Genomic DNA, 115,343 nt, shown 5'->3' on the forward strand with positions numbered 1-115,343 from the left:
GATTTTGGTGGGCGTGATTGGCGCGACCGCCGGTGGCCTGCCGTATTTCGGGAGCTCGCGCAGCGGCGGCTCGGTGCAAATCTTCTGCGGCCTGCTGGGCGTCTGCTTCTTGGGTGTGTTTGCGTTTACCGGAGACGGTAGAGCTGAGCGTCTACGCTTTTTCTCCGATCGTGGTGCGTCGTCGGCGAAGCTCTGGCTCGGGCGGCATCTGTTGGCGGTGGGGGTGCTGGGATTCGCATCGTTGCTCTATCTCCTCGTCGGTGTGATCAGCCAATCGATGGAACGCGAAGACCGGTATTACGTTTATATGCCGCCGTTGACGTTAGCCATCCTTCTTGCCGTGTACTGTTACAGTCTTTCCCAATGGGTCGGTCAAACCGTTCGGGGGTTGTCCATTTCATTGATTTTGGCGCCCGCCGCTACGGTCGCTTCTCTACTTACAGCCGGCGCGGTGCTTCCCCAAGGCGGCATGACGACGATCGGGGCGTTCATCACCCTAGCGTTGGCGGTGCTTTGGTACTTCTTGCCGCTGATCGCGACATTGCTGTCGATGCGAGCGTATGCCGATGGGGTGCAGGGGCGAAAACTAGTTGCAAAATCCGTCCCTGCACTTGCCCTGTTCGTCGCGATTCCCTTGTTTCCTAGTACGGTGGAGTATTTTAGCTACCCGATCATCACCGCCGCGCAACGAAGTTCGCTGGCGCATCAGGCGACGAAGGCCAAAACGTCCAGCGGACTGTCGATCCACAGCATTACTTTTCAGACACCGATTGGCGGTAGGCAACTTCCAGACGTGAATCGGTCGGACGGTAGCAAGTCCGCCGTCGCATACGACGACAGGAACTTCTCCGCCGCACATTTGGCAAATGTCTATGCCGATGATGCTCAGAAGCGAGGTGCCATGTGTGACCCGGCGACATTCAATGGAATCCTGTCGCTCGCGTCATTCGCAAAAGTTCAGTTCATGCATTCGCCCAAAGACGAGCACGCGTTGGCTGAGTTGAATGATTGGATGGAGACGATGACGAAATTGGCACGAAGACTGAGACCCAGCTGGCGGGTGATTGATCAAGATCACGCTGATGCGATTGTGAGTTGGGTTGCTGACACGCTTGCCAGCGACCAATACCAAATGCACTTGGACCAGCCCGCTGCGCAGGCAGCACAGGAGCTAATCGCCGACACACAGGGATGGTCGGACGCTCGCCGCCGGGCTGTCTTGATTTCTTGGTACCAATGGAATGAAAAAAGTCAAAGCGGAGCACCTGCGGATCAGTTCGGTGGATACTCGATTGACAGTTGGTATGGAATTCACCGCGGCGGACTGGGCCAGTGGCTCTTTCGAAACCACATGATCGACTCGATCGCGTTCCATTTGCTTGAGCTACTGGACGCCGAAGAACAGGGGCAATCGTCGTTACAACAACGGAAAACCCTGCATGAATTGATCTGCAGAACTTATCAAGTGTTTGAGCGGGGCCCGTACAGCGACCGTGCGCGTCGTAACGGTGCCTCGCAAGCTGCATTGCTGAATACCGAAACTCGGACCAACTATCCCGGAGCCCAATGGTACGCTGCTTGGGAAAAGGAGTTGACGCAGAATGCGATCACAGATTGAAATCCCAGCGCGAAAACGCATGACGCCGCTGGAACGCAGATGGTTGATTGGACTGATTGCGCCTCCGCTCTTGACGGCAGCAGCCGTTGTTTTGGCCGTCGCACTCGTTGTGAAAATGGCTTGGGATTATCAACGCGATGCCACCGGGCCAGGCTTCGGATCCGCAGCAGCCGAGCAAGCGACAGTTTACGACGCCAACACATCGACGGACAATTCGGCAAGATGGGAAACGTTGGCGTTTGCGGTGCAAGGCCTGGAAGTACGGTTTGACGGGTTGCTGGAAACCACCGATCAAGCCGGTGCTTGGCAAATCGCTCCCGATGTGTTGCAACGGTTTTCGGATGAAGCACAGCCACTGATCAATGAAATGAAACAGTTGCTTGCCGACAAAACTCCGGTTTGGAATCCCAGCACTGTTGGCCCGACGTGGGGCATTGAATTGCAGGGCTCACTACCTTTCATGCATCTGTTGGAAATCGAGTTTCATGCTGCCGTTGTCGACAACGATCCTGATCGCGCGTTGGCAGCGTTGCAACTGTTGGTCGACATCGCGCCCGCGCTGGACTATTCCGCGGCGTTTCATTTCTATGTGTGGCACTTGCCCGCGAGTAGCACGCATCAACGATTGATCGCTGAATCACTCAACGTTGGCTTTTGGAACGAGCCCAGCCAACTGACGAGACTTCAGGATCAACTCTCTACGTTTCAGCGAATGAGCGCCGACCGGGCAGGATTGTTCGAACCTTGGGACCATCCGTTCACCCTCGACGTGCACAGTGCGAAATGGGACTACCGAGACGACAACGATTTGCAAAACAGATCGCTGATCGCGAAGCTCGCAGGAGTGGTGGTTGGTGAGGGAACAGCGCGGGAATTGAGTTCGGATCGAATGTCAACCGAAGATGCGATCGGTTCATTGGAGACGGGATTGAAGATGACACGAACGGCGATCGCGATCAAACAATATCGACTGCAGGAAAAACGCTGGCCGTCGGACTTGGGGGATCTGGAAACGATCGGGCTCGGTAATGATGACTACATGGCCGATCTGAGGATTTTCTTTGGTTACGAAGTGGGCAGCGACGCTTACGCCAGGGTTTGGATTCCGAACGATGCAAACGAAAAACCAACCTCGTCCGAAGTGACACCCACTCGCGTGAAGTATTTCGACCATTTCAACAGGCACATTTACCACTACCGCACGATTGCGGTACGCGCCTCGCGTACCGCAGCGGAGCCGACTGGGGAGGACTCGTCGCCTCGTCCACTACCCGAATTTTGAGCGGGGGACTCGTCGCCTCGTCCACTACCCGAATTTTGAGCGGGGGACTCGTCGCCTCGTCCACTACCCAAGAATTGCGTAGGCGGTAGTGGACGAGGCGACGAGTCCTCTCCAACATTCCGACGGTAGTGGACGAGGCGACGAGTCCTCCCCAATATGCCGACGGTAGTGGACGAGGCGACGAGTCCCCTGCTGGCCTTAGGCACTTTACCGGGAAAACAGATTCCATTTCCATTGTTGCATTCCCTGTTTTCTGAGTCGTGAAACAATACGGTCGAATCGATCCCAGTGATCTGCCGCAAATGCTTTCAGCTCGGGGTAGCCAGGAACGAGACAGCCTGTGAAGGCGTATTTCGCAAACTCACCAATTTTCACGAGTCCACTCCGTTCAGGATTCCTGGCGACGTACTCACAAAGTTCTCGAAAGTTCGCTTGCATTCGTTCTTCTTGCTTCAAGACATGATCGTAGGCTTGGTCCTGAAGCGCGAACCCGACTCGATGCAGCGAATCCTCGCATCGTGGACGAAAGTGCTTCATCGCGTTGAGCTGATCGCATTCTGAGTACACTCCCATCCAAACCATGTGGATGTGGTCGGGCATGAGGCAGTAGATCGGACAGACGATTCCATATCGAAACATCGTATGCGTCACGAGTTCGCGGAATTGGCAATAAAATGCCGAGCTAAGCCAGCCTTCGCGGCGATCCCGAATCGTGATCGTCCAATGAACAATCGCTTCTCCCTGGTAGTATTCTCTCGACAGGCGTTTCAAGTGATCGCGCATGATGAGTTGAATTAGGTAGTGGACGACGCGAGGAGTCCTGCGTTTAGGTGTGCTGGACAATTAGTAATTGTCGGGGGGACTCGTCGCCTCGTCCGCTACCCGAAAATTGAGCGGGGGACTCGTTGCCTCGTCCCTACGCGAGTATTGAGCGGGGGACTCGTCGCCTCGTCCACTACCCGAAAATTGAGCGGGGGACTCGTCGCCTCGTCCACTACCCAAGAATTGAGTAGGCGGTAGTGGACGAGGCGACGAGTCCTCGACCCGAGAATTGAGTAGGCGGTAGTGGACGAGGCGACGAGTCCTCGACCCGAGAATTGAGTAGGCCGTGGTGGACGAGGCGACGAGTCCTCGACCCGAGAATTGAGTAGGCCGTGGTGGACGAGGCGACGAGTCCTCGACCCGAAAATTGAGCGAACCTGCTATCCGTCACACGCCAGGGTGATACGGATTTCGTCGTAACTGACTTCGCCGCCCAAGTGATCAAAGATCGGTTTCATTTTTCCGTCGCCGGCTAAATGCTTGTTTGCCAAGACGCGTTGGGCTGATTCAGGTTTCACCCAGAGCGTCGGATCATTGATGCCGTGGTGCCGGATGTAATCGGCCAGATACTTGACGATCGTGCTTTGGGCGCGGGACATCTTTTGAGCGACCGATTCGATCGAATCGCCCGAACGAAAGTAATCAAACGCGGCCAATGAGCTGATGGCGGGGACGAAGGAGACACTCCCATCGGCAGACTTCTTGCTGCGTCCGGTGGCCGTCAACTTGGGCGTCCCTTGACCACGCAGCAGACGCCGGCCTGATTCGGTCGGCGCCAGCGTTTTGTAGGAGCCACTGCGACGGAGGTATTTCTGGCTGATCAGCTGTTGGATCCACACTTTGATCGCCATCGGACCATGGTCGCCGAGGGCGCCGAAACTGTTCAGCCGGTCGTGATTGGACTGGAAGATACGTTTGTCGGATTTTCCCGCCAGCACGCGGGCGACATGTCCGGCACCGTACTTTTGTTTCAACTCCTGCACGCACGCGACAACGGTTCGCGCGATGTCGGACGACTGGTCGTGCAATTCCAACTCGCCCAGGCAAACATCACAGGCGCCGCAACGCATCACGCCGTAGTCCTGTCCGAAGTATTCGACGATCGCTTTATGCCGACATTTGACGTCGTTACAGAGTTCAAACATGGCCTGTAGCGAATCTCGGGCGACTTGACCGGCTTCGCCGTGCATCACGTCGCTCCAGATCAGGAAGTCACGTGGACTGTGCAGCAACACGCACTCCGCATCCAGCCCGTCGCGACCGGCTCGACCGCTTTCCTGCTGGTAGTGTTCGACGGACTTGGGCATCCCGGTGTGAATCACAAACCGAATATTCGCTTTGTCGATTCCCATGCCAAAGGCGATCGTGGCGACGACGATGTCGCAGCGACCCTGCATGAAACTGTCTTGGTTCGCCTTCCGCTGCGGCGCGGTCAGGCCGGCGTGGTACGGTTTGGCTTTCAACCCCAGCGTCCGCAACGCCTGGGTCGTCGTATCGACTTCGCGACGGCTGAGACAATACACGATACCCGACTGGCCCCGGTGACGATTGACGACCTCCATGATCTGCTGCATCTTTTGCCGAGAGCGGATCATCCGATACGTCAGATTCGGGCGATCAAAATTTCCGATCAGAAAACTCGGCTCGCAAAGCCCCAGCTGGCGAGCGATGTCACGGCGGACCGGCTGCGAAGCCGTTGCGGTGAACGCATGAACGGACGCCTCGGGGAACACCTGCTTGAGCGTCTTGAGCTGCTGATACTCCGGGCGAAAATCGTGCCCCCATTGGCTGACGCAGTGTGCTTCATCGATCGCGAAATAGCGGACACATTGCTGCTGACGCAAGAAACCGAGCGTCTTGGGCGAGAGCAAGCGTTCGGGGGCCAGGTACAGCAATCGAAGTTCGCCGCGACGAATTCGTTCGGCAACCTCCCGCTTTTCCGTTTCGTTTTGCGTGCTGTTGATCAGCGCCGCCGGAACTCGCTTTTCCCTCAGCGCATCAACCTGGTCCTTCATCAACGAAATCAGCGGCGAGACGACGACCGCAAGCCCCTGGTCGCGCGGGCCGTCACTGTGGCGGCCGTCACTGTGGCGGCCATCACTGTGGCGGCCGTCACTGCGGGAACCATTGTTACACAGTGCCGGGGCTTGAAAGCAAATCGACTTGCCGGCTCCGGTGGGCAGCACCGTCAAGCTGTCACGGCCAGCGAGAATGGTCTCAATCGACTGCTCTTGAAGCGGGCGAAATGAATCGTAGCCCCAAACGTTCTTCAACACACACCGTACATCATCCATCGGTCTTTCCCTGAAAACTTGAGTGCAATTGACAAAAGTGATCGGGTAGTCCGATGGCTGGTGTGGGACTCAAAACGTCCCCGCGCCCAGCGGCGATCAGTTCGCTGGGCGAATCATTGCAAGTCGGCGGGATCAAGTCAACTATTTTTTCAACGCGATGACCCGCGATGATCGCAGCGGACAGGATCATCCTCCGCATCACCAACGCTTCCGATAGAATGAACGCTCCGCATCGCAAATTCCTGTTTCGATGAGCCTTACCGGATGACCGTGCCCGAATCTTTCCACTACGTCCATCTGCCTTGCGGCGAGTTCACCGAGATCCGTGGCCCCGAGTTTGAATCGGTCGCCAATCCGCTCTCGGGAATTCAGACCACACTCTGCGCCCACTGCGGACAGCAAGACGATGTGGAAGAGTTTTGCTGGGAGGGCTCGGAGGAAACGATCGCCGACTACTACCACCGACTGTTGCTGCAAATCCCGGAACAGGAACTCGACCGAGCCGGCCGCGCGGGGATGTTCAAGTACTTGATCATGGGCGGCATTGGCGGATTCGCCGCCGGCTTGTTCATCGGATTGATTCTGGGGAGACTAGGGCCGATCGTGGCGATTGTCGGTGGATTGATCGCCGTGTTGTTGTTGACGACGCTCGGCGTGTTGATGGGGTTCCTGCACTTCGAAAACAACGTCGTGGCCCCGGTCGTCAAGAAGTATTGGAACGTGGACGACGTTCGGCTGCTCGTCCAGCAATGATCGACTGCTGGTTTCCAGACTTTGCATCGCATCGAGTCGGAGTCTATGCTGGAAACGCTCTAGAACTCGAACCGCCCCCTCATTTTAGTCCAGCAAGTGATGTCCAGCGAGCCGCGAGCGAGCCAAGCCGGCGAACTCACTTGGGAAATCGCCAACCTCTATCCTCGGCAGGGAGCATGGTCGGAGTCGGATTACCTGAGTTTGGACGCTGGGCGACTGGTCGAGTTTGACGGTGGTTTCTTGGAAATCCTGCGCATGCCGACGGAATTGCACCAGGCCATCACACTCTTCCTCTGGCTTCAGCTTCAAGCCTTCATCAAAACCAACAGCCATGCGCAGGGCGTATGCTTGGTCGCTCCACTGCCGGTTCGTTTGTGGGAGGGAAAGTTTCGTGAGCCTGATGTGATGTACATGTCAGCTGAGAACCGCGAGCAACGGACTGCCAAGTATTGGAAGGGCGCCGACTTGGTGATGGAGATTGTCAGCGAGAACGATCCGGATCGCGACTGGGTCGAGAAGCGGCACGATTATGCGAAAGCCGGCATCAGCGAGTACTGGATCGTCGATCCGCGTGATCGCAGCATCACCGTTTTTGGGCTCGCCGAATCCGTATCCATCTACCACGAGCTGAGCCGAAACATCGACGGCCAACAGGCACCGTCGCGGTTGCTGAACGGATTTGTCGTAGATGTATCCACCGTGTTTGATCGCCCCGAACTGACACAGTAGCAGCGGCCGACGGAAGATCATGCTCCAACCCAATCAAACGTGTCGCGACGGCCATTGGAGTCATTGGTGCTGGTGGACGGCGCTGGCGTTGCTCGTGTTCGGTCTGCCACAATGCAGTTTGCTGGTCATCAAAGCGATGGTCTGGATTCCGCTGGGCAACATCATGAACGATCCTGAGGAGATCGCGATCAGCTTTGCGATCTATGGTGTTTCAACGGCGATCTCGTTCGCGTCGAGTCTGGTGATCCTGGCCGCCATCTTGCTCCTTGCCGGACGCGGTTGGCAGCGTTTATTGATGGCGGCCGGTTTTGTGGCCGTGCACTGTCTGGTGACGGGACTCGTGCTGCTCGCCACAAATTTCCGCTGGATCCAACTCGCGATGCAAAGCGACACGGAGTACCTGCGCGTGGTCTCGCACCTGCTGATGTCTCCGGCCCTCTCGTTTGCCTCGGTGTTTCCGGCCGCGGTCATGCAGTTTTTCAGCGGATGGACGATCACACGCGGTCGACAGGCTCCCAAAACTCACGTCGTCAACGTGCTCGCGCTGATGGAATGGGTACTGGTCAGCGCGCTGATTTTCACCTTCGTTCGACTGTCGTTTGTCGCCAATTATCAGTCCAACGTCGATGTGTTGTTTTATGAAGCCTTGATCGTGATGTTGCCGGCGATCGGAGTGGGGATCGTCACGATGCTGCTGTTTCGCTGGCTGCTGCGAGCAGACGGGCAACCGCGCCGCTTTGGAATCATCGTGATGATCGCGTTGATCCATGGTGCCGTCTTCGCCGCCGCCGTGGTCACGCAACAGATCAAGGACAATGGCATGGGGCAAGATCTGACTTTGCACTACAGCGTCGCCCCCTTGTCGACGTGCGCGACCGGAACACTGATCGCCACCGCCGTCGTCTTCTGCCTCCGGCGGCTCGGCTATCGAATGCACGCCAGCGGGAAGCGTTAGCGACCGGCGCGTAGGGAACTGGACATTCACGCGCGCCACTGGCTGACGCCACGTGCTGAGGTGATCACTTCATCTTCACGCGACACAAGAAGTTGTCCGCGGTGATGTACAGGTACGCTTCTTCGGCATCGAAGGTGCAATTGCTGACGCGACCGCCGGTGATGATGCGACCGAGTAACTTGCCGGCGGGCGAGAGCACGTAGATCGCGCCCGGGCCGCTGCCGAAGATCGTTCCATCTTTTTTGACGGTCATCCCGTCGGGAAGTCCCGGATAGTCCTTCATCGCCTCTTTGGCATCGTGCAAGACCTTTCCCTGGCCCAGCTTGCCGTCATCACCGATCGGAAACGCCATCCAGATCGGGCGTTCGGGATCACTTTGCGCGACGTAAAGTGTTTTCTCATCCGGCGACAACGCGATCCCGTTGGGCCGCGTCATCTCTTTTGTCAGCAGCGTCAGCGTTCCGTCGGCGCCAAGTCGGTAGACGCCACAGAAATCCAGTTCGCGTCGCGGGTCCTCGGCGCGTTCGGGTAAACCGTAAGGCGGGTCGGTGAAGTACAGATTGCCGGAGTTGTCGAACGTCAAATCATTGGGACTGTTCAGCCGCTTTCCTTGGTAGCGATCGACCAAGGTCCGTTTGCCGCCGCCGCGGGTGAGCACCGAAACACGACGGTCACCGTGCTCGCACATCGTCAACCGATGTTCCGGATCGAGTGTCAGTCCGTTGGATCCGGGTTCCAAGCCGTAATAACTGACACCGGTGTAGCCGCTCGGCCGCATGAACAATTCGACGCCGCGCGACTGGGACCAACGGAAGATACTGTTGCGTGGGATGTCGGAGAACAGCAAATGGCCGCCTCCATCGTCCGCGATCCAGACCGGCCCCTCGGTCCAGGTGAACCCCCCCGCCAGCACTTCAATCTTGGTGGCGGCGTCGGCATAGGTTTCCATCTCCGGCGCCAACACTTCGATCTGGCCGATGGTGGAGGGCGTTTGTGCGACGCCGCAGGTGGCGAGACCGAGCAACAGCAGACTGAGTAGTTTTCGCATCGAGTTGAATCAAAAGGAAAGGAAGAGCGTTATTCCGCGTCCTTTAGTGTATCCAAATCGTTTTCCGGTTTGCGAATTTGTGCCCGAGGTTTTTCGGTAATGGTTCCGGGGACCAACCAGGGGCCGGTGGAATGTTCGTTGATGATGCGGAACAGTTCGGTGTTGTCGATCGACTCGACCTCCAACAACCGTTGCGTGATCGCTTCGAGCACCTCGCGCCGCTGGGTTAAAATTTCGCGGGTTTGGGTGAGTGCGTCCTCGACGATCCTGGACACTTCCTTGTCGATCAGTTTGGCGGTGTCTTCCCCGTACGTCATGCTGTGTCCGTTGCCGCCGGATCCGGTCAGAAACGGCGACGCGGTGCTGCGGCGATAATTGATCCGTCCCAGTCGGCTCATGCCATAGTCCATCACCATGCTGCGGGCGATTTCGGTGCAGCGTTCCAAGTCGTTTTGGGCGCCGGTGCTGATGTCCTGCAACACCATTTCCTCGGCCAAGGTGCCGCCCAGCAAAACCTTCATCCGGCTTTCCAATTCCAGCTTGGTCATCAAATAACGCTCGGATTCGGGACGCTGCATGGTGTAGCCCAGCGCAGCAAACCCGCGGGGGATGATGCTGACCTTGTGCACCGGATCGGTGTTGGGCAGTGCGGCGGCGACCAGAGCGTGGGCGGCTTCGTGATAGGCCACGCGGATCTTTTCGTCTTCGTTCATCACACGGTTTTTCTTTTCCAAGCCGGCGGTCACGCGATCGACCGCTTCGTCGAACTCGGTCGTGCTGACGGCCGATTTGTCCGACCGCGCCGCCAACAACGCCGCTTCGTTGACCAGATTGGCCAGGTCGGCGCCGACAAAACCGCTGGTGATCGACGCGATGTGTCGCAGATCGACATCGTCGTCCAATTTCACGCTGCGGACGTGGACCTTCAAGATCGCTTCGCGGCCGGCGAGATCGGGCCGGTCCACCAAGACTTGGCGGTCAAAACGCCCCGGACGCAGCAACGCCGGGTCGAGCGTTTCGGGGCGGTTGGTGGCCGCGACCACGATGACTCCGTTGTTGGAATCAAAGCCGTCCATTTCGACCAACAAGGCGTTGAGCGTTTGCTCTCGTTCGTCGTGGCCGCCGACCACGCTGCCCGAACGGCTTTTGCCGAGCGCATCGAGTTCGTCGATGAAAATAATGCACGGCGCGCGGCTGGTCGCCTGCTGAAACATATCGCGAACCCGCGCCGCACCGACGCCGACGAACATTTCGACAAAGTCGCTGCCGGACAGGCTGAAGAACGGCACTCCGGCTTCACCGGCGATCGCCTTGGCCAACAGCGTCTTGCCCGTCCCGGGCGGTCCGACCAGCAACACGCCCTTGGGGATTCGGCCGCCGAGCGCCTGGTATTTTTCGCTGTTCTTGAGGAAGTCCACGACCTCGCGGACCTCTTCGACCGCTTCGTCAATGCCCGCGGCGTCTTCGAAGGAGATCGACAGGTCTTCTTGGCCGTGCAGTTTGCCGCGGCTGCGGGAGAATGACATCGGAGAACCGACTCCGCCGATTCGCCGCAACATGATCACGCCGATCGCGATGATCGCGCCGAGCATGAATAGATTGAACCAATTGTCCGCCAACCATCGATTGGGGCGGGCGTTGTCCCAGGTTACCCCCGAGTCCCGCAAGATCTGGTCAAAGTAGGCGTCCTGGGTTTCGTTCTGCACGCGGATGGTCTTGAAATCCGTCTTCGTCGGCACGTTCTCGGGGTCATCCTCTGCTTTCCGGCCCGATCCCAACGAGCGATACATCACCGTTCCGGTGATTTCTTCGTCGCCGAGTAACACGAGCTGTAAATCAGAAAACTCCAGCTGAATCTTTGGATCCTTGGGCGAATCGACCACCACGCGAGGCGTTGCCGGCTGGCCGCCTTCGCGTTCGATTTTCTTTTGTTTGGCATGTTCGACGAGCAGCTTGGCCAAGTCGGGGTAACGCAGCGAGCGGGTGTTCTGGCCGAACAGCAGGGCGCTCATCATCACCGCCAGGATCACGCCGATGATGACCAACCAAACGCCACCGGTCCGCGTTTCGCGCGACGGCGCGTCGCCGCCTCGGTTGTTTTGGTCATCGGAACCGCGATTGGATCGTTTCTTGTCACTCATCGAAGATTGATATCTGCGTCGAAAGATGGGAAAGAGAGGCGACGTCGGTCACCGAGGCGTTTGGTGGTTCGGCCCAGACACGCGACGTCCGCGTGGTGCGAATCGAGCAAATTAATCGAATCCAACCAAATCACACGCCATTGTTCGGTCCAATGGCACGCGGGACAACCCAGCGCGGGCCGAGCATAACGCAAGGTCGGGTCGTAACAATCGAACGGATCGTCCATGATAAAGGTTTCAAGGGATTCTACCGGAGCTGATGGAACCGTCACCGTGACCAAACTCTCAACCGCCCCCCCCTGCGAATCCGAGTTGCCTGCCGACCGTTCCAAGCGATCGACGGTCAACGTTGCGGTCCTGGGGGCGACCGGCAGCATCGGCACTTCGACCGCCGAAGTGATCGGTCATTTGAATCGCATCGACCCGGACCATGCATGGCGGTTGTGGGCCGCATCGGGGCACAACAATCTGGACGTGTTGGAAACGCTGGCCGGACAGGCCTGTCGAGACGGCCGAGCACCGGCGCGTCTGATTTTTTCCGATCCCTCATCGATCTCGCCCGAAACGGCGCTGCGGCGATTTGAATCGCTGTTGGACCATCCGGGCGGGCTGCGGTTCGGCCCCGACCAGCTGGTCGACGCCGCACGCGATCCCGAAGTCGACGTGGTGGTGGCAGCGATCGTCGGCCGTGCGGGACTGGAAAGTACCGTCGCGGCGGTCGAAGCCGGCAAACGCGTGGCGCTTGCCAACAAGGAAACACTGGTCGTGGCCGGCGGCCTGGTCAGCGAGAAAGTGGCCCAATCCGACGCCCAGCTGCTGCCGGTCGACAGCGAGCACTCGGCGATCTGGCAGTGCATCGCGCACTCGCCGAGCCCCGCCAAGCGGCTGATTCTGACCGCCAGCGGCGGCCCGTTTCGGTCCGCCAGCGCGGCGGAGATGCGAAACGCCACGCCGGACTGCGCCCTGGCGCACCCCACCTGGCAGATGGGGCGGAAAATTTCGATCGATTCGGCGACAATGATGAACAAGGCGTTGGAGATCATCGAAGCCAGGTGGCTGTTTGACGTCTCGGCCGACCAAATCGAGGTGATGATCCATCCGCAGTCGATCATTCATTCGATGGTGGAATTCCAAGACAGCTCGGTGCTCGCCCAACTCAGTCCACCGGACATGCGATTGCCGATTCAGTATGCTCTGACGCACCCCCGTCGTCTGCCTTGTCCGACGCCGCCGCTGGATCGCCAACAGACCTGGGATTTGAGTCTTCAACCGGTCGATTTGGATCGTTTTCCGGCGTTGACACTCGGTTTTGAGGTCGCCAGGGCCGGCGGAACCGCCGGCGCGGTGGTCAATGCGGCCAATGAAGTCGCGGTCGGTCTATTCCTGGACGGCGAAATTCGGTTTACTGACATCGTCCCCCTGTGCCAAAAAATGCTCGAAAACCACACCTTCGAGCAGCGGCCCGGTTTGGCCCGTCTGCTGGAATTAGACCAATGGGCACGCCAAGAAACGCGGCATTGTGCCGAACGCCTTACATCCCCTCCTCGTAGATAACCAACGATATGATCAGCGATCTGTTCCTCCTGCTAGCCGAATCCGAACCGGAGGGTCTGATGGCGGTGGGAAGCAAATTCCTGCTTTGGACGCGGGTGGCGCTCGGCATCGGCCTGGTCATCTTCGTCCATGAACTGGGGCATTTTGTCGCCGCGAAGACCTTCGGCGTCAAATGTGAAAAGTTTTACGTGGGCTTCGATCCGCCGATGAAGATCGGCCCGATCAAGCTGCCGTCGACGCTCGGCAAATTCACCTACGGCGAGACGGAATACGGGATCGGAATCATCCCGCTGGGCGGCTACGTCAAAATGCTCGGCCAGGACGATGACCCGCGCAAGATGAAAGACGAAGCCGCCCGAGCGCGGCAGTTGGCCGGCGACGAAGAGGTCGATGACGATCAGGACGGTCAATCGGACGCGTCCGCAGCGAGCGAACTGGCGGAATTGGATCCCCGCAGCCTGCCGGCCAAACCCGTCTGGCAACGCATGATCATCATGAGTGCCGGAGTGTTCATGAACGTCGTGACCGGTGCGATGTTCGCCGCCGCCGCGTTCTTTTATGGCGTCCCCTACACCCCCGCCATCATCGGCGGCGTGACCCCGGGCGGCCCCGCCTGGCAAGCCGGAATCGAACCCGGCGGACAAGTCGTCTCGGTCGACGGCATGGACGACGCCCAAATGCACTTCCGCGAGATGCGTTCGGCGATCTTGCATGCCGGGTTGGAAACCCCGGACCGCCCGATCCCGTTGACGGTCGCCTTCGACAGCCGCAATGTTCAATACGAACTCGTCACCCAGCCCCATCCGCTGCAGAACCGGTTTCGGATGATCGGCATCACCAGCCCGACATCGACCACGCTCAGCGATTCCGAAAACGCGGCCCCCCGCAGTGTCGCCGCAGACGTGTTGACCAAGCAAGATCTGGGCGCGACGATCGTCTCCTTTAACGGCACACCGATCGACGAAAACGCGATGGTCCCCGGCACGCCGTTGTTCGACTATCTGAACACACATCCCGATCAATCGATCCAATTGGGACTGCGTCGCGCCGACGGCAGCAATCACGTCGTCGAATTGCCGCCGCAGCAATCCAAATGGATCGGGATTCGCACCGCCGCCGGACCGGTCACCGCACTGGTCACCAACGGCCCGGCCGAAAAAGCCGGGCTGAAAGTCGGCGATGTGATCGAAGCGGTGGGCGATGTGACGTCGCCCGACGGAGAGGAATTGGTGCTGATCCTTGCGCAACGCGAGCCGATCGTGTTGACGGTGCGTCGCGGAGAAGAAACGCTGGAAATCGAAATCACTCCCGACGATTCTCCGCAAACCCTCTCGCCCACCTACGGTACCGGCGACAAGGCATCGATCAACGCCTACGGTTTTGCCTTCGATTTGCCCGCCACGGTCAGCGCGTTCGACCGAGCACTTTTGGTCAAGGGCGACGAACTGCAACCGACCGACGAACTGAAGAGCATCACGCTGCTGGCGAGCAACGAATACCCGGATGATTTCTCGACCGGTCCGCTCGCCGGCCTGGTCGAAGAACTGTCCAAGGGATGGAAATTTGATGAAGTCCAGACGGCGGCCGGGTTCTTTGAATCGATTCAATCACTTCCCGAAGGAACCGAGTTCAAAGTGTTGGCCGAACGTGCCGAAACCGGTGTGATCGTCGAATCGGTGGTGAAACTGACGACAGATCAACGCGTCCGGTTCGAACGCGGACTGGGCTTGGTCGCAGCCGAAGAAATCCAGACGGCGAGCTCGTTGAAGGAAGCGTCGGTGCTGGGGATTCGTGAATGCCGGCGCCGACTCGGCGAAGTCTTTCGGTTCCTCAACATGCTGGTCCACGGCAGCGTCAGCAAGGATCAAGTCGGCGGGCCGATCAAGATTTTCCAAGTCGCCGGTAGCGAAGCCGAACGCGGCGTTTCGGCTCAACTGCTGTTCTTGACGATGCTCAGCATGAACCTGGCGGTGCTCAATTTCTTGCCGATCCCCGTCCTGGACGGTGGCCACATGGTGTTTCTGATCTGCGAAGCGATCATGGGGCGTCGTGTGAACGAAGAACTGGAGATGCGTTTGACGCTGGTCGGCGGGCTGATGCTGCTGGCGCTGATGGTGTTCGTGTTTTTCAATGATTTGATCAATATCTAGGCCGAGTGGGTCGTCGTTGGAGGATCCGCCGTTCGGCGCTGACGAAGGTAGCGGAACGGCGCGAGCCGTCCGATGTCGCACGATCATCAGCCGTCGCTCTCGGGGCGGCGTGATTCCGTCTCTTCCGTCTGTAGCGGCGTGGCCGAACGCAACGGTCGCCGCCAACGTGCCTGTTGCGACTGTCCTCCACGTTGCGAGCGTGGTTCTCGTTGAACGTATCAATCACTGTGCACCGCCGCCCTCACGGTGCTGTCTCCACATTCGCGACAGTTTCGTGCATGAGTTCCACTGGGGCGTCGATATGACAGTTGTTCGATTAACCCTCGAATCGATTTGCAACTGACGACCCTCCCTCCCTACGTCGGTTGAGATCGCGGCGCATCGGAGCATCGACGTCTGCCGTCCTGACCCCAAAAACTATCTGATCACGTTCGATCCCTACGATCGGCGCGACGATGGTTGGGCAGACGTCGCTGCTCGCCCGCGGTTCCTTCCAACGCATCATCCGGTCGCTCGCCGCCTCCCAATCGGCAGTTTCTGGCTGAAAAACCATTGAGGGCTCTCTCGGTTGCTGCGCGCCCTCTCCCAACGACGCGTGGTTCATGGGTCAATCGATGCCTTCCCACTTCGATATAGCGCCACTCCCTTTTTAGGAGGCACCATGGCCAAGAAAGACACCTACCGCGTGGTTACACGCGGCCGTGATGGTTCGTTGATGATTTCCGATTATCCCTCCATCGCTCCGCTGATGCAGTCGCATCAGCAGATCGGCATTGATGACTGCAGCACCGACCTGGCACTCCGCGGGATGCCCGTGTTTCGCGGCCTGATCGGCCCGATGCCCGAAGGCAAAAATATCGTGCGTTACGAAACGCCCGAGGTTTTTGAAGTGTTGACCAAAGAGTGGATGAACGCGAAACCTCGCAAGCGTCGACGTCGCACCGCGGCACAGATCGCCGAAGAAGCCGCGCTCGCGCTGGAACTGGAGTCGCAAATGGCGTCGTCCTAGCAGAATCTGCTACGCGTCACCGAGCACTCGTTGCAGCACGTCGGCTCGACGGGGATCGGTCGAGTCCGTCCAGCCGGCCAACGGCAGCGTGACCGAACCATCGCCGCGAATCGTCGTGTCCGCATGATGGACACCCGGTACGGCGGCGGGCAGGTAGGCGTGCGCGAGCGACTGGCCGGGATCGACGCCGCCGATTTGTAGACGCACCGGAGCGGCGTCACCGACCGGACTGCCGACGCGAATCGTCGCAACGGGCGGTGACGACAATTCCGACGGCGAGACTTGATTGTTCCGCCAACGGATCACGGTGCGCAAATTCTGGTCAGCGGTCAGCCGCAACAGGGTGACGCGTGAGACGATCGGATCGTCGCCTTCCTGCTCGCCGGTGATCGGCAACGCCGCCTCATTCCAGCGGGCGATCCAGCGCAACAACATCTCGCCGGCGATCACTTCCTCGCCCGATTCAAACGCTGCCTCACCGACCACCACCACGGTGGAACGACTGTTTCGAAAATGCTCGTGCAATCGATCGGGTTCCGCCCCGCTCGGGTCGATCGCCGCCGGGTTGCCTGCCGCGTCGTTTGCCAAGCCGCCCAGCAGTTCGTGCAATCGTGAAAACAGACCGATCGTCGCCGTGGGCGTGTATTCCAGCGCCGCGCCGGACTGATTCAACCGTTCTTTCAATCGCGGCGTGTGCTGATCCAGATTGCCGATCACCCAGAAATACTCGGCACGACGGACTGCGTCGCCCAGTGTGGTGCCGAGCAAACCGTCACGGGCAATCGTTTGATCGAGCGCCCGTGCGGAGGCGGCATCGGCGATTCGCAGTTGGATCCGGCCCTCGGCGACCAGCGTCTCCAACAGTTTGGCTTCCGCGATCGTCGCCCCGTTGAATTCCACGACCGGAGTCGGGTGCAGCGACAGCGATTCACCCAACGCGTTCCAATCGATCGAATCGATCGACTCCGATCCGATTCTGGCCGGGAGCGTTTGAACCGCCGCGGCCAATTCGAGTTGAGCCAGTTCACAGGGCACATCCGTCTCGCCACTGGCAACATCGACGCGCACGTCATCGCAGCACAGCGGGCAAAACGGACAGACGATCGGATCGCTGGGCATGGCTATGCCTTAGGGGTGCTGGGCATGGTTATGCCTTGGGGGTTTTGCGCAACTGCAACCACTCGCTGTGGAACGTGCCGTCCTTGTCGACTCGCTTGTAGGTGTGGGCACCGAAGTAATCACGTTGGGCTTGCAACAGGTTGGCCGGTAATCGTTCCATGCGATAGCCATCGTAGTAGCATAGCGCGGTGCTGAATGCGGGAACGGGAATCCCCATGACCGACGCAACCGCGACGACCTTGCGCCATTTTGCTTGCGCGTTTTCGACGGCGTCTTCGAAGTATTTGGCCAACAACAGGTTTTCCAAGTTCGGATCGGCGTCAAAGGCTTCTTTGATGCGGTCGAGGAACTGGGCGCGAATGATACAGCCCCCACGCCACAGCAAGGCGGCGGCACCGTAGTCGAGATTCCAGTTGTGTTCGTCCGAGGCGGCTTGCAGTTGCACAAAGCCCTGTGCATAGGAGACGATCTTGGACGCGTAAAGTGCTTGCCGAACCGCTTCGACGAATTCGGCTCGATCACCGACGAGCGCCTCGGCGATGGCACGCATTTCGGGATTCGACGATTCGGACGGGCCGTTGAGTGTTTTGCTGGCTCGGACGCGGGCCTCTTTTTGAGCCGACAACCCGCGGGCGAAGACGGCGGTGGTGACCAGCGTGCTGGGGACACCCAGATCGAGCGCCAATTGGCTCATCCATTTTCCGGTGCCCTTGGCTCCGGCGACGTCCATGATCTTGTCGACCAGGTAACCGTCGCCGCCTTGGTCGTCCTTGACACTGAAGATATCGCGGCTGATTTCGATCAGGTAACTCTGCAGTTCACCGTCGTTCCACTGGTCGAACACGTCGTACAATTCATCGTTGGTCAACCCGCCGAGTTCACTCAACAATTGATAGGCTTCGCAAATCAGCTGCATGTCGCCGTATTCGATGCCGTTGTGGACCATTTTGACGTAGTTGCCGGCGCCACCACTGCCCAACCATTCGCAGCAGGGGATGTCGTTATTGGGGCCGACTTTGGCAGCGATCGACTGAAACATCTCTTTGATGTGCGGCCAGGCTTCGGCGGACCCGCCGGGCATCAAACTGGGACCTTTCAAAGCCCCCTCTTCGCCTCCGCTGACGCCGCAACCGACGTACAGCAACCCGGCTTCTTCGACCTGTTTGGTGCGGCGTTCGGTGTTCAGGTAGTACTCGTTTCCGCCGTCGATGATGATGTCACCGGGCTCGCAGTGCGGCAGCAATTGCTCGATGATCGCGTCGACGGCCGGCCCGGCCTTGACCAGCATCATCAACTTGCGGGGGCGTTTGACCGCCTTGACGAATTCTTCGATCGAGTGGGTACCGACGAAATTCTTGCCGGCGGCGCGGCCGGCGATCAACTCGTCGACCTTGCTGGTCGTGCGGTTGTACACGGCGACCTTGTACCCACGACTTTCAACGTTCAGGGCCAAGTTCTCGCCCATGACTGCCAAACCAATCAAACCGAAATCGCAATCGCCGCTCATCTTTAAAAACTCGTTGGGAAGGTGGTTTCCAGACCGTCAGGCCAGATTCTACGGCAGAGCAAAAAAACCGAAAGGGCGGGGCAATCGGGTCGGCGGAGAGCTAAGATAGAACCGGTGCGGCATGGTGTTTGCACCGTCAGCACCTGGCGATCAATCGCCCCGGGCCCTTGAAATCCCCATCCGGGGGCAGATTCGGACCACTGATTTGCCTCAATTTCGGTTCAATCGCGGTAGTTTCTTGCCGATCCGCCCGCGACTGATTACTGTCACAGCAAGTGACTTTTCCCCCTGCGCCCCACACTTCGGCCGCGTTTTGAAATTGGTTTCACCGATGACACGTCTTTTCCGCTCCTTTTTGCTTGCCGCACTCGCCGCAGCCTTCCTTTCGTCCGGATCCAGTGTTGACGGACAAGACACTGGCGGCGGCGGTGGCGGTGGAACGGTCAACAACTTTGCCCAGCCGATCGCCGGCGTCGACGTCGATGCTCAAGGCGTCTTGAAAGTCCGTCAATTCGATCCCCGCGTCGCCCAGCAACGTTTGATGGCTGCCCGTCAAATGCGCGACAACGACCTGATGCGGGGCAGTAAACTGCGAAAAGTCTCGCTGCAACGCCTGGAAGCAGCCATCCAAGACCAACTGGCCGCCGGACAGGCCGTCAGCGACGATTTGTCAGCCCTGGCCGGCCTGACGTCGATCCAGTACGTCTTCTACTACCCCGAAACGCGCGACATCGTGGTGGCCGGACCGGCCGAAGGCTTTGTCGCCGACCCCACCGATCGTTTTGTCGGCATCGAGTCCGGTAAACCGACGGTCCTGCTGGAAGACCTCGTCACCGCCCTGCGCGCCTTCGCCCCCGGCCAGCCGGCGACCGGTGTGATTAGCGTTTCGATCGATCCGACCGAAGAAGGCTTGCAGCGAATGCAACAGTTCCTGGCTTCGGTTCGCGGCCGCGTGCAACCCAGCGATGCGGCTCGGCTGGCCAACGGATTGAAAAACAATCTGGGACTGCAAAACGTCTCCATTCGCGGCATCCCGACCGACACCCACTTCGCCCGCGTCTTGGTCGAAGCGGACTATCGCATGAAACTGATCGGGATCGGGCTGGAACGCCTGCCGATGCGATTCCAAAGCTACGTCGACCGAGCCAACCCGTCGGCGGTCGCCGCCAACGCGATGGAACGATGGTATTTCCAACCCCGGTATGACGGCATCGCGGTCAGCGAAGACGGTTTGGCGATGAAAATCAACGAACGCGGCGTTCAACTGGTCGGCGAAAACGAGCGTGTCGCCGGCGGAAAGCGAACCATCACTCGTCGCGTCAACAAAGCCAGCCAGGCGTTTTGCCAAGAGTTCACCAGCAAGTTCCCGATGATCGCCGACCGGGTTCGAATCTATGCCGAGCTGCGTCAACTGATGGACGTCTCGATCGCTGCGGCCTACATCCAAGAACAAGACTTCTACGGTCAAGCCGGATGGGCGATGCCGGTCCTGGGCAACGAGTCGGCCCTGACGGTGCAAACCTACACCGCGCCGGAGCAAGTCGAGACCGCCGTCAATGCGGTTTGGCGAGGCAACACGCTGATGACGCCGCTCGGAGGCGGTGTGCAAATGAGCCCTCGAAAAGCACTCGCCAAAGAGACGCTGGTCGTCGACCGCGAAGGAAAGACCGACGAAGTCAAACAGTCCGCCGGACCGTCTGAATTGAAGCCCGGTCAATGGTGGTGGGACTGATTCCCAACCGCTGATTCGTCAACACAGCGAAACCACGCTACACTGGCCGTCGGGAATCACTTTCCGTGCGGCCAGTGTTTTTTTATGAAGTACGAGTCACCCCCGAAACCGTCCGATGAGCGGAACCCGCTCGTCGTCGACGCTTCCGAAGACGACTTCGTCAAATCGGGGTTGGTGGTCGTCTACGACGCCCTGCAAGAATGCCCGTATCTGGACGGGAAAGTGGCTCGCATGCCGCTGGAATATCCCAAACGCCGGATCTTGCCCGACGACCTGGATCGTTTGCTTCGACTCGGTTACCGGCGTGCCGGAACGATGCTGTATCGGACCCAGTGTCCCGATTGCAGACAATGCATTCCCACCCGCGTCAACGTGCATCAGTTCCAGCTCTCCCGATCGATGAAACGGATCCTCAATCGATCCGAACGAGAATTGGAGATCAGCTGGGGACGCGTGCTCGTCGACCCCGAACGACTGCGACTCTTTAATACCCATCGCAGTGCAAGAAAGCTCAGCCGTCGCGGACCGGCCGATTTGGTCGACTACCACGAATTCCTGGTCGCGACCTGCGTCGAGACGGCCGAACTGACCTTCCGCCTGGACGGGAAACTGATCGGAATCGCGATCGTGGACTTGGGCCGCGAGTCCGTCAACGCCGTCTACACGCACTTCGACCCCGAATTTGGACGCTACTGCATCGGCACGCTGGCGGTACTCAAGCAGATTCAGTGGGCCCTGCAAACGGGGCGAACCTACGTGTATCTGGGTCTGTTTGTCGCCGAAAACCCCCACTTGAACTACAAAGAACGGTTCCGCCCCCAGGAACGCCTGCTCGGCGGCGTGTGGCGCGCCCCCTGACGCAGATTGATACACCTTGGGTGCAGCATTTTGCTACGCTGAGGTGTCGAGAACGCGCCACGGATGACCGAATCACAAAATAATTTGATTGGCATGATTTTTTCACTACCAGCCGTTCGGTAGTAGACGCCGCCCCCAAGCACTCCTATCACCATACGAACCAACGTCAGGAATATGTGATGAATCGAAACCGCCGGATTGCGATCTTGGTTTCCGCTGCCGTCTTCACCTTCTTCATCACCGGGCTGGTGGCGTCGCACTCCTGCACCGCTGCTTCTCCCGATGATCCGACCGAGGCCATCAGTGCCGGGGAATTCGCGGTCGCCAAATCGATGCCGCCGGATTCGTTGCCGACCACACGCGACGGTTGGCTGGCCCAGATCGCCACGGCCCAATCGCTCTCGGGTGATTCGCTGGCCGCCGCCGCGACGGTGCGCCAGATCGAGACGCCGGCGAATCGCCAGAGCGTGATCGACCAGACACTCGGAGCCGCACGCGGCGGGCCTGCCCAGGGCGGCGGGGCGTTCGCCGATTTTGATTCATTGATGCAGCTGATCGAAACCACCGTGGTTCCCGATACCTGGGAAGCTCTCGGCGGCAACAGCACGATGGCGCCGTATCCCCAGGGCGTCTATGTCGACCCGTCGGGAACAGTCGAGATCGCACTGCTGCCCAGCGACGATCAATCGCGGGCCCGAGGGGCGATCGCGAATCTCGACGTTTTGCTGTCCGGCGACACGGACGCGTCGGCACGTGATTGGCGCAGCCCGTCGAAACTTCGTTGCGTCTCGCTACGTCGCCTGCGTGACGAAATCACAACGCGACGGATGACCGGTGTTCCGCTCGGCGATAGCCTGTTGAATCTGGCCGGCCTGTCGCACATTGAGTACCTGATCCTGACCGACGACGACATCATCTTGGCCGCGTCGACGAGCGGGATTGATATGGACCGAGGTTGGTATGTGGATCGTGAATCAGGGCGATCGACGCTGCGAAGCGACTTCCTGGCCCGCTGCTTGGCATCCACGTTCGCCAACACCCCGTTCGGATGCACGATCGATCCGACACCGGCCGGCATGCAAGCGGCGATGGAAGTTGCCGCAGAGATTCGATCCGGGCAGATTCCGATCGGTCAATCGGCCGACAAACTGCGTGAAGCACTCGGCATGCAGCGCGTCGAGGTGTTCGGTGCGGCGGGCGACACGTCGGTCGCCATGCTGATGGTCGAAGCGGACCGCCACATGAAACAACTCGCCCTCGGCCAGCAACCGATGCCTGAAGGCGTCGACAGCTACTTGGACGTCGTCGACGATTTTATTGCGCAAGGCCCTCCGGACGGATTGCTGCTGCGGCTTTGGTTCACGGCCAATCCGCAATCGGTTCGCAGCGACAACGAGCAACGTGTCTTTGAAATCGCCGGCACCCCGATTCGGCTCAGCGGTGAAAACCAACGTGCGTTGGCCGACGGTAGCCGCGGAGATCGAACGGTTGATCCGCGTAGTGCGCAATTCGTCGCCGGGTTCAATCAACATTGGTCTCGCATCCGTGACCAATACCCCATCTACGGCGCGCTCGAGTCGCTGTATCGGGTCGCCGCGGTCTCCCATCTGATCGACCGATTCGGTTCGCAAGACGTGCATCGCCCGTTGGCGATGGGGCTGGCGGCCGAAGACGATGCCAGGGACTGGATTTTACCCGCACCCAAACAAGTTAAATCGATCGCCACGTTACACAGCGTTCGCAAGGGCAGCCAACGTCACCACGTGCTGCTTGCCAGCGGTGGCGTCTCCGTGGCGCCACAGTCGACTGTCAAACCGACGATCGGCACCTACCCCACACTGTCCGGCCAGACGTCTGTCACCAATCATCAACCGATCACGGTGAATCATTGGTGGTGGGACGCGCCCTGACGTGACTGTCGCAAGGCGGTTTGTGACAATCCTTTTACTCAATGCCTACGGGGGCAATGATGTTGCCAAGTCGGACGGTTAGTCGAAATGTCAGTGCGCTAGTTTGGATGGTCGGTTGCCTGTCGATTGGCGCGTCAGGGGTTTCGGCGGTGTCGCCTGAAACGGTCGCGATCGGTCGGCAGCTATTCGAAAAGAATTGGTCTCCGCAAAACCCGGCGTTGATGGGTAAAGATGGGCTCGGCCCGCTGTTCAACGGCCAGTCCTGTGCCGTCTGCCATCGTCAGGGTGGGATCGGAGGCGCCGGCGAAGCCGAATTCAACGCCAAATCGATCAGCATCGAATCGATGCAAGTCTCCGGCGGCCCGATCAACCAGGATGTCATTCGTCAGGCGATCCGCGGTTTCCACCCCGGGTTCATCGATCCCCAAGCCGGCATTGTCAACTCGCTGTCACTGGCACACCACGGCGGCACCTCCGCGTTTGCACAGTCCCGGCAGGCCTTCATGGAGAAGATCCCCGCCCTGTTCAGCGACAACGGTGGTTCAACCAATGCCGCCGAAGTTCGACTGGCCAACGCCACGCCGATCCTGTACACGGCGACCCAAGGCACCTACCAAACGACGATTCACGCACGCATGTTCCAGCGGAATACGACTCCGCTGTTCGGCGCCGGACTGATCGACCAAGTCACTGTAAAACAACTGCGGGCCGTCGAACGCGAGCAGAGCAAGCATCCGGAAATCAGCGGACGATTGGCAACGCTGGCCAGCGGCGGCATTGGCAAATTCGGATGGCGAGGCAACGTGAGGTCGCTGTTGGATTTTTGTGACCAGGCGTGCGCGGCCGAAGTCGGACTGGAAACCCGCCGAATCAACCAACCCGCCGACCCGATGGCGCCGGCGTATCAAAACCCGACCTTCGACATCTCCGACTCACAAATCAGGGCGATGGCGGCGTTCGTTGCCGCATTGCCGGCTCCGACGCGAGCGATCCCGCAAGATTCCGATCGCCGCATGCTGGCCGCCCGCGGCGAACAAGTGTTTTCGTCGATCGGATGCGCCGTTTGCCACCGCCCGTCACTCGGCCCGGCCCAAGGCATCTATAGCGACCTGCTCCTGCACGACATGGGCCCAAAGTCCTATGACCTGAACCCCGCCGACCCCTACATCGTTCGCGCGACGCCGGTGACACGCATGGACTTTGCGATTGATACCGAAGCGATCACCACTCGCACCATGGTGGACGACACCGTTATGGGGACCGCCTACTACGGCGGGAAATATTCGATGGAACCCGGTTCAACCGGGATGACCTCGCGACAATCAAACAGCATCAATACCCGTACCGCCAGGTCTGCCATCCCGACACGCTCCAGTGTGTTCGTTTCACGCAATGAATATCGGTTTGCAGCCACACCCGCCCCCCCCATGACCCTTCGATTCGTCAACGAGCGAAGTAAATCCAAGACGTGGCAAACCAGCAAAACAGACACTCGCTTGGTCGAGAACGAAGTCAACCGCAACAATCGGGAACGAACCGCCTCGGGACGAGACACCTACACCACCGAGAATGTAACGACGTCCACGCAGAACATTCGTCAAACACGCACCGATTACACGCGGTTGCACTTGGAAACGACGTACTTCACGCAAGAGTGGAGGACGCCGCCGCTGTGGGGCGTCCATGATTCAGCCCCTTACATGCACGACGGCCGAGCGGAAACGCTGCTCGAAGCGATCACGATGCACGAAGGCGAATCCAAGGGAACACGCGACCGGTTCTTGAATCTCTCGCTGGAAGACCGCCAAGCCGTGATTGAATTCCTGCACACCCTGGTCGCTCCGCCGAATGCCCCTCAGCCTACGAGCTGAGATAGCTGGCGGGGAAAACGATGGCAGAACGATACGGGGCAGAATCATGGCAGGCACTCAGGGGAAGCAGCCTGCCACACCATTCTGCCCCCATCGTCTTGCCCCCATCTTCCTCGAATCACGCCCTCAGCCGATCAACGCCAAGAATTGATCCACCTGTTCCTCCGTCGTGGCGAACGACGTGACCAGACGATACAGCCCCTGACCCTCCGTCAATTTGGATTCAAACTCTTCCGGGACCGGCCAGGGATAAAACCTCGCACCTTGTTCTTTCAACCGGCCGGCCAACTCTTTCGGCATCGTGACGAACAATTCGTTTGACTCGCACGGCCAGCCGATCGAAACATTGTTCGCAGCCGCGATCCCCGCCGCCAATCGATCGGCCATCGCATTGGCGTGCGTGGCCAACCGGATCCACAGGTCATCGTCCAGGTAGGCGTGGAACTGGGCGGCGATGAATCTGGTTTTGGAGAACAGCTGCGCCGCTCGCTTGCGGATGAACGGCAATTGTTTTGCCCGCGCGGGATCGAAAAAGACCAGTGCCTCGGCGCACCAACACCCATTCTTTGTCGCCCCGAACGAAAGCACATCGACACCGCTTTTCCACGTCATCTCGGCCGGCGTCGACTCCAATCGCACCATGGCATTGGCGAATCGTGCTCCGTCCATGTGCAACGGCAACCCAAACGCGTGGGTGTGTTCGGCGATGACCGCGATCTCGTCATTGGTATAAACGGTCCCGACTTCGGTCGCCTGGGTCACACTGACCGCCATCGGTTGCCCGTGGTGGACGAATTCGGGATCGAAGCGTTGCAGACCGCGGCGCAGTGCATTCGGATCGATCTTCCCGAACGAACCATCGATCGGTGCCAGTCGGGCGCCGGACGTAAAGAATTCCGGAGCGCCGCATTCGTCTTCGATCAAATGAGCCTCGCGATGGCAGAGCACAAATCCACCGGGGCGATTGACCGCCGACAGCGCCAGCGAATTGGCGGCGGTTCCCGTGCCGACGAAAAACACCGCGACTTCACGCTCGAACAACTCATTGAAGCGTTGTTCCAATTGCTGATCGAGGTCACTGGCGCCATAGGCGGGCGAGAAACCGCCCGAATGTCGCTGCAGGGAGGCCGCGATTTCGTCGGCCGCGCCGGCCCAATTGTCACTGGCAAAAAACATGGAATCGAATCGTCATGAAAGAGGGTTGAGTCGCGTCTAGGGTTTGTCGATTCCAGCCCGCATGCGTTAGCAAGGGGTCACGCGGCGCCCCTCGCTATCACGTCGGAACTAACATGATTGCGTTGAAATCCGAACGTCGACTGAATCGGCAAACCCGTTACCGTTTCCGCCGACAGCAGTGTTTGAACTTTTTCCCGCTCCCACAAGGGCACTTGGCATTCCGCCTCACCCGCTTGGGCCGACGCGTGACACCGGATAGAAAGCTGCGTGTGTTCTGGCGATACATTTGCTGCAGCATGTCGTAGATCTGCGGTGCCTTGGACTGCAGCACGTCGGGGGCTTCGAAAAAGTATTCCGACAACACCGCAAAGTATTCCGCTTCGTTGGTGTAGGCGTATTGATCAATGTGGTGACGCCCCTGCGGTTTGTTTTTGAGTTCTTCCCCGATCCACTGAATCCACGGCCCCGCGGTCGCGATGCTCGCCCCCGGCGGCATCCCATCGACGCTGCCATCGGCCTTGTCGACCAGATGCGCAAACTCGTGAATCCCGACATTGCGTTTGTCTTCGGGGTTTTCAAATCCCGATAGCAGATCGGGCTTAGACAGAATCATCACGCCGCTCAAGTGCCCGACACCGATCATGCCCAAGGTCCGACGATCGACGTTGTCGTTTTCTCCCGACGTGCTGTAATCGTCGCCAAACGCATTGGGGTAGATCAACACCTCTCCCAACCCCGAGTACTCCCAATCGTCAAACCCGAAGACGGGGATGATGGCGCTGGCGGCCACAAGCGCCCGCGTGGTGGTGTCGACGTCGGTGCGAATGCCGGTGATCGGCGTTTCGTCCAAAAAAACTTTGACGAGATTGCGGAATCGTTCGCGGCCGGCATCATCGAGGGCACGAAAGTATGCGACATGCTGCTGCAGTGCGGATTCCAGCTCGCTCGGAAACGGCTCGGCCATCACCCTCACCCGGCGGAGTGTTCGCCGCCGCCACCACCAGTACGCCAGCGGCGCCAGCGGCAGACTGATCAGCCAAAGCGGCGACACGATCGCCAACAGCATCCCTGTGGCGACCACCACCACCGCGATCACGATCGCGGTGCGCTGATTGGCGCGGACGGACGAAGGAGTTTCGAGCATCAGCCGATGGGTTGAGGGCGGAGGTGGAAGAGACTGTGGTCGCATTGCTGCGGACCGACGCACCTGCCATCGTACCCTGATGAGACACGCCACATCAGCCAGTCACCCCAACGGACAATGTCGCGTGATGTTGATTGGATCGCGACGCCCCCTAATCAACGCGAACGGGATTGCCCCCAAAGCGATAGCGTCTGGCACCACTCTGAGATGGAGCACCGGCCAAAAAAAAAGCCCCGATGGATTTTTCAAACCATCGGGGCTTTCGAGATATTCGCTTCGAAATCGGAATCGGCTCGGAGCGTTGCACAGCTGACTCGGGTCACTCACCAGGGAGAAGATGTGAGTCGTCTCCCGAAGTCAGCCGGTTGGAACAGGGTGCTTGGCGGGAACTCCTCGAGGAAGATTATCCCGATCCTCGGCATCTCTTTCTAAATCTCAGTTGCATCCGCAAGGAGCAGCGACTTCGCATCCGCAAGCCGGCTCGATGATTTCGCAACCGCAAGTCGGCTCAGCGGCGCAACCCATGTCGCATCCGCCGCAGCTCTTCTTGCTGAACAGTTTCTTCAGCAAGCCGAAGTGACTCTTTTTCGGTCCGCAGCAGCTGTCGCAAGCCGGGACTTCGCATCCGCAAGCCGGAGCTGCAACTTCGCAGCCACAGGCCGGTGCGGGTGCACAGCAAGGAGCAGCAACTTCGCAACCGCAAGCCGGCTCGAGGTCGCAGCAACCCGCATCGCATCCGCATCCGCGATGCTTTCCGAACAGCTTGGCGAGCAGTCCGCCATGCTTTTTGCAGCCGCTGTCGCAGCCGCAAGGATCGACAACTTCACAGCCGCACATCGGCTCGGCTGCACATCCACAAGGAACGGCCACTTCACATCCGCAGGCAGGTTCGCAAGCGACTTCACAGCCACAAGCGGGTTCAGCTGCACAGCCGGTGTCACAACCGCTTTTACAAAGTCGGTCCAACAGGCCAAACGCGCTTGCGTTTGACGAGGTGCTTGCGACCAGAGCGACGGCCAACAAAGCAGGTACGATTACACGACGCATCGTGATTCTCCATGAATTAGTTTTGGAAGGGTCTTGCCAGCGCTTCGCGCTGCTGAATCGGTGGTGGTGGTGACCCGTGCCGGTGAGCACTTGCCAGATCGTGTCTTGCTAGTTCGATCATCACTCGCCGACACTACCGTTTGGTTTTGCAGCGTTTGCTTCACGAGTTCGACGGATCGTTGACCGTGTTCTCTCGTGCAGAAGTGGCTATCGTCTTGCTCGCAATGCTTCCCCTTGTTTTCCTTGAAGAATTAAAGATCAAGCCCGCAACGGTGATCGCATCGCAACGGCTCGCGCGGCAGTTCCGGATATGACAGTTCCGACGGGCCGGTTTAGGGGACCGCGGTGGGCGGTTTCAACGACATCAGCCACAACAATAAAGCGGCCAAGGTCAAGATGGTGATCAACGCCCCCAACGACAGACGTTTTCGAACGGGTTGCAGATCAGCCAAGTCACGTGGCTGGCCACACCACGGACACTGCGGTGCGCGGCCGTGGATGCGTGCGTTACAATTCGGGCATTCCTCGATCGCATTGTTCATTTTCGCGTCACTGTATTGTCCGCCGTGCTCGACCCCCAGCGCCCTTACGCTTTCCTGAACGAACGCGAGCCGAACCTGGATGGCTGCGGAAACAGGGGAATCGTCGATGTCGCCACCGTCTTCTTGACCGCCAGCCGATGCCCGATCGGTTGCTCGATGTGCGACTTGCACCGCAACACGTTGTCGCAGCCATCGCAACCGGGGGCGATTCCGACGCAGATTCGCTTCGCCCAACAACGTCTCGAACCCGCCTCTTGGATCAAGTTGTACAACAGTGGCAATTTCTTTGATCCGTCCAGTATACCGCCGCCAGACTACGCCTCGATCGGTCAACTTTGCAGCGGCTATGATCGCGTGATCATCGAGAACCATCCGCGTTTCGGTAGCCGCCGCCATGATCGGTTCGGTGAACACGTCGCCGGTAAGCTGGAGGTCGCCGTGGGTTTGGAAACGGTGCAGCCGAGAATGCTGAAACGCCTGGGCAAGCAGATGTCTCGGGACGATTTTGATCGCTATGCAAACTGGCTGATTTCCGCAGGCATCGATCTGCGTGTGTTTTTGATCGTGGGCGCGCCAGGTCTGTCGGTGAAAGAATCGATGCGATGGGCGCGACTGTCCATCCGTCATGCGATCCACACCGGAGCACGCCACATCAGTTTGATTCCCGCCCGGGTCGGTCACGGCTGGAACGGCACGGCGGATTCATTGACACCGGTCGAACTGGAACATCTGGTGGACCTGTTTGCCGATTCGCTGGCCGAGATGGGCACCGCCGCGTGCCTGAGCGTGGACCTTTGGGACATCGCGAGCGCTGAGTTGAGTGAACCGCGTCGGCGTCTGTTGGACCGATTCGAATCCTCCATCCTTCACCAGAACGCGAGCCTGTTATGAGTCTGCGGTTCGACGTTGCCATCATCGGTTCCGGATTTTCTGGATCGATCCTGGCCAGGGTTTTGGCATCACGCGGCCGCCGCGTGGCCTTGCTTGATGCGGCAAAGCACCCCCGATTCGCGATCGGGGAATCTTCCACGCCGATCGTCGACCTGCTACTCCGCCGGCTCGGGCAACAATATGGTCTTGCCGACTTGGAAAACCTTTCCGCCTATGGCCGTTGGCAACAGACGCTGCCGGAAGTCGCTTGCGGGATGAAACGCGGATTTAGCTACTTCGATCATCGCCACTGGAATCTCGAATCACATGTCGGCCAGCGGTCGCTGATCGTCGCAGCCAGCCCAACGGACGAAAACAGCGACACGCACTGGTATCGCAGTGACGTCGATGCCTATCTGTTTCAGAAAGCCTTGGACGCGGGCGTCGAAGCAAGGGAAGGCGTCGCGGTGACGTCGCTGGATTTGTCGGATTCATCCCAAGCACGACTTGGCCTCGCGTCCGGCGATCGCATCACAGCAGGTTTCGTCGTCGATGCGTCCGGGGCGGCGGCGGTGTCGGCGCGATTGCTGGGTGTGGCCCCGATGACGGATCGATTGAACACCAAGACGTGCGCCGCGTTTGCCCATTTCCGCGGCGTCGAGTCATACTCGGATGTTTTTAATTCGCTGCACGGCGATCACCGCGCGTCGGAACCGTTCGATGCCGATGCGGCGGCGCAACATCATTTGATCGACGATGGCTGGGCGTGGATGCTGCGGATGAACAACGGCATCACCAGCGTCGGCGTCGTGTCGCCACTGCGTGGGAACGCGTCGACACACCACGACACGTTGCAGCGAGCGACTGGCGTTTTGAACAATCGATTCAGCGGTGTTGCGACGATCCACCAAGTGTTTTGCGACAGTGTACTCGTAGCGCCGGGTTCCAATGTTGCTACGATCGGTCGGGTGCAGCGTTTGCACGATCCCGTCGTGGCGAACAATTGTCTAATGACGCCGGCGACGGCGGTGACAATCGATCCGCTGCACAGCACCGGAATTGCTCACGCGATGGCAGGAGTGACGCGATTGGCTGACATCTTGTTGGCCAACGACTCACGCGAGCGGATCGAGCATTATCGTGCGTCGATTCTTGCCGAAGCATTCCACATCGATCAATTGATCGCGATGGCGTACCGATCAATGCACTCATTTCCGCGATTCACCGCCTCCTGTATGGTTTACTTCGCCGCCGCGATCGCCTGCGAAGAACGGATCGGTCGCGGTGAAATGCCGGACCGGTTGTGGCAAGCCGACGACGAGTCCTTTCTCGCCGCGGTCAAGCGGTCCGCCGAAGTGATCGACTCCGACACCGATGACGGCCAGGTGGTCGATCAATTGCGAAACGTGATCGCTCCCTGGAACACCGCCGGATTATTCGAAGGCGCCGGGAATCGCTACGCGTATACGGCGACGAAGTGAGAGCAGAAAAGGGAGCGGGAGCGAGAGGACGCGGTGAAGAAGAAGCAGACAAGAAAATGGGTGACAAGAAAATGATGTCGCTGAGAACCGCTGAAACCTGAAACCTGAAACCTGAATGTCGAAACCAACAATCTTTTTGACGCGGCGTCTGCCTCCCGACTCGATGGAACGCCTGCAGACCGAGGCGAATGTTCGTCATGGCGACTTGGATCGAGCGCTAACGCGTGACGAATTGATCGACGGCGTGCGTGATGCCGATGGGCTGATCTGTTTGTTGACCGATCAGATCGACGGCGAGCTTCTGGACGCGAATGCGAGTTTGAAAGTCGTTTCGAATTATGCGGTCGGATTCAACAACATCGACGTTGCCGCTGCGACAGAGCGAAACGTTGCGGTCACCAATACGCCGGGAGTGTTGACCGACTGCACCGCCGACATGGCATGGGCGTTGCTGATGGCGTCGGCGCGGCGCGTGGTCGAAGGCGATCGCCTGGTGCGATCGGGCCAGTGGGGCGGTTGGGAACCGCTGCAGATGCTCGGCGCCGAAGTGACGGGCGCGACGATCGGGCTGATCGGCCTGGGGCGAATCGCCAAGGCGATGGCTAAACGGGCGTTGGCCTTTGACATGCGGGTGCTGTATTGGAATCGAACCCGACTGTCGGCGGGCGAAGAGAAGACGTTGGGGGTGGAGTACCGCGAGTTGGACGAGATGTTGGGCGAGTCGGATTTTGTGTCCATTCATGTCGCCCTCTCCGAGCAGACTCGGCATCTGATTTCGACGCCGCAGTTGGAACGGATGAAACCGACGGCCACGTTGATCAACACCGCGCGGGGGGCCGTCGTTGACGAATCGGCACTCGTCCAGGCACTCCGCGATGGAACGATCGCGCGAGCCGGACTGGACGTCTATGAGCAAGAGCCGAAGGTGGAGCCGGAATTGCTGTCGATGCCGAATGTTGTTTTGGCGCCCCACCTGGGCAGCGCCACGGTGGAAACCCGTACGCGGATGGGGGACCTGGCGATTGAGAATTGCCTGGCCGCCTGCCGCGGCGAACGACCGCCAAATCTGGTCAATGCGGACTGGCAGCCCCCCCATCGGGAAGCGTGAGCGACCGGCGCGTGGGGAACTGGCCATTCACACACTTGCCACTGGCTGACGCCACGTGCTGGCGTGCATCATCCCAGCGGGAAGCGTCAGCGACCGGCGCGTGGGGAGCTGGCCATTCACTCGCGACACTGGCTGACGCCACGTGCTGGGGTGCGTCAGCCCGGCGGCAAGCGTCAGCGAACGGCGCGAGAAGCGAATCCTCCACAAAGCAACCTGATGGACCCGCAAATCCGGCCCGCCGCGGCACCTCGGGGGGACTCCGGCGGCGGATTTCGTTGACCGGCCTGCGGTGCACGAGTAGGATTCGGGTCTAGGCCGGTGCGAGCAGAATGACGGATTTTCTTGGGTGCGGGCCGGTTTCGCGCCTTCTTTTTCTCTTTGGGGCGCGCTCCTCTAACGTCTGGCGATGGAAAACCAAGAACCAACGGCTAGCGATTCAACCGTCCACCGAACGCCCGGGCAGTCGGCCGATGGTCCCGATCAACCGCCCGAACTCGACCCGACCACGGACGAGGTGTTCGCGGTACGGCGGTCGCCCAAAGGCAAATCGGTCCGGCAAATCGACGGCGAGGGAGCGGTGCAGGACGTCGCGCCGGGTTTGGAAGAAGCCAAAACGGTCATCCGTCAGGCCGCTGCTTCGGGGCAACCCAAGAGTGCCGGCAGCGGGCGGACGCCGGCAGACATCGCCAAGGTCTTAGTCGGCGAGCAGCTGAACCAATATTTCTTGGAGGCGTTGATCGGTGGTGGCGGCATGGGCGCTGTCTTTCGGGCCCACGACCAACAACTCGATCGCATCGTCGCCCTCAAGGTGATCCCGTTTGTCGGAAACGACCCCGAGCTGCAACGACGGTTTCGCAATGAAGCACAAAATGCGGCGAAGCTGGATCACCCCCGCATCGCCCGCGTCTTTGATGCCGGCAACTACGACGATTGGCACTACATCGTCTTTGAATACATCAATGGGACCAACGTCCGCGATCTGGTGGACCACCACGGCGCGCTCTCGCTCGATGATGCCGTCGTCTTCACCTCGCAAGTCGCCGAAGCGCTCGACCATGCGTCGCAGCGCGGCATCGTGCACCGCGACATCAAGCCGTCCAACGTTTTGGTTTCCGAAGACGGTTCGGTCAAGCTGGTCGACATGGGGCTGGCCCGTAGCGACAACCTGGATCTTAGCGAAGACATGACCGCCAGCGGCGTCACGCTGGGAACGTTTGACTACATCTCGCCCGAACAAGCTTTTGATCCACGCGACGCCGACATCCGTAGCGACCTTTATTCGCTCGGCTGCACGTTCTACTTCATGCTGACCGGTGAAGCGCCCTACACCGGCGGCACGATGCTGCAAAAGCTGATCAGCCACGGCAACGCCCCGTTGCCCAATCCCAAGTCGCTGCGTCCGGATCTGCCAGACGAAGCGATCGCGGTGATGCATCGGATGATGGCCAAAGACCCACAGTCGCGGTATCAAAATGCGCGCGACTTGTTGGCCGATCTCAGCGAGCTGGCGTATCGCTTTCAATTAAAACGCGCCCAATCCAACGCTGTCGTCACACTTCCCTCGGGAAACGAAGGCTTACAGCGTCTGCAATTGCATTTGCCATGGATGATCGCGGCGTTGTTGATTTTGATGATCGGCGGGTATTTGGAATTGCAATCGACCGCCACCCGCGATGCGTTCGTGATCAACCGACCGGCATCGCTGAGTCGAACGGGTTCAGCGCGATCGTCCTTTCCACCGTCCGGAGCGGGCACATCGGACGCCGATGCCGCCAGTTCCGACGGCTCCGTCCTCGATCGCTTTCCCCCGTCGTCCTCGGGTACCTTCTCCGACAGCAATCCGGCATCGAACGGTTCCGATTCGTCGCTCCCTGGCGGATCGGCCAATCAAGGTGATCGCGTCGGCCCCGGAGCGATCGATTCTCCATCGGTCGAAACCGGCATGGACCTGGATGACGTTTCCGAAGCGGCCGCGCGGCCACCCAGCTTCGGTGCACGGTTGCCGCTCCCCGAGACGTTGGGCAACGATGAGGACCTGGCCGCGGCATCTTCCGAAGACAACACGGCGATGCCGCCAAACGAAGGCGACGAGACAGAATTCGATTCAACGACGTCCGGCTTGTCGGCATCGGCCGCTGGTGGTTTAGCCGCGGCGGGATCTGCGGTCGGTACGGGAATCCCGGAAGCCAATCGGATGAACAAGCCGAATGGATCAGCACCGGTTGTCTCACCGACCCGCCCCGTCATGCCGGCGGAATTGCCGGTTCCACAATCCGTCCGCGTGGTCTCGCCAAGTCTGTTGGCGCTTTCCATGCGAGTCGACCAAATCGATCGGGACACCGACGGCGCGATCCTGGTCGCGACGCTGGCCGACGCAATTGACCTGGCCATGCGATTCGGGGTCGGACGCGTCGAGCTGGCGACTGCGGAGTTGGTCACCGGTCCGTTGACGATTCCCCAAGACAACATGGTCTTCGAGTCCACGGTCGGACGGACGGCTATTCGAATGGTCTCCACCGACACGCTGGCGATCGGCCGCAGCGAGATGTTGAACATCGGCAACCATCGCACCCAATTTCGCAACCTGGACTTCCACTGGGAACTCGCCCAGGAACAAGTCGATGGCGGCTCAATGTTCGTGCTCAACGACAACCGACTGACCCGATTCCAGAACTGCACGTTCACGCTGGTCAATAAAGCGATCCATGACGGCGTGTCGTTTTTCCAGATCGTGACCGACCCCAAAGCCCTGCCGGATTCGGAAACCCTGCCCGGCCGAATCCTCAACCCGAACGAGGATGCGTTGCCGTTGGTGGCGGTCCAGTTAGACAACGCCGTGGTGCGCGGTGAAGCCACCCTGATCCAGATGGACTATGCCGCCGCGTTGCAGCTGGTCTGGAAAAACGGATTGCTGGCGATTAGTGGCCGCATGATTGACACGTCCGGTGCCCGTCGACGCCCGACACCGATCGCCAGCCCGATTCAGCTGTCGCTATCCAACGTCACCGCAGAGATCCCTCGTGGACTGCTGCGAATGCGGCTGGGCCCGGACGGGATTTTCCCGGTCCCGATTGAACGGGAAGCCAATCAGTGCGTCTTCCTGATCGAAGACGGCCAACCGCATGTCGAGATCATCGGCGTGGAAACGCTTGCGACCGAGCGTCCTTATTTGAAACTTCGCGGCGAGGACAACGCGTACGTCGGCGCCCCGACGTTGAGCGACCCGCTGCTTTCGGTCTCCGATCTGGCCGGCAACACGTCGGTCTACATGATGGAAGAACTGGCGGCTCAATCGCTGCCCTGGATCGATGAACGTCGACCGAGATGGTCGGTACGCTGGTCTTCGGTGCGTCCCAGATCACAAACCTTTCATCGCCTGACGCCGACCAATTATCGCCAAGACGGAGCGATCTACTTCGGGTTCCAAGAACCCGACCTGCCGCCCCTGCCGTAGACGCGCGACACTGGCTCACGCCACGTGCTGGTGTCTGTCTGGCAACCGTCGCGCCCGACGCAACTGCCTATCGCCCAATCCCGCTAAGTTAAGCGTCGTTGCTTCCGATGAGGCCCGTAGGCTCGCGCCGCACGGCTGATATTCGTTTGAGATCAGCCGGTTCGCGCCAGCGGTCGGCCCCCCTCACTGATGTCAACTGAGCGGCATTAGCGCTACTGCCCACTGCCTATTGCGGCGCCGGAGATCATCACCTCAACCGGCAGCCCGATCGGCAGGGTCGCGTCGGTCTTCAAATCGATCCAAACGCGTCGGGTGTGCGTCTCATTGCGTTCGCCCGCCCAACCGCCGTAGATCTTTTTCGGTTCCATTCTCGGTTCGATCTCGACGACGACTCCGGAGAAAAATTGTCCGGGCATGGCGTCGGCCGTGACTTCGCAGGCTTGTCCCCGAGCGACCGTCAACGCGTCCCGCTCGTCCACATCAGCCACCACGCGCAAGCGTTCGGTGTTCGACAATTCCAAGGCCGGCTCCGGCATCTCGGGGCTGATCCACTCGCCGGGATTCACGTCCACGGCCAACACAATGGCCGGGCAGGGCGACAGGATCGAACAACGCTGCAGGTCGATTTCAGCCATCGCCAGCGTGGCTTCGGCCGAAGCAATTTCGGCGTCGGCCGCCATCAGGTCGGCCAAACGGGGATCGGCTTTGATCGTCATGTAACGCTCGCGTGCGGCCAACATCAACGCAAGGTTCGTATCATGTTCGGCGCGGTAATCTTCCAGCGATTGCGAGCTGAGCGCGTTGCGGGAGAACAATTTGCTGGCCCGTTCAAATCGAGTGCGGGAACTTTCATAGCGAGCCTCTGCCGCAACGGTTTCCTGCTTCGCCGCTTCAATTTCGCTCTCTCGAGCGCCGGCGATCAACCGCATGCGTTTGGCGCGTGCGGCGGACAACATCGCCGACGCCAGGTCGCGTTGCGCTTCATAGCGTTTGGATTCCAATTGGAACAACACCTGCCCCTTCTCGACGCGGGTCCCCCGTGACACCATGACCGAATCGATTCGGCCGGGAAAGTGCGGCCGGATCAAAACGTTTTCGGTCGTTCCTTCGATTCGTCCGGCGGCATGCACCGACGCCTTCGTCACGACCGGTGGCGAGAGTTCGGGCAACGATGCGGGGCGGGAATTTGATTTCTGGTGCTGATCGGCGATGATCAAGATCCCGGTCCCGAGCGCCGCGAATGCTCCAGCGAGAAACAGCTGTCTCATTTGAATCTCCCGTTTTCCATTTCGCAGATCCGATCGGCATACTCATAGATCCGCGGATCGTGCGTCACCACGACGGTCGAGCTGGCGTATTCTTTCGTCAATTCATTCAACAGTTCCATCACTGCCCTTCCCGACTTGCCATCCAGCGCCGCCGTCGGCTCGTCGGCCAAGATCAACTCGGGTTGCCCAATGACTGCCCGTGCCAATGCCACACGCTGGCATTGGCCGGGGCTCATTGATGTCGGCAAAGCGTTCCGGTGATCCTCAAGCCCCATCCGGCACAGCAATTCGGCGGCGCGTTCACGGGCCTCACGAAGCGGCATTCCGTCCATGGTCAGCGGAATCGACACGTTGTCTTCGGCCGTCAATCCGTTGATCAGTTGGAACCGTTGAAATACAAAACCGATCCGTTGGCGGCGAACCAGAGTGCGTTCGACTTCTGTCAAACCGTCGACGCGGCGGTCTTTCAAAAGCAACTGCCCGGAGTCCGATGTCAAGAGCAGCCCCAGGATCGACAGCAGCGTCGTCTTGCCACTTCCCGACGGCCCGGCCAAAAACACGCACTCCCCCGGATCGACGTGAAAATCGATGCCGTCCAGGACCGGGCGTGACTGGCCACCGATCACGTATGACTTCGCGATCGCCTTGGCTTCCAACGCATGAGTTGTCAATGCAGGCTTCGTCGGCTCAGGCGCAACTTCATAGCCAGGCCGAACACCGACGGGGACATCGGTTGGCGTGTTGGCGGTCGTGCCGGTGTTGGTGAGGGTCATGACTGCAATGCCGTATGGGGGTCGATACGTCGGACGCGCAGACAAGGCAAACCGGCCGCGAGCAAGCAAATCGCGAACATCAAGACGCCACATCCGACATACAACATCAATGGAATTTCGATCGTTGCCCGCGGTGTGCTGAGCAGCGTTTTCAGGGTGACGGTAATCACCGCCCCGATCGCGATCCCGATCGATGCAACCAGGGCAGACTGAAACGCCAGGATGGACAGCAGTTCACGCTCGCTGAGCCCGATCGCCCGCAGCGTCGCGTACGCGTTGATTCGGTCGAGCACCATGGCATACAAAGTCTGCCCGACCGATCCGGCAATCAACTTGCCGCGGTCGTGGAAAAGAGTGCGATAGGCAAGGTTCCAACGCATCGCACAGGAATGGAGGGAGGAGCTGCGGTCTTAAGGGTTTCCCCGATAGTATCGACCGCCTAATCGTTAAACTTGAATCTTCCTGCGTTTAACGGAAATCTCAGCTCGCATCCAGAACAATTCGTGCGTCAATCCGCACCCACGGCATTTTTGCCGGCACGCGCGATCGATCCCCCCCGCGGACATCATTCCGCCGATGCGTCTTCAACCTCGTGGCTGCCACTGCCCGGCTTCAGTTTCTCCACAAAAAACGCCCGCATCCGTCGGCGCCCGTAGCTGCCCCCGTCGCTGTGCCCCATTCCAGGGATCATCAAGAACTCGAAATCCTTTTCCGCTTTGACCAACGCATCGACCAAACGATAGGTGGATTCCGGCGGCACGTTGCTGTCCAGCTCGCCGACAACCAGGAACAAATCCCCACGCAACCGCTCGGCGTGTTCCAAGTTGCTGTTGCCGGCATAGTGCTCACCCACCGGGTAGCCCATCCATTGTTCGTTCCATGACGCCTTGTCCATGCGGTTGTCATGGCAGCCACAGGAGGCATAAGCGGCTTGGTAGAAATCGCCGTGAAACAACAGCGCACCACAGGCGTTCTGGCCGCCGGCGGAGGTGCCAAAGATCCCGACGCGTGACAAGTCGATCGCCGGAAATTCTTTTTCAGCGGCCTTCATCCAAGCGATCCGATCGGGGAACCCGGCGTCCTTCAGATTGTGCCAGCACCTGTCGTGAAACTGCTTCGATCGGTTTGCCGTCCCCATGCCATCGATCTGCACCACCACGAATCCCAAATCCGTCAGCTCCTGGTAACGCGGCGAATGCGAATACCGTTTGGGGACATGAGAATCATGGGGCCCGGCGTAGATCGCTTCGATCACCGGGTAACGGTCTGTCAAGCTCGGGTCGAAGTCCGCCGGAAAATACAAATTCCCCCAAATCTCGGTCTCGCCGTCACGGCCTGCGGCATGGAAAACTTTCGGCACCGACCAGTTTGACGGGTCTTTGCCGACCCGCTCGGCCCGCACCAGTTCCGTGACCAGGCTTCCATCCTCGGCGCGTCGCAATTCATGAACCGGCGGCGAGTCGACGCGGCTGTGTGTTGCCACCACGAACCGCCCATCGGGCGAGAATTGAACGGAGTGGTCGCCGTCCGACTGGGTGATCGCCACCAACCCTTCGCCATCGAATCCGACGCGGACAAGATGCTGGTGGTACGGATCCTGGTCGTCGTAATATTCCCCGACCATCAAATCCAACGTCCGGGCATCCTCATCAATCCGTACGATCTCACGCACCAACCAATCCCCCGACGTGATCGCACGCATGCCACCACTGACGTCACCGTCGCTCGGGGAAGGTCGATCGCGTCGAGGGGAGGGCTCACCTTGGCTTACGTCCTCACGCTCGTCGTCCTCGCGGTCGGCATCCTCGCGGGCAGTATCCTCCCCAATCCCGTCCCACAAATCCACCAAATACAGGTGCCGATAGCCGCTCCGTTCGCTGGCATAGATCACCTCATCGGTGTTTTCCAAGTACGTGAACAATGGAACCTGCGGTCCATGCATGGTCCAAATGAACGTCGTTGAGGTTTCATCGATCACTGTCCGAACCGTCGGTTCCAGCAGATCGATCACAAACAACCGGACGCGTTGGTGTCCGCGATCCACTTTCTCGATCGCCAAATGATGTTCCCCGAACCAGCGGATTCGCGGTCGTCCAAAATCAATCTGCGGCAATTCGGTTTCCAGACGCTCGCCGGTTTCCGCGTCAAACAGAAACAACTCAAACACGTCGTACTTGTCGCCCGGCAGCCGGTAGGGGCGGGCGCGGACTTTGGCTCGTCCACCACCGGCGGGCGATGATTCGATCGTGGTGGTCTCTGGCGGTTCGTTGCGTTCGACTTTCCAGGCGGCAATCACTGCCCCATCGGGCGACCAGGACGGAGACACGATGTCGTGGCCATCGATGGAGCCGAAGTCCAGGTCGATCCAGCGAGCCTCCTCGGCACCGTCAATCCGCAGTCGTACTCCGTTCGGCGAAGACTGCAATGCGGACATTCCGTCGGGCGATGGAATGCGGTCCCTGCCCCGGTCCGACCGGTTACGGCGTGATCGTGAGTCCCGAGACGACAGTGACTTCGGCGTTTCGAATTTCTCTTTGATCCGCGCCACAGTCGGCGGCGATTGGGCGATGGTGCTGCCGAAGAATTGGCCATCGGAGGCTTTCACCATCCAGGCGTGTCCGGCGAAGGTGTGTTGGGAATAGGATTGGCCAGGGGCCAAATCGCTGTAGGGTCGAGGTTTCCCGTTGGTGTCGATCCAAAACAGCTGCACCGTTTGGTCCGATTCATTGACGAACTCGACACTCGTCTCCAAGGCCGACGGCTGCGAGCGAGGCAGCGGCCCTCCGCGAAGTGCATCGTCGGGATCCAGATTGGAGCCGGGCTCGACCGTCGTGATCTCGCCCGTCGTCGCGTCGACCGATCGAATCGCCACCGATCCATCGGCTGCCTGCATGGTGAACGTGAACCGCGTGTCATCGATCCACTCGGGAACGATTCGCTGGTTGATCGTCCGGCTGCGTCCCCCCGAGTCACCCTCAGCAGCCGGCAGGGATTGCAAATTCACCAGGCCGCACCAGCCCAGTCCAAACACGACAAACACAAAGGCTGAAGCACGCAACGCAAAGACCCTCGACGACACCGAGAACGAATCGGACCAGACCGCAGTCTAGCTGCTGGATTCCTTTTCGAAATGGCCCTCGCTGAGACCGCCCTCACCCCCTGCCGACCTGTACGCCCTCCCGGTCTGGACATTTCGATACACTCCTTAAACACTTACCGACGCGACGATTCGTGTTTTTTTCTTAGAGGATTTCATCGATGGCTGATTGGCTCGAACCCGGTACCAAGGCTCCCGCATTCACACTGAAAGATGACCAGGGGAACAAGGTCAAACTGAGCGACCTCAAGGGTGGCCCCGTCGTGCTTTACTTTTACCCCCGCGACGACACGCCGGGCTGTACGAAAGAAGCCTGTGCGTTTCGAGACCGATATGACGAGATGAAGAAACTGGGCGCCCAACTGTTTGGCGTCAGCGCCGACTCCGCCGAAAGCCACACAAAATTTCGTGACAAATATTCGCTTCCGTTTCCGTTGCTGGTCGACGAGAAGCACGTGATGTTGGAAAAATATGGGGCCTGGCGCGAAAAGAATATGTATGGCAAGAAATCCATGGGGATCCAGCGCAGCACCTACCTGATCGATGCCGACGGCAAGGTCGCGAAGGTCTGGAAGCGGGTCAAGGTCGATGGTCACGACCAACAGGTGATCGACGCCTTGGCTGAACTTTAGGGCGGCCTGAATCGCCGTCTGCGCAGTGTTCGGCCGATTAGCGGGCCATGAAGAGCGTGGTTGGCGTGTAGCCGTTGGCCCCGTTCGGTCCGTCGTTTCCCCCTCGTCGCCTTGCCGAGCCGTCCCTCCCCACAACATCTGGGTTCCACCAGACGGCCATCTGTGGGGATGACGTCCCCTGGCACCGAGATTCTCCGCGAGCTACGCTTCAGGTGAACGCTCAGGCGTCGCGAACCCCATTCTCTCCGCGCTGCATTTGCCTTAGCCATGGCTCATACGATCGTCATTTTTGGTGCCTCGGGCGACCTGACAAGTCGCAAATTGATTCCAGCGCTCTACAGTCTGTTCAAAAAGGACAAACTGGACAGTGTGATGCGGATCGTCGGCGTCTCCCGGTCACAATTCGAGCACCAACAATTCCGCGACTCCCTCCGCGAGTCGACGGCGAAATTTGCCGGAAAACTGTTCGACGCGGAATCCTGGGACGAATTCAGTCAGCACGTCTTTTATCAGCCGGGCGACATCAAAGAAGCCGCCGACTTCGACGCCTTGGCAAAATTCCTGGACGAAATCGAACAGGGCGAAAGCGCCGGACGCGTGTACTACCTCTCGACGATGCCCCAGCTGTACGAGGAAGCCATCAAGCAACTCGGCGCAGCCGGACTGGCCGATGATGATACCGGCTTCCGAAGAGTGATCATCGAAAAACCATTCGGAACGGATCTGGCGACCGCCCACGCACTGAATGATTCGATCCACAAGGTCTTTCGCGAAGACCAAATCTATCGGATCGATCACTACCTCGGCAAAGAAACCGTCCAGAACATCTTTGCGCTGCGATTCGCCAATTCGATCTTCGAACCGATTTGGAATCGCAACTATGTCGATCACGTCCAAATCACCGTCGCCGAAGAAGTCGTCATCGGCCGCCGTGCCGGCTACTACGACAGCGCCGGAATCATGCGAGATATGTTCCAAAACCATATCCTGCAATTGATGATGATCACCGCAATGGAACCGCCGGCAAAATACGATGCGGCGCTGGTGCGTGACGAAAAAGTCAAAGTGCTGCACAGCGTCCGCAAGATGACCGGCGGCGCGTTCGCATCCGACACCGTCCGCGGACAATACGCCGGCTACCTGAACGAAGAAGGCGTGCCCCCGAACAGCCAGACCGAAACCTACGCAGCGCTGAAACTGTATTGCGACAACTGGCGTTGGAAGGGCGTTCCGTTTTACTTGCGAAGCGGCAAAGGCATGTCGTGCCGGACCACCCAGATCGTGATCCAGTTCCGCCACGTGCCCCACATTCTGTTCGGTCAAAAAACACGTAGCCCTGTCGGCAATCGGCTGGTCATCCAAATCCAGCCCGCCGAAGGAATTCAGCTGCACTTCGAGTCCAAGGTGCCTGAGAGCGAGATGAAGACGCGAACCAGCACGCTGGATTTCGATTTCAACCAAACATCCAAAGGCGACATGCCCGACGCCTACCAACGGCTGCTGCTCGATGCCATCCTTGGCGATGCAAGTTTGTTTGCCCGGAGCGATGAAGTGGAATTGGCCTGGGGCATCGTCGACCCAATCCTGGCCGCTTGGCGCAGCCCCGCCGCGCCGGAGCTGTTCCAATACGAGCCCGGACTGTGGGGGCCGCCGGAAGCCAACGAGTGGATGGCCAATCAACACCATCGCGAATGGTTCGACGTTTGCCCGGTGCTGACGCACCCGTGACCCCGGCTGACCCACCCGTGACCCCGATGGGACCGGCAGTGAAGCAAGTGCGTCACCGCGTTACCCGGTTGCGCCACGCACCTGCCGAGCACGCGACACCGCCGCTACTGGCAGATTCCGCCACAGCACCGCGGTGCCCCGCACGATTCGCCGCCCGAAGCCATCGGCAATGACCCGCTTGCGCCCTTCATATTCGGAGCCGCCGGGGCGCTCATCAATCGCGTCAGCTTGACGTTGCCGCACTCCGGGCACGAGACCGGCTCTTCCGCCGATCGGACCAGCAGCTCGACGGACTTGTCACATTTGGAACATTCGTATTCGTACAGTGGCATGATCAACCTCGATTATCACGTAATTTTTATCCCAGCACGCGGCGTCAGCCAGTGGCGCGTGACGGCATCATTAACATACCGCCCGCCCACGCTTCCCGCCGGCATCTCTGACCGCTCGGCCTCTCATTGGATATGATGGCTCGCTCACGTTTCTATTGTTGGTCGGCCATGACGCTTTGACAACCGGAACCGGATCGGGGGAACGATGAAACGAGAAGACGTCCGACGCGTCGATCAGATCGCGATCGAAGAATACGGAATGCTGGGATTGGTCCTGATGGAAAATGCGGGGCGTGGCGCGGCCGAGCGAATCGCCGCGTTGTGCCACGAATCACCCCGCGGTGCCAACCCGGTTTGCATCCTTTGCGGCCCGGGCAACAACGGAGGCGACGGCTACGTCATTGCCCGTCACTTGGAATTGCTCGGGTTTTCCGTCCACATCCTGTCGCTGGTCCCGCTGGATCGATTGACCGGCGACGCGAGTGCCAACGCATCGATCGCGGCCCGGGCAGGACTGACCATCCAGATCGCCAAGTCCGACGAGGACCTGGATCGGTGGATCGCGGACGATGAAACCGTCGTGGACTGCCTGCTCGGCACGGGCGCGACGGGCGCGCCCAGAGGCCTGTATGGCGACGCGGTGACGCAGGCCAACAAACGGCGTGGGCTGAGAGTCGCCATCGACCTGCCCACCGGACTGGACTGCGACACCGGCGCCCCCGCCGAAGTGACGTTTCGGGCCGACCTGACCGTCACCTTTGTCGCCGAAAAAGAAGGGTTTTCAAAGCCCGCAGCCAAACCCTGGCTGGGAACCGTGCAAGTCGTCGGCATCGGAGTCCCCCAAGCCTTGCTCAACGACTTCAAAGTGGCGTAAGCTTCCAGCTTGCGATCATCCCAGTCCCAACTTCCCAGACTCATCGAGGTTTTATTGTGGCCGAAGTCATCGAAGCAACGCCGTTGAACACCCCTGATTCGGACGCGCTGCGTTTTCTCCCCGAAGGCCCGTATCAAATCGCGCCGGGAGCGTTTTCCTGGGTGGGCATTCAACACGGCGCCGATGCGACCCACGGTAGCCTGAATCGCTACGACTTCGACAGCGGGAAAAACGTTTCACGAGACTTACCCGGCCGGCCGGGGTTTGCGTTCCCCTGCGAAACTGCGAATCGTTTTGTCGTCGGATGCGAACGTTCGCTAGGTTTTTTTGACATTGTGACCGAACAGTGGGAACCGTTCTGCGAAAACATCGACCACGACGTGACCAACACGATCATCAACGACGGCCTGGCCTATGAAGACAACCTGATCTTCGGAACCAAGGACCTGGAATTTGCCACCAAGAAGGCGGGGCTTTATCTGTACCGGGGACGCGACAAAAAATTGATCCGGCTACGCGACGACCAGATCTGCAGCAACGGCAAAGCGATGGTTCTCGATGGGGGACAACTCTCGTTGCTCGACATCGATTCGCCGACGCGTCAGGTCGTTCGCTATGGCGTGGACCTTGACAACGGAACCTTGACCGAACCCGACGTCGTGCTCGACCTGACATCGGACCCGGCGGTTCCCGATGGAGCGATCCTGACACCTGACGGCAGCGGGCTGATCATCGCAATGTTCTTGCCGCAATCGGCTGCCTTCGGAGAAACCAGGCTGTACGATTTGGCCAGCGGGGAGTGCCGAAAGGTCTGGCGCACTCCGCTTTCGCCACAGAACACTTGCCCGGCCCTCGTCGAACACGCCGGAACACTCAAATTGGTGATCACCACGGCTGTCGAAAATATGTCCGCCGACGACCGGGCGGTCTGCTCCAACGCGGGCAGGCTATTCGTCGCCGACAGCGGGCTGGACGTTGGGGACTGGAGCCCACCGGTGTTCCAGGCATGATCCCGGCTTTCGCGGAAACGACGAGACGGCGTCTCCGCTTGGCCGCTTAAACCCGGCCCCACAAACCCGGCCCCCTCATATACTGACCGATCGCGACCGCGGCGCGTGATCGGCACTTCCCACGTGGACCGGAGTCGCCTGGTCGTCGGTCGCGATGGGCAGCGTGAATTCAAACCACGCGCCGTCAGCACCATCGACTGTGTACAGCCTCCCCTGGTGCGACTCGATGATCGAACGACTGATCGCCAGCCCCATCCCCATGCCCTGCGTCTTGGTGGTCACAAAGGTTTGGAAAATTTCGTCGCCTTGATCCTTCGCGATGCCGGGCCCTGAATCGATCACCGACACCTTCAACATTTCCTCTTCCGTTGCGACCACGATCTTCAGCGTCCGCTCGACGACCGCAGGGTCATCCATCGCGTCAACGGCGTTGCGAATCAGGTTGACCAGGACCTGTTCGACTTGCACCCGATCGGCGTACGCCTTGGGCAGTTCAGCGGGAATGTCGACGAGAATATCGTTGACGACCGTTCGCGTTCGGTACTCGCACAGATCCAACGATTCAGTGACGGCGGACTCAATGTCAAATGCGGTCAGATTGCTGCCGGGACGACCGAATCGCCGCAGACTGTTGACAATCCTGTTGATTCGCTCGGTTTGCTCTTTGATCCGCTCGATCCATTGGCGGATGTCTTCTTTGCGCTCCACGTTTTCGATGGCTCCCAACTCACGATCCAACACCAACAACGACGCCGACGAGAAGTTTGCGATCGTCGCCAAAGGTTGATTGATCTCGTGCGAAATCCCGGCAACCATTTCCCCGAGTGCCGAAACGCGTGCCAAGTGTGCGAGTTCCAACTCCTTTTCGCTCAGCCGATTCTGGGCGTCTCGCAGATCGGTGATGTCGTTCCCGACCACTTGATAGCCCAGCGGATTCCCGACCTGGTCGACCAAAACACGACAATGCCATTGCTCCCAACGCAGCTGACCGTCGGCATCGTCGAATGACACGACCGACCTTCCCTCCTGTCGCCCCTCTTCCACGTTCGCAACCACTTGCCGCAAACGGCTGACCACCTTCGCCGGCAACACTGCGCTGACCGTCTGGCCGGCGATACGATTGGCACGCAAGAATGCCGTGTTCACAAACGTCACATTCTGATCGGCATCAAAACGAACGATGTATTCGCTTTGATCTTCCACGATCGATCGGTACTGCACCTCGCTGGCGTGCAACCGCTGATTGGCCTCGCGCAGTTCTCTCGTTCGGCGGGCGACGCGACTTTCCAAACTTTGATTGGCTTGCTGCAGATCCTGCTCCGCCGACAACAACCGCTCATTGCTCGTTCGCAGCGATGATTCCCGGCGAAAAACGCGTCCGGTTTGAATCATCGCCAGACAAAACAGCACCAGCATCAGCAGCATCAACCCTTGGAACCAACTGCGTTGCCATAGCGCCGGAAAAATCTCAATGGTGATTTCAGCAGGCGTCCTGTCGATATTGAAATCGGCGTCACGGGCCCGCACGCGGAAACGGTGGAGCCCACCCTCCAGTCCTGGCAAATCGACTCGGACCGCCGGTGAAAACGCGCTCCAAGGCTGATCGTCAATACTCCACGAGAACGTCAACTGGTCACGGGGCGTTGCTTCCATGTAGTCCACGCCGCTCCAATCCAGCGAGACCGCTTCACCGAACGTGGCCTGAGCTGCCGATCGCTCAATCTGGGTGTCAGGGGATCGATCATCCGGACGATAACAATAGGTTTTGAATGTATCTTGCAGCGACCCCATGTCCTTCATTGGAATCCCCTTGGCAAGATCACGGGTCATGATGGCTACCCCCGACGCGTTGAACCACAACTCCCCGGATCGCCCCTCATAGAGTCCTCCATAGTCTGTGTCGTAGGCCAAGTCGGCCGGCAGCGCCGCCGGAGCCCAGGTCTGACCATCAAATCGATCAAAGCCCGCTGGCGTTCCGACCAAGACGCTCGAGTCTGACATCGGCAACACACTCTTGATGCGACTGTTGGAAACCCGATTCGATTCTCCATAGACAGTCGATCGGAACTCCGGGCCATCGGCCGGATCATCGGCCGGGCGACCATCCAACCGCACGACGCCCTTGACTCGCGTGCCGATCCACAGATCCCCGCCTTGGTCGTTGGCTAACGCGTCAGTGAACCCCCGCGCGACCAACGGAAGATTGGCAGAGGCACCGAACTGGTCCTCCGGTGTGACCTGCACCAGTGACGGCCCTGCAAACCAGACCGAGCCGTCTTGTGTTTGGGCGATGCCGTAAACGAAATCAAGTCGATTGGTGGGACGAAAATGCTTCCACACTTCGCCGTCAAACCGCAACACACCGCCGTGGTCATCTTCCTGGACCAGCTGATTGACTGCCGCCCCAAACCAGAGCCGCTGATCCCGATCTTCGAACACCGCACGCCGATCCACCGCCCACGAAAGTTCAGGATGCAGTCTGCGTTCCCAACGGTTTCCCAGACGTCGGGCCGTGGCGGCCACCCCGTCATGGCTGCCGGCCGCCCAAACGTCGCCTGCGGTCGTCACGATCACCCGCAGCGGCTGCGACATCAACCCGTCGTCAGCGTCGTATTGCTGCCAACGGTCCCCCTGGTGATGCACGACTGTCAGGCGATCGGTGAGAAACCACTCCTCGCCGTCTTCACCGCTGGCTTGATAAACCAAGCCACGATACGTCGTCCACCGTTGCCCTTGTGGTTCCAGACGTAGCGCGATGGCTCCCTTACCGGCGATCCATAACGCACCGTCGGATGTTTTCTTGACCATGACGTCGTTGCCGAAAATGCCGTGGTCGCGCATCCCGTGGTCGACCACCCGACCGCTCGCTGATACCGACAAGACCGCACCGTTGGTGCCGACCAACAACGTCCCGTCATCACACGTCTCGATCGACGAACCAATCCCACGGGGCAGATCAATCACCGTCCAACGATCGCCGTCGTAACGGAGCAAACATTCCGTCGCGGTGTTGCGTCCCACCCCGGCAATCCCCCGATCCGTCACGACGATGCTGGGCATCGCGATGACGGGAAGACCGTGCACTCGCGTGTGGTGAGTCCATTCCTCTGTGCCGTCTTGATTGCGGTGCAAAGAAAGAATCCTGCCTAAACGCGTCGCAAACCAAACCGTTCCGCGACCATCGTCCTCAATCTGAATCGGCCGAAACCTCTGATACCGACCCTCGATCGATTCACACATTAATTCCAGATCGAGAACCTCCTCACCACCTTTAGGCAGGACGCTCAATAGAATCCGCGTTCCAGGTGCATCCTCTAGTTCCCGCTGAAACACCGTGCGACGGGCCTCGCCATCAATCGCCACGATTCGGTCGCCCACCCGAACACCCTGCCTGGCCGCGGGACCGTTTTCGGCAACCGCAATGACTGTGTTTTTATCCACGCCCTGGCCGTATAGACACACGCCTACCCCCGCGTTCCACCTGACCGAGTCGGCCGCCGCAACCGCTTCGATTTGAATCTCTGCGGTAACCAGATCGCCCTGCAGAGAATTCTCGATCTCAGGCGTCGTCAACAGCTGGATCTCTTGCCACGGATCGTCTTGTCCACCCGAAGGAGCCCCTCGCAACCGCAACGCCCCCTTATCGGTGCAGACCCAGAGAACACCGTCGGCCCCGACGGCAAGGTCTTCGATCACCCAACGTCCCCGATCGGTCTGGGGAAAGACTTGCCGAAACCGTCCCTGCTCGAGCACATGAATCGAGGACCCCGTGGCGGCATAAAACTGACTTCCGACCTGAGCAAACGCGATCGCCGCCCCCGGCAAATTGCTGGCCGCTCCAAACTCATCCCAGCGTAGCCCGTCGTAACGAACCGCCCCGTCCGCCACACCGAACCAGATCGCGCCGCGAGCATCTTCGCCGAGACACCTCAGCTCTGTGCCCTTGAGCTGAGGGAAAGCCCGAATCCGCCAAGGTTCCCAGAACGGATCGGGCGAATGCGGCCGATAAGACTCGGCTTGTTGCGCTACGCCCGTGCCGGCGACAAACAACGCGACCAGCAGGTACACTATTCGGTAGGAAAGAAAGTCCACTATCCGGCGTCCACGTCAACAACAACGATTCGACTGTTCAGCTCACGGTCGAAGCTGACACAGAACGGAATCCACCTCGCCAAATCTGCAATGCCCGTCAATAAACAAGCCCATGTCGTTATTGTCGAGGATGACCCGGACGTCCGGGATTCACTCTGCGCGATTATAACCGCGTTGGGCCACCAATGTGTCGCCTTCGAATCGGCCGAAAAAACGCTTTCCTACCAACAGCTTGCCGACTGTGACTGCCTGCTGGTGGACTTCAACCTACCCGGGATGAGCGGGACCGATTTCCTTCAAGAAGTCCAGCAAGACGGCGACGCCCCCCCGGCGTGCCTGTACACCGGCCGCGTCGACCCGCGCATTCACGATGCAGCCGCCGGGCTGAAGAACACGCTGGTCCTGGAAAAAGGCAACGACTCCAATTCGATCGCCAACTACCTGCAACAGCTGCTCGACCAATCCCACTGAACCGTCCCGTTCGCTCAGCGCTCAATCGCCAGCCCGGCGGCACCTCCGACCCTACCGACACGCCAAAACCGAGACAGACAGGATACCTGCGTCACCGAGGTCCTATCGGTCCTATCTCCCCGCCCGACCCGCCAGGGGCCTGTCCCCAATCACCAGGGGCCTGTCCCCAATCACCAGGGGCCTGTCCCCAATCACCCAGGGTCTGTCCCCAATCACCCAGGGTCTGTCCCCAATCACCCAGGGTCTGTCCCAGATCACCCAGGGTCTGTCCCAGATCACCCAGGGTCTGTCCCAGATCACCCAGGGTCTGTCCCCGATCACCCGGGGTCTGTCCCCGCGCGCTCCTGGGGTCTGTCCCCGTGTGCAAAAATGCGACCTCTACGACAGATAGGACACATACGTCGCCTAGGCCCTCTTGGTCCCATTTCCCAAGGACCGCCGCCGGGCGCCAGCCGCCCGCTAACAGCCGCCCGCCAACAGCCGCCCGCTAACCGCTAACTGCTAACCGCTAACTGCTAACCGCTAACTGCTAACCGCTAACTGCTAACCGCTAACCGCTAATCCCGAGCGCGCACGAAAAAACCCGCGTTGGCTGGCGACAGTCCAACGCGGGTCTTCGTGATTCTTTGGTGGTGAAATGCAGTGCGAGCACTGCGCTGTTGAGTTGTTTGCGAGATCACTTCCACGGATTCGGTTCCCACTGTCACCAGTGAAAACCTATTTCTAAGAATCCTTAGAAAGGAGGTGATCCAGCCGCAGGTTCCCCTACGGCTACCTTGTTACGACTTAGTCCCAATCGTCGAGCTGACCTTCGGCGCCTGCGTCAGTAAACTGTTCGCTCAGCGACTTCGGGCCCTCCCAACTTTCGTGGCTTGACGGGCGGTGTGTACAAGGCTCAGGAACACATTCACCGTAGTATGCTGACCTACGATTACTAGCGATTCCGGCTTCATGCAGGCGAGTTGCAGCCTGCAATCCGAACTGAGGCACGGTTTTTGGGATTTGCTCCACCTCGCGGCTTAGCGTCCATTTGTCCGTACCATTGTAGGACGTGTGCAGCCCTAGACATAAAGGCCATGAGGACTTGACGTCATCCCCACCTTCCTCCGGTTTGACACCGGCAGTCTCTCTAGAGTCCCCGGCATTACCCGCTGGCAACTAGAGATAAGGGTTTCGCTCGTTAAGGGACTTAACCCGACATCTCACGACACGAGCTGACGACAGCCATGCAGCACCTGTGCAAGAGCTCCCCGAAGGGCACTCTCTACTTTCATAGAGACTCTCAAGCATGTCAAATCTAGGATAAGGTTCTTCGCGTATCCTCGAATTAAGCCACATCCTCCACCGCTTGTGTGAGCCCCCGTCAATTCCTTTGAGTTTCAGCCTTGCGACCATACTCCCCAGGCGGAACACTTAACGCTTTCGCTACGGCCGAGAGGATGTGGAAGTCCCCTCAACCCAGTGTTCATCGTTTACGGCTAGGACTACCGGGGTATCTAATCCCGTTCGCTACCCTAGCTTTCGTGCCTCAGCGTCAGAAAAGACCCAGTGTTGCGCCTTCGCCACCGGTGTTCCCTATGCTATCAACGCATTTCACCGCTCCACCATAAGTTCCCAACACCCCTGTCTTCCTCAAGCTTGAGGGTTTGCGACGCAATTCCACGGTTGAGCCGTGGGCTTTCACATCACACCTACCAAGCCGCCTACGCACGCTTTAAGCCCAGTGATACCGAATAACGTTTGGACGGTTCGTCTTACCGCGGCTGCTGGCACGAACTTAGCCCGTCCTTCCTCTGAAGATCGGTCAAGACCTGCTCTGCACAGGCCCTTCCTTCCAACTGACAGCGGTTTACAACCCGAGGGCCTTCATCCCGCACGCGGCGTCGCTCGGTCAGACTTTCGTCCATTGCCGAAGATTCTCGACTGCAGCCACCCGTAGGTGTCTGGGCAGTGTCTCAGTCCCAGTGAGCCGGGCCATGCTCTCACACCCGGTAACCATCGCTGCCTTGGTGAGCCATTACCTCACCAACAAGCTAATAGTATGCGGTCCAATCCAAGGGCGGAATCTCACCTTTGATCCGAAGATGTCATCCAGTATTACCGCCAGTTTCCCGACGCTATCCTGGACCCCTGGGCATGTAACCACACGTTACTCTCCCTTTCGCCGCTGTCCGAGTTCAATGCAAGCATAAAACTCTTCTCGCACGACTTGCATGCCTAATCCACGCCGCCAACGTTCATTCTGAGCCAGGATCAAACCCTTCAATTTTGTATTGCATCACGAGCGACCGAAGTCACTCGGGAAAATCAAGTTAAACCGAAAGTTCAATTCTGCTCCGGGCCGTTCGGTTAACGACCCAGCGATTCGCCATTTTGCTGCCAGGAAAAACACCCCAAGGGGCATCCAGCTTCCCAGCAAAGCGATCTCGCAAATGCTGAACTCAACAGAAGTTTCACCACCAAATTGTCAATGATCAGTTGCACGTCTTTGCTAGCCTTTGGAAGCGGCGTTGCGTCTGACGTGGGCGGGGATTGTGGCGGCCAGACGTCCCCACGTCAACGGCTCATGGAACGTTTTGCAAGAAAAAAACCAAACACGTTCTTCACCCCCAAAACACCGGTGTTTCACGCATTCCCCGGCCCCTCCCCGGCCCCTCCACGCCGCCTCCAGCCGCCCAACACCAACCCGCCAAGCCAAAAATCAAACACACCCCCACCCCATAATCCGCATCCTCCGGGGCCCACTACGCATCACCTGGGCCTGGCACCGTTCACCCGTGGCCTGTCCCCCCGCACCAGCGCAGCCGGGGCCTGCCCCCAGCGCGGTCGCTGTCGCTCCGGGGCCTGTCCCCACCGCGGTCGCTCGCCCCCCACCGCGGTCGCTCATGATCACCCAGCGACTGTCCCCGATCATCCGGGGCCTGCCCCCAAGTCGGGGCCTGTCCCCGCCCGGGCGTTGAAAATAGGACCAATCCCCAAGGCGGGGTCTGTCCCCGCGCGGGCGTTGAAAATAGGACCAATGCGACAGATAGGATGCATGCATCGCCTAGGGTCTCTTGGTCTCATTTCGCCCAGCACACCGGGGCCAGAGCACACCGGAGCCTGCCCCCGATCACCAGGGATCTGCCCCCGATCACCCAGGGCCTGTCACCCAATCACCCAGGGTCTGTCCCCAATCACCCAGGGTCTGTCCCCGATCACCCAGGGTCTGTCCCCGATCACCCGGGGTCTGTCCCCGATCACCCGGGGTCTGTCCCCGCGCGCTCCTGGGGTCTGTCCCCGTGTGCCCAAAATGAGACATCTACGACAGAGAGGACACATGCGTCGTCTAGGTCCTATTGGTCCCATTTCCCAAGGACCGCCGCCGGGCGCCAGCCGCCCGCTAACAGCCGCCCGCTAACCGCTAACCGCTAACTGCTAACTGCTAACTGCTAACTGCTAACCGCTAACAGCTAACAGCTAACAGCTAACCGCTAACTGCTAACCGCTAATCCGGAGCGCGCACGAAAAAACCCGCGTTGGCTGGCGACAGTCCAACGCGGGTTTTCGCGATTCTTTGGTGGTGAAATGCAGTGCGAGCACTGCGCTGTTGAGTTGTTTGCGAGATCACTTCCACGGATTCGGTTCCCACTGTCACCAGTGAAAACCTATTTCTAAGAATCCTTAGAAAGGAGGTGATCCAGCCGCAGGTTCCCCTACGGCTACCTTGTTACGACTTAGTCCCAATCGTCGAGCTGACCTTCGGCGCCTGCGTCAGTAAACTGTTCGCTCAGCGACTTCGGGCCCTCCCAACTTTCGTGGCTTGACGGGCGGTGTGTACAAGGCTCAGGAACACATTCACCGTAGTATGCTGACCTACGATTACTAGCGATTCCGGCTTCATGCAGGCGAGTTGCAGCCTGCAATCCGAACTGAGGCACGGTTTTTGGGATTTGCTCCACCTCGCGGCTTAGCGTCCATTTGTCCGTACCATTGTAGGACGTGTGCAGCCCTAGACATAAAGGCCATGAGGACTTGACGTCATCCCCACCTTCCTCCGGTTTGACACCGGCAGTCTCTCTAGAGTCCCCGGCATTACCCGCTGGCAACTAGAGATAAGGGTTTCGCTCGTTAAGGGACTTAACCCGACATCTCACGACACGAGCTGACGACAGCCATGCAGCACCTGTGCAAGAGCTCCCCGAAGGGCACTCTCTACTTTCATAGAGACTCTCAAGCATGTCAAATCTAGGATAAGGTTCTTCGCGTATCCTCGAATTAAGCCACATCCTCCACCGCTTGTGTGAGCCCCCGTCAATTCCTTTGAGTTTCAGCCTTGCGACCATACTCCCCAGGCGGAACACTTAACGCTTTCGCTACGGCCGAGAGGATGTGGAAGTCCCCTCAACCCAGTGTTCATCGTTTACGGCTAGGACTACCGGGGTATCTAATCCCGTTCGCTACCCTAGCTTTCGTGCCTCAGCGTCAGAAAAGACCCAGTGTTGCGCCTTCGCCACCGGTGTTCCCTATGATATCAACGCATTTCACCGCTCCACCATAAGTTCCCAACACCCCTGTCTTCCTCAAGCTTGAGGGTTTGCGACGCAATTCCACGGTTGAGCCGTGGGCTTTCACATCACACCTACCAAGCCGCCTACGCACGCTTTAAGCCCAGTGATACCGAATAACGTTTGGACGGTTCGTCTTACCGCGGCTGCTGGCACGAACTTAGCCCGTCCTTCCTCTGAAGATCGGTCAAGACCTGCTCTGCACAGGCCCTTCCTTCCAACTGACAGCGGTTTACAACCCGAGGGCCTTCATCCCGCACGCGGCGTCGCTCGGTCAGACTTTCGTCCATTGCCGAAGATTCTCGACTGCAGCCACCCGTAGGTGTCTGGGCAGTGTCTCAGTCCCAGTGAGCCGGGCCATGCTCTCACACCCGGTAACCATCGCTGCCTTGGTGAGCCATTACCTCACCAACAAGCTAATAGTATGCGGTCCAATCCAAGGGCGGAATCTCACCTTTGATCCGAAGATGTCATCCAGTATTACCGCCAGTTTCCCGACGCTATCCTGGACCCCTGGGCATGTAACCACACGTTACTCTCCCTTTCGCCGCTGTCCGAGTTCAATGCAAGCATAAAACTCTTCTCGCACGACTTGCATGCCTAATCCACGCCGCCAACGTTCATTCTGAGCCAGGATCAAACCCTTCAATTTTGTATTGCATCACGAGCAACCGAAGTCACTCGGGAAAATCAAGTTAAACCGAAAGTTCAATTCTGCTCCGGGCCGTTCGGTTAACGACCCAGCGATTCGCCATTTTGCTGCCAGGAAAAACACCCCAAGGGGCATCCAGCTTCCCAGCAAAGCGATCTCGCAAATGCTGAACTCAACAGAAGTTTCACCACCAAATTGTCAATGATCAGTTGCACGTCTTTGCTAGCCTTTGGAAGCGGCGTTGCGTCTGACGTGGGCGGGGATTGTGGCGGCCAGACGTCCCCACGTCAACGGCTCATGGAACGTTTTGCAAGAAAAAAACACAAACAGGTTTTCAACAATGAAAACGCTGCGATTTCAGACCGTTCGCAACGTCAACAACGACAGTTCCGGGCGACAATTGATCCGCCATAAATGGACTCCGCCCAGCCCCCGAGTGACGTGCATCGTGGTCGGCGCGCGATAGAAATCGCCGGACGCATAGCGGCTGCCGTGGTAGCTGGGACTAAGGATCGGCCCGGCAAGCGGCAACCGCCCTTGCCCGCCATGCGTATGGCCGGCGAGCATCAATTCAATCCCGTTGCGTCGCGCCCACGTGAATTGGTCCGGGCTATGGCTCAGTAGCAATCGGAACTGCGCATCACATGGCTCCAGCTCCGGCCGCTCGAACCAGGGATGCTCATTGCCAATCACGCGACAGGAAACCCCACGAAGATTGCGCCGCATCGCTTGGCTGCCCAGATCGATCCATCCGGCGCGGTCCATGGCGTTGCGTGTCTCCCAAGAATCGACCACACGCGTGTCGTGATTGCCCAGAATGAAGTAGCACCCGTCGACGGCTTCCGCGGGTGAAAAGATCTCGACCAACCAATCAATGCACGGCTGCGTGTCGATGATATCGCCGGTCAAAGCGATCAAATCAGGACGGAATCGCGTCGCCTCTTCAATCGCAAATCGAACGTAGCTGGGATGAATTTCGCCGGTCAAATGAATGTCACTCAAATGCGCAATCCGGTAACCATCCAACGCCGCGGGCAATCCGACGACCGGCAACTCCACCTCTTCGATGGCCAAATCCAAGATCTGGTTGAAGGGAAGACGAGCTTCCCAACGGGCTTTGCGTGTCATCGGCAGCGGATGCTCCACAACGCGAGCAACGTCCACGACCTTCACGTTTCGCGGCGCATCGACCCACTCCAGCCGAAAGATCGGACGCCACAACAACCACGGCACCCCGAGCACGATCCAGGTCGCCAAACAGACGACGCCGTACGCGATCGTGACCGGACCGAGTCGATTCCAACTACCGCCGCGCAACAGGATTTCCGCGACCGAATCGAACTGGAAAAACAAAACGGCCGCGGGAATCGCAAACGTCGTGAACAGAAAGAACTTCACGATTCGCTTGATCGTCTTCCGAGGCCAGCCGAGACAGTTGACCCGATTGTAGATCGCAATGTGCAACCCACCGTGGCCGACGAGCGCCATCGCGAAAATCAGCCAGGCGGCGAATCCGTTCATCAAGATTCAAAGTCAAATGGTCTTGGGGCTGGCAAAGTGCGTGAGTTTGCAACTGCATTGTGTAGCCAAATGTTTCGTCAGGTGCGAGAGCGGTGCGTGGTCGGACAAGTTCGCCTGACCCAGCGCGGACCAATCATCCACGTCAAAAATCGCCACCGCCGCCGTCACCATTTCCAGCGACTGATTGGCCAACATCGACACCAACATCGCGGTCCCTGGGTTATGCGCCAGCACCATCACGCTGGCCGCATCACGGTGTCTGCTGCCGATGATTTCCAGCATCGTGTTGGGGCTGGACAAGTACAAATCCTCACAGGACACCACCACGGGCTTCTTGTCCCAATGATCCAGCAACAACTCGGTGGTCTCGCGCGTCCGAACCGACGACGAACAGAGGATCACGTCCGGAACGCAGCCCTGCTCGGCGAGCCAATCGGCCATCCTGGGTGTGTCACGCCGGCCACGTTTGGCAAGCGGTCGATCGTGGTCCGACAGCGCCGGGTCGTCGTGATCGCTCTTCGCGTGCCTCATCAATATCAACTGAGATGTCATCGTTTCCCGCCCGTTTGGCCTGGTGTGTTGGTGCGGCCGGACTGAAGCAATCGCTTTGCCGCCGTGGCATCATCATCGAGAATCGGAGCGGTGCTCGCTACCTCCCAGCCGGCGCCATGCCCTCAAACGCGAACGCGAAGCATCCAGGCTCGTTGTTTAAACGTTGACGAACGCGGCAGCCCATCACGCGAGACCGACTAGCTGGAAGCCTATCCCACCGACGAGAGCAGGCATCGATCGCCGGCCTGCACGCCGCGATCAAACGCTTCTTCCATCAGCGCGACACCGCTCAAATCGGTGCCGGCAAAGTGGATGCGCCCCAGCGACTCGGCCGCCGCCTGCCGCTGGTCACCCCAGACAAACCCCACGCGCGGCTGAATCATCGCGTGCCCCCAACGCATGACGTCGATTCGCCGGATCAAGGAACGGATATCTGGATGGGCTTTGCACAGATCCGAAACGACCACACTCGCCCAGTCACGCCACGAAAGTCGCATCAATTCCGCCCGCGACACCCGTGGATCCTCGTCCAACATCGGCTGGTACCACGTCAACACCGTCGGCCCGTGGTCGCTGCCGGTCTGATGGGTCGACGTGACGTAGCCGAGTGATCGACTGTCATAGATGACGTTGTCCCAGCTCATCTCGCGACCGGATTCCTGGGGCCTGGCATCCAAAAAGACGTTGGCGACCACCCAGCTGCCGTACCGAAACGACGTCAAAGTCCGACCGCTGGCTTTCCAGTCGACGAGGAGGTGGGGTGCTAAAAAATGCGGCGCGGCAAAAACCACGTCTTCGGCTACAAAATCCACGGTCGTCGACGATCGCGTGTCAAACGCACGAATTTGCACGCCCGCGGCGCCGGCATCGCGGATCGCTGTGACAACATGCCCACCGCGGAGCCGTCGGCCGCACCGATCGGCCAGATGCCGGACGATCCGTCCGTTGCCTTCCGGCCAAGTGATCACCGGCTGCGACTCCGCGCTGCCCGGCCGCAGTCGCGACGCAAAATAAAACACACCGGCCCAGGCACTGGTCTGCCGAATCGTCAGTCCATAGTCATCGCGGCAAGCGTAATCGACCAGCCAGCAAAGACGCGGCGAGGTGAATCCCTGCGATTGCATCCACTGGCCCATCGACATCGTGTCGAGCTGGCGGACGACATCCTCGTCGGACCCGCGCGACATCGGAATCGCAAACATCCGTCGCCCGGATTGATCGCGCCGCGCCGACCAATCTCGCATGGTCTGGCGAAAGCGTTCCAACTGCGAGAGATCTTCGTCGCTCGCGTCGACATGTGGATACAGCCCCTCGATCCAACGCCCCTGAAAAAACACGCGTTCCTCGGGCTCGCGACAGAGCGCATCTTCGGCAAAAACAGGCTCGCCATCCTCCGCCACCGCGACGATCGCCCCCAGCTCCCGAAACAGTTCGACCAATGGTTCGTTTTCTTTCATCGGGGCCGGGACGTAATGGGCCCCCCAAGGAAATCGAAAGCCGGCCCGTTCTCCGCTTAGCGACGTCCCCCCAGGCTGATCCTCCAACTCCAAGACCACGAAATCTTCCATGCCGCGACGCTGCAATTGCCAGGCTGCCGACAAGCCCGCGATCCCGCCACCGACGATCACCACACGATGAACCTCTGGCGGTCCAGTCGCCTCGGGCGGTCGCCAGCCATCTCGCAACCGGTGTGGGACCGAATAATCGGGACTGAGCAACTGCCCGTCAAACGACAACCGATCGCGCAGACCGCAACCCACCAAGCCGGTCAGCGGCACGCCGGCAAGGTAGGCGAGCAACTCGCGACGTGTCCATCGAGTCGGGCAATCGGCCTGTGCATCACTCACATCGCCCCCCATTCTTGCTCGTAATACCGAACCAACACCTGATCGTTCAAGCGATTGACGGTCGTCTGGGCGGGCACCAGGTCGGCCGGCATCTGAAACATCGCGACCATGGTTTTGGAATCCAAAAAACGCAAACCCTGCGGCAGCGGATGGCGAATCAAAAACCCGCCATCGCTGTCAGCCAACAACGGCTGCATCCCCGCCAACGCGAACCCCCAAACGCCGAACGAGGGCACTGCGGCGTGATAAGGACGCACGTCAAACCCGGCCTCTTGCATCGTGTTTAAGATGCACCAATAGGACTTCGGCGCCACCAGCGGCGAGGTGCATTGAATCGACACGATCGCCGAATCGGTGAGACGCCGACGCAGCAATTGAAAGAACCGTGTCGTGTACAACTTCCCCACCGAGTATGATCCGGGATCGGGAAAATCGATCACCGCCACATCAAATTTTGTTTCGCCTTCGCCCGCCCACACAAAGGCATCTCGATTAACGACGGTCACCCGCGGGTCGGCCAAGGCGTGTTCGTTTAGCTCGACCAAAGGCGGGAAATCGGTGGCCAAGCGGGTCATCGCCGGATCCAAATCCACCAGCGTGACGGCTTTCACTTTGTCGTAGCGAAGGATCTCGCGGACCGCCAATCCGTCGCCGCCCCCGAGCACCAGCACTTGCTCGGCGTCATCGACCATCGTCAACGCCGGGTGCACCAATGATTCGTGATAGCGATACTCGTCCTTGGAATTGAATTGCAGATGACCGTTGAGGTGCAATTGGAAATGGCCCTGTCGCTGCGTCACCACGATCCGTTGAAAATCCGACTGCGTTGAATAGACGATCGGGTTCTCCAAAATCGCCTCTTCGGTCCAATCGGTCAGCGTGTCGGCTTTGATGAACGCCACCACCAACAACCCGATCACCAAGAATCCGCGCCCCCGCAGCGCGCCGAGTCCGCGACTGGAAAGCAGCGGCCGCAACAAATACGTCCCCCAGACACCGACGACGGCGTTCAGGATTCCGAACAGCAACGAGGTCCGGACCAACCCCAAACGCGGCACCAGCAAAACGGGAAACAACACCGACGCCAGCAACGCGCCGATGTAATCAAACGTCAGCACCCGCGCGACGAGTTCACGGAAGTCCAAGTGTTCGCGCAAAATCCGCATCAACAGCGGCAGCTCCAACCCGACCAGCGTTCCGATGGCGAACACCGATCCGAACAACGAGATCCGGAACCAGGTGATTTGGGCGAACGCGACGAACAGCAACGGCGCCGAAAGACCGCCCAACAAGGCCAAGGCGATTTCGATCTCGATAAACGTCCGCGCCACTCGGTTTTCCACGTACCGAGAAAGCCACGATCCGACACCGAGCGCCGACAGATAAACTCCGATCACCAATGAAAACTGGGTCACGCTGTCGCCCAGCAGATAACTCGCCAACGTGCCGGCCAACAGCTCGTAGATCAACCCGCACGTCGCGATGACCAGCACGTTCAAATAGAGCAAGTAGTTCGGCGCGCGATCGATCATCCTAGAATCGCAGCGGCGATGATGATCGAGATGCCCAACACGATCGCAGCGACGATCGTCGCCAACGCCTGATTGTGTTCCTCGCCGATCTCATGAACGATCGAAAACGGAGTCAGCTTCTCCATCAACAACAGACACAAGCCGAACACCACGATCCCGACGAGCGAGAAAACGACGGCGGCAATCAAATGGGCGACCAACAACTGCATCGGGCTGGCTGCCATGTCTTGCACGTCTTGCGCTAACGGCATTGCAAAATCAAAAACTTTCATCGAAGTCATCTCCATGTTATTTCCCTCCTCCCCATGAACCACCGAACGAGCGACCGCCGCCGTAGTAACCGCCACTGCTAGAACCGCTACTTTCAAGCGCCTTGGCGATCCCGAAATTGGGCGCCCTCCAGCTGAATGCCGCGGCGGCGGTGAACCAACCGCAAATCACGAACCCCATGGTTAGATACACGACCATCACTGTGTTTTTCATTTAATCATCCGAGGATGCGTAGGGGCTGAAATCGCTGTCTTTCCAGCGCCGAACTTCAAAGTTGTGCAGATACGCCATCACAACGGCCGGGACCAGCGTGACGCCTACCAAGGCATAGAACAAGAGCCAACCATCGGCTTTGCCCCGACCGATCACGGCGTAAGCGAAAAACAGATAGAACATGAATCCCAGCCAAGCGAGCCAAAACCTGGCCCCCGGTGTCGGCCGCGGCTGGATCACGCCGACGCCCCAGGGACGCGGCAAATCTTTCACGCCAAACGTTTGTTCAAGCTCTTCGGCGGTGATGTAGTGCCCCTCGGAAATCGTGACTTCTTGCGACTTTCCATAGCCGCTGCGTTCCCAAGACAGCATCCGCGGCGGCGCAATGTAGTCGGACGTGTAGACCTGCTCGCCGACGGTGACCTTCCAATAAAACTCGCCCACAACGTATCGAACATAGGCTGTTCCCCGGTCGTAGATCTTGAACGTTTCGCCGTCGTACGTCGCAGAATCAGCGATCGAGACGGGCGGCTCGTCAACGGGTGCGACGAGCGACCAATGGTTGTCGTTGCAGACCAGCCAACGAAATCCGGTTTCGCGGTTGTACAACAGGTATTCGGTCCACGGATACGTTCGGCCGGCGTACTTGGCGTAACGTTCCATGAAGCCGATGACGGTGTATTTTTTGCCGCCGAAATCGCCGACGCTGCCGAGCGGAATCAGCGGCTTGACTTTCTTTTGATGCAGCGTTTGCAACAGCGATAGCTTTCCGTCTTTGGCGTCCAAGATCGACGTGCAGTTCGGGCAAGCGACCCGCAGTGTTTCATCGGGAGCTCGTAGCGCCAGTGGCCCGCCGCACTTGGGGCAATTCAATTGCAGCGAATCCACACGGACCTTGCCGGCGTCGGGGTCCAACGAATCGAGCCTGATGCCAAGCTCGTCGAGCGTGACTTCGCTGCCCAAGTAGGCCGACTGCTCGGCATCGTCGCTGCCGTCGCCGTACTCAAACGTCGCGACCGCTTTGTTCGCACCGTACAAATCCACGTACAGATGGTCGGCGCCCGGGTGGAATTCCCAAGGCAGTTCCCCTTCGGCACCCTCGGCCACCGCGACGCCCTTTTCGCGGACCGTCAGTTCGACACCCTTGAGCGTGATTTTCTGCTTCAGCTGGATGCTGTCGTAATCCGGCAAACGAGACTTGTCGGTCAACTTTCGCTGCATCGTCAACGAAAACTTCCCCTGGGCCTCGGCCAGCCAGCCCCATCGATCACCGGGGAACGCCAAGTACCATTCGTCCCACGACCCGCCGCCGGAGTGACGGTAACGCACCCGTCCGGTAATCGTGAATGATTTCTTGTTCCATTTGCCGGTGATCCCACGAGCCAACCCCGAAGCCGGATCACCGACCTCGGCGACTTTGCCGTAGTCCTTGATGTCCCGATCCGCGCGTCCCACCGCCGTGTGACAGAACTCACACACCGTGACCAGCGAAGACCCCGTGGTGAATTCCACCGGTCCGCCACAGGCCGGGCAGTTCGTGTTCAGGCGTTTCATCGCAGCGATTCCTTCCGCGTCAATCGAAGATCACGATTCAACTGCCGCACCACGACATCGCGGGCTTCAAACATGCGTTCCAGTTCCTGTCGCCAAGGCCAAGCGGGTCGCCGACGGCAACAATACAAATTGAAGGTGGCGAATTCGTGTTCAGGATAGGTGTGACAGGCCAAATGGGATTCGCTTAGCAGGTACAGCGCCGTCACACCGCCGGGGCCGGGGAAGGTGTGAAAGGTGGGCTGGCCGACGATCGTTAAACCCAAATCCGCAACGACGCGCTGACAAATCGATTGGACCCGCGGCAGATCTCGCAGCGCACCGGCCGCGCAGCCCGAGGCATCGATCATCCATTCCGTCCCTCCGGTGAATCCGGCGAGCGGCCCCGATCGTTGCTGTGGTTCGTCCACTTGAATTGCAGTCCTTTTGAAATGATCGCCAGTGAGTGGGCTCCCGCCACACGCCGATGGCGGCCGGCAGGCGGATAGCCCAATGCCACCTACCTTGGTTCCAAACGGGGTGTTTTTTGTGAGCGGTAGGGCGCGAGCCTTCCGGTCTTTCGAGGTGGAACCGGACGGCTCGCGCCGTTCCGCCAACTCCTTCAGGCGGAGCCCGGGAACGAGTGGGGTCACATCGGCGGTGGTGGCGGAGGTGGTGTTTGGGAAACGAACAGCCCGGCCAAGGCGGGCACGGTCGCGGCGGCCGACCAGGCTTCCATCCCGGCGGTCCAGACCATGGTGTCCTTGGTGACTTCGCCCGATGCGATGCCGCTGGAAAGCTGTGCGAGGGAGAAAGGACCTTTGGTCTGCCCGGCGACGGCGACGTGCCAGGCTGCCGGAGGAGGCGGGGGTGCCGCGGCGGGGCCGGCTGCGGGAGTCGCTCCCATCGCGCCGCCCATCATTCGACCGGCCATCGCCATGCCCATCCCCAACCCCAAGCCTTCGGCGGCGCCACCGCCGGAGGAGTTTTCCGCCGCCGCCGTCATGGCGTTGCCCATCTGGTATTGCTGGAACTTGTTCATGTCGCCGATCACGCCCATGCTGGTCCGCGTGTCGAGCGCCTTTTCGACCGCTTCGGGCAACGAAATGTTGACGACAAACAACTGCGGGCAATCCAACCCGTACTCGTCATCGATCTGTTCGACCACGCGTGCCCGAATGGTGTCACCGAGTTCCCGATAGCGTGATGCCAGATCGAGTGCGGGAATCTGCAGATCCGCCAACGCCTGCGAGAAGGCCGAGGTGATCATCGAACGCATCAAATCGGTGATCTCGTCGGACTGGAAGTCGTCGTCGGTTCCAACGATCTCCCGCAACAGCGCTTTCGGCTCGACCGCTTGCAAGGCGTAGGTGCCGAAAGCGCGAATACGGATCGGGCCGAACTCGGGATCTCGCAACATCACGGGATTCGGCGTTCCCCATTTCAGATCGGTGATCTGCTTGGTGCTGACGAAATACACTTCGGCCTTGAAGGGGCTTTCGAAGCCGTATTTCCAACCCTGCAACGTCGACAGGATCGGCATGTTTTTGGTTTCGAGCTCGTAGTGCCCGGGACCATACGTATCGGCGATCTCGCCGCCGCTGACCAAAACCGCCATTTGGCCCGGACGCACGATCAACTGTGCGCCGTTTTTGATTTCGTTGTTGTACCTGGGAAACCGCCAAACCAACGTATGATTGGAGTCGTCGATCCACTCAATGATGTCGATCAGTTCGTGGCGCAACCTGTCAAACAATCCCATAGCAATTCCTGGTAGAGAAAAGTTAGTCGAGGCGATCCGTTTTCACTTCGCCCAATCAGCTCCAAAAACATCGGCCCAAAACGGACGACCGTCCAGGCGCAGAAAACGACGAGTGGCGTTACTCTAGCAAATTGCCCCCCGCGATGCACGCCGACGGATGACGCCACGGCAGGTTTCTGAAAGATCCGCTCGTTCAACGGGGCTTTGCCGCAGAGGTGAAATCCAGGATGACAATAGGACCAATGTGACAAATAGGACTCATGGGCCTTATCTGTCGCATGCGTCCTATTTCCCCACGAGTTCTCCGTCGCTCGGCGGCGTGACCACGATCTATCGAACGACGCCACACCAGCGTACATTCTCACCTTTCCCACGCTATTCTCACTAAAGACTTTCGCATGGCCGACGAAACTCCCAATCTCTTCTCGCCGACCAAGAAGCTGTTTCTGCTCGACGGCATGGCGTTGACCTACCGCGCCCATTTCGCGCTCATCCGCAGCCCGCGATTCACTTCCGGCGGCCAATGCACTTCCGCCGTGTTCGGGATGCTCAACGCCATCACCGACATCCTGACCAAAGAGGAACCGACGCACATCGCCTGCGCCTTCGACACCTCCGAGCCCACCCAGCGGCACATCGATTACCCGGAGTACAAGGCCCAACGCGACGCGATGCCGGAAGACCTGGCCAGCCAACTGCCCTGGATCGACCGACTGTTTGACGCCTTGAATATCAAAACGATCCGCATGCCCGGCTACGAAGCGGACGATGTGATCGGCACCCTGGCCCACCAGGCGTCCGACCAAGGCTTCGAAACCTGGATGGTCACGCCCGACAAAGACTATCACCAATTGGTCACCGACCAGATCCATGTCTACAAACCGGGACGAAAAGGTGGCGAGTCGGAAATCCTGGGGGTCAAGGAAGTCTGCGAGCAATGGGAGATCCAGCGTGTCGATCAAGTCATCGACGTGCTGGGGCTGATGGGCGACTCCAGTGACAACATTCCCGGCATCCCCGGCATCGGCCCCAAGACCGCCAAGAAGCTGATCGCCGAATACGGCAGCATCGAAGGTGTGCTTGAAAACGCCGACAAACTGAAAGGCAAACAGAAGGAGCGCGTCCAGGAAAACGCCGAACTCGCCCTGCTGTCCAAACGCCTGGTCACCATCTTGTTGGATGTGCCGACCGAGATCGACATCAATGCATTGGCCCGTCAAAAACGTGACGACAAAAAACTGCGCGAGCTGTTGACCGAATTGGAATTCGAGACGATCGGCAAGCGAATTTTTGGAAAGTCGTTCTCGGTCGCCTCGGCGCGATCCGCCGTGGCCCGCGAAAAACGCGAAACGCAAATCCAACAATCTCTGTTTGATGAACCGTCGGACGAAACATCGATCCACGAAGTCGCACACACCTACCACACGCTGACGACCAAGCAAGAACGCGCCAAGCTGATCAAACAACTGACCAAAGCAAAAGCGTTCTGCTTCGACACCGAAACCACCGGACTGGATCCACGCACCGCCGTCCCGCTGGGCATCGCGATCAGCATCAAACCGCATGAAGCGTACTACGTCGTCTGTCCCGAAGACCCCGACGAGCGGGCGATGATGCTGGCCGAGTTCGCCGATTTGTTTGCCGACGAATCGGTCACGAAAATCGGGCACAACCTGAAGTACGACATCTCGCTATTGAAATGGAATGGCATCGAGGTCCGCGCGCCGTTGGTCGACACCATGCTGGTCCACACGATGACCGAACCGGAGATGCGACACGGGCTGGACGCGCTGTCGGAACTGTACTTGAACTACAAACCGATTCCGACGTCGGACCTGATCGGCCCCAAAGGCGACGAACAGAAAAACATGGCGGACGTCCCGCTGGAAAAACTGGCCGAGTACGCCTGCGAAGACGCCGACATCACCCTGCAAATCGCCAAGATCCTGCAGCCGATGGCGATCGAGCGCGGTGTGCAGCAAGTCTGCGATGAAGTCGAATGCCCGCTAGTCCCGGTCTTGGTCGACATGGAATACAACGGCATCACGTTGGACACGGACTCCCTGGCGAAATACTCCGACGTCTTGCAAGCCGAAATCGATGACTTGCAGGCGAGGATTTTTTCCGCGGTCGGCCACGAATTCAATGTCGACTCCCCCAAACAATTGGGCGTCGTCTTGTTCGAAGAACTGCAACTGGAGGACAATCCGAAGAAGACCGCGACCGGGCAATACTCCACCCGTGAAGCCGAGTTGGAACGGCTGTCGGGGAAACACGAGATCGTCCGCGATGTGCTGGACTATCGTAACGCTCGCAAACTGAAATCGACGTATGTGGACCAGCTGCCCGCGGCGGTCAACCCCGAAACCGGGCGACTGCACACGCACTACAGCCAAACATGGACGGCAACCGGACGCATGCAGTCCAACGATCCGAACCTGCAGACGATCCCGGTGCGAAAGGAACGCGGACGCGAAATCCGTGCCGCCTTCGTCCCCCGCGACGAAGACCATCTGATCCTGTCGGCCGACTACTCACAAATTGAACTGAGGATCATGGCGGAACTGAGCGGCGACGAATCGATGATCGCCGCGTTCGTGGGCGGTGAAGACATTCACACCGTGACGGCATCCAAGGTTTATAAAGTTGAACCGGATGAAGTGACGCGGGAGATGCGTGCCAAAGCCAAAACCGTCAACTTCGGCATCATCTATGGCATCAGCGCGTTCGGGTTGCAGCAACGGTTGAACATCCCCCGCGCCGAAGCGAGCGAATTGATCAAGAACTACTTCGAGAAATACCCGGGTGTCCAACGCTACATCGACGAGACGATCGCGTTTGCCAAAGCACACGGCTATGTGGTGACTAAGACCGGACGCCGCCGCTACGTCCGAGACATCACCAGCAAGTCACGCGGCAGCGCCTCGGCAGCCGAACGCTTGGCGATGAACAGCCCCATTCAAGGCACCGCGGCCGACATGCTGAAACTGGCAATGGTCAAAGTGCACCGGGCGCTGCGCGAAGGCGGCTTCCAGACCAAGATGCTGCTGACGGTGCATGACGAATTGGTGTTTGACTTATGGAAAGCCGAACAGGACGACGTGCTGCCGGTCATCGAGAACGCCATGAAAACCGCGCTGCCGATGACGGTCCCGATCGTCGTCGAAATGGGAACCGGATCGAACTGGTTGGAAGCGCACTAAGATTCCGCCTCAGCCCAATCGTAGTGGACGAGGCGACGAGTCCGCTGCAATAAGACGAGGCGACGAGTCCGCTGTAGTGGACGAGGCGACGAGTCCGCTGCAATAGACGAGGCGACGAGTCCGCTGTAATAAGACGAGGCGAAGAGCCCGCTGTAGTGGACGAGGCGACGAGTCCGCTGCAGTGGGCATGTTGGCGAGGACTCGTCGCCTCGTCCACTACGTTAGCTAGAGGACTCGTCGCCTCGTCCACTACCGCCTACCCGAAACGCAACGTGAGACGGAGCACTCGGCCGGCCAAAAGTCCTCCACCTTTGGACTGACGAGAATCCCCACCCCAGTGCGGCAGCGACGCATTGGTGCTCCGTCCAGTCACTCTTGCAATCGCCTCGCCATCTGCTTGTTGGCACGGACTGTGCGTTGGGTGTGGCCCAGTCCCGATGGGATCCCCCTGGTCGATCATCGATCATTCGGGGATTCGTCCGGGGACGGTCCACACTTGTAATGACAACTAGAGCCCAACCCATGCCGACACTGTTTCGACCCGCCGCATTTGCATTTCTCCCCGTCCTTTTGGCCCTGTTCGCGTTCAATAGCAGTCGTACCTCGGCAGGTCTGATCACGTCGCAGATCGACATTGCGGGTGCAGATCCGACCAGCCTGGAGGTCGGACAAGTGCTGGACGTGACGGTGAAATTGGACGGTTTTGATCCATCCAATCTGTCACTGTGGATGACTACGCTCCAATTGTCCGACACCTTTGCCAATCCGACAGATTTTAATTTCGACGGGCCTGGCATTTTCATCCCCGGAGGCCCGAACTTGTTCGTGGATCCGGGCACGATTCCGACAGGGGGCCTGACAACTTCCGGAGGCCTAACCGTTTCGCTCGCCGGGTGGGGAATTTTTTCGCCCACCTATAGCTTCCGGACTGAGGTTGTTTCGGCGGGGGCAGGTTTTATCCATGTCGGCGGAGCGTTGTTGCGACGGTTTCCATTTTCCTTTTCAAGCGTGGAGCAGGTCGGTCCCGCGACGTTAACCACGTTCGCGAATACGGCAGCCCCTTCGGTACCTTCGCCCTCTCCCCCGACTCCGCCTGGTTCACTGACGACACCCGAGCCTAGCTCGCTTTCGATCTTCGCCGCGTTGGGTCTATACGTCGCCTGCCGGCGCCATCGACGCGCTAACCTGCCGCGAGCCGCTGCTCTAAATACCTGCGCGACCGATTGATCTCCACGGTTACCGCCTCGGTTGTTTCCAGAATCGGAATCCCCCGCGGAACCGGGTGCATGAAGATCTCGGTCCAGCCATCGAACTGCATCTCGGCGAGCGTTTTGACGATCGGCCCGAAGTCCAATTCACCGCGGCCCGGCATCTGCAACAACTCCTGCTCCTTGGGCAGTTTCGTTTTGCATCCCAAGCCGTGCTGCCAGGCATAAAACACGGCAACCGAATCGCCCAGGTCGCGTAGCAATCGACACAGCACCTCGTTGTCTTGCGGCAAATGGTACGGGGCGAACGCGACGCCGATGGTGTCCGACGGCGCCAAGTCCACCAAATAACGCAGCGAATCGGCGTCGTGGATCAAGTTGTTCTCATGATTCTCAATCGCGATCCGCACTCCGTGGTCACGGGCAAGATTAATCGTCGGCGTCAACTTTTTCAAAAATGCAGCGATCGCCTCCTTCAGCTCCGCGCCCTTCAAGTTTCTTGGCCCTGAACCGCCCGTCACGATCAGCTTGCAGCCCAGACGCGAGGCGAGGCGAATTTCGTCGTCGATCCCGAAGGGTCCCAGCTTGTACTGCGTGATGCAGGAAAGCTCCAAGTCGTGATCGCGCAGCATGCCGGCGAATCGGTCTTCGCCGAGCTCGTCCAGTTGCTCCCGCTGGTTTCCATGCACCTTGGGCCAAATGTCGATGCCGGTCGCTCCGATCTTCTTGGCCTCCGGCAAAATCTCCGCCAGAGGCGCGTAGCCGTACATGCACGAGGCGAGTGCGTAACGAAATCGAAACGGCGTCTGGGCCGCTTGGCAAGCACGGGCAAAGGAGAGCGATGTAGACGCGGCGAGGGCCAGGGCAGTGCGACGGTTGACGTTCACGAGAAAGAACCTTGGGGGGGAGATGGGCGGGAGGTTTCGGTCACTTTGGCGACGGATTCTAGCTCAATCGCAACCGACATGCGGAGGACCGATCCGGCGGCACGATCCACAGAGAAACGTCAGTCCACCGACTGGAAAGCGGAGCCACTGATCTTAACCCACCTGCTCGCGGTGGATACGGTGTGCCGTCGGTGCTTCATCGGCCGGCCAAGAGACGCGGGCGCTGATTCTGGCTATACTTCGATTCTGGCCATCCGTCAGATCCTTCCCATTCGACCGCACCGCCATTGCAGTCCCGCCCATGCACGCTCGCCTTTGCATCCTCGCCGCCTGTTTGTTGCTCGTCCTGTCGTCGTCCCACGCCGACTCCCCCTGGCCCCAGTTTCGCGGCCCGGGTGGCGACGGCATCGTCACCGATCAACACACGCCACTGACCTTCGGCGAAAAAGAAAACCTGGCTTGGAAAACGGAACTTCCCGGCAAGGCCTGGTCGTCGCCGGTGATCGCCGACGGGGTGGTTTGGGCGACGACGGCGATCGAAGTGTTCCCCAGCGAAGAAGAACGCCTCGAATTGCTCCGCGCCGCCGGCATCGAAGAGAAAAAATTCAAACAGCTCGCCGTTGCCAAGGCGATCCGGCTGAAATTGTTCGCCCTCGATTTGGAATCCGGTCGGCAACTCGCTGAAATTGATTTGACCGAAATTGAAACTCCCGATCCGATCCACTCGCTCAACAGCTATGCCTCACCGACTCCGGTGATCGACGGGCCGAACATCTACTGCCACTTCGGAACCTACGGCACGTTCTGCGTCAATCGCGACAGCCGCCAAATCGAGTGGCAACGCAAGCTGCCGCTCGATCACTCCGTCGGCCCGGGCAGCTCGCCGTTTATCGACGGACAGCGATTGATCCTGATCCAAGACGGAATCGAACGCCAATACGTCACGGCACTCGACAAGCTCACCGGTGAAACCCTGTGGGAGACGGATCGACCGGAAATGGATGCCCCGACCGGCGACCAGAAGAAAGCGTATTGCACGCCGATCAAAATCACCGACCGACTCGGACGCGAACAATTGATTTGCATGGGATCGCAGTGGATGGTCGCCTATGAACCGGCAACCGGAAACGAAATCTGGAAACTGCGTCACGGCAAAGGGTTTTCGGTCGTCCCCCGCCCGGTCTATGCCGACGGCGTCGTTTACTTTTCGACCGGCTTTGGCAAACCGCAGCTGTGGGCGGTCAAGGTCGATGGATCCGGCGACGTCACCAACACCCACGTTGCCTGGACGGTGATGAAAGGGATTCCGGCCAAACCCTCACCGATCCTTCATGACGGGCTGATCTATGTGATGGAAGACAACGGGATCGCCAGCTGCTTTGAAGCCGAGAGCGGTGATGAAGTCTGGAAGAAACGCATCGGTGGCAAATACAGTGCGTCCCCGCTGCTCGTCGGCGACCGCATCTACCTGGGATCGCACGAAGGAACCGTGACAGTGATCAGCGCCGGTCGCGACAGCGAAGTTCTGGCGGAGAACCAACTGGACGGACAGATCATGGCCAGCCCCGCCGTCGTCGACAACTCGCTGATCGTACGCACCGCCGAAGCGATCTACCGGTTCAAGTAAACCACCATGACACGTCGTTATTACGCACCGGACTTGCCTCCGAGCGGTGGACTCGTCCCATTGAGCGACGAGGAGGCGAGTCACGCGGCCCGCGTGATGCGCGCCAAAGTCGGCGACGTGATCACCTTGTTCGACGGCTGCGGGCACGAATCCGAATCAACCATCGTTTCGATCGACAAACGCAAGTGTGCCGTCGAAGCCGCCGCCGCCGTGGCGATCGATCGCGAGCCGAAGTGCCGAACCCATTTGGGGATCGCGCTACCCAAGCCCGAACGCTGTAAAGAAATGATCGAGCGTTTGACCGAACTTGGCGTCCGTCGCGTCACGCCGCTCGTCTGCCAACGCACTCAACGCCCACCCACCGATTCGCTATTGACCAAACTGCGACGGATCGTGATCGAATCGAGTAAACAGTGCGAGCGGAATGTCTTGATGAAGATCGATACACCAACGTCGATGGAAGCGTTTCTCGCCGAGCCGCACACAGGCGTTCGCTGGATCGCGCACCCCGATGGCCGCCCGATCCAATCACTCGCGGCGGAAATCGACGCAGCAACGTCCGCCACGGCCCTGGTCGGTCCCGAGGGAGGGTTCAGCGACGAAGAAGTCCACTCGGCGATCGAGTCGGGCTACGAACAAGTCGGCTTGGGCACGAGGATCTACCGCGTCGAAACGGCCGCCTGTGTGATGGCAACTCACCTCGCACGTTAGGCTCTGCCTGACCCCCATCATTTCTTTCGCAGCTTCTTGTAGGCATCGGCCAGCGCCTCGTCGCCGCCGACGTTGCCGGGGAAAACGACGTAGGGCAATTCGGGTCGACGACTCTCCGGGCCTAAACTCCAGACCGGAATGCCCGGCAAGATCTGTCCCAGCACCATCGCGCGTTTGACTTCCAACCCCTTGGTCGCCACGTCGCTCGATGTGATGCCTCCCTTGGCGATTAAAAAACGCAGCGGAACATCGACCGCGCGGACGACATCGACGACCGCCTTGGAAACCGCGGTACCGATCCGCAAACTTGATTCGCCGTCGGCTCCGGTGACCAAACCCCGTGAGGTGTGCAGCACGACGTCCTGCCCTTGGGCAAGTCGCGTGTTGACGCGTTGGATCACTTCGGCCAAATGCTCGGCGGCCTGATCCGACAACAGCCGCCCGACATCCAACACCACCGCTTGGGGTGCGTCCTCGCCGGCGAGCAAGCGATTCAACTGTGTCGTCGTTTTGGGAACGTACGAACCGACGACGATCAAACCTGCCGAGTGGGCCGAGGCGATCATCTGGTCGCCGCGCAACAGCGGTTTCTCCTCCAGCCCCGCATAGGATTGGACAAAACTCGCTGCGGTGCGGTAGATCAATTCCGCGCCCGAGCGTTCCGCCAAACGCGCGGCAATTGCGAACGCGCGGGCATCGGCGATGTCGACCGCATTGACGATCAAGACACTTCCCGACGGCAAGGCGGCAATCCGCGCCGCGAGCTGCTGCAAGTCACCTTCGCGAAGCTCCTCGATGGAAACCGAATGCAACGAAGCCTGCTCGACCGCCGCCCCGGTTTTTTCCACCACCCAGTCGCGCAAGTTCGAATGACGAAATCCGAAGGTCGCGTCTTGGGCAAACGGGGTGTCCGCCGCCGGCACCAACGAATCGCCTTCGGCCACGTAGTGCGTGTCACCGATCGTCAAACGTCCGCCCTGCAGAAAAAACGGCATGATGACGTGGACCGCACCGGGATGCCCGAGTGCCTCGGCGACCGCATCGACTTCGGCCGGGTAATGGCCCCGCAGCGTGGAATCACTGCGGCTGATGACCGTCACGTCTCTCTGAACGCTGGCCGCCGCTTCACGCAGGTTGCGGCCGAGGACGCGTGCCAATTCAACGGCTTCGCGCTCGGGCAACGCCCGCGAGTTCGTCAACACGTAGAACATCGTGTCGCCACGGCGCAGTTGGTCGGCCAGTGAGGGCACATCCCAAGTGGTCAGCACCGGCGTTTGATAGACCGTCTGCGTCCCGGTCGGGTCGTCGTCCAACACCACCACGCAGGCACCGGATGCTTCAGCGAGTTGGCGAATTCGGGGCAGCATGTCCTCGCGGCGCGGCGGCGGAAGCTGGTTCAAAAGGTCACTCACCACGTCGCCCCCAAAATCGCGAATGCGCGACACGGTGCCCCGTCGCCCCCGGCGATCTTCAACGGCATCGCGCCGAAAATGCACGTCGGCTCGGTCAACTGATCCAGGCCCGTTAACCCTTCGACGATGATGATGCCCGCACCGAGCAGAATCTGATGAATCTCAGTCACCGCGGCCAAGTCGTTGACATCGGCCACCGACGGCGGCTCGCCCCCGACCATCCGGACGCGTCGGTCCACCATCCAGCGGGCTAGCTGGGGGCTGATCGGCGGAAAGTGGTCGCGGTAGTGGTCGGGATCGCCGACATGGCGGCTCCACAGCGTCCGCAACAACAACGCATCACCGGGCTGTACCTGGTCGGCCAACGCCCCCAGGTGCTGCACCGTGATCGGTGTTCGGTCGGCCAGACCGTCGAGCCCGACCACCCACGCTTTGCCGATGCAATCGGCGATCGGAATCTGGTCGATCGTTTGCTCGCCTGCCTCAAAGTGATAGGGCGAATCCATGTGGGTCCCGCAGTGCGAATACAGATGCAACGTCCGCGCGTTCCAACCGTCTTTGGCAACCGTGTACTTGGTTTCGTAATCGACGCCGCGCATCCCCTTTTCCAATCGCAGCGTCAAATCCAGGATTCTCATTCGGACGGTGTCTCCCACATCATCGTTTCGGCACTGCGGTACATCGCTTCCTGAACCGCGATGCTTTTCAGATAACTGGGGCCGTCGGTTTCAAAGGCCTCTCCAGACCGCAGCCCGCGGACGAAATGCAATTGCGTTTGATGGACACAGTCGCCGGCAAATCCGTGCCGACTGGGTTGATATGGGTGTGGCGTTTCCGGCTGTCCGAGTGGCTGGACCGCCAACCGAGCGTCATCGTACAAGCGAATCGTTCCGCCGTCACACTCCACCAACAGCTCGCCGAACGTGTAACGTGGATCGTCCGCTGTCGACTCGTTGTAGCGATTGGCGTCATAAACGCCGACGCCGCTTTGGGCAAACTGAAAGATCCCGATCGCGGTGTCTTCGCCGGCGATCACCGGATTGAGTTTTCGATGCATGCACCAGACGCGATCGATTTCACCGGCCAGGTAGCGAAACGTGTCGATCGTGTGAATGCCGGCTTCGAAAATCAAAAACTGTTCCATCGTCTGAAAGTACGGCTGACGCGCCAAATAAGCATCGTTTCCCCAGCCGTCGCCCATGCGATTCCGCTGCGTGAGGGTGTGTACCGTGTGCCCGACTACGCCGCTCTCCAACAGCTCCTTGATCTCGCGATACCAGGGCTGGAATCGAAAGTTCTCGTGCACCATGAACCGAACGCCCGCGGCACACGCGACGTCGACAATCTGGCGGGCTTCGGCGACGGTCGGCGCGAGCGGCTTTTGACAAATGATCGCCACGCCGGCGGCGGCAAAATCACCGACCAGCGTCAAATGCGTGTCCGGGCGCGTGACGATGTCCACGAAATCCAATTCGACTTCGGCCAGCATGTTCGCGTGATCGGTGAAAACCGCGTCGACCCCATAGGTCTTGGCCGCCCGCTCGGCAGCCGCCGGATTGGAATCGCAAACCGCAACCAAATCGACGCCGGGGATCCGCTTCCACGAATCGAAATGAAATTGGCTGAAGTAGCCGGCGCCGACCACCGCGCCTCGTAATTTCGGTCCATCAGATTGACTCATGTGGCTACGTTCTACCTAAAAAGATGGAGCAGGGTCCGGACGCCGTCGCGATCCGTTCGGTACCAACGTCGGTGATTTTGAGCGAGAGCAGCGGCACGCGATCAATCACCGGAACCTGGGTCGTACCCCAGTCGCTCTTCGGCAATGCTTCGATCCGGCCGAATTCGAAACCATAAGAAGATCGCCAATAGATTCAATCCCGCTGCGACATAGAAAAACGGCTGGTGCGACCCCAACGCGTCCTTCAAATAGGGAAACGACAACGCGGTGAAGAACGCCCCCAGGTTGCCGACCATGTTCATCGCCCCCGAAACCGCCCCCGCGCTCGCGCCGCCGATGTCCATGCAAGTGGACCAGGAGGGGCTGAGGATCATGTCGCTGCCAAAGATCGCGATGCACATGCACACCACGGCCCAAAACGGCGTCGTCATGTTCACACACAGACTCATGCCGATCGCGGCCAGCAGGAACCCGACGGCCGCGGGCAGACGACGCGACAGCTGCCATCGCCCCTGGCTGTACAAACGATCCACGGTGAAGCCCGCCAGCCAATTCCCCAACACGCCGCACAACAACGGTGACATCGCGTACCAACCGGCCTGCTCGCTGGTCAACTGGTAACTCTCCTTCAAGTACGGAAAGAACCAGGTCACGGTGAAGAAAAACGTGAAGTTGTGGGCGACATACTGGACCATCAACATCAGCATGTTCGGCGACTGCAACATGTTGCCAAACGTGATCGGAATGTCGGCGACCGCATTGACGGCCTCGGAATCGGACTTTCTCGGTCGGCGGGCTTCGATGATGTGATCGCGCTCGGCGGGGGAAACCGCAAAGTGATCCTCGGGCCGATCGCGAAACAGCGCGAACCAGACCACCGCGAACCCGATCCCGATCGCGCCGAAAAACCAAAACGTCTGCTGCCAACCACCCAGCGCCCCGATCAACCAAACCACGCCGGGCATCGCCAGCGCCGCCCCCAGCCGACCACCGGAAAAGCTGATCGAATTGGTGATCCCACGCTCGTTCATCGGCAACCAATTCGTAAACGCCCGCGCCAACGTCGGATAACCACCGGCCTCGCCAAGCCCGAACAGAAACCGCAGCCCGATCATCGCGTAGATCCCACGGACCACGCCGGTCAGCGCCGTGAAGAGCGACCAACACAGGCAGACGACCGTCATCACGACTCGCGGCCCGAAACGGTCAGCCAACTTGCCGCTGGGGACCTGGAACAGCGCATAGCCGAGCGAAAACGCCGCCATCACCCAGCCCATTTGCTGATCAGAAAACCCCAGATCGCTCGCCATGTCATCCTTGGCCGCCGAAATACAGGCCCGATCCACCCACATCAAAACCGAGACCAGGAACGCGCCAAAAATCAAGAACAGACGGATCGGCATGCGACGGATTGCCAGTGAGAAGACGAGCGGGACCAGCAGGGGGTGGCGTGATTGTAGCGAACCCCTTTCTGCGCGTGTGGCCCGCTGGGCACCATGCAGGTTTCAGGTTTCAGGTTTCAGGTTTCAAATCTCAGATGTGCTGGCCCTTCAGACCTCCGCTTCTTGAGCCATTTACTTCGACACGACACGAGTTCGCGGAACGGCCCGAGCCCTGCCGCTGACAAGCATCACTCCGTTTGGTGTCAAAGGAGAGCGGCAGCGAACCGAGTATCCCGAGGGACGTCGATTGTATTACTGACGAATTACTCGCCGTACCGCGTTGTGGGAACGACTCGCGAGCAGCAACCGCTCCTGCGGCCCGCACGCCAACGGCGTGCCACATCAAAGCTTGGGGTCGCGCCCGCGCACCCCAAGTTCCGGTCGCCAACAGGCCGCCAACCCCAACGGGGTTGAACAGAGCAACACGGTTCGTCTGATTCACGCCGCCGTTTGCGCACCCCGGATTGTGCCGAGCCGTTTGTTGAACCCCGCTGGGGTTCCCCTGTCCTCTGTGCCTCCACCCGGAGTGCGCTTCGCGACTCCGGGCTTTGTTGTGGCACCGCTCTGCGGTGTGCACCGCAAAGCGGTGCCTGCCCAAAAGTCGCTCAGTAATAAAATCGACGTCCGAAGGGATTTCAGCGAGTAGCCGGAGGTCAGCGCAGCGCCACCTCCGGGAAGCACGCCACACAATCCGCACGGCAACGCTGTGAAGGATTTGTTCCCTGCGTTTGACGAGGTGTTAGCGGCAGGGCGCAAGCCCTCCGGTCCCTCATCGTTCCCGAAACACCGGAGGGCTCGCGCCCTACCGCTAACAAAATGCTTCACCGCGTTGCCCCCACGGGGTCGCATCTGACGGGGGGCCGTGTTTCCGGAGGTGTCGCTTCGCTCACCTCCGGCTACTGGCTTTGACCCCGCCGGGGTCATGCCGCGCACGTTGGCGTCGAAGGTGGTAGCAGAACGGCCCGAGCGGGCTGTCGGTTTAAGCCCGCATGCGTTAGCAAGGGGCCACGCGCGGCCCTCGCTCACGCGTCGGGCTAACATCATCGCGTTGATTTCGGCACATCGACTAAACCGACAGCCCGCGAGCCCAATACCGCTAGCAATCCATCCCCACTCCGGCTGGAGCTGTTCGAGAAAATCTTAGCGCTGGCCGAGGGAGCCATGGGGAGAACGATCAACCCAGCTGTGGACGGCGCGGCGACCTTCCAAGATCCGAGGCTCCGCCGGGGGCGATGCGTTGGAGTGTTCGGCTTGCGGAGTGGCATCCGGGGTGGATGACTTGGAGCGACGGCCCTGGGGACCCGGGCGACGCCCCCGCCGCCTGCCCTGCTGCTCCGGGACAAAACGCGGATTGGCCGGCAACAGCAACTTGCTGATCGACAGTTTGTTGATACTCAACCCGCACGCCTTGGACTCCTCTTGCAGCGACTCATGCAGCGAGCGGGGGATCCGGATGGTGATCATTCGCTCAGGCTCGGCGGCGTCCGACTTCGACTGATCCTGGCTGCGGATCGCTGCGAGCATTTCGTGCAGCGTGGCAAATTCAGGCCCCGCGACGAAACGCTTGAACTCCTCGGCGTCGGAAAACAACTGCTTGACCACTCCGTCGACGCCCAGGATCTCGCGAAAGAAAACGACCCAGCTGCCGGTCGCCGCGAAGGCCTCTTCCGCCAACAGGAGGGTCTGCCGACAGCGGTCGTCGTAGTCGGCCTCCGGGTCCGGCTTGGTCAGCTCCAACGTGGGGAACTCGGCGGCCTGGTCGGGACCGGGATCGCTCGCATAACGAAGCCCCTCCCCCGGTCCGCCCCGATCTTCCGTTTCGACCTGCGGGTTGATTTCCTTCGAATTGGGCTGGCTCATCAGGCATGATTCCTTTGCGAACGGTCGAGAACGAGACCCGGCCGACGGACACAAACTCGCCCGCCGTGGGTGGCTGTGCCGATCCTGACAGCCGGTCAAACGCTCCGTCACAAAGGTTGCTGTCAAAACACTTTACGACAGCAAAGCGGTCCTGCACACTTTTTCAGCAACGCCGCGGCAGCCGACCCCGCGGCGATTGCACGGTTTTTCAGCACCACCGAAATGCCCATCGACCAAGTGTCCACGCTGATCGAGCTTGGGACTTTTCTGGAAAAACAGGCCGAATCGGCCAGATGTGGACGGCCACAGCGACACTTTGCGTTCCGCCACGTTTCGCCCTCGCAAAATCCGCCGGCGACCGACGATTAGTCGCTCCGCAAGCCGCGCCGCGGGCCAGGGCCTCGGCGAGCCCGCGACGCCGTCCGACATCGAGAATGGCCAAACGGGGGGTGCTGGGAGAGGCGTTTGGGAAGCACTCGGTGGATGGGGAGGGGGAGACAAGGAGACAAGGAGACAAGGAGACAAGGAGACAAGGAGACAAGGAGACAAGGAGACAAGGAGACAAGGAGACAAGGAGACAAGGAGACAAGGAGATGCGGCGATGAGGTGGCAGGCGAGAGGGCAAGGAGATGGGATCGTGGCGTAAGTGCTGGGTGCTGGGTGCTGGGTGCTGGGTGCTGGGTGATGGGTGATGGGTGCTGGGTGGTGGGTGGTGGTGAAACCCGGCCAGCGGTGGTCGGCGGCACTCGCCTTGCTTCCTCGGCCGGATTTCCGCTATAGCCAATCTTCGACCCATTTCCGCACAGAATGGCCCCCCTCCACCGGAAACAACCATGTCAGGCAGGACGCCCGAACTGAAACGCAACGACGAGACCGCTCCAGCCGCGCCCACCGCGTTCGACCGCCGCGGCCTACTGCTGCGCGCCTCGACCTCGCTGATCCTGGGCGGAGCGCTGACCGGCTGCACCTCGTTCCTGGGACGCGGCTCATCGGAAGAAAACGGAGTTGCCAAACTCCTGCAAGCGCCCGAGCCCCCCGAGCTGATTCGCGAAGCCGCCGCCCCACGAGGCCTGAATCCGATCGAGATCTCAGGGGTCGGCCTGGTGAACTCGTTGGTCGGAACCGGCGGGCCGGCCGACCCTTCGCCGTACCGCGATCAACTGATCGAAGAGATGCGGCGCAATGATGTCAAAAGTCCCAACGAAATCCTGGAACTGGAATCCAATTCGATCGTCCGCGTGTACGCGACGGTCCCCGCCGGTGCGAAACGCGGTGACACGATCGACCTGCGCATCGACTCGCCGGCCGGCAACAACGCGACCGACCTGCACGGCGGCTGGCTGCTGGACACCCGAATGCGTCTGCAGCAGGTGATCCAGGGGCGCGTCCGGAAAGGCGACGTCCTGGCGATGGGGACAGGCCCGATTTTGACGCGTGCGGCGTTTCAGGGCAGCGCGGACAAACGAATGAAAACCCAAGCCCTGGTACTCTCCGGCGGCACGGTCCAGAAGTCCCGCAACATGGGCTTGGTTCTGCGGCCAGAATTCCAGCACGTCAAAGTATCCAGCGAGATCGCCGAAGCCATCAATCGGCGTTTCTTCTTCTTCGATGGCACGACGCGACGAGGCGTGGCCAAAGCGGTTGAGGACGACTACATCGAACTCGAGTTGCACCCTCGCTACGAGGGATCCCTTGGCCGCTACGTCGCGGTGGTGCGTGCGATCGCGATCGACGAGCGGCAGGGCAACAGCCAACCGCGGCTGAAGAAACTGGCGTCACTGCTCAGCGACCCGGCGACGGCCGCCGATGCCGCGTTGCAATTGGAGGCCTTGGGAGAGAGCGCGATCCCGACGCTGACCGCCGGACTGAAGAACGACAATCCGGAGTTGCGTTTTTATGCCGCCGAAGCACTCGCCTACCTGGACCGCCAGGACGCGATCGGCCCGCTGGCCGACGCGATCGCCAACGAATCAGCTTTCCGCTACCCGGCCTTGGCTGCCCTCAAGGGGCTCGATCACCCGGAAGTCGTGGAAGCACTGGCGGGGCTGTTCAATCAACCGAGCATCGAGAGCCGCTATGGCTCGTTCGCCGCGTTGCGATCCCGGGCCGATGCCGGGCTCGCCCTGACCCCCGAAAAACTCGGCACGGCGTTGCGCTATTATGAAATCGACTCACTCGCCCCGCCCGTGGTCGTGGTCTCGACCCGTGAGGAGGCCGAGATCGTGGTCTTCGGCACCCCCGCGCCGGTCCGTATTCGGGGCGCGATCCTGGGCCCCAACGCGCTGATCGTCAAACCGGAATCCAACGACCCGGGTAAATTGAGAATCAGCCGCTTTCAGGTCGGCCAAGAGGACCGACGCACACTCGCCCCGGCCACGGTTCGTGGACTGGTCAAGGGAATCGTGTCGATCGGCGGAGATTACGCCGATGTGGTCGAAGTGCTTCGCGACGCCAAATCGAAGGGATACCTGGAAGACCAACTGGCGATTGATCCGCTGCCCAAAGCGCTGCGAACCTATTATCGTGAGGAGGAGTCCAGCTGAGCGTCAGCCGGGCGCTTTGCTCCCTCCGCTCCCACCACGATACGTCATCCATGATCGAACTTGGCGTCAACATTGACCACGTCGCCACGGTGCGACAAGCTCGCCGCACCTATGAACCCGACCCGGCCATCGCCGCCGCCCTGGCCGAACAAGGCGGCGCCGACGGCATCACGTTTCACCTCCGCGAAGATCGCCGGCACATCCAAGACCGCGACGTCGAAGTGCTGATGCAGACCGTGACGGTCAAGACGAATCTGGAACTGGCGTGTGCCGACGACGTGCTGGCTATCGCCCTTCGCGCCCGTCCTGATTGGGCGCTGCTGGTCCCCGAGAGCCGCCAGGAAGTGACGACCGAAGGCGGGCTGAACGTCGCCGCCGACGACGGACGCATTGCCGCCGCGATCGAGCGGCTGAAAAACCAAGACATCTTGACCAGCCTGTTCGTCGATCCCGACACCGATCAAGTCGCCGCGGCGGCGAAACTGGGCGCCGATGCGGTCGAACTACACACCGGCCCCTACGCGCTGGCCCAGCGCAACGCCATCAACGACGAACTCGATCGACTGCGGGCGGCCGGCCAAGTGGCGATCGAATCGGGACTGCGACTGCACGCCGGTCACGGGCTCAATTACACCAACGTGCGACCGGTCGCCAAACTTCCCGGCATGATCGAATTGAACATCGGCCACTCCATCGTCAGCCGCGCCGTGATGGTCGGGATGAAAGAAGCCGTCGCGGAAATGCGGCGGATCCTCGACGTGTGCTGCCCGTAACGTTTCGCCGAGCCCGGGTCGCGGATCTTGTGAAAGATCCTACGACGCCGTCACTGCCTGGCGAACGGTTCGGTTCTTGACTTCATCGACCAGCCTGGCGATCGCCTGGGCGGTCGGCATCGATCCCAAGTCACCGTCGATTCGATCGCGCAGCGCGACCTGCCCCGTCTCGGCCTCCTTCGGCCCGACGACGGCCATGTAGTTGACCAGGTCAAGCTGCGCGTTGCGGATCTTGGCTTGCACCTTGCCGCCGGTCGAGTCGACCGTGACCTTCAATCCCGCCTCGTCGAACTGCTTGGCGACTTGCACGGCGTAGTCGATCGATTTGTCGCTCAGCGGCAGGACGCGAATCTGTTCGGGCGAGAGCCACATCGGGAACGCACCGGCAAAATGCTCGATCAGCATGCCGGTGAACCGTTCCAAGGACCCGAACGGGGCGCGGTGGATCATCACCGGGCGATGGGCCGCATTGTCCTTGCCGTTGTATTCCAGCTTGAATCGCTCGGGCAGATTGTAGTCCAGCTGAACGGTCCCCAGTTGCCAGGAACGCCCGATGCAATCACGCACCATGAAGTCCGCCTTGGGACCGTAAAACGCCGCCTCGCCCGGCTCTTCGTTGAATTCCATTCCGCTGTGTTCCAGGACGCCGCGGAGCGAGTTTTCTGCGGTGTCCCATTGCTGTTCGCTGCCGACGTACTTGCTGCTGTCCGGATCACGCAAGGAGAGCTGGACGCGATAGTCGTCCAAGCCGACCGCCTTGAGCACAAACTTCGTCAGCTCAATCGTGGCCCGAAACTCCTGTTCGACCTGGTCCTCAGTGCAGAAGATGTGCGCGTCGTCTTGGGTCAATCCGCGGACCCGCAACATCCCGTTCAGCTCGCCGGTTTGCTCGTGTCGATAGACGGTCCCGAACTCGAACAGCCGCATGGGCAATTGTCGATAGGAACGTGACTGGGCTTTGAAGATTTGGCAGTGATGTGGGCAGTTCATCGGCTTGAGCAGGTACCGCTCGTTGACCAATTGCCATTGGTGCAGCACCTCGCGTTTCTGTTCGGCCGACATCGACGGTTTGTAATCGGGCAGCTCCACGCCCAACACTTCGGCGGCCGCCATCAGCTTGTCTTCGCCGTCAGCGTCGATGGTGCCCGCTTCCAGCCGGTTGGCCCAGGCATCCAGCATCGCGCCGACTTCGCTGCCGAACAATGGTGCGAATTGGCTGTCGCGGTAGTACGGAAAGTGGCCGCTGGTCTCATACAGTTCGACGCGTCCGATGTGCGGGCTGTAAACCGGATCGTAGCCACGGCTGAGCAACTCGCGGCGCAGGAAATCTTCCAAGGTCACGCGGACGCGGGCCCCCTTGGGCAACCACAGGCACAACCCCTGGCCGACTTCGGGGTTGATCGCGAACAGGCCGTGCTGCTTGCCCAGGACTCGGTGGTCACGTCGCTTGGCTTCTTCGATCTGTTCCAAATAGGCCTTCAGTTCTTTTTTGTCGAAGAACGCGGTCCCATAAAGCCGCTGCAGGGGTCGATTGGACGTGTCGCCTTTCCAGTGGGATCCGGCAACGCTCATCAACTTGATCGCTTTGATCTTGCCGGCGTCGGGGATGTGGGGACCACGGCAGAGGTCGACGAACTCGCCTTGACGATAAAAGCTGACCGTCGACTGGTCGGCCAAGCCGGTATCGATGTGCTCGACCTTCAGATCTTGATCCAGGTCATCACACAGCTTGCGGGCTTCGTCACGATCCAGGACGAAGCGTTCGAACGGCTCCTTCCGCTTGATGATCGCCTTCATTTCGGCTTCGATCTTTGGAAAGTCGTCCTCGCTGATCGGGACATCCAGATCAAAGTCGTAATAGAAACCGCCTTCGGTGGTCGGCCCAAACGCCAGCGAAACACCCTTGTAGAGCCGCATGACAGCCCGGGCCATCACGTGGGCCGCCGAATGCCGCAGCACATCGAGCGATTCACCATCGCGATTGGTCAACAATCGCAGCGACAGCGCCCCGTCGGCAGCCTTTTCTTGGGCAGCATCTCCGGACGCCAATTCACCCAGCGGCCGGTCCGCGTCGACGATCCTCCCGTCGACCTCCGCCGCCACCACGCTGCGCGCCAACCCTTCGCTGATCCCACTGGCGATCTCCATCGGTGTGGTGTGACCGGGATGCTGATGGGTCGTCCCGTCGGGCAAACGCACCAGCACGGGGGCCAAGGGGGCGGCATCGGAAACGGTCGATGCGGGGGAAACGGGGCCAGGAGTCGATTGGCTCATTGTGTTTCAGTCTGAGATTTCAGGAAATCGGCGGCCCCTCAAAACGAAAGAGGATGGCCTGTCATGTAGGCGCCGCAGGGGGACACCTTCGGCGTATGAACCACGGAAGCATACCTGGGACGACAAACGAGGAAAATGGCGGATCGCCACCAGCGAAAAAGCTGTCCGACACCTTTTTTAGAGAATAGGCAGCTTGGGCAGACCGGCCTGTCGGCTGGTCCAACCCACCGCGCCGCAGGGGGTCGCCTCTGATGGAACCGTGGTTGCTGTGTCACGCAACAGGCCAGGCTTACCATCCGACGTGTCGGCCGCTTTCCGGCGTGAATTCAATCCGCGCAAGCAAACGTGATATACTTGGAGTCCCGCGTCGGGTGCTGTCGCCAGCAATCAAGCCGCCCCAGCCCTCTAGACGCTTCTTATCTGATTCCGTTCACCCCCTTGGTCGTATTTTCTAGCGATGACGTCGTCCGGCATCCAACACGAGTTTCTGGATCCGCCGAAGGATTCGGAGGACCATCTCGGCACGCTCGGTCACTATCGGGTACTGCGTGAACTCGGAAAGGGCGGCATGGGATTCGTGTTCTTGGCCGAAGACATTCGGCTGAAGCGGCAGGTTGCGTTGAAGGTGATGAATCAGAAAATCGCCAGCACGCCGGGCAGCCGGAAACGTTTCATCAGCGAAGCCCGGGCCATGGCGGCTGTCCACCACGACAACGTGGCCACGATTTTTGAAGTCGGCGAACACAAGGGCACGCCGTACATGGCGATGGAGCTGCTTCAAGGGGCGACGTTGGAGCACTTCGGAGAACGATACGGCGAACCCGATTACCACCAGATCATCGCGTATGCCCGCGACATCGCCCGCGGACTCGACGCAGCCCACAAGCAGGGCATCGTCCACCGTGACATCAAACCGGCCAACATCTGGCTGGACACCAAGACCAACCGAATCAAGATCCTGGACTTCGGCTTGGCCCTTGCCTCCACCCCCGTCGATCAGCTTTCCGGCCGCGGTGCGGTCGTCGGAACCCCGGGCTACCTGTCACCCGAACAAGCGCGCAGCGAACCGCTAGACGATCGAAGTGATTTGTATTCCACCGGGGTCGTGCTGTACGAAATGGCCACCGGTGCTTTGCCGCTGAAAACGAAATCGGTCGCCGAGCAACTGATCGCCATCCTGGCCCACGCCCCCAAACCGCTGACCGAACGGAACGACAAGATCCCCCAGCCGCTGGCGGACCTGATCCATCGGTTGATGGCCAAAGAGCCGCGCGATCGCTACCCCAGCGCCGCAGCCTTGGAAAAAGCGCTCGACGAAGTGGAAATCGAATGCGAAAAGAAATCCGAGGTGGCTCAGGCGATCAACAAGCTTCAACTGGGGCTGGAACAGGCGGTCAACAAAAAGAGTCAGGGCGGCCTCGACGCGGTCGAACTGGGCATGTCGGAGGAAGCGCCGCCGAATCCCTTTGAGACGCTTCCCGATGTGCTTCCCGCCGCAACTCCCCTGGCCGCCGGCGTGTCATCCTCCGGTGCCCACCCGGCCATCACGGTCCCCCAGGGTCCGCTGGCTGCCGGCGCCCCAGGATCGGGTACGTTTGCCGCGGCAACGCCAAAGTCGAAATCCGACGGTGGTGCGGAGACGGCGACCTCCAATTCGAAAATCATTTGGATCACCATCGGCGTCGTTGCGGCGCTGTTGTTGGTGCTGATCCCCATGATCGTCTACATCAGTGATTCCAGCGCGATCGCGCGTCAGCAACAACAAGAAGCGGCCTACATCGCCGCCGCCCCGACGACAAATCCCGACTCATCCCCTTCGGCGAACCAATCGCCCCGACAACCGCCCAAACAACAATCTCAAAAGTCGCCGCAATCCCAACCACCGCAAAACCCATCGGGCAGCCCGGCACCGGATGCACCTCCACCGCCGACCAAAGTCAGCGCGAAAACAGTGGGCGCCGTCGGCGGTAAAGGATTCAAATGGCTGTTGGGCAACAAGCAGAACAACGGGTCCTTCGAACAAGGCGATCCCAACTCGGGAAAACTGGAACTGCCGGGCTGGACGGCAACGCTTTCGGGCAAACAAGGGGGATGGAATCGAAACCCAAACGCCCGTAATGAAGACGCCAGAACCTACGCCTTCGCTGGTTCCAAAAGCGAGTTGGTTCTGACCAGTGATGCACTGCAGCACAACACCAAGGACGGGGACGCCTTTCGAATCAGTTTGAACGCGGGTGGCGATGGCCCGGGGAAGACCGATTACCAAGTCGTGTTGGGATTCAAAGGCAACTCGGGTCCGCCGACCCGCTACCAACTGACGGCATTCTCCAGCGACGATCGGTGGGCCGGTGGAAAACAAAAAAAGGTGATCCTCGAATACGCCGTGGACTCAGCCGTCGCCGGCAAACGCCCGTTCGTCGAACTGACGATTTCCAACAAGGACTCCGCGCGAAAACGCGGCATGTTGGACCGCGTCGTGTTGACGGTGCGGCCGTCCGAAAACCTGGCGGCAGCCACCAAGAGTTCCCCCGCAAACGGCGAGCCTGCGATGGCAACGCCGAGCGAGCCACCCAAGCCCGACCCCGCGACCGTCTCATCGACTGCCCCCAAACCGACGCCACCGGCACCCGAACCCAAAACACCACCGCCGCCGAAATCCACACGAACAGTAAGGCTGAAAACGTCCGACCCGGGTGGGGCGGACGCCACGGTCAAACGTGGCGGCGGATTCAACGATCCACTCGGCGAGAAAGCATTGCTGTCGATCGAAACCCGACGCAACATCCAGATCGAACACACCTACATGAGATTCCCAATCCTGTCGCTGCGTGGGAACCAGGGCGGGGGCCAACCGGTCAACCGCAACCGTGGCAGGGGCAAAGAACCCGAGCCGCTTCCCGTCGTGACTGCGGAATTACAGCTCAGCCTGACCTCGGCCGAACGCGAAGCGGACACGACCGTTCGGGTCTACGGTTTCAGCAATGAAATCAGCGACGTGTGGCCGGAAATGAAGATCGTCTGGAACAATTCGTTTTCATCTCAAGACCTGGAAAACATCCCCTTACTGGCCGAAAAAACGATCCGCCCGGAGGACAAGTCGCTGTCGATTTCCAGCGACTTGCTGGCCAAATTCGTTGCCGAGGCCAATCATCGCTCCGTCACCCTGATCGTGACCGGATCCTCGGGTAACGAACAGCTGACTTTCGGGTCCAAAGAAAGCGATTCATTGGATCCCCCGACTTTGATTTTGGGGCTGAGCGAGTGACAAAGGGCGGCTGATCTGGCCGCGCTTAATTAGAGTATTCCGGCGGAACCATTTGCCGCTTCTTCTCATCTGACCACTCGTAGCCCCCCTCCAAAGTCCGTTTTCGTCGGATTCCGCCATGAAATCGCGATGCTCCTTCGTCGAACCCCTCGAAAGCCGCCGGTTGCTTGCCGGCGATGTCTGCCTGGCCAGCGACCCGATCGAGCAAATCAGCGGCGACGTTTCCCCGCTGGCCGGCGAAATGGTTCAGGTTTTCCGAAACGCCCCCCCTGGAGGTATCGGATTCGCCCCATCGTCCCCGCCGCAGTTCCTGCCCGCCCCGCTCTTCCCCGCCGCCGTGATCGATGCCCCGTTGATTCTTCCGGCCGGCGGTGCGGATTTGCTGGAGGAAGACGGCGGGTTGGTGGCCGCCGTTCGCACCAATTTTTTCACCGCTGTCGCGAACGAACTGCCGCCGGCGACGCTGCACCTGTTTGATCGCCGGGACGACGGCAGCCTGGAAGAATCCGCTTCGATCGAGTTGCCGCTGGCGCCCCGCGAGGTGTTGCTGACCGACCAGTTGGTGATCGTCGTGGGCTCATCCACCCGCGGCATCCCGGCCGGCACCGGTGACGCGGAAACGGTCGTGTTGACGGTGGCCCGAAACGACGTGACGGATCGGAACACCATCCGGCTGGACGGTCTGTTGGCAACCGTCGCGCGGCGTGACGACCGCTTGTTCGTCTCCACCTTTCAACCACCCCAATTCACTCCACAATTTGACTCGCCGCCATCGTTCACACACACCGTGACGGTGTTTGACGCCAGCGGCAGTTCACTGTCTCGGATCGCCAGGGGCGAATTGCCCAATGCGGTGATGGACGAGATGGTCGTGGGCGATGACATCCTGGTCGTCGAACAACAGACCAGCCGCAGCGAAACCGATGCCGAACGCTCCTCGCCGGGCGACGCAACGTGGATTGCTCCGACCGATCTGACCCACCATTTGGTCCGTTACCGAATCGTGGGCGATGACATTGAAAGAATCGCCTCATTGGAGTTGTCGGCTGATTTTAATCTGCGAACCGAAGTCTCCGCCGACGGATTAACCGCAGTCGTGTTTGGACAACACAACCTTGTCTTTCCCGCGGTCGTCGATGGTCCCCAAGCCGGGTACAGCGTCGCACTGATCGACCTGTCGGATGACCAGCCAAAACTTTTTCAATCCATCGACATTGCGACCCGCGACCGACAAACGATTGCAGACATCGGCCAGCGGGCGGTCGTCATCGCCGACGGACGAAACGCGCTGATCGTCGTCGACACAGATCAGTCGATTGACATCGATGCCGAAAACCGAGTCACGCGCATCGAATTGCCCGGGATCCCCGATCAAACGTATCCCGGAATCACCAGCGTCACAGAACTCTCGTCGGAGACGTTTGCGATTGTTCGCCGCTCCTACACCACAAGTACGGATCCCGCCGAGAGGTTGTCGCGACGCGAGGTCGAACTGCTGACGCTGTCCCTGGACGACCACTCGGTCGTCGCGCAGAGCGTGCCGGATCATTCTGCGTTGGCGATTTTCAATCGCTCGTCACCGCGTCCCACCGTGATCGGACTAGGGCCGATCTTGGCGACGCTCGAAGGACGACAACTTGTTGTCGGCCGCATCGATGGCTCCGGACAATTCGATCAACAAGCGACGATCGATCTGGACTACGTCGTCGAGATCGACGCCGACGAAAACCGTTTATTGCTGCGTCAGATCGATCAGTTGACCGAATATCGCTGGGACAGCCTCGACGAAGCGATCGTCACCCCGCTCGGCGATCCGCTGCCCGCCCCGACGGCGGTCGACGATGTCTTCCGACGCAATTCCGACGCGCGCGATCGCTACTTGAACGTGTTGGAAAACGACCAGATTCTCGGCTATCTGGGAAACGCGCAGATTGTGGAATTGATCGACGCCCCTGCCGGAGTGGTGATCGCGACCGGCGGCAACGTACTGCGACTGACCGAAGACGCATTGGGCAGCGAGGGGACGTTCGAATTCCGCTACGTTCTTCAACAAGGTTCCCAGCGGGCATCGGCGAAGGTCACGTTGACACTGTTCCGCTATGACGACGATGACGTCGAGCAAGCCGTCCAACGCGTCATCGCCCGAGCCGCCGAGGACTTGGATGTCAACGCTTCGGACCTGCAAATCGGTGCCGTGCGTCGATTCACCAGTCAGCCCATGCCCAGCGATCCCGCCGCGGGAATCGAAAATCCGCTCGGCGGGCAATTCGGGATTCTCGTCGACGTGCGCGTCGGCGACCAGCTTTATCGCTATGCAGCGAATTTCCAAGACGACGTCGTCCGGCTCAGCAGTCAACCACTCCGGCGCGTCATGGAACTGAGCATGCGTGCGGTGGACGTCGACGGCAACACCGTCGAATCGATTCAATCGGGCGATGAATTCTACATCGAAGTCACCGCACGGGACCTGCGAGAATTCGGCTTCGGTGTGTTCGCCGTCGCCTTCGACCTGCCCCTGCCGGTGAGCCAATTGGAATTGACCGGCGCGATGATTCTGCTTGGCAAGTTCGATGAGATTGGCGAACCGATCACGGCGGGGGGCATCGATGAATTCAGCGCCTTGGAAGCGTTGATCGAGCACCCCGGCAATGACGCTCAGGGTGTGGTTCGATTCGGCGTTCGCGCGATCGCCGGTGGTCAAGTCACCCTGCAACTCGACCCGGCCGAATCACTTGGCGCGGAACTGCTGTTGCGCGGACGCAACGACGAAGTCTCGCCGCTTGAAGTGGACTTCGGCTCGTTGACGTTGAACATCGGTGGGATCGAACCGACCGACACCGACGCCAGCGGCGCGGTGACGCCGTCGGACGCCCTACGGGTGATCAATTTCCTAGGTGTCTACGGCAGTGTGCTGGTCGACGACCTTGCGACACTTACAACGCGCGTCGAAGGTGAAGACGGTGAGCAGCGATTGCGTTCGATGCGACGTCTGGACACCAATGCCGACGGACTGATCTCCGCCCGAGACGCCTTGCACGTGATCAACGACCTGGCACGACTATTCATCCGCAAGGACGCTACCGACGGTGGGGGATCCAACGCCGTAGCGGAATCGGTCGACGCCGCCATCGCCAGCGACTTCTTGTCCGACGACGATGACGATGATACGCTCGACACCGTGAGATAGGCATCCAGCCTGTCAACGATCCCATCGCGTCCTCCTGGATTTCACACCGTCGCCACCACGTGGGTGTCGTGTCATCCTCGCCAATTTTTTCTGCAGGTCCCGACATCGCCCCCTCGCCGTCGACCAAGACCGATTCTGTCCCCGACATTTCCAACGCTCCCGATTGGCAACAGCAGGGTTACGAACATCTTTGGATGCCGTATTGCCAAATGAAGACGGCACCGTTGCCGCTGGCGGTCGAGCGTACCGAGGGTGTTTACTTGCACTTGAGTGATGGGCGACGATTGATCGACGGCCTGGCGTCTTGGTGGTCGGCCTGTCACGGATACAACCATCCGCATGTGGTCGATGCGATGCATCGACAACTCGACAGAATGCCGCATGTGATGTTTGGCGGGATCAACCACGAACCGGCGCTGACGCTTGCCCAGCGTCTGGCCGCTCTACTGCCCGGTGACCTCAACCGCGTGTTCTTCTGTGATTCCGGATCCGTTGCGGTCGAAGTGGCCATGAAGATCGCGATCCAGTTCCATCGCAATCGCGGCCAGCGGGGCCGCACCCGATTCTTGTCGTTCGCCAATGCCTACCACGGCGACACCACCGGCGCGATGTCGCTGTGCGATCCCGAGCGCAGCATGCACGCGCGATTTGAAGGCGCACTGTTGCAACAACTGAACGTCGACATCCCTCGCGATGACGACTCGATGCAACGGTTCCAATCGCTGCTGAAGCAAAACCGAGATTGCTTGGCGGGCGTGTTCATCGAACCGCTGGTGCAAGGCGCCGGCGGGATGCGTTTTCACTCACCCGATGTGCTGCGCTGCATCACCCAGTGCTGCCGTGACAACGACGTCCTGTTGATCGCCGATGAATTGGCTACCGGGTTTGGACGCACCGGAACCCTGTTCGCGATCGAACAGGCCGACATCGTTCCGGATGTGATCTGTCTGGGGAAAGCGCTTTCGGCCGGTATGATCGGGATGGCGGCGACGGTGGCAACCGAGCGGGTGTTCGATGCGTTTTGGTCAGACGATGCGTCTAAGGCGTTGATGCACGGACCGACTTTCATGGCCAACCCCCTGGCCTGTGCCGCCGCGGGGGCTTCGCTGGATTTATTTGAGCGGGAGCCGAGGCTGGAGCAGGCGCGAACGATCGAAGCGGGACTGCGCGAATTATTGGCGCCATGTCGCCAGATCGACCGGGTCGTCGACGTCCGGGTCAAGGGCGCGATCGGAGTCGTCCAGGTCGATTCGCTCGATCACGTCGATCGGCTACGAGACCTGTTTGTCCGCCAAGGCGTCTTGATTCGCCCTTTCGGAGACTGCATCTACACGACACCGCCGCTGGTGATTTCCGCGGGCGAACTCGAAAAAATCGGCGACGCGATCGTTTCGGCGACCCGGCAATGGGCTCGCTGGCCGCGAGAGAGTTGACAAATTCACAGACTCGGTTGTTGTTGGCGGTGTTCTTTCGGGAAATAATGGTCGCCACGAATCCAATCGGCCCAACCACCGCTGGCGGTCGCCTTCCTCCCCTCCCCTGCCCTTTTATCCCTGATCGGTATCTTTGCATGTTCCTTCTGAAATTTGTCGGCAAATGCGCCGTCGCCTTTGCCGTGACCTGCATGGTCGGCGTCCCCCATTCCGCGTTTGCGCAGTCCGATGCGAATCAGCTGAGCGAGGCCGAAAAACGTAGCGGCTGGAAATTGCTGTTCGATGGAAAGTCCGCCGACGCCTGGCGCAACTACCAAAAAGACACGCTCGGCGAGGGCTGGAAAGTCGTCGATGAAACCCTGGTCCGCGCCGACCAAGGTGCCGGCGACATCATTACCAAAGAGAAGTACGACGCGTTTGAATTGTTGATCGATTACAAGATCAGCCACGAAGGCAACAGCGGGCTGATGTTTCATGTCACCGAAGACAACCCCAGACCGTGGCACAGCGGACCGGAAATCCAGATCCAAGACAACGTCGACGGACACGACCCACAGAAGGCGGGTTGGCTGTATCAGCTGTATAAGCCGACGCCGCCGCGTTGGGCCGCCGACCAGACGCCCGTCGACGCCTCGCGACCGGCCGGCCAGTGGAATCAAATCTACTTGAGAATCGCCCCCCAAGGCTGTGAAGTCTGCCTCAACGGCGTGCGATACTACACCTTCAAAATCGGAAACAACGATTGGAATCGACGCGTCTCGGAAAGCAAGTTCGCCAAGTTCCCGGAGTTCGGCAAAGCCGGCGAGGGACACATCTGTTTGCAAGACCATGGCGATCATGTCGCGTTTCGCAACATCAAGGTGCGTCGCATCAATCCCGACGGCAGCGTTCCACAGCCGATCGACGGGAAGCTCGAATTAAAGAGCGAACTCGCGTTCCCCAATCTGAAACTCGATCAATGGGAAGCGGTCGATGACGACGGCAAGATTCGCCCGCTGCGGATCCTGGAACTGACCTACCCGCGTGACGACAGCAACCGCGTGTTCATCGCGTCGCAGTATGGTGAGATCTGGACGTTCAAGAATGATCCCGAAACCGTCAAGTCGCATCTGGTGCTCGACATGCGCAGCGAAGTCGCCGACTGGAAGAACAGTGGCGGCAACGAACAGGGACTGCTCGGTTTGGCCATGCACCCCGATTTCAAGAACAACCAAAAATTCTACGTTTATTACTCCGATGCCGATAACGATCGATCCGTCGTCAGCGAGTTCACGATGTCCAAGGACAATCCGAACAAGGCCGATGCCGCGACCGAACGGATCGTGATGGTGATCCCCCAGCCGTACAAGAATCACAACGGCGGCAGCATCGAGTTCGGTCCCGACGGTTTCCTGTACATCGGGCTCGGCGACGGTGGCGATCGGAACGACCCCAAAGCAGCCGGTCAGAACCTGTCCATGCTGCTCGGTTCCATCCTGCGAATCGACGTCGACAATCGTTCCGGCGACAAGGGCTACGGCATTCCCAGCGACAACCCGTTCGTCAACACACCCAACGCCCAGCCGGAGATCTACGCCTTCGGCATTCGCAATCCGTGGCGTCTGGCCTTCGACCGTCAAACAGGCGACCTGTGGATGGGCGACGTGGGACAAGAACTTTGGGAAGAAGTCAACGTCGTCACCAAAGGCGGCAACTATGGCTGGAGCAACCGGGAAGGCACCAACAGCTTTGGCAACCGTCCCCCGGTCGCCGGCGTCAGTGACCCGATCGACCCGGTCTGGCAATACGATCACCGTATCGGCCGTTCGATCACCGGCGGTCGTGTGTATCGCAACGCACGTCTTCCCGAACTGGCCGGCAAGTACCTCTACGCCGACTACGTCACCGGCGTGGTCTGGGCGTTGTCCTTTGACCCCGAAACCAAGCGTGCGACCGCCAACGAGCAAGTGATTCCCGAAGGCGTCCAGGTACTGGGCTTCGGCGAAGATCAAAACGGTGAGATCTATTTCTTCACCGAAAGCCCCCGCGGCGAGTGCGTTTACCGCTTTGCCGAGTAGGCTCGCCGAGTCAGCTTGCTAACCGCCGAAGGGAATCACGCGATCAAGTCGTGCATGACGTGACCATCCACGTCCGTCAGCCGAAAATCGCGTCCCTGGTAACGGTAGGTCAGCTTGCGATGGTCGATGCCTAGCAGGTGCAAGATCGTCGCGTTGAGGTCATGGATGTGCATCGTCCCGGGAGTCCAATGCTCCTTTTCGGGACGCGGGATCATCGGGCTGCCGTCGGCGTTGACGATGTTGTAGCCGTAGTCATCGGTGCGGCCATATGTGATCCCCGCCTTGACTCCTCCGCCGGCCATCCAAACGGTGAAGCAACGGGGATGATGGTCACGCCCATAGTTCTCTCGCGTCAGGTTGCCCTGGCAGTACACGGTACGTCCGAATTCACCGCCCCAGATCACTAACGTATCGTCCAGCATGCCGCGTTGTCGCAGATCGTGCACCAGTGCGGCACACCCCTGGTCGATGTCCTTGCATTGGGATTCATGTTCGGTCGGCAACCGATTGTGGGCGTCCCAACCGCGATGAAAGATCTGGATATTGCGGACGCCCCGTTCGGCCAAACGACGTGCGTTGAGACAACACGCCGCGAACGTTCCCGGCGTCCGAGCCTCCTCGCCGTAGAGCTTGAAGGTCGACTCGGACTCACTGGAGAAATCTATCAGCTCGGGGACCGAGGTCTGCATTCGGTACGCCATCTCGTGTTGCTTGATGCGTGCCAAAATCTCGGGGTTGCCGAAATGTCGGTGCTGTTCTTGGTTGATCGCGGCCAACGCATCGAGCTGGTCACGTCGGTCGTTCGACGTCACCCCGGGTGGATTGCTCAGATACAACACCGGATCGCCGCCGCTGCGCAGCAACATGCCTTGATGATCGGCCGGTAAGAAACCCGGTCCCCACAGGCGATTGAACAAACTTTGTTCGGCGTGTTTTGAATGCGCGTGCATCACCACGTAATGCGGCAGATCTTCATTCATGCTGCCCAGGCCGTAACTCAACCAGGCACCCAAACTGGGACGTCCCGCGATCTGGCTGCCCGTTTGAATGTACGTGACCGCCGGATCATGATTGATCGCCTCGGTAAACGTGCTGTGCACGACACACAATTCGCGTGCGACCTTGGCCGTGTGCGGCAACAGTTCGCTGATCCAGACCCCGTCCTGGTTGTTGTCGTGCTTGGTGAATTTGTACTTGCTGGGGCAGAGCGGCAATCCACTTTTTTGATTGGCGGTCATCCCCGTGATGCGTTGGCCGTCACGGACTTCGGCGGGCAATTGTTCGCCAAACATGTCGGCCAGTTTGGGTTTGTAATCCCAAAGGTCATGTTGGCTCGGTCCGCCGCTCATGAACAGATAGATCACCCGTTTCGCTTTGGGCAGATGATGAAGCCCGCCGCCGAGCGTCGACGTGCTGGTACCCGCAGCCGACAACTCGTCACCGAGCAGCCCCGCCATCGAAGCGGTTCCCAATCCGAGTGCCGTGCGGCCGAAAAGCTGCCGCCGCGTCGTCGCCAGTTGCTGCCGGTGCAGCGTTTCAAGAAAGTTCATCGGTCAATCTCGTTTAGTACAAAATGATCGCCAGGTCGCTGGCCAACAGGGTCAACGCGACTTGGGTCCAAGCGGCGTGTTCGGCGGGGTCCAACGATTCGTCTCTGGCGATATCGCCGATGGAGAGCAAGGCTTGGGCGTCATCCACGTTGCCGCGATACCGCAGAAGCATTTTCTGCAACAATTCTTCGAACGCTTCCGCTTCGGTCTGCGACGGCCCGCGACTGGCGAGCAGACGGAACAGCAGATCCATCCGCGACGACGCGTCGCTCCGCTGCAGCATCAATCGCTGGCCCAACATACGAGCCATTTCGATCCGCTGGGTCTCATTGAGCAGCGCCAACGACTGCAATGCCGTGCTGGTTCGTGAGCGACGGACGCAACTCGTTTCTCGATCCGGGGCATCAAATAAGGTCATCATCGGATGCGGGCTGGTGCGTTTCCAATACACGTACAAGCTGCGGCGATAAAGTCGTTGCCCGTGATCGCGTTCGTATTTCTTGGTGTTGCTGGCCGGATGGGCCAACGCCTGCCACATCCCGGCCGGCTGGTACGGCTTGACGCCTTCGCCACCCATCAGCGGGTCGAGTAAGTTGCCGGACCAAAGACCGATGTCGCGGATCACTTCGGCATCCAATCGGTAGCTCGGCCCGCGTGACCAGAGTCGGTTTTCCGGATCATCAACGTCCTCCCGCCAAGCCGAACTTTGACGAAAGGTTCGGCTGGTCACCATCATCCGCAACATGTGCTTGAGATCCCAACCACTCTCCTGCAGTTCCACGGCAAGCCAGTCCAGCAGATCGGGATGCGTCGGGTAGGCGCCCTGCAAACCAAAGTCTTCGGGGGTTCGCACCAATCCGTGTCCAAAGGTGTGTTGCCAAACACGATTGATCAACACCCGCGAGACGGTCGGATGATTCGGCGAAGTCAACCAGTGCGCCAGCCCCAACCGATTGCGTGGGGCGCCCTCTGGAAAGTCCCCCATGGCCGTCAGGACGCCGGGCTCAACCGGATCGCCGATGGGGCGGTTGTACTCGCCACGGCTGAGGACGTGGGTCGGACGAGGTGTCGGCAAGTCTTTGGCGACGAGCGTGGTTGTAAAACCTTGCTCCAATGATTCGAGTTCCAAACGCAGCAACATCGCCTCGGTGTGCACACTCAACGACGAAAACGGGCTGTCGGGGTCGGCCAACGATTCCAGTTTTTCTCGATCGGTCGCATCGGTCCATGCGTTCCGGTCCGCCGCCGCATGGGCGAGTTCGTCCGTCGCGGCGTGAATCAATTGCTCCAGCCGGTCATTGAGCAGTCGCCATCGCGCCCATTGACTTTGGTCGCTCGGCGCTTTGGTTGTCGGCCCGTAGTCATATTTATTTCGATCCAGCGCCGGCTCGGACGTGCTATTAAAAAACGCCATCAAACGGTAATACTCCGTCTGCGGCACCGGGTCATACTTGTGCGTGTGGCAACGGGCACAGGTGAGCGTCATGCCCAACAACACCGCCCCCAGATTCTCGGTTCGGTCAAAGTTGTTCTTCGCTTGGTACTCCGCTTCGATCGCACCGCCCTCGCCGCTGGTCGGATTCATTCGGACATAACCGGTCGCGACCAGTTGTTCCATGCCGGGATCGGGCAGCAAATCGCCCGCCAATTGCCACGTGATGAAATCGTCCAGCGGCAAATTGGCATTGAGCGACGAGACGACCCAGTCGCGATAGGGATAGACGCCGCGACGGTTGTCCAAATGCAAACCGTGGGTGTCGCCGTAGCGCACCGCGTCGAGCCAATGCCGCGCCTGGTGTTCTCCGAAGCCGGATTTGTTCAGCAATCGATCGACATAACGCTCATACGCGTCCGCTCGGCGATCCCTCAAGAATTCCGCCAGCTCCTCCGGTTCGGGCGGCAACCCGCAGAGCGTCAATGAGGCCCGCCGGGCGAGTGTTTCCGCCGCGGCTTCGGGGGCAAAGTCGATCGAGCGGCCGCGTTGTTTCGCCGCCACAAACCAATCGATGGGATTGATCTCCGCTTGGGGATCGCCGTCATCGGGCAACGCAGGCAGACGTTTTTTGGGCGGGATGAAGGCCCAGTGCTGGGAATACTCACCGCCTTGCGCGACCCACTGGGCGAGCAATCGTTTTTCGGCATCGGTCAGCTGCTTTTCCGCCTCCGCCGGCGGCATCGGATCGTCTTCGGACAGGATCCGCAGCACCAGTTCGCTCGACGCCGGATCATTCGGATCGATCGCCCGGTACCCGCCGAGATCGCTGGTTGCGGCCTCGTACGAATCCAAACGCAACGCAACGTCTTCGTCGGTATCGGGTCCGTGACAGACGAAACACTTGTCCGATAGAACCGGCAAGATCTCGCGGGAAAAATCAATCGCGGCCGGAGCCGGGTCGGCGGCAGGGGCGTCGACCAGGATCAATAACGTCACTGCAACGATAACAATGCTTGAAGTTTTCATCCCTAAATTGTAGACACAAACCGATGGTGGATGCAGCGTTTCCGGTGGTGCGACAAGGCACTACCGGCTACTGGCGTTACCCCCAACACCGCCTAGCGGGAGTAGGTCAGGCTGTGCCTTACGGCCGACGGGCATGCTCAGCATGCCCTACGATGACTTCCAATTGCAAATTTGCATTTTTCAATTTTCAATTTGCAATCTTCCGTCCGTCCAGGTTCCTCACGCCCCATCCTGTCTCGGCTGAAGCGAGGCCGAGCGGTGACGAAATCAAAGAGGAAGCGAAGTCGCGTATACCGAACAGAGTGTCAACACCAACGTTATAGCCGCCCAGCGCAAGCCCTCCGGTCTATCATGGGCCTATTCCAAGTGCTCGCCGCTTTCCTCGGCGTGCTCGGCTTCTTCCAAACTCTCTTTCACCTCGGCGCCCGCGGTCCAGTAGAACACCGTGCCGATGATCGCGATGATCACTTTGACCATTTCAAAGACCAGCGCGATCAACGTCCCCGATGCGTCGGTCGGCTCGGAGGGAATTAATTTGTAGAGCCACTCGATCGCGGCCTCGAACACCCCGATCCCGGCGGGCGTCAGGGGCAGCGCCGAGGCCAACATCCCGATCGGCACGATGATGAAGTGATCGCCCAGCGAGGGAACCGACGGATAGAGCCCGCGTGCGATCAAGTACATGCTGAGTGTCAGCATGCCGTGCACGCCAATACTCATCAGAATCGAAATCCCAAACGCGACCGGGTGATCATGAAACATTCGCAGCGGTGGACCGATTCGGTGAATCACCACGCCGACCAACGGCAGCGTCTCACCCCAGCGGACCAAGCGATCGACGATTCGCCCGCCAAACACCAATCCCGCCAACACGGCCGTGCCGACACCGACCAGGATCGCCGTCCCCAGTTTCAGTTGATGCATCTCCTCACCGCCGAGTGCGGACACATCACCAGCGGGCTGAAAAAAGAACGCGATCGAAGCCAGCAAGAGCAGCCCATACAGCCCGACTCCACGATCGACCAACACCGACGCGACGGCTTGAACGCGACGGCCAGGCCGACGCTTGGCCAAGAAAATCGCTTTGAACAGGTCGCCGCCGACGCTACCGGCGGAAACAAAATTCAGCAGAAAACAGATCGCGCCCAAACGGAACGCTTCCAAAATCGTCAGCTCGATCCCCTGGCAGCGTACGAGCAAACACCAGCGGACGAACGAAAGACTGATCGCGGCAACGGCCACCAGCAACGCGCCCACCAGCAGCGGATAGTTCTTGTCGTGCTGCGAGAGCGTTTCCCACTGCTGCGGTTCGACTCGGTACAGCAGGAAAACGATGATCCCCAGCGGGATCGCAATTTTGAAGAACGTTGCAAAGAGTTGACGCTTGGATTTCATGGGCGGCAGAATAGTCGGCCGCCTGAAAAAGGGTCAATGCTGGGACGGATCAGACGGAAAATAGCTGGGGAAGAGTTCCAGCCTGTCGGTTCCGATTCCAGACAGGCCGAAAGCCTCTCCCACATCGGAACACGACAGGTTTGATTGATCCCGTTCGGGGCGGTCTCTACTCGCCCAGAACCGTTTCCCCGTCACCGTCGGAAACCGGCGGTTGACCGCTCGCGTCCGAATCGGTCGCAGGCGTCGGATCGTTCATCAATTGTTGCATCGCCGCTTCGGCGTCGCTTGACGCTTGATCGACCGGAGCGCCAGGCCCGAGGACCTCGTCACCCGCTTCCAACAGCGGGAACTGCTCTTCCAGGCTTTGCACGGGTGCTTCGGCCAAGGCTTCGAGTGCTTCGCGTCGGTAGTTGACTTCCGATTCTTGGAACAAGCGGAAACCGGTACCGGCGGGAATCAGGTGTCCCAGGATGACGTTTTCCTTCAGTCCGACCAGTTTGTCGACCTTGCCCGCCAACGCGGCCTCGGTCAACACCTTGGTGGTTTCCTGGAACGACGCCGCCGAGATGAACGAGTTCGACTGGACGGCCGCCTTGGTGATCCCCAGCAACTGCGTACTGGCGGTCGCCTTCTTGGGCCGCTTGCCTTTCATCGGGGTGCCGCCCTCGGCTTCGATCTTGGCGTTGGTTTCTTCGAACAAATCCTTCGGAATGATCGTGCCCTCGGTGTAATCACTGTCGCCGGCGTTGGCGATCTTGATGCACTTGGACAGCTCTTGATTGGCGTGACGGAACTGGAATCGGTCGATCACCAATCCGGGCAACAGGCTGGTGTCACCGGGCGATTCGACCTTCACCTTCCGCAACATGCGAGCGATGATGATCTCGCAGTGCTTGTCGTTGATCTCGACCTTCTGCGATTGGTAGACCTGTTGGATTTCGTGCAACAGGTACTGCTGAACTGCTTCTTCACCGGAAACCCGCAGGATGTCGTGCGGCACCAGCGGTCCATCGACGATCGACTGGCCGGCTTTGACCATGTCGCCGGTGTGCACCAGGAAGTGCTTGCCGGTCGGGATCAAGTGTTCGCGTTCGATGCCCGATTCGCTGCGAACGACCACGGTCGTCTTGCCACGTTTCTTTTCGGGCATGATTTCCACTTCACCGTCGACCTCGGCGATGATCGCCGGATCTTTCGGCTTACGAGCCTCGAAGATCTCGGTGACCCGCGGCAGACCGCCGGTGATGTCAGAAACACCACCGCTGTCACGCGGCATTTCGGCGAGCACGTTACCGGGCACGATGTCCTGGCCGTCGACGACGGAGATGGTCGCTTTTTCCGGCAGGAATTGAACGTTCAACGCCTTGCCGGTGTTGTCTTCGACGACGATTTGGGGGTGCAAGTCACCCTTGTGATCGACGACGACCATTCGCATCTTACCGCTGGCTTCTTTCTCCGTTCGAACCGTTTCGCCTTCGACGATGTCTTCAAAACGGACTTTACCGGAGACTTCCGACAGGATCGGTACCGAGTACGGGTTCCACTCGCAAAGCGTTTCGCCGGGTTTGACCTTCTGGCCGTCTTCGACCATCAGCATCGACCCGGTCGGGATCGGATAGCTTTCGAACTCACGCCCGCGATCATCGACCAGTGCGATTTCACCGTTACGCGTCAGAACGACCTTGCGACCTTCGGCGTTTTCGACCGCACGGATCCGCGTCAACCGAACCTCACCGGCCTTCTTGCTCTTGATGTCGGATTCCTGCATCGCCTTGCTGACCGAACCACCGATGTGGAAGGTCCGCATCGTCAGTTGGGTGCCGGGCTCGCCGATCGATTGTGCGGCGATGATGCCCACCGCCATGCCCTCTTCGACCATGGCACCGGTCGACATGTCCATTCCGTAACAGCGGCGGCAAACACCCAGGGGTGCGTCGCAGGTCATCGGCGAACGGACTTGCAGTTTTTCCAAGCCCATCTGCTCGATCTTGCGAGCGATTTCGGGCGTGATCATTTCGCTTTCGCCAACGACGACTTCGTCCGTCACCGGGTTGACGATCGACTTGCGGCTGACGCGTCCGTTGATCGAATCGGACAACCGGACTTCGACTTTTTCACCGCGATAAACGACGCCCTTGGTGATCCCTTGGGTGGTGCCGCAATCGTCCATGGTGATGACGACGTTCTGCGCGACGTCAGCCAGTTTCCGGGTCAGGTAACCGCTGTCGGCGGTCTTCAGTGCCGTGTCGGCCAGACCCTTTCGGGCACCGTGCGTGGAACTGAAGTATTCCAATACCGACAGGCCTTCACGGAAGTTTGCCTTAATCGGCGTCTCGATGATCTCCCCGGTCGGCTTGGCCATCAGACCACGCATCCCGGCCAACTGACGAATTTGGGCGATACCACCACGAGCACCGGAGTGACTCATCAAGAAGACGGGGTTGATGTACCAACCGCCCTTCCGCACGTCGGACTCCATCGCGGCCATCATGTCGGTCGTGATCAATTCCCGCGCCTTGGTCCATTCGTCGAGCACCATGTTGTAGCGTTCGTCGTCAGCCATTTGACCGCGGTCGTACGCCTTCTTCAGACGCATGACTTCTTTTTCCGCTTCCTTGATGAAGCCGACTTTGGATTCCGGCGTGACCAAGTCATCGGTTGCAAACGACAGACCGCTGCGGGTCGATTCACGGAAACCCATCTGCATCATGTCATCGAGCAGGTGGATCGTCGGGCGACGACCGAGTCGTTGATAACAGTCGCTGATCGCGCTGGCCAAGTCGCCGCTGCGCATCGCGCGGTTGTAGAAATCCATGCCGTCGGGCAGCATTTCGTTAAACCGAACGCGTCCCGGCGTGGTCTCGATGATCGCGCCGTATTTGGCGTCGCCGTTTTCCGTTTTCAGACGTTGGTGCTTGGGCAGACGCATCTTGATCTTGGCGTGCAAGTCAACGATGCCCTGGGCGTACGCGAATTCAACTTCGTCGTACCCGGCGAACGTCATGCCTTCGCCCTTGCGATCGGGCAATTCGCACGTCATGTAGTAGCAACCCATCACGATGTCCTGCGAAGGACTCATGATCGGTTTCCCGTTGGACGGTGCGAACACGTTGTTCGTACTCATCATCAACGTGTGGGCTTCGACCTGAGCTTCGATCGAAAGCGGCAGGTGGACGGCCATCTGGTCACCGTCGAAGTCGGCGTTGAAACCCTTACAAACCAACGGGTGCAAGTTGATCGCGTTGCCTTCGACCAACGTGGGCTCGAACGCCTGGATGCCCATCCGGTGCAGCGTCGGGGCTCGGTTGAGCAGGACCGGGTGGTTGGTGATGACCTGTTCCAGGATATCCCAGACCTCTTCGTCCTTTCGCTCCAACATCTTCTTGGCCGACTTGATCGTGTCGGCGTGACCGAGCTCTTTCAAGCGGCGGATGATGAAGGGCTGGTACAGTTCCAACGCGATCTTTTTGGGCAGACCACATTGGTGCAATTTCAGTCGCGGGCCGACCACGATCACACTCCGTGCCGAATAATCGACTCGCTTGCCGAGCAGGTTTTCGCGGAAACGACCTTGTTTCCCCTTGATCATGTCCGTCAACGATTTCAGCGGCCGGTTGGACGAACCCAGCACCGGACGCTTGCAACGGTTGTTGTCAAACAACGCGTCGACGGATTGTTGCAGCATTCGCTTTTCGTTGCGAATGATCACCTCGGGCGCATTCAAATCGACCAACTTTCGCAGCCGGTTGTTGCGGTTGATGATCCGCCGATACAGATCATTCAAATCGCTGGTCGCAAAGTTACCGCTGTCCAGCAGCACCAACGGCCGCAGGTCCGGAGGAATGACCGGGATCACGTCCAGCACCATCCACTCGGGACGGTTGTCGCTGTCGCGGATCGATTCGACGATCTTCAAGCGGTTCGTCAGGTCCTTTTTCTTTTGCTTGCTGCCGGTTTCGTCCAGCTCGATCCGCAATTGTTCGGACAGTTGAACCAGGTCCAACTGGTTGAGCAGCTTGCGAACCGCTTCGGCACCCATGTCGGCTTCGAAGGTTCCCGGTCCGTACTGTTGGCGAGCGGCGCGGAATTCCTCTTCGGTCAGCAATTGCTGATGTTCCAGATCGGTTTGGCCCGGATCGACGACCACGTAGTCCTGGAAATAGATCACTTTCTCGAGCGAGCTGGTCTTCATGTTGAGCAGGTTGCCCAACCGCGACGGCATCGCTTTGAAGAACCAGATGTGCACGACCGGGGCGGCCAGATCGATGTGGCCCATCCGCTTGCGGCGAACGCGACTGTGCGTGACTTTGACGCCACAGCGGTCGCAGATCATGCCCTTGTACTTCATGCCCCGGTACTTGCCGCAGGCGCATTCCCAGTCCTTTTCGGGGCCGAAGATCCGCTCGCAGAACAGCCCGTCTTTTTCGGGGCGATAGGTCCGGTAGTTGATCGTTTCCGGTTTTTTGACTTCACCAAACGACCAGCTCTTGATGTCCTGCGGTCGGGCCAAAGAGATTCGGACCGACGCGTAATCGTTGATGCGATCGTAGTTGCTGGTTTCGCCAATCGACATGATATGAAAGCCTTTAGCAGTTAGCGGTTAGCAGTTAGCTATTGATTTGTATTGAAGGTGGCCGCAACCGGAGGGTGCGGTTGCGGCGATTGAGTAGGCGGGCGGCGGCAGGATGGGCCGCCGAGCCGTCGCCGCAGACCGGTCGCAATCGACCCGTCCGCCGTGACGGCCGAGCTGACTGCGCGGTGGACGCAGCCAGCTGTTCGCAGAGCTCTAAATCGGTCTCTTTTCAAGTTGCATGTTCAGCGCCAATCCACGGATCTCGTTGGTCAAGACGTCGAAGCTGGCCGGCGTACCGGCTTCCAGCGTGTTCTCGCCCTTGACCATCGATTCGTAAATCTTGGTGCGGCCTTCCACATCGTCGCTCTTGACGGTCAACAGTTCCTGCAGGATGTACGCGGCACCGTAAGCTTCCAAAGCCCAGACTTCCATCTCGCCGAAGCGTTGGCCGCCGAAGCGCGCCTTTCCGCCGAGCGGTTGTTGCGTGATCAACGAATAAGGACCGGTGCTTCGTGCGTGAACCTTGTCGTCGACCAGGTGGTGCAGTTTCAGCATGTAGATGTAGCCGACCGTCGTCTCCTGCTCCATCGCTTCGCCGGTGCGTCCATCGATCAAGCGGACTTTCCCGTGACGCGGCAATCCCGCTTCATCCAGGGCCTCGTTGATGTCTTCTTCGCTGGCACCGTTGAAGACCGGCGTGATGGACTGGAAGCCCAACTTCGCCCCGGCCCATCCCAAGTGCGTTTCGAGAATCTGGCCGACGTTCATCCGACTGGGAACGCCCAGCGGGTTGAGCAGGATCTGCAGCGGCGTTCCGTCCGGCAAGAACGGCATGTCGGCGACCGGCAAGATCTTGGCGATCACACCCTTGTTTCCGTGCCGACCGGCCATCTTGTCACCGACGCTGATCACACGCTTGGTGGCGATGTAGACCTTGGCCATCTGCAGCACGCCACTGCGGAGTTCGTCGCCGCGCTTCATGCTGTTGAGCTTTCGGTCGCGAAGATCGATCGCCACTTCGACGTTGGACCATTGGGTGTCATAAACCTTCTGAACCGCTTCCTGTTTGTCGTCGCCCTTGACCTGATCCATGATGTGATCGAGTCGGAACGCGATCGCGCGTTCGGCGACGAACTTTGGATCCTGACCGTCGGCCAGTGGCGTCCCGGTGGAATCCTTCAGCTTCACGCCGGCGGCTTCTTCCAGGTCGCGGACCAGCGATTCAAAGGTGCTGGCGATTTCCGCGTTACCGGCCGCCTCGACTTCCTTCAATTCACGCTCGAACTCCTTCCGCTCGTCTTCAGACAGACTCATGCGTCGGGAGAACTTGTGGGTGTCGATGACGATACCTTCGATCCCCGAAGGGACTTCCAACGAGTCGTTCTTGACGTCTTCACCGGCGCGACCAAAGATCGCGTGCAGCAACTTCTCTTCCGGCGTCAGTTCGGTCTTGCTTTTCGGGCTGACCTTGCCGACCAGGATGTCGCCCGGTTTGACGTACGTTCCGACTTGGACGATCCCGTTTTCGTCAAGGTTGCGAAGCGCTTTTTCGCTGACGTTGGGGATGTCCCGCGTGAACTCTTCGCGGCCGAGTTTGGTTTCGCGAATTTCGACGTCGAAGTCTTCGATGTGAATCGACGTGTAGGTGTCGTTCCGCACCAGTTCTTCGCTGATGATGATCGCGTCTTCGTAGTTGAACCCGTCGAAAGACATGAAGCCGACCAGGACGTTTCGCCCCAGCGCCAGTTCTCCGTCACGGGTCGCGGCACCGTCGGCAATGATCTGACCTTGGGTGACGTCATCGCCCAGCCGCACCAACGGCTTTTGGTTTTGACAGGTGCGTTCGTTGAGCCCCTGGTACTTCTTCAGCTCGTAGTGATCGCTGCCGATTTCGATCCGGCTGGAATCGACATAGGTGACTTTGCCGGCGCGGCGGGCACGCACCACCATCGCACTGTTGCGTGCGACTTGGCGTTCCATCCCGGTGCCGACGATCGGTGGCTCGGCGACCAGCAACGGAACGGCTTGTCGCTGCATGTTCGAACCCATCAACGCGCGGTTGGCATCGTCGTGCTCGAGGAACGGAATCAGACCGGCCGAAACGCCCACCATTTGGCTCGGCGCGACGTCCATGTAGTTGACCTGATTGGGCTGGACGATCTTGAAGTCACTCCGGACCCGGGCGATCAAGTTCGGTCCGGGGACCAACGCTTTATCCTTGACCTCGGTGTCGGCCGGAGCCACATAGGCTTCGTTTTCTTCGTCGGCACGCAACCACACCACTTCGTCGGTCACCACGCCTTCTTTGACGCAGCGATACGGGGTGATCAAGAATCCGTAGTCATCGACGCCGGCGTAGATCGCCAACGAGCTGATCAGACCGATGTTGGTGCCTTCAGGGGTCTCAATCGGGCAGATCCGTCCGTAGTGCGAAATGTGCACGTCGCGGACTTCGAAACCGGCTCGTTTACGGTTCAAACCGCCCGGGCCGAGTGCCGACAGACGTCGTTCGTGCGTCAACTGGCTGAGCGGGTTGGTCTGGTCAACGACCTGAGACAGCTCGCCGCGGCCGAAGAAATAGTCGATCGCCGCGGAGACGCTCTTGGGGTTGATCAGGGATCGCGGCGTCATGTCTTGGGCATCTTTGACGCTCATCCGTTCCTGCACCGTGCGGCGCAGTTTCAAGAATCCTTTGCGGAGTTCTTCGCAGGCGAGTTCGTCGATCGTTCGCAGTCGGCGGTTGCCCAGGTGATCGATGTCGTCGATTTCCGCATCGCTGTCCGGGTCGAACAGTTCGATCAGGTAGCGAATCGATTCGATGATGTCGTCCGGTCGCAGCGTCATCACCGACTCGCTGACGCCCAAACCGAGCTTTCGATTCAAGCGGAACCGGCCGACTTTGCCGAGACGGTAGCGGTTGTCGTCGTAGAATTTCTCTTCGAACAGGACACGCGCCTTTTCCAGTTGAGGCGGGTTGCCGGGACGAAGCCGTTGGTAGATTCGCAGCAACGCTTCTTCGTGGCTGGCGGTGTTGTCTTCCATCAGCGTGTTGAAGATCACCGGGACCTTGGGGGCGTCCATGCACTGGATGCTGGTCACACCGGCGACGCAAATCGCTTCGGCGATCTCTTTGGTGATCCGGTGGGCGGCTTCGATGATGATTTCACCGGCCCGCTCGGTACCGCTGGGGAAGACGACATCGTCGACCGCGATCTTGCCTTCGATCTTCGCGGCACTCTTGACGCTGGAAAGCTTCTCGGTGCGGGTCGGGTAAAACGCTTGCAGGATGTCGGCGTCGGTCGAGTACTTCGGATCCATCGCGCGCAACAACGTGGTCGCCGCGAACTTTCCGCTCTGGTCGATGCGGACGGTCAACGCGTCTTTCTTCGTCACGTTGAACTCCACCCAACTGCCGCGTTCGGGGATCACCCGGCACGAAGGCAATTTGCGGTCGGTCGTCGTGTCCGTATCCCAGACAAAATCGACACCGGGCGAGCGGTGAAGCTGGCTGACGACGACGCGCTCGGCACCGTTGATGATGAACTCACCGCCACCCATCATGATCGGCATGTCACCCAAGTACACCTCTTCCTCATGGGGCTCTTCGCGATTCAGCCGCAGCCAAATCCGAAGCGGCATCCCGTAAGTCAGACGCAACTGCCGGCATTCCTGGCTGGTGTAGCGAGGTTTGCCCAGCTCGTAACGCAAGTACTCAAGCGTGATGTTCCCGTCGTAGCTGGCGATCGGGAAAATTTCTCGCAGGACGCTTTCAAGCCCTTTGTCTTCGCGAGCAAGTGAGTTGACGTCTTCTTGCAAGAATTCCTTGTAGGAAGCCGTCTGCAAGGCGGTCAGATCGGGCAGCTCAAAGCCGCCCAGATCGGTTCCAAAGTGACGTACGGTTGTGGGGATCAGACGACGCTGGGACGTAACTGCCATCGGTAAAGAAAGCTCCTGCTGGACTTGAGATCCATGATCTCGGACGGCTATCGAATGGGTTTCGACCGAACTGCTACAAGCACTGCTGCTGCGACAACACAAAGACCCCGAAAGGTTCGATTTTCCGATTGACGTGGCGAATCGGATTGGCGGACATTGGGTCGCTGGAAAGAATTGGGCCGGAAACGTTGAAGCCAGGACCCAGAGTCGCTATATCCACAAACAGCGATCGCCAAGACCGGTCCCCGCCGCGACGCGGCAGAAACAGGAATCATCAATTCGGTTGCGGGAAACGCGTTCGCCAAAACAATCTGACCAATAGTGGTCCGCGGTTTTGATACAATCACAGAACGCACGGGCGGGCATCCCTGACGATCAATGCGGATAAAATTGGGCCATCGACACGGATATAGACGGCTGGAACCTAGGCTCGATGTGGGAGAATATCACAACGGCCACTTTTACGAAAGCCCAACCCGCTCGACTGGCCCGGATTGTGCTGGGACTTTCGTTTTCAGCGCAAACCTCTATACCCAAACAACTTAGCGACACTCACCGCCGGTCGCCACCAGCCCCCCGCCGCTGTTTTTTGGGCCAAGTGAGAAAATTGACGAAATTTTGAACCAGACGGCCCCGCCCTGCCCCGAAGCGTCGCCGCTATTTCTGTCGCTCAAATGCTGTGAAATTCCGGGTCCTGCTAACCAACGCGGTGAAGCATTTTGTTAGCGGTAGGGCGCGAGCCCTCCGGTGTTTCGGGGACGAGGAGGGACCGGAGGGCTTGCGCCCTGCCGCTAACACCTCGTCAAACGCAGGGATTAAATGCTTCACAGCGTTGTCTGCTAACCGTCAGCCCCGTTGGGGAAACAGCCCGGTTACAGAAACATCGACTGAAACATCACCCAGCGGGCCGTCAACAGCGTCAGCAGCAAACAACACCACCACGACGCCACCTGGGCGACCGGTCGTCGATGCAGCCGATACAGAATGCCGATCGACATCCCCGTGACCGTCGCCTTGAACAAGAACAAGCGAACCGGTTCGGCGATCATCCCGCTGCCCAACGGATTGAGCTCGCGCATCAGCCCCGCGTTCGCAGTCCCCAACGTCCAAATCAAATCCACCGCCGACAGCAACGCGACAATCAACAACGATTGCCCCACCACCTTGCGATGCTTGGACCAGTCGGTCGGATCCGTTGCCGAACTCTCGATCTGAGGGCGGTTGGACAGCAAGTGGCCGAAGCCGAGCACCACCACCGCCATCGCGAATACCGTCAACGGGTAAGAGATTTTGGAGATCCAATGGGTCGCTGCGGTCACCCGCTCGCCGTCGGCTTCCGCTTGATCGAATTTCTTCAGCTTCGCTTCCACTTGCTCGCTGAATTCCGGAGTCGGCTGGAATTCCGTCAACAATCGACTCAAACTCGCATCGGTCGGTTCCACACGACTGGAAATTTGCGTCATCGCCGCCGGGCCGTCAGAGTCACGCAAGGCGCGAAGCAAATCCATCCCTCCCTGTTCGGGATAAAGCATCCGCGGCCGCTCTCCCGAATACAGGACAACGATCATGCCGAAATCGACCGACCGAATGTCCTCGTAGAACCGTCGATAGAGGTCCGCGGGCGAAGCTTCCACAGGTTCGCGAAAACGCCAAGTCTCTTCTGTATAGTTGACCCGTTGTACCTGTGGATCACCGTGTGTCACCCGAGCCTCACGCCCCCAACGCGGTCGCCGCCGGCCGAAACGCCCTTCACGCTCACGCTCTCGCTCCCGTTCCTCGTATTCGGACAAGTCGAACGCGTCTGCCTTGAATTCGCGTCCGTTGATCGTCAACGCATCCCCGTCAAAGTCGACTTCATAGGGTGATGGCACATACCGCCCCTCCAAAAAGATGAACCCTTGCATCTTCGGGTTCCCGCCGACCGACTCCGCCCTCACCGTTCCGGCCGCCTGCCCGGCCCCCATCAGTGCCGCGAGCAGGCCAAGCCACGCAAAATGAAAGCCAAACACTGAGCGGTCCATCGGATTCCTCGATCTAGAAACAAACTTGCTGAGCCCAAAGGCGAAACGTAGCGCTCTGCGTTATTGAATCCGATTGACCCCCGAAAGTTTCGCATAAGATTTGCAGGTTATTGGCACTCAAGTTTCGGGTAGTGGACGAGGCGACGAGTCCTCCGCAGTCGGTGTAGTGGACGAGGCGACGAGTCCTCCGCAGTCGGTGTAGCGGACGAGGCGACGAGTCCTCCGCAGTCGGTGTAGCGGACGAGGCGACGAGTCCTCCGCAGTCGGTGTAGCGGACGAGGCGACGAGTCCTCCGCAGTCGGGTAGTGGACGAGGCGACGAGTCCTCCGCAGTCGGGTAGTGGACGAGGCGACGAGTCCTCCGCAGTCGGTGTAGTGGACGAGGCGACGAGTCCTCCGCAATCGTGTAGTGGACGAGGCGACGAGTCCTCCGCAGTCGGGTAGCGGACGAGGCGACGAGCCTCCGCAGTCAGTGTAGTGAACGAGGCGACGAGTCCTCCGCAGTCGGGTAGTGGACGAGGCGACGAGTCCTCCGCAGTCGGTGTAGTGGACGCGGCGACGAGTCCTCCGCAGTCGGGTAGTGGACGAGGCGACGAGTCCTCTGCAGTCGGCATGTGGGCAGGGACTCGTCGCCTCGTCCACTACCGCCTACCCGAAAACCAAGATAGCCAAACGGCTGATCTTCACTTGACATCAGCTGGTTTGCGCCAGCGCGAGCGGCCTCCTCATCGGTGTTCACTTAGAGGTATCGGGCTCGCGCCCTTCCGCAAATCACGAACACCCCATTTAGCGGCAAACGAACCTACGCCAGCAGTTCGCGGACGATGCGCCCTTCCACATCCGTTAGGCGGAACTCTCGCCCCTGATAACGATACGTCAGCCGCTCGTGATCAAGCCCCAGCAGGTGCAACACGGTGGCGTTGAGGTCGTGAACGTGCACACCGTCCTGGACCACATCCATGCCAAATTCATCGGTCTTGCCATAGCGGACGCCGCCCTTCACCCCGCCGCCGGCCAGCCAACACGTGAACGCGTCCTTGTGATGGTCCCGGCCGGCCAGCCCCTGACCCTTGTTGCTGCCCTGGTTGAGTGGCGTACGCCCGAACTCTGATCCCCAAATGATCAAGGTGTCGTTGAGCAAACCGCGTCGCTTGAGATCACCGATCAACGCGGCAATCGGGCGATCGGTCTGTCGACATTTCTCCGGCAGACGCTTTTCGATGTTGCCATGATGATCCCAATCGGAATCGTAAAGCTCGATCAGTCGGACGCCGCGCTCGACCAACCGCCTGGCCAACAAGCAGTTGTTGGCAAACGACGCGTTGCCCGGCTCGGCACCATACAGCGCCAACGTCTCCTCCGACTCCCCGTCCAGACTCATCAGTTCGGGGACCGACATTTGCATCCGATACGACATCTCGTACTGGCTGATCCGCGTCGCGATCTCCTCGTCCCCGGTCGCCAAGCGATGCTGCTCGTTGAGTTCCCCCAAGGCGTCCAAGACCTGACGGCGTTCCTGCATCGAACGGCCTTCGGGGTTGGAAAGGAACAACACCGGATCGCCCTTGGAACGAAATTGAATGCCCTGATAAATGCTCGGCAAAAAGCCAGGCGACCACATGCTGGTGCCCGCCCCGCCGGCCGGCCCGCTGAGCATGACCACGTATCCGGGCAGGTCCTTGTTTTCCGAGCCGAGTCCGTAGCTGACCCACGAACCAAAACTGGGCCGCCCGCCGCGACCGAATCCGGAGTGCAAAAACATCTGCGCCGGGGCGTGGTTGATTTCATCGGTGTGCATCGAATGAATGAACGCCAATTCATCTGCGACCTGGCTGAGGTGTGGCCACAACTCGCTCATCGTGTGCCCGCACTGGCCCTGCCGCGAAAACTTCCACGGCGAACCGGCGAGCGTGGACGTCTTGCCGATGAACGCAAAGTCGCGTCCCTTGGTGACCTCCGGCGGGCAAGGCTGGTTGTGTCGTTTGACCAGTTCGGGCTTTTCCTGAAACAAATCGAACTGCGACGGCGCCCCGATCATGTGCAGATAAATCACATGCTTGGCGCGCGGCGCGAAGTGCGGCCCGGCGGTCGCGGCGAACGAATCTTCACTCAGCAGTGACGCCAGTGCGATTGAGCCGAATCCGATTCCGCCGGTACCAAGAAACCCACGCCGGTCAAACCGAACGACGTCATCGACGTCGCTGCGATTGGCCTGGGAACGGGAATTCACTTTGCGACGCGACATGCGATGACGATTTGATGTGGAAGGCAATGCGTTCATCAGACGACTCAGTCTTTGGTGATGGTTTCGTGCAGGTTCAGCAGCGCGGTGGTGACGCCGTACATCGGATCGGCAGAATCCGATTGCTGACGATACAGATGACGAAGCGTCGCAAGCTCACTGGCATTGGGTTGCCGCGCCGTGCACAACTGAAAGGCAAACTCGATTTGGTCGTCGATCGATGCGTCGCCCCTTTCGGCCGCGATTCTTGACGACAGGGCTTGGGCGGCTTCCACATAAACCGGATCGTTCAGCAAGGTTAACGCTTGCAACGGAGTGTTGGTCCGAGAACGCTTGACGGTGCAGGCCAAACGCGCGGTGGCGTCGAAGTTAATGAAACTGGGATACGGCGAGCCCCTTTTGACGACGACGTAGATGCCACGCCGATGTCGCTCGCCGCCCGGGCTGACTTCATAGTCATACGCCTCGCCGCCGACCTTGGACCACACACCGTCGGGTTGGTAGGGGCGAATCGATGGGCCGTGTTGCCGTAAACTCAACAAGCCGGCGATGGCCAATGCATTGTCGCGAATCATCTCGGCGTCCATTCGAAAACGCGGCCCACGCGCCAGCAGACGGTTCTCCGGGTCGACGTCGCGAAGTTCATAGCGAACGTTGGACGAGTGTTGATAGGTCGCTGACGTGACGATGGTCTTCAGCAAACGTTTCATCGACCACCCCTTGTCCATCAACTCAACCGCCAACCAATCAAGCAGTTGAGGGTGCGAGGGCGATTCGCCCTTGATGCCAAAATCCTCGGGCGTGGTGACAATGCCGGCGCCGAAAAGTTCCATCCACCAACGGTTGACGGTCACGCGAGCCACGAGCGGATTGTCGCGTGAAACCAACCAACGGGCCAGCGTCAGACGGTCCTCCGGCCCGTCAGGGCAAGGGTGCAAGACCGCCGGCGTGCCGGGCTGAACCGGATCGCCCGGCGTGCGATAATCGCCCCGCTCAAACACCGCGGACGTTCGCGGTTGGTCCAGTTCGATCATCACCAACGTCGTGTCGGGCGTCAGCTGCTTGATCTGCTTTTGCAGCTGAGCGATCTGCTTGTCGAGTGCATTGAATGCCTTGTCCCGCTCGACCCGGTATTGAACCAGCGTCTTTCGTTCCTTGTCCGACCGTTCGGCCGGAGACTTTCGCGCCGCCCGGGCGATCACTTCGGGAACGGCTTCGGCGTCAACGTCTCCGGTCACGACCGAAAGCTTGAAGCGACCGATGGTCAGCGCTCGGCCGAAGTGTTGCGTCATCGTGATCGCCAGCGGTCGATCGGCGGCAAGCTCGATCGGTTCGTCCAGCACAAACGTCGCCCAGTGCGGTTTGCCCTGTTGCGGTGAAATCGCCCAGCCGCTCTTCGGATCGTCATCGATCGCGCCGGCCACGGGATAGTTCTTTTGCGAAAAACTCGCCTTCGCCGCCGAGAAAGAAAGCGTCTGTTTTCGCTCCACCGTATCAGCCCCAGCGCCGACCCCAGCGTTTGCAACACGCTCCACCTGAAAATCGTTCAAGACAAAATTGCGGCGTTCATTCCGCCCCGGCCCAGAATCGGGAAGCGACTCGTCGAGCATCACGTCCAAGCGAATCGCGGTGACGCGAGGCACCTGGGCGGTTGCCACAACCCTGTACTGGTCCTTGTCCGGCGGGTCACCGCCTTGCAGCAAGATCGAACCATCATCGAGGCGTTCATACGAATCGGTCGTGCCTTCGGATTCAAACTCGATGACTTCGAGCGTGTGTGCCTGCGGTGATTGAGCAATCAACTCGGAAAGCCCCTCGCCCCATTCGTCCAGACCGGCGGACAGTTCCTCACGGCGTTGCTGTTGTTGGCTTTTGAGGTCATCAAGTTGTCGCTGAAGCTCCACGCGTTGTTGGTCGCGCGGCGGATCTTCCAAAGGCATGCTGGGACCTTGGAACTTGATCGACGAAGGTTGCTTGGGATTGGCGCGGTCGGCTTCCTGCACCGTGTTGTTGAAATAGGCCAACAACTGATAGTACTCCTCCGTTGTGAACGGATCGTACTTGTGATCATGACACTGGCAGCACTCCAACGTCGTCCCCAACCAAACGGCGCCGGTCGTATTGACCCGATCGATGACTTGCTCGATACGGGTTTCTTCGGGCAGCGATCCGGCTTCGACGTTGGTCGGCGTGCAGCGGTGGAACCCCGTCGCGATTTTTTGTGACGCCGTCGCGGCGGGCAGCAGGTCGCCGGCGACTTGCTCGATCGTGAACTGATCAAATGGCATGTCGTCGTTGAGCGCGTTGATGACCCAATCGCGATAGGCCCAGATGTCGCGAAAGTTGTCGCGTTGAAATCCATGGGAATCGGCATAGCGTGCCAAGTCCAACCAGGGACGCGCCCAACGTTCGCCGAACTGTGGACGACTGAGCAAGGAATCGACGATCGACTCGTACTGTTGGCGGCTCGGATCGCGAACGAACGCCTCGACCTCGCCGGGCGTCGGCGGCAGTCCGATCAAGTCCAAATACAACCGGCGGATCAGTTTTTCCGGCCGCGCCTTCGGCGCCGGAGTCAGGTTCTCCGCTTCAAGTCGGTGCAGCACAAAATGGTCGATCGGCGATTGCGGCCACGCGGTGTCGCGAACGTCCGGCAAGGCGGGTCGGCGCGGGGCGACGTAGGCCCAGTGCTGGGCTACGACGAACGTTTCCGGCCAAACCGCTCC

At 59.6% G+C, this 115,343-nt stretch carries 71 protein-coding genes and 2 rRNA genes (2 of these 73 only partly in view); 32 read left to right on the forward strand and 41 right to left on the reverse strand.

Annotated features, from left to right (window positions below; all coding sequences use genetic code 11):
* On the forward strand, window positions 1-1,618 hold the 3' portion of the coding sequence (locus TBK1r_RS09430) for a hypothetical protein (RefSeq protein WP_145209301.1). 899 nt of this gene lie to the left of the window's left edge; the window shows 1,618 of its 2,517 coding nt (coding positions 900-2,517); the start codon falls outside the window, past its left edge; it ends in the stop codon at window positions 1,616-1,618.
* Complete coding sequence (locus TBK1r_RS09435) at window positions 1,602-2,900, forward strand: hypothetical protein (protein ID WP_145209304.1); 1,299 nt, start codon at window positions 1,602-1,604, stop codon at window positions 2,898-2,900. Before TBK1r_RS09430 ends, TBK1r_RS09435 begins: the two co-directional genes overlap by 17 nt.
* A gap of 207 nt (window positions 2,901-3,107) precedes the next feature.
* On the opposite strand, the gene TBK1r_RS09440 is transcribed toward TBK1r_RS09435, so the two are convergent.
* The gene (locus TBK1r_RS09440; RefSeq protein WP_145209306.1) at window positions 3,108-3,683 is read right to left on the reverse strand and encodes a hypothetical protein; all 576 of its coding nucleotides are present in this window, start codon (window positions 3,681-3,683) and stop codon (window positions 3,108-3,110) included.
* Between the two features lie 419 nt (window positions 3,684-4,102).
* Window positions 4,103-6,016, reverse strand: a complete 1,914-nt coding sequence (locus TBK1r_RS09445) for a RecQ family ATP-dependent DNA helicase (protein ID WP_145209309.1) — start codon at window positions 6,014-6,016, stop codon at window positions 4,103-4,105.
* A gap of 270 nt (window positions 6,017-6,286) precedes the next feature.
* Here TBK1r_RS09445 and TBK1r_RS09450 point away from each other — a divergent pair, with 270 nt between their 5' ends.
* The 3 genes from TBK1r_RS09450 to TBK1r_RS09460 all read left to right on the forward strand — a co-directional run bounded on the left by TBK1r_RS09450 (window position 6,287) and on the right by TBK1r_RS09460 (window position 8,453).
* A complete protein-coding gene (locus tag TBK1r_RS09450) occupies window positions 6,287-6,769 on the forward strand; it encodes a hypothetical protein (protein WP_145209312.1) in 483 nt (160 codons plus the stop codon).
* Between the two features lie 99 nt (window positions 6,770-6,868).
* Window positions 6,869-7,498: a Uma2 family endonuclease gene (locus tag TBK1r_RS09455; RefSeq protein ID WP_145209315.1), complete on the forward strand. Its 630-nt coding sequence runs from the start codon at window positions 6,869-6,871 to the stop codon at window positions 7,496-7,498.
* Window positions 7,499-7,517: 19 nt separating this feature from the next.
* On the forward strand, window positions 7,518-8,453 hold the full coding sequence (locus tag TBK1r_RS09460) for a hypothetical protein (protein WP_145209318.1): 936 nt from the start codon (window positions 7,518-7,520) through the stop codon (window positions 8,451-8,453).
* A 64-nt stretch (window positions 8,454-8,517) separates the two neighbouring features.
* Here the strand turns inward: TBK1r_RS09460 and TBK1r_RS09465 are convergent, their stop codons facing one another.
* Together TBK1r_RS09465 and ftsH are read right to left on the reverse strand one after the other, a co-directional pair.
* Window positions 8,518-9,501 (reverse strand): SMP-30/gluconolactonase/LRE family protein, encoded by a 984-nt coding sequence (locus tag TBK1r_RS09465; protein WP_145209321.1) that lies wholly within the window; start codon window positions 9,499-9,501, stop codon window positions 8,518-8,520.
* 29 nt (window positions 9,502-9,530) lie between these two features.
* Window positions 9,531-11,642 carry an ATP-dependent zinc metalloprotease FtsH gene (gene ftsH, locus TBK1r_RS09470; RefSeq protein WP_145209324.1) on the reverse strand — a complete coding sequence of 704 codons (2,112 nt, stop codon included), beginning with the start codon at window positions 11,640-11,642 and terminating at the stop codon, window positions 9,531-9,533.
* Window positions 11,643-11,915: 273 nt separating this feature from the next.
* On the opposite strand from ftsH, the gene dxr reads away from it, so the two are divergent.
* From dxr to TBK1r_RS09485, 3 genes are all read left to right on the forward strand, one after another.
* The gene (dxr, locus tag TBK1r_RS09475) at window positions 11,916-13,196 is read left to right on the forward strand and encodes a 1-deoxy-D-xylulose-5-phosphate reductoisomerase (protein WP_419581169.1); all 1,281 of its coding nucleotides are present in this window, start codon (window positions 11,916-11,918) and stop codon (window positions 13,194-13,196) included.
* A gap of 8 nt (window positions 13,197-13,204) precedes the next feature.
* Entirely contained in the window at window positions 13,205-15,346 is a 2,142-nt protein-coding gene (locus TBK1r_RS09480) for a site-2 protease family protein (RefSeq protein ID WP_145209330.1), read from the forward strand.
* A gap of 661 nt (window positions 15,347-16,007) precedes the next feature.
* A complete protein-coding gene (locus TBK1r_RS09485) occupies window positions 16,008-16,355 on the forward strand; it encodes a hypothetical protein (protein ID WP_095739365.1) in 348 nt (115 codons plus the stop codon).
* 9 nt (window positions 16,356-16,364) lie between these two features.
* Here TBK1r_RS09485 and TBK1r_RS09490 read toward each other — a convergent pair whose 3' ends face one another.
* Window positions 16,365-17,474, reverse strand: coding sequence for a molybdopterin-binding domain-containing protein (locus TBK1r_RS09490; protein WP_145209333.1), 1,110 nt, complete (start codon window positions 17,472-17,474; stop codon window positions 16,365-16,367).
* A 28-nt stretch (window positions 17,475-17,502) separates the two neighbouring features.
* Window positions 17,503-18,981 carry a decarboxylating NADP(+)-dependent phosphogluconate dehydrogenase gene (gene gnd, locus TBK1r_RS09495; RefSeq protein ID WP_145209336.1) on the reverse strand — a complete coding sequence of 493 codons (1,479 nt, stop codon included), beginning with the start codon at window positions 18,979-18,981 and terminating at the stop codon, window positions 17,503-17,505.
* A 331-nt stretch (window positions 18,982-19,312) separates the two neighbouring features.
* On the opposite strand from gnd, the gene TBK1r_RS09500 reads away from it, so the two are divergent.
* The 4 genes from TBK1r_RS09500 to TBK1r_RS09515 all read left to right on the forward strand — a co-directional run bounded on the left by TBK1r_RS09500 (window position 19,313) and on the right by TBK1r_RS09515 (window position 25,352).
* Window positions 19,313-20,713, forward strand: a complete 1,401-nt coding sequence (locus TBK1r_RS09500; RefSeq protein WP_145209339.1) for a DUF1598 domain-containing protein — start codon at window positions 19,313-19,315, stop codon at window positions 20,711-20,713.
* 84 nt (window positions 20,714-20,797) lie between these two features.
* Window positions 20,798-21,571, forward strand: a complete 774-nt coding sequence (locus tag TBK1r_RS09505; RefSeq protein WP_145209342.1) for an arginyltransferase — start codon at window positions 20,798-20,800, stop codon at window positions 21,569-21,571.
* 179 nt (window positions 21,572-21,750) lie between these two features.
* Entirely contained in the window at window positions 21,751-23,481 is a 1,731-nt protein-coding gene (locus TBK1r_RS09510; RefSeq protein ID WP_145209345.1) for a DUF1598 domain-containing protein, read from the forward strand.
* A 149-nt stretch (window positions 23,482-23,630) separates the two neighbouring features.
* Window positions 23,631-25,352 (forward strand): di-heme oxidoredictase family protein, encoded by a 1,722-nt coding sequence (locus tag TBK1r_RS09515; protein ID WP_473772497.1) that lies wholly within the window; start codon window positions 23,631-23,633, stop codon window positions 25,350-25,352.
* A 126-nt stretch (window positions 25,353-25,478) separates the two neighbouring features.
* Here the strand turns inward: TBK1r_RS09515 and TBK1r_RS09520 are convergent, their stop codons facing one another.
* The 3 genes from TBK1r_RS09520 to TBK1r_RS09535 all read right to left on the reverse strand — a co-directional run bounded on the left by TBK1r_RS09520 (window position 25,479) and on the right by TBK1r_RS09535 (window position 29,432).
* On the reverse strand, window positions 25,479-26,528 hold the full coding sequence (locus TBK1r_RS09520; RefSeq protein ID WP_145209351.1) for a threonine aldolase family protein: 1,050 nt from the start codon (window positions 26,526-26,528) through the stop codon (window positions 25,479-25,481).
* 157 nt (window positions 26,529-26,685) lie between these two features.
* The gene (locus TBK1r_RS09525; protein ID WP_145209355.1) at window positions 26,686-27,672 is read right to left on the reverse strand and encodes a zinc-dependent peptidase; all 987 of its coding nucleotides are present in this window, start codon (window positions 27,670-27,672) and stop codon (window positions 26,686-26,688) included.
* A gap of 1,379 nt (window positions 27,673-29,051) precedes the next feature.
* Complete coding sequence (locus tag TBK1r_RS09535) at window positions 29,052-29,432, reverse strand: hypothetical protein (RefSeq protein ID WP_145209360.1); 381 nt, start codon at window positions 29,430-29,432, stop codon at window positions 29,052-29,054.
* Between TBK1r_RS09535 and TBK1r_RS09540 the strand changes: the two genes are divergently transcribed.
* The 4 genes from TBK1r_RS09540 to TBK1r_RS09555 all read left to right on the forward strand — a co-directional run bounded on the left by TBK1r_RS09540 (window position 29,418) and on the right by TBK1r_RS09555 (window position 36,174).
* Window positions 29,418-30,152: a radical SAM protein gene (locus tag TBK1r_RS09540; protein ID WP_145209363.1), complete on the forward strand. Its 735-nt coding sequence runs from the start codon at window positions 29,418-29,420 to the stop codon at window positions 30,150-30,152. The genes TBK1r_RS09535 and TBK1r_RS09540 overlap by 15 nt on opposite strands.
* Complete coding sequence (locus TBK1r_RS09545) at window positions 30,149-31,612, forward strand: NAD(P)/FAD-dependent oxidoreductase (RefSeq protein ID WP_145222353.1); 1,464 nt, start codon at window positions 30,149-30,151, stop codon at window positions 31,610-31,612. The genes TBK1r_RS09540 and TBK1r_RS09545 overlap by 4 nt, the downstream gene beginning before the upstream one ends.
* Before the next feature lie 115 nt (window positions 31,613-31,727).
* Window positions 31,728-32,720 carry a 2-hydroxyacid dehydrogenase gene (locus tag TBK1r_RS09550; RefSeq protein ID WP_145209366.1) on the forward strand — a complete coding sequence of 331 codons (993 nt, stop codon included), beginning with the start codon at window positions 31,728-31,730 and terminating at the stop codon, window positions 32,718-32,720.
* A 406-nt stretch (window positions 32,721-33,126) separates the two neighbouring features.
* Window positions 33,127-36,174: a serine/threonine-protein kinase gene (locus TBK1r_RS09555; RefSeq protein WP_145209369.1), complete on the forward strand. Its 3,048-nt coding sequence runs from the start codon at window positions 33,127-33,129 to the stop codon at window positions 36,172-36,174.
* Window positions 36,175-36,386: 212 nt separating this feature from the next.
* Here the strand turns inward: TBK1r_RS09555 and TBK1r_RS09560 are convergent, their stop codons facing one another.
* The 4 genes from TBK1r_RS09560 to TBK1r_RS09575 form a co-directional block, all read right to left on the reverse strand.
* Complete coding sequence (locus tag TBK1r_RS09560) at window positions 36,387-37,442, reverse strand: HlyD family secretion protein (RefSeq protein WP_145209372.1); 1,056 nt, start codon at window positions 37,440-37,442, stop codon at window positions 36,387-36,389.
* Window positions 37,439-38,215 (reverse strand): ABC transporter ATP-binding protein, encoded by a 777-nt coding sequence (locus tag TBK1r_RS09565; RefSeq protein WP_145209375.1) that lies wholly within the window; start codon window positions 38,213-38,215, stop codon window positions 37,439-37,441. The genes TBK1r_RS09560 and TBK1r_RS09565 overlap by 4 nt, the downstream gene beginning before the upstream one ends.
* On the reverse strand, window positions 38,212-38,595 hold the full coding sequence (locus tag TBK1r_RS09570; protein ID WP_145209378.1) for an FtsX-like permease family protein: 384 nt from the start codon (window positions 38,593-38,595) through the stop codon (window positions 38,212-38,214). Before TBK1r_RS09570 ends, TBK1r_RS09565 begins: the two co-directional genes overlap by 4 nt.
* 185 nt (window positions 38,596-38,780) lie before the next feature.
* A complete protein-coding gene (locus TBK1r_RS09575) occupies window positions 38,781-41,273 on the reverse strand; it encodes a prolyl oligopeptidase family serine peptidase (RefSeq protein ID WP_145209381.1) in 2,493 nt (830 codons plus the stop codon).
* Between the two features lie 200 nt (window positions 41,274-41,473).
* Between TBK1r_RS09575 and bcp the strand changes: the two genes are divergently transcribed.
* Together bcp and zwf are read left to right on the forward strand one after the other, a co-directional pair.
* Window positions 41,474-41,944, forward strand: coding sequence for a thioredoxin-dependent thiol peroxidase (gene bcp / locus TBK1r_RS09580; protein WP_145209384.1), 471 nt, complete (start codon window positions 41,474-41,476; stop codon window positions 41,942-41,944).
* Between the two features lie 267 nt (window positions 41,945-42,211).
* Window positions 42,212-43,672 carry a glucose-6-phosphate dehydrogenase gene (gene zwf / locus TBK1r_RS09585; protein ID WP_145209387.1) on the forward strand — a complete coding sequence of 487 codons (1,461 nt, stop codon included), beginning with the start codon at window positions 42,212-42,214 and terminating at the stop codon, window positions 43,670-43,672.
* A 104-nt stretch (window positions 43,673-43,776) separates the two neighbouring features.
* Here zwf and TBK1r_RS09590 read toward each other — a convergent pair whose 3' ends face one another.
* Complete coding sequence (locus TBK1r_RS09590; RefSeq protein WP_145209390.1) at window positions 43,777-44,004, reverse strand: FmdB family zinc ribbon protein; 228 nt, start codon at window positions 44,002-44,004, stop codon at window positions 43,777-43,779.
* 205 nt (window positions 44,005-44,209) lie between these two features.
* Here TBK1r_RS09590 and TBK1r_RS09595 point away from each other — a divergent pair, with 205 nt between their 5' ends.
* Both TBK1r_RS09595 and TBK1r_RS09600 read left to right on the forward strand, forming a co-directional pair.
* Window positions 44,210-44,878 (forward strand): NAD(P)H-hydrate epimerase, encoded by a 669-nt coding sequence (locus TBK1r_RS09595; protein WP_145209393.1) that lies wholly within the window; start codon window positions 44,210-44,212, stop codon window positions 44,876-44,878.
* A gap of 56 nt (window positions 44,879-44,934) precedes the next feature.
* On the forward strand, window positions 44,935-45,888 hold the full coding sequence (locus tag TBK1r_RS09600) for an SMP-30/gluconolactonase/LRE family protein (RefSeq protein WP_145209396.1): 954 nt from the start codon (window positions 44,935-44,937) through the stop codon (window positions 45,886-45,888).
* A gap of 75 nt (window positions 45,889-45,963) precedes the next feature.
* Here TBK1r_RS09600 and TBK1r_RS09605 read toward each other — a convergent pair whose 3' ends face one another.
* Window positions 45,964-49,980: an ATP-binding protein gene (locus TBK1r_RS09605; protein ID WP_419581170.1), complete on the reverse strand. Its 4,017-nt coding sequence runs from the start codon at window positions 49,978-49,980 to the stop codon at window positions 45,964-45,966.
* Between the two features lie 90 nt (window positions 49,981-50,070).
* Between TBK1r_RS09605 and TBK1r_RS09610 the strand changes: the two genes are divergently transcribed.
* Window positions 50,071-50,451 carry a response regulator gene (locus TBK1r_RS09610; protein ID WP_372897421.1) on the forward strand — a complete coding sequence of 127 codons (381 nt, stop codon included), beginning with the start codon at window positions 50,071-50,073 and terminating at the stop codon, window positions 50,449-50,451.
* Between the two features lie 737 nt (window positions 50,452-51,188).
* Here TBK1r_RS09610 and TBK1r_RS09620 read toward each other — a convergent pair.
* The 11 genes from TBK1r_RS09620 to TBK1r_RS09670 form a co-directional block, all read right to left on the reverse strand.
* Window positions 51,189-52,720, reverse strand: a 16S ribosomal RNA gene (locus TBK1r_RS09620).
* 1,398 nt (window positions 52,721-54,118) lie between these two features.
* Window positions 54,119-55,650 (reverse strand): 16S ribosomal RNA (locus TBK1r_RS09625).
* Between the two features lie 357 nt (window positions 55,651-56,007).
* Window positions 56,008-57,171: a metallophosphoesterase gene (locus tag TBK1r_RS09630; RefSeq protein ID WP_145209405.1), complete on the reverse strand. Its 1,164-nt coding sequence runs from the start codon at window positions 57,169-57,171 to the stop codon at window positions 56,008-56,010.
* 12 nt (window positions 57,172-57,183) lie between these two features.
* On the reverse strand, window positions 57,184-57,702 hold the full coding sequence (locus TBK1r_RS09635) for a SixA phosphatase family protein (RefSeq protein ID WP_419581171.1): 519 nt from the start codon (window positions 57,700-57,702) through the stop codon (window positions 57,184-57,186).
* 230 nt (window positions 57,703-57,932) lie between these two features.
* Window positions 57,933-59,570 carry a flavin monoamine oxidase family protein gene (locus tag TBK1r_RS09640; protein ID WP_419581172.1) on the reverse strand — a complete coding sequence of 546 codons (1,638 nt, stop codon included), beginning with the start codon at window positions 59,568-59,570 and terminating at the stop codon, window positions 57,933-57,935.
* On the reverse strand, window positions 59,567-61,102 hold the full coding sequence (locus TBK1r_RS09645; protein WP_145209417.1) for a polyamine aminopropyltransferase: 1,536 nt from the start codon (window positions 61,100-61,102) through the stop codon (window positions 59,567-59,569). The genes TBK1r_RS09640 and TBK1r_RS09645 overlap by 4 nt, the downstream gene beginning before the upstream one ends.
* Entirely contained in the window at window positions 61,099-61,374 is a 276-nt protein-coding gene (locus TBK1r_RS09650) for a DUF350 domain-containing protein (RefSeq protein ID WP_372895598.1), read from the reverse strand. The genes TBK1r_RS09645 and TBK1r_RS09650 overlap by 4 nt, the downstream gene beginning before the upstream one ends.
* A gap of 16 nt (window positions 61,375-61,390) precedes the next feature.
* A complete protein-coding gene (locus TBK1r_RS09655; protein WP_145209420.1) occupies window positions 61,391-61,585 on the reverse strand; it encodes a hypothetical protein in 195 nt (64 codons plus the stop codon).
* Window positions 61,586-63,139 (reverse strand): DUF4178 domain-containing protein, encoded by a 1,554-nt coding sequence (locus tag TBK1r_RS09660; protein ID WP_145209423.1) that lies wholly within the window; start codon window positions 63,137-63,139, stop codon window positions 61,586-61,588.
* Complete coding sequence (locus TBK1r_RS09665) at window positions 63,136-63,546, reverse strand: S-adenosylmethionine decarboxylase family protein (RefSeq protein WP_145209426.1); 411 nt, start codon at window positions 63,544-63,546, stop codon at window positions 63,136-63,138. The genes TBK1r_RS09660 and TBK1r_RS09665 overlap by 4 nt, the downstream gene beginning before the upstream one ends.
* A gap of 218 nt (window positions 63,547-63,764) precedes the next feature.
* Entirely contained in the window at window positions 63,765-64,877 is a 1,113-nt protein-coding gene (locus TBK1r_RS09670) for an SPFH domain-containing protein (protein ID WP_145209428.1), read from the reverse strand.
* A 398-nt stretch (window positions 64,878-65,275) separates the two neighbouring features.
* Between TBK1r_RS09670 and polA the strand changes: the two genes are divergently transcribed.
* Both polA and TBK1r_RS09680 read left to right on the forward strand, forming a co-directional pair.
* On the forward strand, window positions 65,276-68,080 hold the full coding sequence (gene polA / locus TBK1r_RS09675) for a DNA polymerase I (RefSeq protein ID WP_145209431.1): 2,805 nt from the start codon (window positions 65,276-65,278) through the stop codon (window positions 68,078-68,080).
* A gap of 522 nt (window positions 68,081-68,602) precedes the next feature.
* Window positions 68,603-69,307, forward strand: a complete 705-nt coding sequence (locus TBK1r_RS09680) for a hypothetical protein (RefSeq protein WP_145209434.1) — start codon at window positions 68,603-68,605, stop codon at window positions 69,305-69,307.
* Here the strand turns inward: TBK1r_RS09680 and TBK1r_RS09685 are convergent.
* The gene (locus TBK1r_RS09685; RefSeq protein ID WP_419581173.1) at window positions 69,261-70,175 is read right to left on the reverse strand and encodes a sugar phosphate isomerase/epimerase family protein; all 915 of its coding nucleotides are present in this window, start codon (window positions 70,173-70,175) and stop codon (window positions 69,261-69,263) included. The two genes, TBK1r_RS09680 and TBK1r_RS09685, sit on opposite strands and share 47 nt — an antisense overlap.
* Before the next feature lie 301 nt (window positions 70,176-70,476).
* On the opposite strand from TBK1r_RS09685, the gene TBK1r_RS09690 reads away from it, so the two are divergent.
* Together TBK1r_RS09690 and TBK1r_RS09695 are read left to right on the forward strand one after the other, a co-directional pair.
* A complete protein-coding gene (locus TBK1r_RS09690) occupies window positions 70,477-71,802 on the forward strand; it encodes an outer membrane protein assembly factor BamB family protein (protein WP_145209437.1) in 1,326 nt (441 codons plus the stop codon).
* Window positions 71,803-71,808: 6 nt separating this feature from the next.
* The gene (locus tag TBK1r_RS09695; protein WP_145209440.1) at window positions 71,809-72,513 is read left to right on the forward strand and encodes an RsmE family RNA methyltransferase; all 705 of its coding nucleotides are present in this window, start codon (window positions 71,809-71,811) and stop codon (window positions 72,511-72,513) included.
* A gap of 17 nt (window positions 72,514-72,530) precedes the next feature.
* Here the strand turns inward: TBK1r_RS09695 and TBK1r_RS09700 are convergent, their stop codons facing one another.
* The 5 genes from TBK1r_RS09700 to TBK1r_RS09720 all read right to left on the reverse strand — a co-directional run bounded on the left by TBK1r_RS09700 (window position 72,531) and on the right by TBK1r_RS09720 (window position 78,908).
* On the reverse strand, window positions 72,531-73,925 hold the full coding sequence (locus TBK1r_RS09700) for a four-carbon acid sugar kinase family protein (RefSeq protein ID WP_145209443.1): 1,395 nt from the start codon (window positions 73,923-73,925) through the stop codon (window positions 72,531-72,533).
* Window positions 73,922-74,563 carry a cyclase family protein gene (locus TBK1r_RS09705; RefSeq protein WP_145209446.1) on the reverse strand — a complete coding sequence of 214 codons (642 nt, stop codon included), beginning with the start codon at window positions 74,561-74,563 and terminating at the stop codon, window positions 73,922-73,924. The genes TBK1r_RS09700 and TBK1r_RS09705 overlap by 4 nt, the downstream gene beginning before the upstream one ends.
* Window positions 74,560-75,606, reverse strand: coding sequence for a Gfo/Idh/MocA family protein (locus TBK1r_RS09710; protein ID WP_145209449.1), 1,047 nt, complete (start codon window positions 75,604-75,606; stop codon window positions 74,560-74,562). The genes TBK1r_RS09705 and TBK1r_RS09710 overlap by 4 nt, the downstream gene beginning before the upstream one ends.
* A gap of 101 nt (window positions 75,607-75,707) precedes the next feature.
* A complete protein-coding gene (locus TBK1r_RS09715) occupies window positions 75,708-77,009 on the reverse strand; it encodes an MFS transporter (protein WP_145209452.1) in 1,302 nt (433 codons plus the stop codon).
* A 1,179-nt stretch (window positions 77,010-78,188) separates the two neighbouring features.
* Entirely contained in the window at window positions 78,189-78,908 is a 720-nt protein-coding gene (locus tag TBK1r_RS09720) for a hypothetical protein (protein WP_145209455.1), read from the reverse strand.
* A 222-nt stretch (window positions 78,909-79,130) separates the two neighbouring features.
* Here TBK1r_RS09720 and TBK1r_RS38450 point away from each other — a divergent pair, with 222 nt between their 5' ends.
* The 3 genes from TBK1r_RS38450 (at window position 79,131) to TBK1r_RS09735 (ending at window position 82,224) form a co-directional block, all read left to right on the forward strand.
* Window positions 79,131-79,277: a hypothetical protein gene (locus tag TBK1r_RS38450; protein WP_419581174.1), complete on the forward strand. Its 147-nt coding sequence runs from the start codon at window positions 79,131-79,133 to the stop codon at window positions 79,275-79,277.
* Between the two features lie 464 nt (window positions 79,278-79,741).
* Complete coding sequence (locus tag TBK1r_RS09730; protein ID WP_419581175.1) at window positions 79,742-81,451, forward strand: flagellar basal body P-ring protein FlgI; 1,710 nt, start codon at window positions 79,742-79,744, stop codon at window positions 81,449-81,451.
* Window positions 81,452-81,501: 50 nt separating this feature from the next.
* The gene (locus TBK1r_RS09735; RefSeq protein WP_145209461.1) at window positions 81,502-82,224 is read left to right on the forward strand and encodes a pyridoxine 5'-phosphate synthase; all 723 of its coding nucleotides are present in this window, start codon (window positions 81,502-81,504) and stop codon (window positions 82,222-82,224) included.
* A gap of 39 nt (window positions 82,225-82,263) precedes the next feature.
* On the opposite strand, the gene thrS is transcribed toward TBK1r_RS09735, so the two are convergent.
* Window positions 82,264-84,498 carry a threonine--tRNA ligase gene (gene thrS, locus TBK1r_RS09740; protein ID WP_145209464.1) on the reverse strand — a complete coding sequence of 745 codons (2,235 nt, stop codon included), beginning with the start codon at window positions 84,496-84,498 and terminating at the stop codon, window positions 82,264-82,266.
* Window positions 84,499-84,955: 457 nt separating this feature from the next.
* Here thrS and TBK1r_RS09745 point away from each other — a divergent pair, with 457 nt between their 5' ends.
* The 4 genes from TBK1r_RS09745 to TBK1r_RS09760 all read left to right on the forward strand — a co-directional run bounded on the left by TBK1r_RS09745 (window position 84,956) and on the right by TBK1r_RS09760 (window position 94,440).
* Entirely contained in the window at window positions 84,956-87,763 is a 2,808-nt protein-coding gene (locus TBK1r_RS09745) for a serine/threonine protein kinase (RefSeq protein ID WP_145209467.1), read from the forward strand.
* 118 nt (window positions 87,764-87,881) lie between these two features.
* Window positions 87,882-90,950 (forward strand): dockerin type I domain-containing protein, encoded by a 3,069-nt coding sequence (locus TBK1r_RS09750; protein ID WP_145209470.1) that lies wholly within the window; start codon window positions 87,882-87,884, stop codon window positions 90,948-90,950.
* Window positions 90,951-91,018: 68 nt separating this feature from the next.
* Window positions 91,019-92,383: an adenosylmethionine--8-amino-7-oxononanoate transaminase gene (locus tag TBK1r_RS09755; RefSeq protein ID WP_473772498.1), complete on the forward strand. Its 1,365-nt coding sequence runs from the start codon at window positions 91,019-91,021 to the stop codon at window positions 92,381-92,383.
* Window positions 92,384-92,520: 137 nt separating this feature from the next.
* The gene (locus tag TBK1r_RS09760) at window positions 92,521-94,440 is read left to right on the forward strand and encodes a PQQ-dependent sugar dehydrogenase (RefSeq protein WP_145209473.1); all 1,920 of its coding nucleotides are present in this window, start codon (window positions 92,521-92,523) and stop codon (window positions 94,438-94,440) included.
* 35 nt (window positions 94,441-94,475) lie between these two features.
* Here TBK1r_RS09760 and TBK1r_RS09765 read toward each other — a convergent pair whose 3' ends face one another.
* The 8 genes from TBK1r_RS09765 to TBK1r_RS09800 all read right to left on the reverse strand — a co-directional run.
* Complete coding sequence (locus TBK1r_RS09765) at window positions 94,476-95,990, reverse strand: DUF1501 domain-containing protein (RefSeq protein ID WP_145209476.1); 1,515 nt, start codon at window positions 95,988-95,990, stop codon at window positions 94,476-94,478.
* 13 nt (window positions 95,991-96,003) lie between these two features.
* Window positions 96,004-98,451 carry a PSD1 and planctomycete cytochrome C domain-containing protein gene (locus TBK1r_RS38455; RefSeq protein WP_419581176.1) on the reverse strand — a complete coding sequence of 816 codons (2,448 nt, stop codon included), beginning with the start codon at window positions 98,449-98,451 and terminating at the stop codon, window positions 96,004-96,006.
* A 357-nt stretch (window positions 98,452-98,808) separates the two neighbouring features.
* A complete protein-coding gene (locus TBK1r_RS09775; protein WP_145209479.1) occupies window positions 98,809-99,846 on the reverse strand; it encodes a lysylphosphatidylglycerol synthase transmembrane domain-containing protein in 1,038 nt (345 codons plus the stop codon).
* A gap of 166 nt (window positions 99,847-100,012) precedes the next feature.
* Window positions 100,013-104,419 (reverse strand): DNA-directed RNA polymerase subunit beta', encoded by a 4,407-nt coding sequence (rpoC, locus tag TBK1r_RS09780; protein ID WP_145209482.1) that lies wholly within the window; start codon window positions 104,417-104,419, stop codon window positions 100,013-100,015.
* Window positions 104,420-104,632: 213 nt separating this feature from the next.
* Window positions 104,633-108,355, reverse strand: a complete 3,723-nt coding sequence (rpoB, locus tag TBK1r_RS09785) for a DNA-directed RNA polymerase subunit beta (protein ID WP_145209485.1) — start codon at window positions 108,353-108,355, stop codon at window positions 104,633-104,635.
* An 872-nt stretch (window positions 108,356-109,227) separates the two neighbouring features.
* Window positions 109,228-110,376, reverse strand: coding sequence for a DUF5658 family protein (locus tag TBK1r_RS09790; protein WP_145209488.1), 1,149 nt, complete (start codon window positions 110,374-110,376; stop codon window positions 109,228-109,230).
* Between the two features lie 801 nt (window positions 110,377-111,177).
* The gene (locus TBK1r_RS09795) at window positions 111,178-112,656 is read right to left on the reverse strand and encodes a DUF1501 domain-containing protein (RefSeq protein ID WP_419581177.1); all 1,479 of its coding nucleotides are present in this window, start codon (window positions 112,654-112,656) and stop codon (window positions 111,178-111,180) included.
* Window positions 112,657-112,664: 8 nt separating this feature from the next.
* A protein-coding gene (locus TBK1r_RS09800; RefSeq protein WP_145209512.1) for a PSD1 and planctomycete cytochrome C domain-containing protein crosses the window boundary here: on the reverse strand, window positions 112,665-115,343 show its 3' portion. Its footprint extends 360 nt past the window's final position; the window shows 2,679 of its 3,039 coding nt (coding positions 361-3,039); the start codon falls outside the window, past its right edge — the gene reads right to left on this strand; its stop codon occupies window positions 112,665-112,667.

The sequence above is a fragment of the Stieleria magnilauensis genome (genome assembly GCA_007753675.1).
In the GTDB taxonomy this organism is placed as follows: Bacteria; Planctomycetota; Planctomycetia; order Pirellulales; family Pirellulaceae; genus Stieleria; species Stieleria magnilauensis.

Excerpts from the sequence above, each read along its gene's own strand:
- TBK1r_RS09775 (WP_145209479.1), bottom strand. The coding sequence starts at position 99,846 with ATGAAATCCAAGCGTCAACTCTTTGCAACGTTCTTCAAAATTGCGATC.
- TBK1r_RS09695 (WP_145209440.1), top strand. The coding sequence starts at position 71,809 with ATGACACGTCGTTATTACGCACCGGACTTGCCTCCGAGCGGTGGACTC.
- TBK1r_RS09560 (WP_145209372.1), bottom strand. The coding sequence starts at position 37,442 with ATGAGACAGCTGTTTCTCGCTGGAGCATTCGCGGCGCTCGGGACCGGG.
- TBK1r_RS09710 (WP_145209449.1), bottom strand. The coding sequence starts at position 75,606 with ATGAGTCAATCTGATGGACCGAAATTACGAGGCGCGGTGGTCGGCGCC.
- TBK1r_RS09720 (WP_145209455.1), bottom strand. The coding sequence starts at position 78,908 with ATGAGCCAGCCCAATTCGAAGGAAATCAACCCGCAGGTCGAAACGGAA.
- TBK1r_RS09545 (WP_145222353.1), top strand. The coding sequence starts at position 30,149 with ATGAGTCTGCGGTTCGACGTTGCCATCATCGGTTCCGGATTTTCTGGA.
- rpoC (WP_145209482.1), bottom strand. The coding sequence starts at position 104,419 with ATGTCGATTGGCGAAACCAGCAACTACGATCGCATCAACGATTACGCG.
- TBK1r_RS09690 (WP_145209437.1), top strand. The coding sequence starts at position 70,477 with ATGCACGCTCGCCTTTGCATCCTCGCCGCCTGTTTGTTGCTCGTCCTG.
- ftsH (WP_145209324.1), bottom strand. The coding sequence starts at position 11,642 with ATGAGTGACAAGAAACGATCCAATCGCGGTTCCGATGACCAAAACAAC.
- TBK1r_RS09670 (WP_145209428.1), bottom strand. The coding sequence starts at position 64,877 with ATGGGATTGTTTGACAGGTTGCGCCACGAACTGATCGACATCATTGAG.
- TBK1r_RS09655 (WP_145209420.1), bottom strand. The coding sequence starts at position 61,585 with ATGAAAAACACAGTGATGGTCGTGTATCTAACCATGGGGTTCGTGATT.
- TBK1r_RS09750 (WP_145209470.1), top strand. The coding sequence starts at position 87,882 with ATGAAATCGCGATGCTCCTTCGTCGAACCCCTCGAAAGCCGCCGGTTG.
- TBK1r_RS09745 (WP_145209467.1), top strand. The coding sequence starts at position 84,956 with ATGACGTCGTCCGGCATCCAACACGAGTTTCTGGATCCGCCGAAGGAT.
- TBK1r_RS09460 (WP_145209318.1), top strand. The coding sequence starts at position 7,518 with ATGCTCCAACCCAATCAAACGTGTCGCGACGGCCATTGGAGTCATTGG.
- TBK1r_RS09465 (WP_145209321.1), bottom strand. The coding sequence starts at position 9,501 with ATGCGAAAACTACTCAGTCTGCTGTTGCTCGGTCTCGCCACCTGCGGC.
- TBK1r_RS09795 (WP_419581177.1), bottom strand. The coding sequence starts at position 112,656 with ATGAACGCATTGCCTTCCACATCAAATCGTCATCGCATGTCGCGTCGC.
- TBK1r_RS09500 (WP_145209339.1), top strand. The coding sequence starts at position 19,313 with ATGACACGTCTTTTCCGCTCCTTTTTGCTTGCCGCACTCGCCGCAGCC.
- TBK1r_RS09550 (WP_145209366.1), top strand. The coding sequence starts at position 31,728 with ATGTCGAAACCAACAATCTTTTTGACGCGGCGTCTGCCTCCCGACTCG.
- polA (WP_145209431.1), top strand. The coding sequence starts at position 65,276 with ATGGCCGACGAAACTCCCAATCTCTTCTCGCCGACCAAGAAGCTGTTT.
- gnd (WP_145209336.1), bottom strand. The coding sequence starts at position 18,981 with ATGAGCGGCGATTGCGATTTCGGTTTGATTGGTTTGGCAGTCATGGGC.
- TBK1r_RS09540 (WP_145209363.1), top strand. The coding sequence starts at position 29,418 with ATGTGCGACTTGCACCGCAACACGTTGTCGCAGCCATCGCAACCGGGG.
- TBK1r_RS09760 (WP_145209473.1), top strand. The coding sequence starts at position 92,521 with ATGTTCCTTCTGAAATTTGTCGGCAAATGCGCCGTCGCCTTTGCCGTG.
- TBK1r_RS09570 (WP_145209378.1), bottom strand. The coding sequence starts at position 38,595 with ATGCGTTGGAACCTTGCCTATCGCACTCTTTTCCACGACCGCGGCAAG.
- TBK1r_RS09650 (WP_372895598.1), bottom strand. The coding sequence starts at position 61,374 with ATGAAAGTTTTTGATTTTGCAATGCCGTTAGCGCAAGACGTGCAAGAC.
- TBK1r_RS09765 (WP_145209476.1), bottom strand. The coding sequence starts at position 95,990 with ATGAACTTTCTTGAAACGCTGCACCGGCAGCAACTGGCGACGACGCGG.
- TBK1r_RS09590 (WP_145209390.1), bottom strand. The coding sequence starts at position 44,004 with ATGCCACTGTACGAATACGAATGTTCCAAATGTGACAAGTCCGTCGAG.
- TBK1r_RS38455 (WP_419581176.1), bottom strand. The coding sequence starts at position 98,451 with ATGAAAACTTCAAGCATTGTTATCGTTGCAGTGACGTTATTGATCCTG.
- TBK1r_RS09565 (WP_145209375.1), bottom strand. The coding sequence starts at position 38,215 with ATGACCCTCACCAACACCGGCACGACCGCCAACACGCCAACCGATGTC.
- TBK1r_RS09480 (WP_145209330.1), top strand. The coding sequence starts at position 13,205 with ATGATCAGCGATCTGTTCCTCCTGCTAGCCGAATCCGAACCGGAGGGT.
- TBK1r_RS09555 (WP_145209369.1), top strand. The coding sequence starts at position 33,127 with ATGGAAAACCAAGAACCAACGGCTAGCGATTCAACCGTCCACCGAACG.
- thrS (WP_145209464.1), bottom strand. The coding sequence starts at position 84,498 with ATGAGCCAATCGACTCCTGGCCCCGTTTCCCCCGCATCGACCGTTTCC.
- rpoB (WP_145209485.1), bottom strand. The coding sequence starts at position 108,355 with ATGGCAGTTACGTCCCAGCGTCGTCTGATCCCCACAACCGTACGTCAC.
- TBK1r_RS09510 (WP_145209345.1), top strand. The coding sequence starts at position 21,751 with ATGAATCGAAACCGCCGGATTGCGATCTTGGTTTCCGCTGCCGTCTTC.
- TBK1r_RS09525 (WP_145209355.1), bottom strand. The coding sequence starts at position 27,672 with ATGCTCGAAACTCCTTCGTCCGTCCGCGCCAATCAGCGCACCGCGATC.
- TBK1r_RS09520 (WP_145209351.1), bottom strand. The coding sequence starts at position 26,528 with ATGTTTTTTGCCAGTGACAATTGGGCCGGCGCGGCCGACGAAATCGCG.
- TBK1r_RS09635 (WP_419581171.1), bottom strand. The coding sequence starts at position 57,702 with ATGAGGCACGCGAAGAGCGATCACGACGACCCGGCGCTGTCGGACCAC.
- TBK1r_RS09490 (WP_145209333.1), bottom strand. The coding sequence starts at position 17,474 with ATGCCCAGCGATCCGATCGTCTGTCCGTTTTGCCCGCTGTGCTGCGAT.
- zwf (WP_145209387.1), top strand. The coding sequence starts at position 42,212 with ATGGCTCATACGATCGTCATTTTTGGTGCCTCGGGCGACCTGACAAGT.
- TBK1r_RS09705 (WP_145209446.1), bottom strand. The coding sequence starts at position 74,563 with ATGAGAATCCTGGATTTGACGCTGCGATTGGAAAAGGGGATGCGCGGC.
- TBK1r_RS09505 (WP_145209342.1), top strand. The coding sequence starts at position 20,798 with ATGAAGTACGAGTCACCCCCGAAACCGTCCGATGAGCGGAACCCGCTC.
- TBK1r_RS09730 (WP_419581175.1), top strand. The coding sequence starts at position 79,742 with ATGTCAGGCAGGACGCCCGAACTGAAACGCAACGACGAGACCGCTCCA.
- TBK1r_RS09660 (WP_145209423.1), bottom strand. The coding sequence starts at position 63,139 with ATGAAACGCCTGAACACGAACTGCCCGGCCTGTGGCGGACCGGTGGAA.
- TBK1r_RS09645 (WP_145209417.1), bottom strand. The coding sequence starts at position 61,102 with ATGATCGATCGCGCGCCGAACTACTTGCTCTATTTGAACGTGCTGGTC.
- TBK1r_RS09455 (WP_145209315.1), top strand. The coding sequence starts at position 6,869 with ATGTCCAGCGAGCCGCGAGCGAGCCAAGCCGGCGAACTCACTTGGGAA.
- TBK1r_RS09680 (WP_145209434.1), top strand. The coding sequence starts at position 68,603 with ATGCCGACACTGTTTCGACCCGCCGCATTTGCATTTCTCCCCGTCCTT.
- TBK1r_RS09630 (WP_145209405.1), bottom strand. The coding sequence starts at position 57,171 with ATGAACGGATTCGCCGCCTGGCTGATTTTCGCGATGGCGCTCGTCGGC.
- TBK1r_RS09445 (WP_145209309.1), bottom strand. The coding sequence starts at position 6,016 with ATGGATGATGTACGGTGTGTGTTGAAGAACGTTTGGGGCTACGATTCA.
- bcp (WP_145209384.1), top strand. The coding sequence starts at position 41,474 with ATGGCTGATTGGCTCGAACCCGGTACCAAGGCTCCCGCATTCACACTG.
- TBK1r_RS38450 (WP_419581174.1), top strand. The coding sequence starts at position 79,131 with ATGCCCATCGACCAAGTGTCCACGCTGATCGAGCTTGGGACTTTTCTG.
- TBK1r_RS09440 (WP_145209306.1), bottom strand. The coding sequence starts at position 3,683 with ATGCGCGATCACTTGAAACGCCTGTCGAGAGAATACTACCAGGGAGAA.
- TBK1r_RS09735 (WP_145209461.1), top strand. The coding sequence starts at position 81,502 with ATGATCGAACTTGGCGTCAACATTGACCACGTCGCCACGGTGCGACAA.
- TBK1r_RS09610 (WP_372897421.1), top strand. The coding sequence starts at position 50,071 with ATGCCCGTCAATAAACAAGCCCATGTCGTTATTGTCGAGGATGACCCG.
- TBK1r_RS09485 (WP_095739365.1), top strand. The coding sequence starts at position 16,008 with ATGGCCAAGAAAGACACCTACCGCGTGGTTACACGCGGCCGTGATGGT.
- TBK1r_RS09595 (WP_145209393.1), top strand. The coding sequence starts at position 44,210 with ATGAAACGAGAAGACGTCCGACGCGTCGATCAGATCGCGATCGAAGAA.
- TBK1r_RS09715 (WP_145209452.1), bottom strand. The coding sequence starts at position 77,009 with ATGCCGATCCGTCTGTTCTTGATTTTTGGCGCGTTCCTGGTCTCGGTT.
- TBK1r_RS09790 (WP_145209488.1), bottom strand. The coding sequence starts at position 110,376 with ATGGACCGCTCAGTGTTTGGCTTTCATTTTGCGTGGCTTGGCCTGCTC.
- TBK1r_RS09435 (WP_145209304.1), top strand. The coding sequence starts at position 1,602 with ATGCGATCACAGATTGAAATCCCAGCGCGAAAACGCATGACGCCGCTG.